At 59.1% G+C, this 115343-nt stretch carries 85 protein-coding genes and 1 tRNA gene (1 of these 86 running past the window's edge); 41 read left to right on the top strand and 45 right to left on the bottom strand.

Going from position 1 to position 115343, the window contains the following annotated elements; translation table 11 throughout:
* Both OHL21_RS10170 and OHL21_RS10165 read left to right on the top strand, forming a co-directional pair.
* Window positions 1-1359, top strand: partial view of a winged helix-turn-helix domain-containing protein gene (locus OHL21_RS10170; RefSeq protein ID WP_263417157.1) — the 3' portion only. 816 nt of this gene lie to the left of the window's left edge; the window shows 1359 of its 2175 coding nt (coding positions 817-2175); the start codon falls outside the window, past its left edge; the stop codon is at window positions 1357-1359.
* Window positions 1360-1485: 126 nt separating this feature from the next.
* Window positions 1486-3888 carry a glycoside hydrolase family 31 protein gene (locus OHL21_RS10165; RefSeq protein ID WP_263417156.1) on the top strand — a complete coding sequence of 801 codons (2403 nt, stop codon included), beginning with the start codon at window positions 1486-1488 and terminating at the stop codon, window positions 3886-3888.
* A gap of 239 nt (window positions 3889-4127) precedes the next feature.
* Here the strand turns inward: OHL21_RS10165 and manD are convergent, their stop codons facing one another.
* The 11 genes from manD to OHL21_RS10110 form a co-directional block, all read right to left on the bottom strand.
* A complete protein-coding gene (manD, locus tag OHL21_RS10160) occupies window positions 4128-5336 on the bottom strand; it encodes a D-mannonate dehydratase ManD (RefSeq protein ID WP_263417155.1) in 1209 nt (402 codons plus the stop codon).
* A gap of 29 nt (window positions 5337-5365) precedes the next feature.
* A complete protein-coding gene (locus OHL21_RS10155; RefSeq protein WP_263417154.1) occupies window positions 5366-6124 on the bottom strand; it encodes an SDR family NAD(P)-dependent oxidoreductase in 759 nt (252 codons plus the stop codon).
* Between the two features lie 39 nt (window positions 6125-6163).
* Window positions 6164-8767: an alpha-glucuronidase family glycosyl hydrolase gene (locus OHL21_RS10150; RefSeq protein ID WP_263417153.1), complete on the bottom strand. Its 2604-nt coding sequence runs from the start codon at window positions 8765-8767 to the stop codon at window positions 6164-6166.
* A 26-nt stretch (window positions 8768-8793) separates the two neighbouring features.
* Window positions 8794-11466 (bottom strand): glycoside hydrolase family 3 C-terminal domain-containing protein, encoded by a 2673-nt coding sequence (locus OHL21_RS10145; protein ID WP_263417152.1) that lies wholly within the window; start codon window positions 11464-11466, stop codon window positions 8794-8796.
* A gap of 326 nt (window positions 11467-11792) precedes the next feature.
* A complete protein-coding gene (locus tag OHL21_RS10140; protein WP_263417151.1) occupies window positions 11793-13265 on the bottom strand; it encodes an alginate export family protein in 1473 nt (490 codons plus the stop codon).
* 106 nt (window positions 13266-13371) lie between these two features.
* Window positions 13372-14631: an MFS transporter gene (locus OHL21_RS10135; protein WP_263417150.1), complete on the bottom strand. Its 1260-nt coding sequence runs from the start codon at window positions 14629-14631 to the stop codon at window positions 13372-13374.
* Between the two features lie 140 nt (window positions 14632-14771).
* Window positions 14772-17009, bottom strand: coding sequence for a molybdopterin oxidoreductase family protein (locus OHL21_RS10130; RefSeq protein WP_263417149.1), 2238 nt, complete (start codon window positions 17007-17009; stop codon window positions 14772-14774).
* Window positions 17006-18601, bottom strand: a complete 1596-nt coding sequence (locus OHL21_RS10125; RefSeq protein ID WP_263417148.1) for a DmsC/YnfH family molybdoenzyme membrane anchor subunit — start codon at window positions 18599-18601, stop codon at window positions 17006-17008. Before OHL21_RS10125 ends, OHL21_RS10130 begins: the two co-directional genes overlap by 4 nt.
* A gap of 35 nt (window positions 18602-18636) precedes the next feature.
* On the bottom strand, window positions 18637-20415 hold the full coding sequence (locus OHL21_RS10120; protein WP_263417147.1) for a diflavin oxidoreductase: 1779 nt from the start codon (window positions 20413-20415) through the stop codon (window positions 18637-18639).
* On the bottom strand, window positions 20412-22205 hold the full coding sequence (locus tag OHL21_RS10115) for a NirA family protein (protein WP_263417146.1): 1794 nt from the start codon (window positions 22203-22205) through the stop codon (window positions 20412-20414). The genes OHL21_RS10120 and OHL21_RS10115 overlap by 4 nt, the downstream gene beginning before the upstream one ends.
* Window positions 22153-22404 carry a hypothetical protein gene (locus OHL21_RS10110; protein ID WP_263417145.1) on the bottom strand — a complete coding sequence of 84 codons (252 nt, stop codon included), beginning with the start codon at window positions 22402-22404 and terminating at the stop codon, window positions 22153-22155. The genes OHL21_RS10115 and OHL21_RS10110 overlap by 53 nt, the downstream gene beginning before the upstream one ends.
* Before the next feature lie 410 nt (window positions 22405-22814).
* Here OHL21_RS10110 and OHL21_RS10105 point away from each other — a divergent pair, with 410 nt between their 5' ends.
* The 5 genes from OHL21_RS10105 to OHL21_RS10085 all read left to right on the top strand — a co-directional run bounded on the left by OHL21_RS10105 (window position 22815) and on the right by OHL21_RS10085 (window position 29569).
* A complete protein-coding gene (locus tag OHL21_RS10105) occupies window positions 22815-24440 on the top strand; it encodes a uroporphyrinogen-III synthase (protein WP_263417144.1) in 1626 nt (541 codons plus the stop codon).
* Between the two features lie 425 nt (window positions 24441-24865).
* On the top strand, window positions 24866-26029 hold the full coding sequence (locus OHL21_RS10100) for a lactonase family protein (RefSeq protein ID WP_263417143.1): 1164 nt from the start codon (window positions 24866-24868) through the stop codon (window positions 26027-26029).
* Window positions 26030-26036: 7 nt separating this feature from the next.
* The gene (locus tag OHL21_RS10095; protein ID WP_263417142.1) at window positions 26037-27593 is read left to right on the top strand and encodes an FAD-dependent oxidoreductase; all 1557 of its coding nucleotides are present in this window, start codon (window positions 26037-26039) and stop codon (window positions 27591-27593) included.
* A complete protein-coding gene (locus OHL21_RS10090) occupies window positions 27593-28189 on the top strand; it encodes a lactonase family protein (RefSeq protein WP_263417141.1) in 597 nt (198 codons plus the stop codon). The genes OHL21_RS10095 and OHL21_RS10090 overlap by 1 nt, the downstream gene beginning before the upstream one ends.
* A 3-nt stretch (window positions 28190-28192) precedes the next feature.
* Window positions 28193-29569, top strand: a complete 1377-nt coding sequence (locus OHL21_RS10085; protein ID WP_263417140.1) for an alpha-L-fucosidase — start codon at window positions 28193-28195, stop codon at window positions 29567-29569.
* Between the two features lie 191 nt (window positions 29570-29760).
* On the opposite strand, the gene OHL21_RS10080 is transcribed toward OHL21_RS10085, so the two are convergent.
* The 6 genes from OHL21_RS10080 to OHL21_RS10055 form a co-directional block, all read right to left on the bottom strand.
* Window positions 29761-31374: a PLP-dependent transferase gene (locus tag OHL21_RS10080; RefSeq protein WP_263417139.1), complete on the bottom strand. Its 1614-nt coding sequence runs from the start codon at window positions 31372-31374 to the stop codon at window positions 29761-29763.
* A 33-nt stretch (window positions 31375-31407) separates the two neighbouring features.
* A complete protein-coding gene (locus OHL21_RS10075) occupies window positions 31408-31887 on the bottom strand; it encodes a RidA family protein (protein ID WP_263417138.1) in 480 nt (159 codons plus the stop codon).
* 26 nt (window positions 31888-31913) lie between these two features.
* On the bottom strand, window positions 31914-33185 hold the full coding sequence (locus OHL21_RS10070; RefSeq protein WP_263417137.1) for an aminotransferase class V-fold PLP-dependent enzyme: 1272 nt from the start codon (window positions 33183-33185) through the stop codon (window positions 31914-31916).
* Between the two features lie 207 nt (window positions 33186-33392).
* A complete protein-coding gene (locus OHL21_RS10065; RefSeq protein ID WP_263417136.1) occupies window positions 33393-34154 on the bottom strand; it encodes an RraA family protein in 762 nt (253 codons plus the stop codon).
* 87 nt (window positions 34155-34241) lie between these two features.
* Window positions 34242-37520, bottom strand: a complete 3279-nt coding sequence (locus tag OHL21_RS10060; RefSeq protein WP_263417135.1) for a TonB-dependent receptor — start codon at window positions 37518-37520, stop codon at window positions 34242-34244.
* Window positions 37521-37729: 209 nt separating this feature from the next.
* On the bottom strand, window positions 37730-39070 hold the full coding sequence (locus tag OHL21_RS10055) for an amidohydrolase/deacetylase family metallohydrolase (RefSeq protein WP_317889968.1): 1341 nt from the start codon (window positions 39068-39070) through the stop codon (window positions 37730-37732).
* A gap of 93 nt (window positions 39071-39163) precedes the next feature.
* Here OHL21_RS10055 and OHL21_RS10050 point away from each other — a divergent pair, with 93 nt between their 5' ends.
* The 4 genes from OHL21_RS10050 (at window position 39164) to OHL21_RS10035 (ending at window position 46025) form a co-directional block, all read left to right on the top strand.
* On the top strand, window positions 39164-40522 hold the full coding sequence (locus OHL21_RS10050) for an MFS transporter (RefSeq protein WP_263417134.1): 1359 nt from the start codon (window positions 39164-39166) through the stop codon (window positions 40520-40522).
* A gap of 53 nt (window positions 40523-40575) precedes the next feature.
* Window positions 40576-43599: a sensor histidine kinase gene (locus tag OHL21_RS10045; RefSeq protein WP_263417133.1), complete on the top strand. Its 3024-nt coding sequence runs from the start codon at window positions 40576-40578 to the stop codon at window positions 43597-43599.
* Window positions 43596-44219 (top strand): response regulator, encoded by a 624-nt coding sequence (locus OHL21_RS10040; protein WP_263417132.1) that lies wholly within the window; start codon window positions 43596-43598, stop codon window positions 44217-44219. The genes OHL21_RS10045 and OHL21_RS10040 overlap by 4 nt, the downstream gene beginning before the upstream one ends.
* Before the next feature lie 291 nt (window positions 44220-44510).
* Complete coding sequence (locus tag OHL21_RS10035; protein ID WP_263417131.1) at window positions 44511-46025, top strand: protein adenylyltransferase SelO; 1515 nt, start codon at window positions 44511-44513, stop codon at window positions 46023-46025.
* Between the two features lie 325 nt (window positions 46026-46350).
* On the opposite strand, the gene OHL21_RS10030 is transcribed toward OHL21_RS10035, so the two are convergent.
* The 4 genes from OHL21_RS10030 to OHL21_RS10015 all read right to left on the bottom strand — a co-directional run bounded on the left by OHL21_RS10030 (window position 46351) and on the right by OHL21_RS10015 (window position 48455).
* A complete protein-coding gene (locus OHL21_RS10030) occupies window positions 46351-46497 on the bottom strand; it encodes a hypothetical protein (RefSeq protein WP_263417130.1) in 147 nt (48 codons plus the stop codon).
* Between the two features lie 112 nt (window positions 46498-46609).
* The gene (locus tag OHL21_RS10025) at window positions 46610-47041 is read right to left on the bottom strand and encodes a RidA family protein (protein ID WP_263417129.1); all 432 of its coding nucleotides are present in this window, start codon (window positions 47039-47041) and stop codon (window positions 46610-46612) included.
* Window positions 47042-47195: 154 nt separating this feature from the next.
* Window positions 47196-48287, bottom strand: a complete 1092-nt coding sequence (locus tag OHL21_RS10020; protein ID WP_263417128.1) for a 3-deoxy-7-phosphoheptulonate synthase — start codon at window positions 48285-48287, stop codon at window positions 47196-47198.
* A gap of 78 nt (window positions 48288-48365) precedes the next feature.
* Window positions 48366-48455 (bottom strand) — tRNA-Ser (locus OHL21_RS10015).
* 113 nt (window positions 48456-48568) lie between these two features.
* Here OHL21_RS10015 and OHL21_RS10010 point away from each other — a divergent pair.
* Window positions 48569-49861, top strand: coding sequence for an ABC transporter permease (locus OHL21_RS10010; RefSeq protein WP_263417127.1), 1293 nt, complete (start codon window positions 48569-48571; stop codon window positions 49859-49861).
* A gap of 70 nt (window positions 49862-49931) precedes the next feature.
* On the opposite strand, the gene OHL21_RS10005 is transcribed toward OHL21_RS10010, so the two are convergent.
* Window positions 49932-50180 carry a hypothetical protein gene (locus tag OHL21_RS10005; RefSeq protein ID WP_263417126.1) on the bottom strand — a complete coding sequence of 83 codons (249 nt, stop codon included), beginning with the start codon at window positions 50178-50180 and terminating at the stop codon, window positions 49932-49934.
* A gap of 170 nt (window positions 50181-50350) precedes the next feature.
* On the opposite strand from OHL21_RS10005, the gene OHL21_RS10000 reads away from it, so the two are divergent.
* The 3 genes from OHL21_RS10000 to OHL21_RS09990 are packed head-to-tail and all read left to right on the top strand — an operon-like array spanning window position 50351 to window position 53128.
* The gene (locus OHL21_RS10000; RefSeq protein WP_263417125.1) at window positions 50351-51265 is read left to right on the top strand and encodes a bifunctional 5,10-methylenetetrahydrofolate dehydrogenase/5,10-methenyltetrahydrofolate cyclohydrolase; all 915 of its coding nucleotides are present in this window, start codon (window positions 50351-50353) and stop codon (window positions 51263-51265) included.
* A gap of 2 nt (window positions 51266-51267) precedes the next feature.
* Window positions 51268-51903, top strand: a complete 636-nt coding sequence (gene coaE, locus OHL21_RS09995; RefSeq protein WP_263417124.1) for a dephospho-CoA kinase — start codon at window positions 51268-51270, stop codon at window positions 51901-51903.
* A 34-nt stretch (window positions 51904-51937) separates the two neighbouring features.
* Entirely contained in the window at window positions 51938-53128 is a 1191-nt protein-coding gene (locus OHL21_RS09990; protein WP_263417123.1) for a S1C family serine protease, read from the top strand.
* A 201-nt stretch (window positions 53129-53329) separates the two neighbouring features.
* Here the strand turns inward: OHL21_RS09990 and OHL21_RS09985 are convergent, their stop codons facing one another.
* Complete coding sequence (locus tag OHL21_RS09985; RefSeq protein WP_263417122.1) at window positions 53330-54682, bottom strand: hypothetical protein; 1353 nt, start codon at window positions 54680-54682, stop codon at window positions 53330-53332.
* 86 nt (window positions 54683-54768) lie between these two features.
* Here OHL21_RS09985 and bcp point away from each other — a divergent pair, with 86 nt between their 5' ends.
* On the top strand, window positions 54769-55236 hold the full coding sequence (bcp, locus tag OHL21_RS09980; RefSeq protein ID WP_263417121.1) for a thioredoxin-dependent thiol peroxidase: 468 nt from the start codon (window positions 54769-54771) through the stop codon (window positions 55234-55236).
* A gap of 279 nt (window positions 55237-55515) precedes the next feature.
* Here the strand turns inward: bcp and OHL21_RS09975 are convergent, their stop codons facing one another.
* Both OHL21_RS09975 and OHL21_RS09970 read right to left on the bottom strand, forming a co-directional pair.
* Window positions 55516-56052, bottom strand: coding sequence for a hypothetical protein (locus OHL21_RS09975; RefSeq protein WP_263417120.1), 537 nt, complete (start codon window positions 56050-56052; stop codon window positions 55516-55518).
* A gap of 91 nt (window positions 56053-56143) precedes the next feature.
* Complete coding sequence (locus OHL21_RS09970) at window positions 56144-56794, bottom strand: deoxynucleoside kinase (RefSeq protein WP_263417119.1); 651 nt, start codon at window positions 56792-56794, stop codon at window positions 56144-56146.
* 173 nt (window positions 56795-56967) lie between these two features.
* Between OHL21_RS09970 and OHL21_RS09965 the strand changes: the two genes are divergently transcribed.
* A complete protein-coding gene (locus tag OHL21_RS09965; protein WP_263417118.1) occupies window positions 56968-57681 on the top strand; it encodes a polysaccharide deacetylase family protein in 714 nt (237 codons plus the stop codon).
* A gap of 54 nt (window positions 57682-57735) precedes the next feature.
* A complete protein-coding gene (locus OHL21_RS09960; protein ID WP_263417117.1) occupies window positions 57736-59010 on the top strand; it encodes an MFS transporter in 1275 nt (424 codons plus the stop codon).
* A gap of 132 nt (window positions 59011-59142) precedes the next feature.
* Here the strand turns inward: OHL21_RS09960 and hemL are convergent, their stop codons facing one another.
* A complete protein-coding gene (hemL, locus tag OHL21_RS09955) occupies window positions 59143-60438 on the bottom strand; it encodes a glutamate-1-semialdehyde 2,1-aminomutase (RefSeq protein ID WP_263417116.1) in 1296 nt (431 codons plus the stop codon).
* Between the two features lie 37 nt (window positions 60439-60475).
* On the opposite strand from hemL, the gene OHL21_RS09950 reads away from it, so the two are divergent.
* From OHL21_RS09950 to purN, 3 genes are all read left to right on the top strand, one after another.
* Window positions 60476-60928, top strand: coding sequence for a thiol-disulfide oxidoreductase DCC family protein (locus tag OHL21_RS09950; RefSeq protein ID WP_263417115.1), 453 nt, complete (start codon window positions 60476-60478; stop codon window positions 60926-60928).
* Window positions 60929-61020: 92 nt separating this feature from the next.
* Complete coding sequence (gene purM, locus OHL21_RS09945) at window positions 61021-62076, top strand: phosphoribosylformylglycinamidine cyclo-ligase (protein WP_263417114.1); 1056 nt, start codon at window positions 61021-61023, stop codon at window positions 62074-62076.
* Window positions 62077-62092: 16 nt separating this feature from the next.
* Complete coding sequence (gene purN / locus OHL21_RS09940) at window positions 62093-62695, top strand: phosphoribosylglycinamide formyltransferase (RefSeq protein WP_263417113.1); 603 nt, start codon at window positions 62093-62095, stop codon at window positions 62693-62695.
* Between the two features lie 268 nt (window positions 62696-62963).
* Here purN and OHL21_RS09935 read toward each other — a convergent pair whose 3' ends face one another.
* Window positions 62964-64997 (bottom strand): fused MFS/spermidine synthase, encoded by a 2034-nt coding sequence (locus OHL21_RS09935; RefSeq protein WP_263417112.1) that lies wholly within the window; start codon window positions 64995-64997, stop codon window positions 62964-62966.
* A 48-nt stretch (window positions 64998-65045) separates the two neighbouring features.
* On the opposite strand from OHL21_RS09935, the gene serA reads away from it, so the two are divergent.
* On the top strand, window positions 65046-66653 hold the full coding sequence (gene serA, locus OHL21_RS09930; RefSeq protein WP_263417111.1) for a phosphoglycerate dehydrogenase: 1608 nt from the start codon (window positions 65046-65048) through the stop codon (window positions 66651-66653).
* Window positions 66654-66655: 2 nt separating this feature from the next.
* Window positions 66656-66949: an FmdB family zinc ribbon protein gene (locus tag OHL21_RS09925; RefSeq protein ID WP_263417110.1), complete on the top strand. Its 294-nt coding sequence runs from the start codon at window positions 66656-66658 to the stop codon at window positions 66947-66949.
* A gap of 45 nt (window positions 66950-66994) precedes the next feature.
* Here OHL21_RS09925 and OHL21_RS09920 read toward each other — a convergent pair whose 3' ends face one another.
* Genes OHL21_RS09920 through OHL21_RS09905 form a run of 4 tightly spaced genes read right to left on the bottom strand, consistent with a single transcriptional unit; the run spans window position 66995 to window position 70907 of the window.
* Window positions 66995-67309: a DUF6496 domain-containing protein gene (locus tag OHL21_RS09920; RefSeq protein ID WP_263417109.1), complete on the bottom strand. Its 315-nt coding sequence runs from the start codon at window positions 67307-67309 to the stop codon at window positions 66995-66997.
* A 55-nt stretch (window positions 67310-67364) separates the two neighbouring features.
* Window positions 67365-68852 (bottom strand): hypothetical protein, encoded by a 1488-nt coding sequence (locus tag OHL21_RS09915; protein WP_263417108.1) that lies wholly within the window; start codon window positions 68850-68852, stop codon window positions 67365-67367.
* 19 nt (window positions 68853-68871) lie between these two features.
* Window positions 68872-70350, bottom strand: a complete 1479-nt coding sequence (gene gatB / locus OHL21_RS09910; protein ID WP_263417107.1) for an Asp-tRNA(Asn)/Glu-tRNA(Gln) amidotransferase subunit GatB — start codon at window positions 70348-70350, stop codon at window positions 68872-68874.
* Between the two features lie 20 nt (window positions 70351-70370).
* Window positions 70371-70907 (bottom strand): hypothetical protein, encoded by a 537-nt coding sequence (locus OHL21_RS09905; protein WP_263417106.1) that lies wholly within the window; start codon window positions 70905-70907, stop codon window positions 70371-70373.
* 160 nt (window positions 70908-71067) lie between these two features.
* Here OHL21_RS09905 and mfd point away from each other — a divergent pair, with 160 nt between their 5' ends.
* From mfd to galU, 4 genes are all read left to right on the top strand, one after another.
* The gene (mfd, locus tag OHL21_RS09900; protein ID WP_263417105.1) at window positions 71068-74688 is read left to right on the top strand and encodes a transcription-repair coupling factor; all 3621 of its coding nucleotides are present in this window, start codon (window positions 71068-71070) and stop codon (window positions 74686-74688) included.
* Window positions 74689-74855: 167 nt separating this feature from the next.
* Window positions 74856-76610, top strand: a complete 1755-nt coding sequence (locus OHL21_RS09895) for a DUF885 domain-containing protein (RefSeq protein WP_263417104.1) — start codon at window positions 74856-74858, stop codon at window positions 76608-76610.
* A 10-nt stretch (window positions 76611-76620) separates the two neighbouring features.
* Entirely contained in the window at window positions 76621-77208 is a 588-nt protein-coding gene (locus OHL21_RS09890; RefSeq protein ID WP_263417103.1) for an AAA family ATPase, read from the top strand.
* Between the two features lie 73 nt (window positions 77209-77281).
* Window positions 77282-78160 (top strand): UTP--glucose-1-phosphate uridylyltransferase GalU, encoded by an 879-nt coding sequence (gene galU / locus OHL21_RS09885; protein WP_263417102.1) that lies wholly within the window; start codon window positions 77282-77284, stop codon window positions 78158-78160.
* A gap of 234 nt (window positions 78161-78394) precedes the next feature.
* Here the strand turns inward: galU and bla are convergent, their stop codons facing one another.
* From bla to OHL21_RS09865, 4 genes are all read right to left on the bottom strand, one after another.
* Entirely contained in the window at window positions 78395-79183 is a 789-nt protein-coding gene (gene bla, locus OHL21_RS09880; protein ID WP_263417101.1) for a subclass B3 metallo-beta-lactamase, read from the bottom strand.
* A 139-nt stretch (window positions 79184-79322) separates the two neighbouring features.
* Window positions 79323-80465 (bottom strand): glutathionylspermidine synthase family protein, encoded by a 1143-nt coding sequence (locus OHL21_RS09875; protein ID WP_263417100.1) that lies wholly within the window; start codon window positions 80463-80465, stop codon window positions 79323-79325.
* On the bottom strand, window positions 80462-80791 hold the full coding sequence (locus OHL21_RS09870; protein WP_263417099.1) for a hypothetical protein: 330 nt from the start codon (window positions 80789-80791) through the stop codon (window positions 80462-80464). Before OHL21_RS09870 ends, OHL21_RS09875 begins: the two co-directional genes overlap by 4 nt.
* Window positions 80792-80857: 66 nt before the next feature.
* A complete protein-coding gene (locus OHL21_RS09865; RefSeq protein ID WP_263417098.1) occupies window positions 80858-82039 on the bottom strand; it encodes a pyridoxal-phosphate-dependent aminotransferase family protein in 1182 nt (393 codons plus the stop codon).
* A 311-nt stretch (window positions 82040-82350) separates the two neighbouring features.
* Here OHL21_RS09865 and OHL21_RS09860 point away from each other — a divergent pair, with 311 nt between their 5' ends.
* The 3 genes from OHL21_RS09860 (at window position 82351) to OHL21_RS09850 (ending at window position 84383) form a co-directional block, all read left to right on the top strand.
* The gene (locus OHL21_RS09860; protein WP_263417097.1) at window positions 82351-82818 is read left to right on the top strand and encodes a GatB/YqeY domain-containing protein; all 468 of its coding nucleotides are present in this window, start codon (window positions 82351-82353) and stop codon (window positions 82816-82818) included.
* Complete coding sequence (locus tag OHL21_RS09855) at window positions 82819-83457, top strand: ribonuclease HI family protein (RefSeq protein ID WP_263417096.1); 639 nt, start codon at window positions 82819-82821, stop codon at window positions 83455-83457.
* 362 nt (window positions 83458-83819) lie between these two features.
* Window positions 83820-84383: a DUF1579 domain-containing protein gene (locus OHL21_RS09850; protein ID WP_263417095.1), complete on the top strand. Its 564-nt coding sequence runs from the start codon at window positions 83820-83822 to the stop codon at window positions 84381-84383.
* 211 nt (window positions 84384-84594) lie between these two features.
* On the opposite strand, the gene sthA is transcribed toward OHL21_RS09850, so the two are convergent.
* Window positions 84595-85992: a Si-specific NAD(P)(+) transhydrogenase gene (sthA, locus tag OHL21_RS09845; protein ID WP_263417094.1), complete on the bottom strand. Its 1398-nt coding sequence runs from the start codon at window positions 85990-85992 to the stop codon at window positions 84595-84597.
* 108 nt (window positions 85993-86100) lie between these two features.
* Here sthA and OHL21_RS09840 point away from each other — a divergent pair, with 108 nt between their 5' ends.
* From OHL21_RS09840 to OHL21_RS09830, 3 genes are all read left to right on the top strand, one after another.
* Entirely contained in the window at window positions 86101-86679 is a 579-nt protein-coding gene (locus OHL21_RS09840; RefSeq protein ID WP_263417093.1) for a thiamine phosphate synthase, read from the top strand.
* Between the two features lie 35 nt (window positions 86680-86714).
* Window positions 86715-88685, top strand: coding sequence for a CocE/NonD family hydrolase (locus OHL21_RS09835; protein WP_263417092.1), 1971 nt, complete (start codon window positions 86715-86717; stop codon window positions 88683-88685).
* 96 nt (window positions 88686-88781) lie between these two features.
* On the top strand, window positions 88782-89156 hold the full coding sequence (locus OHL21_RS09830; protein ID WP_263417091.1) for a four helix bundle protein: 375 nt from the start codon (window positions 88782-88784) through the stop codon (window positions 89154-89156).
* Between the two features lie 30 nt (window positions 89157-89186).
* On the opposite strand, the gene OHL21_RS09825 is transcribed toward OHL21_RS09830, so the two are convergent.
* The 3 genes from OHL21_RS09825 to OHL21_RS09815 all read right to left on the bottom strand — a co-directional run bounded on the left by OHL21_RS09825 (window position 89187) and on the right by OHL21_RS09815 (window position 97293).
* Entirely contained in the window at window positions 89187-92489 is a 3303-nt protein-coding gene (locus OHL21_RS09825) for an efflux RND transporter permease subunit (RefSeq protein WP_263417090.1), read from the bottom strand.
* Between the two features lie 89 nt (window positions 92490-92578).
* Window positions 92579-95701 carry a multidrug efflux RND transporter permease subunit gene (locus tag OHL21_RS09820; RefSeq protein ID WP_263417089.1) on the bottom strand — a complete coding sequence of 1041 codons (3123 nt, stop codon included), beginning with the start codon at window positions 95699-95701 and terminating at the stop codon, window positions 92579-92581.
* Window positions 95698-97293, bottom strand: a complete 1596-nt coding sequence (locus OHL21_RS09815) for an MdtA/MuxA family multidrug efflux RND transporter periplasmic adaptor subunit (protein WP_263417088.1) — start codon at window positions 97291-97293, stop codon at window positions 95698-95700. Before OHL21_RS09815 ends, OHL21_RS09820 begins: the two co-directional genes overlap by 4 nt.
* A gap of 232 nt (window positions 97294-97525) precedes the next feature.
* Between OHL21_RS09815 and OHL21_RS09810 the strand changes: the two genes are divergently transcribed.
* Both OHL21_RS09810 and pheS read left to right on the top strand, forming a co-directional pair.
* On the top strand, window positions 97526-98992 hold the full coding sequence (locus OHL21_RS09810; protein ID WP_263417087.1) for a UbiA family prenyltransferase: 1467 nt from the start codon (window positions 97526-97528) through the stop codon (window positions 98990-98992).
* 89 nt (window positions 98993-99081) lie between these two features.
* Window positions 99082-100161, top strand: a complete 1080-nt coding sequence (gene pheS, locus OHL21_RS09805; protein ID WP_263417086.1) for a phenylalanine--tRNA ligase subunit alpha — start codon at window positions 99082-99084, stop codon at window positions 100159-100161.
* Between the two features lie 345 nt (window positions 100162-100506).
* Here pheS and OHL21_RS09800 read toward each other — a convergent pair whose 3' ends face one another.
* Together OHL21_RS09800 and dacB are read right to left on the bottom strand one after the other, a co-directional pair.
* Window positions 100507-102168, bottom strand: a complete 1662-nt coding sequence (locus OHL21_RS09800; protein WP_263417085.1) for a M28 family peptidase — start codon at window positions 102166-102168, stop codon at window positions 100507-100509.
* Between the two features lie 306 nt (window positions 102169-102474).
* On the bottom strand, window positions 102475-104079 hold the full coding sequence (dacB, locus tag OHL21_RS09795; protein WP_263417084.1) for a D-alanyl-D-alanine carboxypeptidase/D-alanyl-D-alanine endopeptidase: 1605 nt from the start codon (window positions 104077-104079) through the stop codon (window positions 102475-102477).
* A gap of 24 nt (window positions 104080-104103) precedes the next feature.
* Between dacB and folP the strand changes: the two genes are divergently transcribed.
* The gene (folP, locus tag OHL21_RS09790; RefSeq protein WP_263417083.1) at window positions 104104-104931 is read left to right on the top strand and encodes a dihydropteroate synthase; all 828 of its coding nucleotides are present in this window, start codon (window positions 104104-104106) and stop codon (window positions 104929-104931) included.
* Between the two features lie 228 nt (window positions 104932-105159).
* Here the strand turns inward: folP and OHL21_RS09785 are convergent, their stop codons facing one another.
* Complete coding sequence (locus tag OHL21_RS09785) at window positions 105160-105723, bottom strand: DNA-3-methyladenine glycosylase I (RefSeq protein WP_263417082.1); 564 nt, start codon at window positions 105721-105723, stop codon at window positions 105160-105162.
* 138 nt (window positions 105724-105861) lie between these two features.
* Between OHL21_RS09785 and OHL21_RS09780 the strand changes: the two genes are divergently transcribed.
* The 3 genes from OHL21_RS09780 to fabF all read left to right on the top strand — a co-directional run bounded on the left by OHL21_RS09780 (window position 105862) and on the right by fabF (window position 108957).
* Window positions 105862-107298 carry a DNA recombination protein RmuC gene (locus OHL21_RS09780; RefSeq protein ID WP_263417081.1) on the top strand — a complete coding sequence of 479 codons (1437 nt, stop codon included), beginning with the start codon at window positions 105862-105864 and terminating at the stop codon, window positions 107296-107298.
* Window positions 107299-107453: 155 nt separating this feature from the next.
* Window positions 107454-107693: an acyl carrier protein gene (locus OHL21_RS09775; RefSeq protein WP_147646572.1), complete on the top strand. Its 240-nt coding sequence runs from the start codon at window positions 107454-107456 to the stop codon at window positions 107691-107693.
* 13 nt (window positions 107694-107706) lie between these two features.
* Entirely contained in the window at window positions 107707-108957 is a 1251-nt protein-coding gene (gene fabF / locus OHL21_RS09770) for a beta-ketoacyl-ACP synthase II (RefSeq protein WP_263417080.1), read from the top strand.
* A gap of 252 nt (window positions 108958-109209) precedes the next feature.
* Here the strand turns inward: fabF and OHL21_RS09765 are convergent, their stop codons facing one another.
* Window positions 109210-109956, bottom strand: coding sequence for a YIP1 family protein (locus OHL21_RS09765; RefSeq protein ID WP_263417079.1), 747 nt, complete (start codon window positions 109954-109956; stop codon window positions 109210-109212).
* Window positions 109957-110049: 93 nt separating this feature from the next.
* Between OHL21_RS09765 and ligA the strand changes: the two genes are divergently transcribed.
* Entirely contained in the window at window positions 110050-112161 is a 2112-nt protein-coding gene (gene ligA / locus OHL21_RS09760; RefSeq protein WP_263417078.1) for an NAD-dependent DNA ligase LigA, read from the top strand.
* Window positions 112162-112493: 332 nt separating this feature from the next.
* Here the strand turns inward: ligA and OHL21_RS09755 are convergent, their stop codons facing one another.
* Complete coding sequence (locus tag OHL21_RS09755) at window positions 112494-114182, bottom strand: DHA2 family efflux MFS transporter permease subunit (RefSeq protein WP_263417077.1); 1689 nt, start codon at window positions 114180-114182, stop codon at window positions 112494-112496.
* A gap of 67 nt (window positions 114183-114249) precedes the next feature.
* Here OHL21_RS09755 and OHL21_RS09750 point away from each other — a divergent pair, with 67 nt between their 5' ends.
* A complete protein-coding gene (locus OHL21_RS09750) occupies window positions 114250-114861 on the top strand; it encodes a TetR/AcrR family transcriptional regulator (protein ID WP_263417076.1) in 612 nt (203 codons plus the stop codon).
* Here OHL21_RS09750 and OHL21_RS09745 read toward each other — a convergent pair.
* Complete coding sequence (locus OHL21_RS09745; RefSeq protein WP_263417075.1) at window positions 114852-115190, bottom strand: cupin domain-containing protein; 339 nt, start codon at window positions 115188-115190, stop codon at window positions 114852-114854. The two genes, OHL21_RS09750 and OHL21_RS09745, sit on opposite strands and share 10 nt — an antisense overlap.
* Window positions 115191-115343 lie beyond the last annotated feature (153 nt).

The raw sequence follows: 115343 nt of genomic DNA, 5'->3' as shown, positions 1-115343 counted from the left end.
CCGTTATGGGTGGTTCCGACCGGCGGCGGATCGGCGCTGCGGGTAGCTAATATCAATGCCCACGATGCGACCTGGATGCCGGATGGCTCCGGCATTCTGTACGCCGCCGGATCACAACTCTTCATCACTCATCTACAGGATGGCGCCTCGACCCCGTTCGCGACGCTTCCGTTCGGGCGGGCGTTCTGGCTTCGCTGGTCTCCCGATGGCAAGGTGCTTCGGTTCACCATCCTGGACCCTATCGCCCATACTCAGTCTCTCTGGGAGATAGATTCCAAGTCACGCAAACCCAAGCCTCTGCTGGCTAACTGGTCGAAACCTGCGAACGAATGCTGCGGCACCTGGACGCCGGACGGCAAGTACTACATCTTCCAGTCTTCGCACGACGGCAATACCGACCTGTGGCAGGACAATGGAGGCTCGGCGCCGACAAAAATCACAAACGGTCCACTGGATTTCCAGGCTCCGGTCGCCGCCCGCAGCGGACACCGCATCTTCTTCCTGGGCCTTGATTCCCGGTCAGAGCTGCAACGCTTCGACGCCGCGCACAAGGAGTTTCTGCCGGAGCGAGCCTTCCTCGCTAATGCAAGCCGGGTCACTTACTCGCGAGACGCACAATGGGTTGCCTGGACCGACCCACAAGGGAGGCTATGGAGGGCACGCGTAGATGGATCCGAAAAGATCCAGCTCACGCCCGAGTCGATGCAGGTCTTCCTCGCCCAGTGGTCGCTCGATGGCCAGCAGCTCGCACTGATGGCTCGCCAGCCCGGAAAGGCGTGGCAGCTCTATGCGATTCAGGCAGACGGCGGCAGCCCTATCGCCCTGCTGCAGGAGAATCGCAACGCCGGCGATCCCTCGTGGTCGGCCGATGGCAAGACCCTGGTCTTCGGGCGGGTCACCGACCTGATGGGCATGGAGAGCACTCCCCGCAATCTGCAGTTGCTGAACCTGGAAACACATAAGACCGAGGCGATTCCGAACTCTGACGGCTACTTCAGTCCACGCTGGTCTCCCGATGGCCGCTACATCGCTGCCATCAGCCTGGATCAGCGCAGACTGGTGCTCTATGACGTAGCCGCGAAGACCTGGAAGACGCTCGCCACCACCTCCGTGGCGGACCCTGTGTGGTCGGCAGACAGCCGGGCGATCTACCTGCACGCCTTTATGGCCAATACCCAGCCGATCTACCGGGTCTCCATCCCAGACGGAAAACTGGAAGAAGTAGCCAGCCTGACCAGCTTCCGTACCGGCGACATCGCAGACTACTTCTTCTCCGGCATCACCCCAGACAATGTCCCCTTGGTACGTGCCCGCACGGCGACCGGGAACCTGTACATGCTGGATCTGGACGGGAAATAGCCGTTCATTTCGCCGCGCTTCCTACTGACTTCATTGGACTTAGCAGATGAAACAAAAATGAAGGAGAGTTGGCCCGCGAAGCATTGCGGCAAGGTGTGAGATTTCCGTCTCCTTGCCAACATGCGCATGCGTCTCCTGTCCCTGGTTGTCCTGTTTCTCTCCTGCCTGCCAGCCCTCTCCCAACCAGCGCAGAGTAAACCTCTGCCGAACGGAGGAGAGTTCACCGCCGGGGACAGTACGCTGCGCGTCACCGCACTACGCGACGATGTCCTGCGAGTGCGGATGTGGCGAAGCGGGCACGCACCCGAGGATGCCTCGTGGGCTGTGTTGCCCGAGGCGCGGACAGCACAGGTCAACGTCACTCCCACGGTAGGCGGCTTCGAAACCGCAGCTCTCGAGGTGACCGTCGGTGACAAACTGCGGCTGGCCGTGACCGATCGCGCAGGGCATCTCCTGCAGCAGGACATCGAGCCGGTGCAATGGCAGGGAGACCGCTTCCGCATCTACAAACGGAAGTGGCCCACTGAGCACTTCTTCGGCCTGGGAGACAAACCCGGCCCCCTGGACCGCGCCGGCCAGGCCTTCACCATGTGGAACACAGACAACTTCGGCTGGCAGGAGTCGACCGATCCCATCTACAAGAGCATTCCCTTCTTCATCAGCTTCCAGTCGGGCATTGCCTTAGGCGTCCTCTTCGATAACACCTGGAGAAGCTTCTTCGACTTCGGCCGCGAGATGCCGGATACATACTCCTTCGGTGCATCCAATGGGCCGATCGACTATTACCTGATCTATGGTCCCGATCCGAAGAAGGTGGTGGAGACCTATGCCTGGCTGACCGGTCCCACACCGCTGCCTCCGCTGTGGAGCCTGGGTTTCCAGCAGTCGCGCTACAGCTACGAACCGGAGTCGCGGCTGATGGAGGTCGCCGATCGCCTCCGCGCTGATCACATTCCCGCCGATGCCGTCTACCTGGATATCGATTTCCAGCAGAAGAACCGGCCCTTCACCGTAGACCAGATCAAGTTCCCAAACTTTAGCGCCATGGTCAGCGAGCTGGCGCGTAAGCAATTTCACCTGGTGGTCATCACCGACCTGCACATCGCCAAGGCGCCGAACGAAGGATATGCGCCCTATGACAGTGGGACCGCCGGCGACCACTTCGTAAAGAATCCGGATGGCTCAACGTATGTTGGCCCGGTGTGGCCCGGACCTTCGGTCTTTCCGGAGTTCACGCAAAAGGCCACACGCGAGTGGTGGGGCGGGTTGTACAAGGAGTTCACCTCTCAGAAGGTCGCCGGCTTCTGGAACGATATGAATGAGCCCGCGGTCTTCACTTATCCGACAAAGACAATGCCCGACGATGTGCAGCATCGCATCGACGAACCTGGCTTTCAAAAACGCACCGCGGCGCATCTGGAGATCCACAACATCTATGGCCTTGAGAACTCGCGAGCGACCTATGAAGGCTTACTGAAGCTGCAGCCCAACCAGAGGCCATTCGTGCTGACACGCGCGAGCTACGCCGGAGGGCAGCGCTACGCTGCGACCTGGACCGGAGACAACAGCTCCACCTGGAATCATCTGCGTCAGACTGTTCCACAACTGCTGAACCTGGGGCTCAGCGGATTCTCCATGAGTGGAGCCGATGTGGGCGGCTTTGCCGGTTCTCCCTCGCCCGATCTGCTGACTCGTTGGCTGCAACTCGCAGCCTTTCAACCAATCGACCGCGACCACGCCGCCAAAGGCACGCGCGATCACGAGCCATGGGCTGACGGACCACAGCATGAGGCGATTCGTCGCCGCTACATCGAAGAGCGATATCGCCTGCTGCCCTATCTCTACACGGCAGCAGAGGAGACCTCGCGTGATGGCATGCCCATCATGCGTCCGCTCTTCCTCGAATTCCCTCACGCGACCACAGATGGACATCCGATGGACCTGGACGCAGGCGGCGGAGAGTACATGTTCGGCGCAAATCTTCTGATCGCTCCATCACCTTCTCCGGAGGAAGTTGCTCCCTATGAACTGCATCTGCCCGCAGGCATCTGGTACGACTACTGGACCGGCGAGAAGCTCGACCGCCGCACCAAGACAGCAGCGCGCGACCTGGAGATCCGCGATGCGGCCATAGCAGTAAAACCGATCATGATCACACCGAAGCTGGAAGAGCTTCCGGTTTACGTGCGCGAAGGATCGATTCTTCCACTGGCTCCGCTCACCCAGAGCACCGAAGAGAAACCGCAGGGGGCGCTGACGCTGCGCGTCTATCCCGGCGAGCAGTGCGGCGGCGCAATCTACCAGGATGATGGCACAAGCTTCGCCTATCGCAATGGACACTTCCTGCGCATGAGCTTCACTTGTGAGCAGCAGAGCAACGGACGGGTGCGCGTCCACATCGGCGCGCACGAAGGAGACTTCCGCCCCTGGTGGCACGAGATCCGCATTGAAGTCATCGACGGCACAACGCCGGCAAAAACACGTACCGTAGAAGACACCGGCCGCAGCATGGACGTGATCGTGCAGTAGCGGGAGTCACAACACCGTGTGCCCCAGGTCCCACGGGGACCTGGGTATTCGAGCGAAGCTCGACCGGGTGGGAGCAGCGGGCTTCCAGCCCGCTGATAAAAATGTAAAAGTAGATGGGCTTTAGCCCTGGGCCTTTGCTTTTGTAATACGGCCCAGAGCTAAAGCCCAATCTATTTTCTGACTTCGTAAACCGTGAGCTGAAGCCCACGGCTCCCACCAACCATCTTCCGATCTCGCCACTACCAATCCGTCAACGTTCCATCCAACTTCCGCGCAATCGGAAGATACGCCCGCTGATACGGATACTTCGCCGCCAACGCCTCATCAATCTCCACACCGAGCCCCGGAGCATCGCCGGGATACATATAACCGGCATTGAAGCTATAAGCATGAGGAAAGACCTCATCCATAAGCTTCGTATGCGGCATGTGCTCCTGGATGCCGAAGTTATGAATCGCCAAACCGAAGTGCAGTGCCGCTGCCATGGTGACCGGGGATAGATCCGTTGCTCCATGGAAGCCAGTGCGCACCTGATACACCGCCGCGAAGTCGGCAGCCTTCTTCAGCGCCGTGATACCGCCGCCATGAACGATGGTCATGCGCAGATAGTCGATCCACTGGTTGCGAATCAGGTCATGCGCATCCCAGAAGGAGTTGAAGACCTCGCCGGTAGCGATGGGCGTCACGGTATGTTCGCGGATAAGACGGAAGGCCTCCTGATTTTCAGCCGGAGTCGGATCTTCCATCCAGAAGAGATGATACGGCTCAAGCGCTTTGCCCAGACGTGCTGCCTCGATCGGCGTGAGGCGATGATGAACATCATGCAGTAGATGCAGATCTTCTCCGCATGCCTTGCGGACAGCATCGAACAACTTCGGCACGAAGTTCAGATACTTCTCCGTCGACCACAGGCTCTCACTGGGAAGACCACGCTCCGCCGGCTCATACGGCTTGCCCGACTTCGGCACACCGTAGCTGGAGGCAACACCCGGCACGCCAGACTGCGCGCGTACCGCGAGATAGCCTTCGGCAGCATGGCGCTGCACAGAGTCAACAGCCTCAGCGATGTCGGATCCATTGGCGTGTGTATAAACCAGCACACCTTCCCTGCTCTTTCCACCCAGCAGGTTATAGACCGGAGTATTCAGAGCCTTACCCTTGATATCCCACAGCGCCATATCGACTGCAGCAATCGCACTCATCGTCACTGGACCGCGGCGCCAGTAGGCTCCGCGATAGAGATACTGCCAGATATCCTCGATCTGGAAAGGATCGCGCCCGATCAGACACGGAAGGACATGCTCGGTCAGATACGAGGCGACCGCAAGCTCGCGGCCATTCAGGGTCGCATCACCAAGACCGTAGATGCCCTCATCCGTCACAATCTTCAGCGTGACGAAGTTGCGGTCCGGGGAGCAGATGATAAGCTTTGCCGATTCAATCTTCATAAACCTTCTCCAGAGTCGTCGCCGCCGGGCTACTGATTGACACCGCTTGCCAGGAAACCGCCGTCGACCGCAATGATCTGTCCGGTGGTAAATGTCGTTTCGCGCGCTGCCAGATAGACTGCGGTCGAGACCAGCTCTTCTGCTTCGCCGAAGCGCGCCATGGGTGTGCGCATCAGCAACTCCTGTCCGCGTGGGCTGTCGATGATCTTGCGATTGAGCGCCGTGGGAAAGATGCCAGGGGCAATGGCATTGACCGTGACCCCATGGCGCGACCACTCCACCGCCAGCGATTGCGTGAGCGCCGCCACAGCAGCCTTGCTTGCTCCGTAAGGCGCAACCTCGAGGAATGCGGCGAAGCTGGCGAGAGATGCGATGTTGATGATGCGGCCAAACCGCTGCTCCAGCATGACCTTTCCAAAGACCTGGCAGGCGCGCAGCGTTCCGGTCAGGTTCACATCGAGAATCTGATTCCAGAGTTCGTCGTCAACCTCCAGCGTGGGGATGCGCTTGGTCATACCGGCAGAGTTCACCAGAATCTCCATAGAACCGAACTCTGCGAGCACAGCATCGCGAAGCGCTTCCAGAGACGCGCGGCTGGCGACATCGCTGGCAATCGCAAGATGCCTGGTTCCGAGAGCCTGCAGCTCACGCGCAATTTCGTTGACGGACTGCTGCGAGCGCGAAGTGGCGACGACATTGGCTCCGTGACGTGCAAGCCCCAGCGCAAGCGCCTTGCCGATGCCCGAGGTTCCGCCGACGACGACGGCGGTCATTCCAGAGAGAGTCATGATTGTTCTTTCGATTCCAGGACTTTGATCATAGCCAAACTACTTCACCTTGCGCACCGAGGGAGTAACTTCGATGTAATCCACCGGCGCATATTCGCGATAGTCGCGCGGAACACGGGACTGCGACTCCAGCTCTCCGGGAGCTGCTTTATGAGGCGCGCCCGGTTGGAGCTCTGAACGCAGATCGGGAGCCGCATGCAGCTCCAACTTGTCGCCTTGCTGCAGTGTGATCCCGTTCACGGTAAATCTCGTCGAGGTCTGACCGTCAGGATTCGCGTCAAACTGTGCCGGAGGCAGTGTGTCGTCTGCCTGCCATGTAGCAACGACCTCCCCATTGCGGCGCAGCTCATATCGAGAGACACCACGCCAGATATCGAAGTACTGCACCGCGATGTCATACGTGCCTGAGCTCTGCGGAAAGGTATATGCGAGCATGCAGCCCTCAGGCCTGTGGCAAACTACCGCTTTGCCACCAGATGCGGTCTCCCACGGAGTGACGTCCATGGACTCATATCCAGACGCAATGATGGCCTCGGCCTCAATACGTCCTGGCTCGTGGCCAACTCTGCCCTGTGCATCAGGAATCTGCGAGATACGCTGGAACCAGTTGTTGATGGCATCGCGCCACACAATAGCGTGCCCTGCCTGGAAGCCGAAGAGACGCAGTACCTGCTCGTAACGCTCATCATCGACCATGCCATGAAGCTCCTGCCAGCGAGTGACGTACGTTCCAGCCTGCGCCGCAGCGACGTAATGCGTATCGTAGATATCCTGCACCAGCGTCTTCCCACTACGCAGCTTGTAGTCGTAAGGAACATGATGGAAGAAGAGCAGCAGGTCTTCCGGACAACTGGCAAGCGACTCATACTTCGCCGCGAGTTGTGGCGGATATTGTTGGATATAGCCGGTGCCATTGGCAGTGCGGTCCATCCCGATACCATCCTTCTCCCCTCGGAACCACTGGCCCCATCCGTTGCGCTCCGCTGACTCAATCCCCGGGCCAAAGTGATAGCCAAGGATATTGGTGAGCGTTCCCATGCCATGAGGACCGGTATAGCCCTCATAGACCTGCCAGCTTTCAAGCTGCAGCGTGGCGATGAGCTTCACAACTTCAGGCCGGTTCCCCCAGGTCAGACGGGTCCAGCGATCAATGATCTGTGCGAGCGGCTGATCAGGATTCCATGCCAGCTTGCCGAAGCCGTACAGGTTGGCCATCGCCATGGGGTGATGCAGCCAGTTCGCCTCCATACCGACATTGGTGACGGAGACGAAGCCGCTGCGGCGCGGTTTTCCATTCTCAAGCGGGAAGCTGTGACCGGTTACGATCTGCTTGACCGGCGTACTGCGATTTTCGGCATGCAAGTCGGTATCCAGCACCCAGTGCCACATGCTCGGCAGCCAGACCATGTGCCGCTGCTGGCCCGTGTATTCCTGTGCGGTTTGAAGTTCGATGGCGACGTTGGTACGGCGTAGCGCTGCAAAGAGGGGACTGACAGGCTCGCGCGCCTGAAAGTCGATGGGGCCTTCCTTGATCTGGATGATGACGTTGTCTTCAAACGTACCGTCGTAACGCGCGAAGTTATCCACGCCGGCGCGTGCACGGTCAGCCTTGTGGTCATTCCAGTCGAGATGATTGTTGTAAACAAATCCGCGATAGAGCACCACACCGTGATGCGGCGCCAGCGCACGCGCCAGTACATTGGCTGCATCGGCAGGCGAACGTCCATACTGCGATGGCCCCTTACGCCCTTCCGAATCTGCTTTGACCGTGAAGCCGCCAAAATCAGGGATGACGCGGTAGATCTCATCGACCTTCTCTTTCCACCACGCCGCCACGGATGGATCGAGAGGATCGAAGGTCGACATACCGCCCACGGTCTGTGGCGAGGTAAGATCAACGCTCAATGCGAGTCTGACACCCCAGGGGCGGAAGGCCTCGGCCAGACGCGCGAACTCGCGGATGTGAGCTGGCGTCAGCAGATCGAGATCGGCATTCACGTTATTCACGTTGCAACCGTTGATGCCAATCGAAGCAAGCAGGCGGGCATATTCACCGGCACGGCTCAAGTCCTGACGAACATGGCCATTCTCGAAAAAGATCGATGGCCCGGCGTAACCCCGTTCGATAGTGCCGTTCAGGTTGTCCCATTCATCGGTCCAGCGGATGCCGGCTGCGGCAGTCTGTTCCTCGTGCTTCGGCAGGGGCTGTTCCGCGCCGATCAGCTCCAACAGATGAAAGACACCATAGAGCTCTGCCTGTGGCGTGTTCGCGGCAATGCGGATGCCGGTCGAAGAAGTATCGATGGTGTAGCTGTCCAGTACTTCCGGGTTCGCACTTGGTGTCAGCACCAGGCGGATTGCCGCGCCGCGCCGTGTCGATTCACTTTGCGCGGCGATCTCCGTATGAATACCAAGCATGCTGTTGAGACCACGCTGCAGCTCTTCGGCGGCTGCGCGTTCTATCGGCGAATCCGAGGAAGGAACAATCCGCGTCGGGACAGCCCGATACTGTGCCGTTGCTACCGCAGCATAGCGCAGCCAGGCAGCGGAGCCATCTTCGGCAAGCGCTCCTTGCAATGACGAGAGCGCAATCAGGCTTGCGAAGAGTGAAACAGGCTGGAGATGGTGCTTTTTCAAAATCATCGATTCTCTTTTCGTGTCTTTCGGGGCTACCGGGGAACGGGGTAGCTTCCGCTGATACGGAAACTCACCGTCTGCGATTGCGGACCCGGCTGCGATCCACCGATGGCGACAGAGTACTCACCCGGGAGAACCGCACGATTTCCTTCTGCATCGACTTGCGAAAGATCGCGCGCAGTAAGCTCGTAAGTAAGCTTGCGGCTCTCTCCTGGTTTGAGCGCAATCCGCTGGAAGCCCTCAAGTTGCAGCTTCGGTGAGAGGCCACCGTTCCCCGAAGCCGGCGGAAGTAGATAAAGCTGAGCCACCTCTTCTCCGGCTCGTTTGCCGCTGTTCGTGACCGTAACCTCGACCTTCAAAGGCTCGCCGGCGTGCAAGTCATTGGTCGCTGTCTTCGCTCCGGAGTACGTAAAGGTCGTATAGCTGAGACCGTATCCAAAGCCATAGAGCGGCGTGCCCTGGAAGTACCGGTAGGTGCGGTTCTTCATCGAATAGTCGTCGAAGGCAGGCAGATCGCTGATCGACCGATAGAAGGTCACCGGAAGACGTCCCCCAGGGTTGTAGACACCAAGCAAAGTATCGGCAATGGCCTTGCCGCCGAACTCACCGGGATACCATGCCTCAAGAATCGCATTCGCGTGCTCCTGCGCCCAGGGCGCGGCAACCGCGGAGCCATTCATCAGCACGACCACCATCGGCTTCCCCGATTGCGCCACCGCCTCCAGCATCTGCTGCTGACTTGCGGGAAGCTTGACGTCGGTGCGGTCGCCGCCATCGAAGCCTTCCACCTTGATCTTCATCTCTTCGCCTTCAAGCTCCGGCGAGAGACCAATCATCGCAATCACCAGGTCCGCATCACGCGCTGCCTCTGCTGCCTCCTGTTGCAACAAACCAACCGGTGGCACCCACTCCATCGTCAGACCTCCGCCAAAGAGCGAAGCGCGATGCACATAGGTCACCTCGATCGCATGTGGCTTCGTATCTTCGAAACGGATGTGGAAGCGCGGCGTCGTGCTCTCACGGAAATCCTTCGCAGGCGTCGAGAAGGTTGCCACCTCGCGGCCATCGACGGTCACGCGGTAACGCTCTTCATCGCCGCACGGGTAGCAGTGCGCCAGCCGCATATTGAACTCGAAGTCGCCGGCCCGCGGAGCGGCAATATATCCAGTCCAGCGAACGCCGAAGAACTCCTGCTTGACCGCATCAACAGGAGCAGCGGAGTTCCAGTCGAAATCGATTTGCGAGTCCTGCCGCACGGCAGCGGGCTTGGCTGCGAAGATATCTCCCTCAATACCGTTGAAGTACTCGGCCTTCAGGCCATTGCGGCCACCAGTCGCCGCTGTGCGGAACATGGTGGACGGAACCGGCAGCGGCGCCCCATCCGCATAGGGAGCGCCCTCGGCGTAGACGACCTGTGCGCCGCGAAGCGCCTTACGCAGGCTATCGACCGGCATCTCCGGATCCTTCGGGACGGCGTTGTAGTTACCCTCGAGCGCGGCAAGGGACGCCGCATTCGGACCGATAACTGCAACCTTCTTATACTTCGCCGGCTGCAACGGCAGAATGCCGTCGTTCTTGAGCAGCACCATGGACTCTTTCGCGGCACGCTCCGAAAGCGCCAGATGTGCTGGTGCGCGATCCTGACTATACGGAATCTGCGCATAGGGCGAGTTCGACGGAGGATCGAAGAGACCGAGCCGCATGCGCGCAGTAAACAGACGCTCCAACGTCGTATCGAGATCGCTCTCCTTCAGCAGTCCCGCCCGAACCGAGGCCGGAAGCACCTGGTAGGTCCGACCGCAGTTGGTATCCGTACCGGCAAGGATGCCTGCCGCCGAAGCGTGCTCCTTATCCGGTGAGTAGCGATGTGCTGTCTTCTGGTAGAAGTCATCGATGGCGCCACAGTCGGAGGTGACGAAGCCCTTGAACTTCCAGGCATCGCGCAGAATGTCCTTCAATAGCAGATCACTGGCGCATGCGGGCTTGCCATAGATGGCGTTGTAGGCGCACATGATCGATCCGGCCTGGCCTTCGACGATGGTGCGGCGGAACTGCGGCAGATAGGTCTCCCAAAGATCGTGTGCCGAAGGATCGATGTTGGCGCTGTGGCGCGTATTCTCCGGTCCGCTATGCACGGCGAAGTGCTTTGGCGTGGCAATGGCACGCGGATGTTGCGGATCAGGCCCCTGCAGACCACGAACGAACGACAGGCCCAGGCTTCCGGTCAGGTACGGATCTTCTCCGTAGGTCTCCTGTCCACGACCCCAGCGCGGGTCACGGAAGATATTGATATTCGGCGACCAGATGGTCAGACCGAAGTAGATGCTGTGAATGCCTTTGCGGACGGCGTCGTTGTACTTGGCGCGGGCTTCGGTGGAGACAACATCGCCGATCTGCTGCAGCAGCGGCGCATCCCAGGTCGCAGCCATGCCGATGGCCTGCGGAAACAACGTCGCATGACCAGACCGAGCGATACCGTGAAGCCCTTCGTTCCAATAGTCATAGGCGGGCACGCCCAGACGCGGAATGGCAGGCGCGGTGTTGACGCTCTGGGCCGCCTTCTCTTCCAGAGTCAGCCGCGAAACCAGATCGTGCGCTCGCTGTTCCGGTGTGAGGGGGGTGTCCTGATAAGGAAATTTCGCCTGCGCAAGGACGGCAGCAGGCAGCATACCGGCGAACAGAGTGAGAACGTGAGTCAAGCGCATGACAGAAGACCTTTCGAAAACGATTGCAGCCCGCGGATTCGAATGCACTCCACGATGTCATCAAAGATACCTGAGCAACTGTTCCCGCTGCTTACAGTCGCTGCAGCTTCTTCGGCGGCTCTGCAAATGCATGCGTCACCAAGACACGGGTAAAACACCAGACAGCATCAGGAATGCATCTAGGTCCTCGCAAAGATCAAGCTCTATACCCCAAAGAAACCGCTTAAAAGCGGCGCCCCACTCTTTGCGTTCTCAGCCGAGCCGGCGAAACTGGCCGGGAGCTACGAGTCACAAAGAATGGGGCAACGAGAGTACGCCTATATGCCCTAGTGGCTGTGGCCGCCCAGGACCTTCTGCAAACGATAGTTCAACTCCAGGTAGCCGTAGTTCGCTCCGCCCTCCGTCGGGTAAATCGCACTGACGACTGACTTTCCGAAGGCATGCGCGTAGTAAGTTCCCAGCGAAAACTGCTTGGTCAACGTAATGTCGGCGCTGATGTCATACAGCGAACTGAAGCTGTTGTGGTTGTTTGCCGGTCGTCCGGTATAACCAAAGACCTTGTTATCGAAGGCTCCGCCACCCTGGTACCAGAAATCGGAGGCCGAGGTGAGCTTGAGGAAGTGAAGATCGGAACGCAGATCGACCCGTTTGCTGGGCTTATCGATAAGCTGAACGAAGGAGTCGGTCGAGTTCATCGAGTTGTAGAACGGGAAGCGCGCATAGATACGCGGTGTCGGCAACACCTGAAAGAAGGTGTTGTGCGTCCCGTCGGTCGCATTGTTATCGCCGGTCGAGCGTAGATAGCCGCCGCGAACCCAGGGTGTGGTCTTGACCTTATCGAAGCGCAGACCGCCTTCCACCGCAATCGCTCCTGCCGAATGATCCTGCAGTCCCCAGGAGCCAACCTGCCCCGCACCCCAGAGGAGGAAGTCGACCGTCGTGCGCCCTGCCGGCACAGCAGCCAATAGATTGCCGCCGAAGGTGCCGATGCGAATGTTCTTGTGATCGAGCGCGCGCGCAGCAGCACTGCGGTTATCCGTCTTGGTCAGACCGGTACGGCCGTCGTGATAGCCGAGAGCAAAGCCGCGAACGATGACGCGCTGTTTTGCCAGCACATGCGTGTAAGCCAGGTACTGCACATCGACGTTCAATTCAGGGTTGGCGTTCATGTTGAAGACGCCCTGCGTCGCGCGGCCGCCCATCGCCGTCAGATTCCAGCTCTTGCCGCCAAGCTTGCCTTCAATGCCGTCGAAGGAACGCTGTCCATTCGAGAAACCGAAATTGCCGATAAGTCGATGGCCGACACGGTTGGTCTGTATCCAAAGCAACGTATTGTTCTTCGGAACGATCTCCTGACCGTCAAAGAATTCGAAGCGGCCTACGCGCAAGGTATCCGGCTCATTCTTGAAGTGGTAGCGCAGGAACCCCTGACGAAAAGAAGCAGCCGCGGGATTGCTATTGTTGCTGTTCGCGGCATAGTAGGTGCCGCCAAGACCTAGCTGGCCTTGCGCGGCAACCGGTGAAACCGCATCGGTCGGCAGCGCAAGCTCAGCGCTTTGACCGATCTCGAGCTGATAGTCCCACTGGCGAATGCGCTGCGTTATGCCGAGCCGGAGCAATGAGTCCTGGTGGGCATAACGTTCCGAGGTTGGCGTCGCAGCAAACCACTGCGTCACGTTGCTGCGCTCACGCAGAATAGCGGTGACATTTACAGCAGACGATGGAGGAGCGGGCGGGGCCTGCGCAAACGAAGCCGCAACAGATGCCACCGAAATAAGGGCGAAGAGAGCGGATTTCACGAAAGAATCTCCTTTTTAAGACACACCACGGGTGTAGTCGCTGTCAGAGCAGGTAGACGCGACGGGGAAAAAACAAGCGGACGACAGTGTGGGAAAACGCGAGCCGTTACACGGCGAGCGCTTCCTCCTGGCTCTCCGTATCCATGGGGTCGATCGCGGTATGAGCAAGGGCTCTGCCGCCTTCTCCGACCCAGGTACGCGTCCACTTCCGTGAAACGATGCGCAGCATCACCAGCACCAGCAGCGCGAAGACGGCGTAGGCCGCGAAGCCTGCTGCGAATGATCCCGTGTGCTGTTTGGACTGCCCAAGCACGTTCGGCAGAATGGAGCCACCCAGCGCGCCGATCTCACCCACCATGCTGCCGGCAACCGCGGTTGCAATCGGCCAGCGCAGCGGAACAAGCTGGAAGGTCGCGCCATTGCCTGCACCAAGCGCGGCGAAGCAGAGCATGAAGAGCACCGTGGTCACTACCAGGGACGGTGAAGTCACCAGGCCGAAGATGCCGGCAATGGCGACCAGGAAGACGACACTCAGCGTTGTGACGCCGCCGACACGGTCAGCAAACCATCCACCGACAACACGGGTCATGCTGCCAAGCAGCGTGGCACACATGGTGAGCGTTCCGGCCTGCGTCTTTGGAATGTGGAACTGCGCGACGAAGAGCGAGGGCAGAAAGGTCGCGAGACCGAGGAATCCGCCGAAAGTGATGATGTAGATAAGGTTGAAGTACCAGCCATCGCGCTCCACCAGGCACTTGAGGTGCTGGCGCAGCGTCTGATGTTCGGCGTCAGGCGGCTCCTTGGCGAAGACGATCATCACGATCAACGGAAGCAGCATGAACAGCGCTGCAAAGCCATAGACGTGCGACCATCCGAACGCCTTCGCCAGGCGCGGCGCGAAGAAGGCTGCGACGGCCGTACCGCTGTTCCCGGCTCCGGCGATTCCCATCGCCAGTCCCTTGTACTGTTTGGGGAACCAGCCGGCGCCGAGTGAGAGAGCTACGCCGAAGCTTGCTCCGGCGGTGCCCAGCAGAACGCCCATTGCCAGCACGTTGGAGAACGAGTGCACGAAGAAGTAGCCATAGAGAAGCGCTACGATGATGCAGCTCATCTCGACGATCGCCGCGCTCTTACGGCCGATGTACTGGCTCAGCACGCCGAGCGGAAAGCGCATGAGAGCACCTGCCATGGTGGGCAGCGAGACCATCAGGCCGACCTGCGCCGGCGAGAGGTGGAACTGCTCGGTGATGAAAGGTCCCATCGCTCCGTTCAGCACCCACACAGCAAAGGTGAAGTCGAAGTAGAGGAACGATGCGAAAAGCGTCGCTGGATGACCGGATTTTAGAAAGTGCTTTACGTTGGCCATTTTGAAAGGCTCCCTGAGATCTGAAATGTCGAAATATAACTGCGGCACGAAGTACTGCTACGGCAGGAGCGAACTTCCAGGTTCGGCTCGGTACAACACTCGCGGCGGCCATGGGCGCGAGAAAGTCTTACAGAACAGTGCTATTTCAGAGCGGAACGCTCGACACACACAGCGCACTGCTTGAAGTTAGGCTCGCGACTGATTGGGTCAAAGGCACCCAGCGTCACGAGGTTTGAGTTCTGCTCAGCAAAATGGAACGGCATGAAGACCTGTCCGGGAGCGACAATCCCGGTGATACGCAACTCAACGTCGCGAACGGAGGCACGCCTGGAGCGCACCGTGACACGATCATGCTGGCGCAGCGAGAGCCGCGAAGCATCGGCCGGATTCATCTCAAGCCATGCATTGGGAGACATGGCGTCAAGCATGGCGACAGCGCCGGTCTTGGTGCGCGTGTGCCAGTGCTCAACGGTGCGTCCGGTGTTCAAGATCAAATCGAACTCTGTGTTCGGCTGCTCCACAAACGGGAGACACGGAACACAGTGCAGCAGAGCGCGGCCATTCTCGCGAGGGAACTGGCCATCGCCGTAGAGCCGTTCCCCGCCCCACTGCCTGCCGCCTTCCTCTTCGAGCTGCTGCCAGGTAAATCCGCTGTAATCGCACATGCGGCCCGCGGAGACCTTCTGCCACTCGAGCCAGGCATCATGCGTGCTGCGCCATCCCGGAAAGAGCCTGTCCTTCACGCCCAGACGCTCGGCCAGCGCGAGGAAGATATCGAAGTCAGGACGGGCTTCCCCCGGAGGCGTGGCAAAGGCATTCACCTTGCTGACACGACGCTCGGAATTGGTATACGTCCCTTCCTTCTCACCCCAGATGGCCGCGGGAAGAACCAGATCGGCATAGTCCATCGTTGGCGTGGGATAGAAACCGTCCTGCACGACGATGAACTCCGTCGTCTCAAAGGCCTGCCTCAGCAGATTCAAATTCGGGAATGAGACCACGGGATTCGTCGCAATGATCCAGATTGCCTTGACCTGCCCCTTGACGGCAGCTTCGACGATATCCGGGTACGCAAGGCCGCGTGCCGTGGGCAGCTCTTCTTCCTCGATCTTCCAGAGCTGAGCGAGCGCCTTGCGATCTTCCGCATTATCGAACTTCCGATAGCCAGGCAAGGCCGAGGTGAAGCTGGTCTCACGCGACCCCATCGCATTGCACTGACCGGTGATGGAGAACGGAGCGCCACCCGTCCGGCCGATGTTGCCTGTAATCATTGCGAGGTTATTGATCGCCGCGACGGTATGTGCACCCTGGGTGGAGTGATTCACACCCATCGTCCAGCCGATGAACGCCGACTTCGCCTCTCCGTAGAGGCGCGCCACCTTCTCGATGGTCTCGACCGTAAGTCCTGTGGTCGCGCTGACCGCCTCCGGCGTGTAGTCGGCGACAAAGCTGACGAACTCCTCCAGCCCCTCAACGTGCTCGAGGATATATTCGCGATCAACAAGGCCATCGCGCAGCAGGATATGCGCAATGCCATTGATCAGTGCGATGTCAGAACGCGGCTTAACCGGCAGGTGAAGATCGGCCATCATCGCGGTCTTGGTGACACGCGGATCCACAACAACCAGCATCTGCCCCGGCTTCTTGCGCAGGCGATTGCACAGGATGGGATGATTGTCCGCAATATTCGCCCCAATCAACAGCACAACATCCGCCATCTCCATGTCGGCATAGGCCCCCGGGGGTCCGTCGGAGCCGAAGCTCAGCTTGTAGCCTGAAACCGCGCTGGCCATGCACAACGTGGTGTTGCCGTCATAATTGCGGCTGCGGAAACCAAGCTGCACCAGTTTGCCGAGGGTATAAAACTCTTCCGTCACCAACTGACCGGTGCTGATTACGCCCAGCGAGTCATTGCCGAAACGCTCCTGGATCGAACCGATGCGCGTCACCATCACTTCGATGGCTTCCTTCCAGGAGACCGGCTCGAGCGGAGTTCCACGGCCGCCGCGGCGCAACATCGGCGTCGTAGCGCGGCCGGCAGCCTCGATCATCAGGTGCTCGCTGAGTCCCTTGGGGCAGAGCTTGCCGAGATTGACGGGATGATCAGGGTTTCCACGCGCGGCGACAGGACGGCCGTTACGCGTGCCCACCAGCATGCCGCAGCCAACCGAGCAGTAGCCGCAGGTCGTCTTCGTCCAGGTATCCGCGATGCGCGACTCAGAGATGTAACCGAAGCGCGCATCTTTGCCATAGCGGTACTGTGTACGCGCGGTATCGAAGCCCAACCAGCGCTGCATCCGCTGGAGGAATGTGAGCGGCTGCATTCTGGAGCGGTCTTCGGCGACGGCATTGGCGTATTGTGTCACCCGCTTCTTCATACTGCCGCCCTTCCATGAGACCCATTGCTGAAGGTCAATCCCATACTGAGCGGAACAACGGAGACGAAGAAGAGATAGCGGTTGAGAAGAACAGCGGCAGAGGCCGCGGCGAGCGAAAGCCAGGGCATAGGCGCCAGAAGGAAGAGTACCGCCTGGATGGCGCAGATCCAGGAGAGAGCCACCTTCCACCAGAGTTGCTCTCCACGCAGATGGTTGTAACTGGCGTGGCGCTCAAAGATCGCTGAACCGCGAAGCCGGACGATGCGTGTGATCTGGTTCGCGATCCAAAGTACGGCAGCCAGGGCTACAGCACGGGGATGCGGCGCGACGTGAGGGAGAGCTACCGTCAGCCCAACTGCCTGCAGCCGCGTTGCCAGCCAGACCGCAGGAGCCTGCATCACCGCCATCACTGGCCCCGCCATCAGGAAAGCCGAGAGCACGAAGTCGAGCGGCGTGTGCATCATGTTCCAGGCCGGACGCGCCTTCACCAGATAGATACGGGCGCTGGCAAGCGTGCCTGCAAGCCCGATCATGACTGCGAGAATCGCCAGCGGAGTCACCGCGCGCTCCAGCGCAGGGCGCAGCAGCGATGCCCATGCAACGCCGGTGGATACGGTCAGCGTGACCAGGAAGAGTGTGAAGCAGAGAACCTCACGGCTCAGCCACGAACGCTTCCACATCTTCAGGGCACGCCAGGCATAGGCAGGCCGTCCAAGATGGAAGATGGAGATGTTGATCGCAATGACGGTAACAAGCAGCAACAGCGACAGGCTCACAGCGCTGAGATCGCGATCGAGCAACAGGCCGCAAAGCAGACCAAAGGCTGCCTGCATCGCAGAGGTCATCACAACAAGAGAAGGATGCGCATGCTCAAGCGCAATGGAACCGGTGTCGACACGGTCGAGCCAGGTGACGGAGTTCTTCGCAGGCAGAGTGATGCGCGTGGTGGAAACGGTCTGACCGGAAGGAGGCATACCCGGCGAATCGGCGAGGGAGTGGTCTGCCGTCCACTCGTTCTTGTTCACGATCTCAATCTGGATCGCGTTCTCCGGACATGCATTGACACATGCAGGCTCGCGGTTGTCGAGCAGACGATCGCGGCACATATCGCACTTGCCCACCACACCGCGCTCCGGATTGAACTGCGGAACGCTATAGGGGCAGTTCCACACACAGTACTGGCAACCGATGCAGGCTTCGGCAGAGTGCAGCACGATCCCCGTAATCGGATCTTTGCTGTAGGCATCGACGGGACATCCACGCAGGCAATCGGCGCTGAGGCAGTGATTGCATCCCATCGAGAGGTAGGTGCGCATCACGTTGGGATAGATGCCGCCTTCGAGTTCGCCAACACGACGCCATTTGATATCAGCAGGGTTGCCGTTCTGCTCATTGCAGGCAATCTCGCAGGAACGGCAGCCGATACACTTCGTCATATCGAAGTGGAAGCGATACTGCTCTCCGGCCTCGAGCGGCCGCGATGGGATCAGCGCATTGACCAGCGAGGGCGCAGCTCCACCCTCAACCAGGGTGAGGCGCACCAGCTCAGCGCTGTCGGTCTCCATCGCTCGTTCCTGAAGCGGCAATGCCACGTTCGTTTGCTCCTCGTTCCTTGCTTCGTACGGCCTTAGTAGACGTCGCGGTGATACCGGCCGTCGTCATGCATCTGCGTAACGTATTCGCGGGCAGCTTCGGTGCTCATACCGCCGTGCTTCTCGATCAGCGTATGCAGCGCCGAGTCCACATCTTTAGCCATGCGCGCAGCGTCGCCGCAGACATAGACGCGGGCATCTTCCTGCAGCCACTGCCAGAAGGTCGCGCCGTGCTCGATCATGCGATCCTGCACGTAGATTTTGTGCGCCTGATCGCGGGAGAAGGCGGTATCGAGCCGCGTAAGATGGCCACTCTCCGACATGGAGCGCAGCTCTTCCCTGTAGAGATAGTCAGTCTGTGCGCTGCGCTCGCCGAAGAAGAGCCAGTTGCGGCCCTTCTGCCCAAGCGCTTCGCGCTCATGCAGGAACCCGCGGAAAGGAGCAATCCCCGTACCCGGACCAATCATGATGATGGGAGTATTGCCATCGACGGGAAGCCGGAACTTCTTGTTCGGCTGGATATAGACCGGCACCGTCTCGCCCACGTTGACCCGCTCGGCAAGCATGGTGGATGCGACGCCGCCACGCTCACGGTTATGCGAGCGATAGCGCACCACGCCGATAGTGCAGTGAAGTTCCAGGCCGTGCTTCGCCGGGCTCGATGAGATGGAGTAGAGCCGGGGCGCCAGACGCGGCAGCATCGCAAGCAGCTCTTCCGGTGTCTCAATTGCGCCAGGATACTCATGCAGCAGATCGATCAGGCCGCGGTCATACAGGAACGTGTCCAGGTGAGCAGCCTGTTCCGCCGGCAGCAGGGCCGACAGAGTCTTGCACTTTGTCTTCTCCGCAAACGCCTGCACCATCTTGCGGCTCAAACGTGTGTGCTGATAGTGATGCAGCAGAGCCTCACGCATGCTACAGGGGCCTGCCTTGGGAACCTCCACCATCGTGTCCGCGCCAAACGGAAGCAGCGACAGCGTCTCGTCCACCAGAGCGGGATCATTCTGCGCCAGAACACCGCACGCATCGCCCGCCTGATACGGCAGATCTTCATTCAGTTGCAGACCCAGATGGATGGTCAGCTTGCTCGAAATGTTCGAGGTCAGCGCGCGGCGCTCGACCACGGCGGCATGCAGCGGATTCTCACGCGAATACAGTGATTGCTTCGCCGGCTGAGCCGCAGCAACGGGTGCCGCTACCTCAGCGTGCTTCGTCCCATTCGTACCGTTCGACTTCGTGCCGATCTGTGTAACGCATGTACCTTTCCAGGCAGCGAAGGGTTCATCCACATCAACATCGCTCTCGACGCGCGGCGTGATGCGCAACGCCCCGAGTTCCGCCAGACGATCGTCCAGTTCCACGCCGAAGCGGCAGAACTGCTCGTACGTCTTGTCTCCGAGACCGAATACGGAGTACCGCAGTGACGTCAAAGTCAGAGAATCCGCTCCCATCAGCGCATCGCGAAATGCCTTGGCATGATCCGGAGCCTCACCGTCGCCGTAGGTGCTGACGAAAAAGACGGCATTGCTCTGCTCTGCAAGATGAGATGGCGTTACATCCGTGAGTGACGTAACTGTCGCATTGTGGCCGGCGGTCTTCAACTCCTTGGCGAACTTCTTCGCCAAGCGCTCAGCCGTTCCGCTCTGCGTGGCGAAGTACACAGCCACATTCTCCGAAGCCGTCGCCGCCGCGGACGAAATCTCTGGCGCAGGAGCGCTGGAGTAGAGACCCGCAAGAAACCCATTGAGCCACGCACGCTGGTCGGCGTTGAAGGGAGCATCGTGCGGAATAAAAGGGACGGGCTGCGCGCTCACGCCATCACCTCCACAGGGGCATCGCTGGTACACATACTGCGTAACTCCTCAACACTGTGCCTGTTGGCGAAGGCGAGGAAGCTCTCACCTTCCACACACTGTGTGGTGTAGACCTTGAAGATCGCCTGCAGGGCAGGCAGAACCTCGCTGTACTTCATTGCCGGGAAGAGCTGGCGCGCCATGGCCTGGTCGTTGTCTGCTCCGCCGCCAAGATTGACCTGGTAGCCTTCTTCACCGCCAACCTTTACGCCCATCAGGCCGATATCGCCGATGTAGTGCTGCGCGCAGGAGTGCGGGCAGCCAGTCACGTGCAGGTTGACCGGCTGATGGATCACAAACATGCTGTCCAGCGAACGCGCAATCTCCAATGCGTGGCCCTTGGTATCGGCGGCGGCGAACTTACAACCGCGATTGCCGGTGCAGGCTACCGTACCGCTCTGCACACGACCGGCCGCAGTCTCGAGTCCCGCCTGATGCAGGACACGGCACGCTTCAGCAACACGGTCTTCGGGAATATTCGGAATCAGCAGGTTCTGCCAGACTGTCAGACGGAGCTCACCGCTGCCGAAGCGCTCGGCAACATCAGCAATAACGCGAGCCTGCGCGATAGGCAGCCAACCCACAGGAACACAGACGCCGATATAGGAGAAGCCGGGCTGCGACTGCGCGTGCACGCCAAGGTGTCCGGCGCGATTGATCGGACCGCGGGCTTCGCACTCGGAGGCATCGACGCGCAGGATGGGAAACGCAAGCTTCTTTTCCGTCTCTTCCAGGAACTTCTCGACGCCCCAGCGGTCGACAAGATACTTCAGGCGGGCCTTCTTGCGGTCGGTGCGATCGCCGTTCTCCGCAAAGACGCGGACCATCGCCGCGGCCACAGCAACAAGCTGGTCAGGTCTCAGCAGCAAACCACAGTCCGAAGCGAACTGCTTATGTCCTGTAATACCGCAAAGCAGAACACGGAAATAGACGCCCGCCGGCACGCTCTTCCCTTCACCAACGGAGACGGCTACAAAGCCGATATCGTTCGTGTCAGCAAGTGCGCTGATGGCGCCGCCGTTGTCGAAGGCGATATTGAACTTGCGCGGCAAGCCGAACATATCCCGCGAGTTGGTGATGTAGTTCTGCAGTGCGTCGGCGTAGGGCTGTACGTCGATCAGCTCCTGCGGATCGTAGCCGGAGATGGGCGATGCGGTGATGTTGCGAATGTTATCCGCGCCGGAACCCATCGAGCTCATCCCGAGCTTGCGAACGCTGTTCAGCACGTTGACGATATCCTTCGGCGCAAACTCGCGGAGCTGGATATTGGCGCGGGTCGTGAGATCGATGCGGCTGTTGCCGAACTTTTCAGCAATCGTAGCGACACCGCGTATCTGCGCGGAGGTCATCACGCCACCAGGAACGCGCATCCGCAGCATGAAGGAGTCCTGCGCCGGGGCCACATGAAACAGACCGTGGAACTTGAAACGATAGCGACGCTCTGCGTCAGGGGCCTCATTGGAAGCCGCAGTCTGCAGCAGTTCATCCCACAGATCCAGCGGATTGCGCTCGTACTTCCAGACCTCTTCAGCGCAAAGCTCGGAGACCGGCGTGCCGAAGAAGGTCTCTTCCTTTGCGGACGCAGCAAGGTTAGCGGTACCGGCCGAAGGCTGCGAAGTGATCTGACCGGATGCCGAGTGCCCAACAAACGGGCGCTGCTGCACACCCGCAAAGAAACCACGGAGATACTGTGCCTGCTCATCGGAGAAGCCCGACTGCGGCGAGACGAAATTGTGTGGCATCGTCGACATAAACATCCTCACGCGGCAAAACAATCGGTGGATGATGTACGACGGCCTGAATCACCTGTGCGGCAATGCGAAAAACTCCGGAACGAACGCAGCAATCCCACACGCACACATCGGCGGTGAACTCAGGCTCGTCGCGGAGCAGCTTACTAAACTTGAAATGCTCAGACTTGGCGAAGGCGGACGCATCAAGGGGCCGCACCTTCAGACAACACCTTCAGGCTGCCATAGCCGAAGGGTGCAATGCTTGGAGTATAGGGCGATACCGGGATACACGCAAGCGGTTTTTCATGGAGGATTTGCAATTTCCTCGTAATTCTCTGACAGAAAAAGAATTCTGCACATTCACATGCAGCATTTTGCCTGTAGGTGTAGAGGAGGGTTTCCTCATCTATGGGCGTTTTCCGCAATGAAAACGCCGCTGCACTCCTCTTGCGGGATACCCAGCAACAGGGAAAATGCTCTGAGAACGATCAATTGGCGTTTTCGTACGTGATGGCCGTACAGTTCTAGAATGAGATTGATTATCTTTTAATCAATTTCCCTCGGCATCAACGCAGCTCAACCCGTTTTCGGAGAGTCATGCCCCACGCCAGCTTTGAAGGATTGCGAGTGTTATCTCTAGAAACCCGCCGCGAGCGCGAGGTAGAGAAGCTCATTCGCACTTACAACGGTGATCCGCTCGTGGTTCCATCCATGCGCGAAATTCCGCTCAGCTCGAATACCGACTGTGTGGAGTTTGGCCGCCGCCTGCTCGCAGGGGAGATCGATCTCATCGTCTTCATGACCGGTGTGGGCGTGGCGAAGATGATGGAGGTACTGAGCGCCACCTTCGATCGCGAAAAGATATTGCAACAACTGCGCAAGCGGCAGATCGTGGCCAGAGGTGTAAAGCCGGTCGCCGCATTGCGTGAGTTGCAGGTCCCTGTCGCAGTCACCACCGCCGAACCCAGCACATGGCGCGAAGTAGTTGCACAGATGGATAAGAAGTACGGCGATAAGCTCGCGCGCTATGACGTCGCTGTGCAGGAGTATGGCGCCACCAACCCAGAGCTGATTGCCGAACTCGTTCATCGCTGTGCCTCTGTCACCAAGGTTCCGGTCTATCAGTGGGGACTACCGCTCGACATTGCACCGCTGCAGGAAGCGATACGCGAGATCATCGATGGCTCCATCGATGTAGTTCTGTTCATGACCGCGGTGCAGGTGATTCATCTCTTTCAGGTGGCCAGCGATATGGGCGTCGCCGAAGAGATGCGGCGTGCTCTCGAGTCCATCGCCATCATCTCAGTGGGACCGACAACCACCGAAGAGATTCTGCACTACGGCCTGAAGCCCGACTTCGAGCCGTCGCGGCCGCGCATGGGCTTCATGGTGAATGAAGCAGCGCAGTACGCTCGCAAGGTGCTTGCGGAGAAGCGTTCGTCCGATTCGTTTGCCGGCGCCAAGCCGGAGGATGAGGCAGAGCCCGTCGTCCCGAAGCCGCCCGCATGGCCGGTACAGCAGGTCGCACCCTCTACCTCAACGATGGCGGGCTTCCGTGATGGTCTGGCGCCGCTGGACATTCTGCAGCAGGTAAGCAGCAGCCTCACCTCAACCGACCCATTGCACGTTGTGCTTTCACGCATCGTCGCCTGCGTCTGCGCGATGGTGCCGTGCGACTCCTGCTTTATCTACACGCTGGAAGAGGACAAACTTGTCCTTCGCGCCTCACGCAACCCGCATGCTGCCGAAATCGATCAACTGAAGGTCTCCGTCGGACAAGGCGTCACCGGATGGGTCGCCGAACATCGCGAGCCGGTCTCCATTCCCGAACGCGCCAGCGAAGATCCGCGCTTCAGCGCCTTCCGCAGTCTCCCAGAAGACACCTTCGAAGCCATGCTCTGCATCCCGGTCCTCTGTGCCGGCCGCGTCGTGGGCGTGTTGAACCTGCAGCACAAGCAGCCCTACTTCCATACCGATCTCGAGCGCCGACTGCTAGCGACCATCGGCGTTCTGGTAGGCGCTGAAATCGAGCGGGCACGCCTGGAGACGGAAAATCTTCAGCTTGCAGACCGGCTGGAATCGCGGAAGGTGATCGACCGCGCCAAAGGCATTCTGCAACGTGATCTGAAGATCTCCGAAGACGAAGCCTACCGCATGATGCAGAAAGAGAGCCGGCAACGGCGGAAGTCGATGCGCGAGGTCGCCGATGCCATTCTGCTCTCTGAAAGCATGCGGTTAGGATCGAAGACATAGAGCCGCTGACTCTCCGTGGCTGTTGCCATCAAATGATGGGCTTTGCTGCGCTTACGGATGAGCGGCTGACAAGCCGTTGCGCGTAGCGCAACCATTTCGCACCGCAGGTGCGAATGCCTTGCTTAAGGGGACGGCTTTCAGCCGTCCCGTACGAGGGCGCGAAGAACGGCGGCTTCAGCCGCTGAGGTCAAATCATCCACTCCGAGTACAACGTCCTCTGTTTTGCCTTACCCCTAAACAAACCCATCCTTGTAACCTGACAGCGATGAAGAGCTTCCGGCATACTCAACAACAGTTGCGCTGGGACACTCAGAAGACGTCGTCAGGCTTATGTCATGACCAGGGCATAGGACTTTTGCCCGATTTCATCTTCTGTTCTCACAAATTACCCTTGGCGCATCGAAAAAACGATTGAGGACGACGTGATGCCCGTCAATACCCCCCGACTGTCCCGTAGAGAGTTTGTATGGGGCGGTCTTGCGACCGCGTTCACCATCCGTTCCGCGTCTGCCGCCGGCACGGTTACTCCCACCCGCGTGCTGCTGGGAACCACCGGCAAGGTCAGCAAAGGGATCTACACCGCCGACTGGAACGCAGCCACAGGCGAACTCGGTTCCATCACATTAGCTGCCACCCTGGTGTCACCGAGCTTCCTCGCCACCCGCCGCGTCGGCTCGCTCACACGGATCTATGCCGTCAGTGAGGACGGCAAAGACGACTCCGGCGTCAATGCGCTGGAGACCATTCCCGGCTCTCGCGAGCTTCGTCTGCTGAATAAAGTCTCTTCCGTCGGCAACGGCCCCACGCACCTCTCCCTCTCGCCGGACGGCCACTCAGTCTTTGTCGCTAACTACGGAGGAGGCAGCATCGCCTCGTACCACGTCAAGCCCGATGGCAGCTTGAGCGAAGCGGTCTCTCACTTTCAGTACGAAGGCAGCGGACCTGATCCGTCACGGCAGACGAAGTCGCATGCCCACTCCGCGCAGGTCTCACCTGACGGCCGCTTCCTTCTGGTGAACGATCTCGGCCTCGACCGAATCTGCATCTATCGCATCGATGCGGCAACCGCAGCGCTCACGCCCAACGACCCTCCGCTCTGGCAGGCAAAGCCGGCAAGCGGGCCGCGCCACATCTCGTTTCACCCCAACGGCAAGTGGCTCTATAGTGTGAACGAGCTCGACTCAACTGTCGACATTCTGGCGTGGGATGCAACACGCGGCCGCATCACGCCCATCGACCGCGTCTCAACCCTGAAGCCGGACTTCCCCCCACATACTGCCTTTGCCGGCGAGATTCTGGCCTCCGCGGACGGACGAAACGTGTACGTCGGCAACCGCATCGCCGATCAGACCATCGCGGTCTTCGATATCGACCGCGCCTCGGGCAAGCTGAAGCTCAAACAGCTTGCGCCGAACGGCGGCAAAACCACGCGTCACATCGCACTCGATCGCACCGGCAAATGGATGATCGCCAGCAATCAGGACAGCGGTGAGATAGTCGTCCTGCAACGCAATCTCGCTACGGGCGAACTTTCCGCCCCGGTACACCGGTATCCGCTCGATACACCGATGTTTGCCACCTGGATCTAGGAGGAGCATGGCTTCCGTTGTTGATCGCAATGATGTTCGTTTTGACGTTTGCAGCCGCGGCAATAATGCTCGCTTCCCTGCCGCCGACAGCCAGCGCGTAGCGCAGGTTGAGTACTGCACCAGCGCCGAAGATGTCGTCCGCACTCTGCAGCAGGCGATCGATCGCGGACAGCGGCCGACTGTACGTTCTTCAGGCCATTGTTACGAAGACTGGGTCGTCAACAATCCGGGCGGCGTTTTGCTCGACGTCAGCATGATGGACCGTGTCAGCACCGGCGAAACTCCAGGCAGCTACATCATTCAGCCCGGAGCCAAGCTGGGTGTTGTTTACGAACGTCTCTATAAGCTGGGTGGCGTCGTCATCCCCGGCGGCACCTGCTACACGGTCACTGCGGGCGGCCACGTCTCCGGCGGAGGCTATGGGACCCTGGCGCGCATGTACGGTATTACCGTGGACTGGCTGACTGGTGTTGAGATCGTTATCGTCAACCAGGCCGGCAAAGCGGAGCTCATCTACGCCGACGCGCAACATCATCCCACGCTCTTCCGCGCTCTGCGTGGTGGACAGGGCTCGAATTTCGGCGTCATCACCGCCTTCCACTTCGCCAAGCTTCCTCCGATGCCCCGGCAGGTGCTCACCGCCAATATCTCCTGGGATTGGAGGGAGATGACGCGCGAGAAGTTCGTTCGTATCGTCACGACCTACGGCGATTACTGGGCCAAGAACGACAAAAACCCTGCAACTTATCCCGTCTTCACGAATCTTGTTGTGGGCAACAGCAAATCCGGCCGAGTGAGCCTCGGTCTCCATTACGCCCAGACCGGCGATGACAACGAAGGCAGAGATTGGGTGCAGGAATATCTGAATCTCTTCCAGACATGCCGGCCTGCAGCGGACGCTCCACCCGATTACCTGCAACAACAGGAGTTTAGCCAGCAGCAACAGCAGAGACCACTGGTCGGTGACACCGTCTGCTACGGAACGCATCCCGTACGCGCCTTGAACTGGGTGGAGGCAACCGTCAGCGGACAGGGAGGCAGCGGCCTTTACGGTTCAAACCGTCGCCGGTCCAAATACAAGTCCTGCTATATGAAAAAGGGCTTTACCGTGGCGGAAGCCAATGTGCTCTATGACCAGATGACGAGCGACGCAACCCGCGGCCTCATCCTGGCCATCGACTCCTACGGCGGCATGGTCAACAATCCTGCCCGCATCGCCGATACCGCGATCCCGCAGCGCAGCTCGATCATGAAACTGCAGTACCAGAGCTATTGGCTGAACGAGGCAGACGATGACTATCGTCTGAACGGAATTCGCCAGTGCTACAAAGCCATGTACTCTACCCCTTCTGCAGATCCAAAGCATCTCGGCTATCCGTATCCCAATGAGAACTTCGAGGGCTGCTACATCAACTATGCGGATGCCGATATGCTGGAGAGCCCGGAGTGGACCACGCTCTATTACGGCACCGGCGATCTCTATCCGCTGCTGCAGCAGGTGAAGAAGGAATACGATCCACACAACCTGTTCCATCACTCGATGTCAATCCGACCGAAGGCATAATGATGCGAGAGTTCAAACCAACACGTCGCTCAGTACTGCAAGGCATTGCAGGGGCTGCTATCTGCGCTGCTCCCATGACACGGGCCTTCGCCGCGATCGGTGATGGCATCACCTTCGAGCTCGACCGCGAAGGCGGCTGGATTCACAGCGTTGTTCGCGGACAGCGCAGACACAGCGAAAAGGCAGACCTACCCTCCGCCATGGTCTACGCCAGTGACCAGCAGGTACTGCACGTGACTCACGGATACGTGAGCTATCTCGGTCTGCCCGCCGGCGCGATCTCCAGCTATCGTGTCGATCCAAGTGGCCGTCTGCAGCGGCTGACAACGCAGGGTCTCTCCCTCACCGCGATATCTCCACATCACATCGCCATCTCTCCCGACGGCCGCTCCATCGCCATCGCCGCCGCCGGGGGACGAGTGTTGAACATGCTCTCTGTCACTGAAGAGAACGCCGCCGGCGAGGTGATCGCCGTACATCGCAAGCTGCGTGCAAACATCCCACAGGAGTTTCTCTTTGATCGCGACGGAACTCTGTGCGTCGACAGCCATCGCTATGCGATGCTCGAAGGAAGACTTGCACGCATCGGAGGCTGAAGCTTGTACCGATTCTCGATTCGCCCGATGGCCATTGGCCGGATTCGCCGGATGGCCCTTGGCCTGACGCTGTTATTGCCTGCCACCACCTGGGCCCAGAACTTCACCGAGATCAAGCCAACGCCCCAGCAAACAGCGTGGCAGGATCTCGAGTTCGGTGTCATTCTTCACTTCAGCACCAACACGTTTCTCGATCGCGAATGGGGTGACGGCACCGCATCACCTTCCACCTTCAATCCGACTGCTCTCGATACGCGCCAATGGATGCGAGCCATCAAAGCCTCCGGCGCGAAGTACGTTGTGCTTGTAGCCAAGCATCACGATGGCTTCTGTCTTTGGCCAACAGGCCAGACAGACTACAGTGTCAAGGCAAGTCCGTGGAAAGGCGGCAAGGGAGATCTCGTCCGCGAAGCCGCGGAGGCCGCACGCGCCGAGGGCCTGCGTTTCGGCGTCTATCTCTCTCCGTGGGATCGCCACGAGCCGAAGTACAAAGACAACGCAGCCTATGATGCCTACTACCGCGCGGAACTGGAAGAACTGGCCTCGCACTACGGTGACCTTGTCGAGTTCTGGCTCGACGGAGCCGGGAGCGGCGGACACGTCTACGACTTCAAAAAGATCATCGAAACGCTGCGGACCTATCAACCGAACACCATCGTCTTCGCTGACACAGGCCTCTTCGAGTACGGTGATGCTCGCTGGGCCGGTGATGAAAGCGGCAAAGTCGAATACGAGAACTGGAACGTCATCGATCGCCATGGATATCTGCGTTGGCGCCCGATCGAAGTCGACACACCACTGCGGAAGCTGCACTGGTTCTGGCATCCGAATGACGAGGCTTCGCTGAAGTCTGTCGACGACCTGATGGATAGTTACGAACACTCCGTCGGCAAAGGCGGCCAGTGGATGCTGGGTGTAGCCCCGGATAATCGCGGCCTTCTACCGGATAGCGATGTCGCCCGTCTGAAAGAGGTCGGTGAAGCCATCCAGAAGCACTACGGTGTCGAGAAGAATCTGGCAGCAAACGCCGTTATGCCTGACGCCGAGACACGCAAGGCCCTCGACAACGATACAGATACCTTCTGGAGCGCACCCACCGGTTCCCACAGCGCGACCCTCGAAGTCCGATTCGCCAAACCCACACGCGTCGACCGCTCCCTAACAATGGAATGGCTGACCGACGGGCAGATGGTACAGACCTATCGCATCGAAGCCTGGGTCGACGGAGCCTGGAAGCCGGTAACAACAGGACACGCAATCGGCCATAAGAAGATCGACCGCTTCCCCGCCGTCACCGCCAGCCGCTTCCGCCTGAACCTGCTCTCCACCGCCGGCACCGCCCGCATCCGCGAATTCCAACTCTTCGCCGCAGAAAATTAGGACTACCTCGATCGGGTGGGAGCAGCGGGGCTTCAGCCCGCTGATATACAACGCAAAAAGAAAAGGGCTTTTAGCCCTGGGCTTTTCCCTGATCAGACAGAGAAGGCCCAGGGCTAAAAGCCCTTTTCGATAAATACCGGTAACCGTGAGCTGAAGCCCACGGCTCCCACCGACCAAACCTCCGATTCAATCTAAGCGCGCACAGCCTTCCACTCCGCCATACCGTACTCACCCAACGCCACTGTACCCGAAGCACTATTTCCCTGCACGGTTCCGGTGAAATCCCAGATCACCTCATGGCCGCTGACCGGCATACGAGCGTGCAGCTTCAGGTCATTGCCATGGATGCTGCCCGTCAGATCGGCCTGATAGATAGCGCCAACCTGCTTGCCCTTCAGATCGCTGCCGTTCTGCTGCAGATCGAAGGTTTGCTCCGCGGTTCCTCGGGTGTATTTCAACGAAACAGCCCACTTGCCGTCGACCTGCGCCGCTCCTGCGGGGATCACTGGATTCTCATAGTGACCGGGCTTCGTCATCGCCTCGTAGATCGCATCTGCGATGATCGGAATCTCCCATGCCTCAAGCATGTACGGCATGATGGTGAAGGAGCTCTCCATCTTGTCCGGACGAACGCCAGTACCACCGTCGAGCATGATGCGCGGCGTCCCTTCGTCGAGGCGCTTGAACAGCTCCGTACCGGTGATCTTCACCTGATTCGCATCCCAGTGAACCCGCAGGCGAGGCGAACGATTGGAAAGATCCTCGGGCTGCAGATATTCAATGCGAACAGATGGGAGCCCCTTGATCTTGTCCGCGATCTGATCGAGCCAGCTCTTCCACGCCTTCTGCTCGGCATCGTGGTCCCGCTTGTACCACTGGCGCACAGCGGCCAGCAGTCCCATGATCTCTTCCTTGCCGACTTTATAAGCGCGGCCGTAGTTGTGATGCGGCGAAGCCTGGAACCATGCTGCCTTCACCAGGTCAGTCTGGCCGATCAGCATGCCGGCCGCCTGCGGCCCGCGCAGGCACTTACCGCCGGAGTAACCGACCAGCGTTGCGCCATGCTGCAGATGGATATTGGGAACCAGCGGCTCTTCGGCGGCGGCATCGACAAAGACGGGAACGTTCTTCGTCTTCGCCATCGCGCAGATGGAAGGAATCGAGAGAGGCCCCTTCTCCGCTGCCGGGCCGGAGAGGATGTAGATCATCGCAACCTGATCGGTGAGCTTTGCCTGCAGCTCCTCTGCCGAGTCCACTTCTACGATCTCGGCGCCGGTCATACGGACGCCAAAGTCGTACGGGTTACGGGAGTGCTTAGGGATGATGACCTGGCTCTTCTTGCGCTTGTACGGGAAAGCCTGCGAGAGCTCCGGATCGGTGCCGCAGGAACAGGCGACCGTAGCCAGCGCAATCGCCGCTTCGCAGCCGGTAGTCACTACAGCATGCTCTGCACCGACCAGCTTGGCAATCTCGGCGCCAACCTTCGGCATCAGCTCATCCAGATGCACGTAGTAGTTGGAGGCCTCATACATCGCCTGCTTCACTTCGGGCAACGACCGCGAGCCGGTGATGATGGTGAAGGTGCCATGCGCGTTGATAATGGGGCGCACACCCAGTTTGGTGAAGAGATTATCCTGCAGCGTTCCGGGCTGGAAGGTGACAGCGTGAGAAGGAGCGGAGTGCGCTGCCTGGGCCTCGGCGCTTCCAGCGGCAGCCAGCGGCGATACCGCGGCAAGGGCTGAAAGAGCTCCGGTCTGCTTGAGTAGATCACGTCGCGTAGGACGCAGTTTCGGCAGCGCACACATAAATTTCGTCTCCTGATGGTTATCGTTTGATCTTTAGATATAGGCGATGAGGTCAATCTCAACCAGCGAATTGCCAGGGATACCGCCGGCCGGAGCAACTGTGGTGCGCACCGGAGGAACCTTGCCCCAGCGGCCCTTGTACACGGTGTTCATGCGCTCCCAGTCCTTAATGTCGTTCAGGTAAACGTTCACCTTCAACACCTTCTCCATGGAAGAGCCCGCGCTGGCGAGGTTCTTCTCCAGCTCGTCGAGAACATGCTTGGTGTGCTCTTCGATCGTTCCCTGGAAGTGAGCGCCGACACCGGCAAGAAAGACCAGGTTGCCGTACGAGATCACGCTGCTGAAGAGCGGAGCCTCGCCATTCTTCGGCGGCGGACCATATGACTTCTTCTGTGGAGCTTCAGGGGCTGCCGCAGCATGCGCGCTCTCAGTCAGGACAGCGGCTCCGCCAATCGCTCCGGCGGCAGCGGCTGCATTCTTCAATAGGTTTCTGCGGCTGGTCTTCGTCGACATAACTGTTTCTCTCCTTGGGGATAAACTCAGGCTTTCGCGTGTTTCAGAACCTGCTTCAGGCTGCTGGCCACAACCTCGGCCTCTCCCGGCTGCAGCATCCACACACCGACGACAATCGTATTCTCGTCCGCTCCCTCAATGCGACCACGCACACCCGTAGCCGGGCTGAGTTCGATCGATGGCTTCTGCGAACGCAACTTCGCTGCTAGTTCCAGTGGCTTGATCCCGACCGTTGCAGGATCGTACTTGATGAGCAGATGCGGCACATGATTGGCGACCGGCGGAACATTCACATTGGTGGTCACCGTAGGAATCCCTTTGAGAGCCGCCTCAATGGTGCGGATACGGCGCATGCTCTCTGCCTGGATCGCCTCGTCATTCTGCTCCAGGATCCAGTCCACGGCCGCCACCATGCCGACCATCTGTTCTTTGGCAACCTTCATGCCACGGCCGACAGCGTCGCTGTTGGGACTGTCATTCTCTAAAGCAAGATCGGTCAGGTGCTTCTTACCGAGCAGCAGTCCCGCGTTCTGCGGACCGCGCAGTCCCTTACCGCCGGAGAAGCACACCAGATCAAAGCCCATCTCCGTGTACTTCCACAGATTCGAAACCGGCGGAACATCGGCAGCAGCATCCAGGTGGCACGGTACGCCATGCTCATGCGCAACCTGCAGCCAGGTCTCGCGGTCGATAATGCCGGGCTCCGACTCCGGTCCGGCGGAGTTGAAGTAGTTGGTCATCACCGTGCGCTCGTTGAAGGCGCTCTTGTACTCTTCCAGACTTCCGACTTCACGGATATTTACACCGCAGATCAGCATCGCGTGGTCATACTCGTAGCGATGCTTCTTCTGCACGATCACCTCGTAACCACGCTCGCGAGCCTGCAGCGGAATCTCATTCGACTTCAGATTTCCCTTGGCCGCGACGCACGCAGCCGTCCCCAGCGTAAGCGCCGCTGAAGCGCCCGAACTCACCACTGCGCCTTCGCACTTCAGGCGCTTGGCGATGTACTCGCCGGAGGCTCGCTGAAGATCCTTCAGGCGTACAGGATGATGCGCGGCCAGGGCCACAGCACGCTGCACCGGAGGCGCCATCACCGCCGCCGTCAGATAGGTATAGGTGCCGGCAGCGTTGATGATCTTCGCAACGCCCAGCTTATCGTAGTAGTCCACCGCTGGTTCCGTAGAGGCGGCAGCAGCTACGGCAGAAGACGGAAGCAGTGAGGCAGCCACAGTGGCGCCGGCAGCGCCCAACAGGCGGCGGCGGCTTATCGAATGATCATCAGCACGGCGAGGCAAAGGAAGTCCCCTTTCCAGCACGAACAGGCATGTCACCTTCGGTGTGGAACTATTTGAAACGGCAAGTGGAAACGATGTCATCGGGCAGATGACCTAGGGAGTCCGGGATGATGGGAGCAGCGGGCTTCAGCCCGCTGATTACCGGGCATAAAACGTTGGGCTGTTTCTGAAAGCCCTACTTCTCACCTGGTAAGTTTGGACGTTCATTTAGATCCGCCCAAACTCCTTCACCGCGGCCACAATCGAATGCAACTTTTCGATGTAGGGATACATGGCATGTTCGGTCTGATCGAGCTTCTGCGCCCGGATCAGCACCTCAACCGCCTTGTCCTTAGGAATCACCACGACGCCATCCTGGTCAGCAGAAATAATGTCGCCTGGATTCACCTTTACACCATCACAGACGACCGGGACATTCATCCCTCCGAAGCGGTAGTGACTGACCGAAGTCGAAGGCACCACGCCGGTGGCGTAGACAGGAAAACCGATTCGCTTCAACTGCGGCAGATCGCGCACACCACCGTCGATCACGGCCCCGGAGAATCCGCGCGACCACATGGCCGTCCCCATCAGGCCCCCCATGCCGGCGATGTCCGCTCCGTCCTGCACCTGCATAACATACACATTGTCCTTGCCGCCGCTGTCGATCGCCTGCAGCATGCCCTGCAGCGCATTCGGATCGTTGTTCTCCTGCTTGAGGAGCTGCACCGTCAACGCCGTGCCAACGAACTTGGTCGGAAAGATCGCCTGCATCTTGTGTGACATGTACCGCTTCTCATGCAGCACCTGTTCGGCCGCATCAGAGACGGAAGCCGCCTCCACATGCCGGTAGCCCTCGAGAACCGCTTCAGGGTTCTTCTGCAGCTCTTCCGGAGAGGCAACCGTCTCCTGCTTCATTGCCAGCAGCGCAACCGCCGCCACGATCACAAAGGCATTTCCCGCCCACAACAACGTTTTACGCATACGCATGCCGATTTACTCCTGTTCGACAACACTAAACGAAAAATGAGGCCGCTGGGCTTGCACCAGCGGCCTCGAAAGAGGGAGTTCCAACATTTAGAAGTTGATCTTGCCCACCAGTTGCAGCACACGCGGATCGGTCTGCGTGCTGGTAATGGTTCCGAAGCTCGCGGTGCCGAGCTGCGGGTTGCCGCCGCTGTTCGGATTGCTGGGGTTTGCGTGGTTGAATACGTTGAATGCTTCCGCACGGAACTGGAACTGCAGACGCTCATAGACCTGGAAGTTCTTGAACATCGAGAAGTTCACAAGCTCACGTCCCGCTCCCTTCGCATCATTGCGGTGCAGATTGCCATAGGTGTACTGCGCCGGAGTTGCGTACGCAGTGGCATCGATACAGCTGGCGCTGGTCCCATTTTTGACAACGAAGGCTCCGTTGCAGTTGTTCGCGACGCGCTTTACAAAGTTCGGACGCTGGATACCATTGGTGCCGGTGTTCGCAACGTCAGACGACAGACCGACATTGAATGGCATACCGGTCTGCAGGGTAACGATAGCATTTGCCTGCCACCCGCCAAGGGCGGTGCGAACCGCGTAGTTGTAGCCGGCAAAGTTGGGGAACTGATATAGCACTGTACCGACGAAGCGGTGGCGGATATCCCAGTTCGAATTGCCGTAGTCAGCCTTGATGTTGTACGGATTCATCAGGTAGCCGCCGCCGTTCGCATCGTTGGAGGTATCCAGATTATGAGCCCAGGTATACGACAGGTTGGCCGTAAGACCATGGTTCAGACGCTGACGGAAGATTGACGTAAGGCCGTTGTAGGTCGCCCATCCGCCATTGGTGATCTGGCGGATAGCACCGAAACCCTGGTAAGGACGGCGCGAGTTAAGCGTGCCTGCTCCAGGAGTCGGCGTATTCGGCTGCCACGAGTAGTCGAGGTGAATCGAACGAGAGCCAAGATACTGCAGCTCGAAGGCCGCATCCTTCCAGAGCTCGACACCGGAATCGAGGTTCCACTGATACATCCGAGGCGTCGGCAAACTGGCGGCGTCGGTAAACGCGTTGCAGTAGGTTCCCGCGACATTGGGGTTACAGCCACCCGCACCGGCTGCTCCGCCGCTCGGGTTTGAGAAGGTGTTGGTCGAGAAGTACGTATTCGCGGTATAGGTCGTGCTGTTCGCCAAAGGATAATTCCCGCTGGCGAGCGTAAACGCATTCAAGTGATTTGGGTTGTAATAAATACCGCCGCCACCACGAACCACAATTTTGTCGGTGGCGCGATAGGCGAAGCCAAGGCGTGGAGCCCACAGATTGTTGTTCGCGCCGGTGAACTGGAAACCAGGCGTCGGCGTAAAGGCAGCCCCGGTGGTTGCAGTGCTGGACGGAATCAACGCGGTATAAGTGGAGTTCAAAATGCGAGCATAACCATTCAGCGAGTACGGGATGGTTGGCTGCTCGTAACGCATACCGTAAAGCAAAGTCAGCTTCGGGGTGACCTGCCAGTTGTCCTGAACAAAGTAACCGTTACGCCAGCTACCGACCGAGCCCTTCACCTGGAACGTCGGTGTGACGATACTAGCAGCGTAGCCCAACACCATGTCAGCCAGACCATTGCCCGAAACTGCGTTCGCGCACGGTTTCGTCGGGTCTGTTGTCGCTACACACTGCGTGCTGTACCGGCCGCTGAACGTGAAGTTACCGCGAGGATCGTTCTGCGCCGCGCGGCCGATCGTCATGCGGCGGATGTCGGCGCCCGCCATGATGGTGTGCTTGCCCTTGGTCCAGCTGATCTGGTCATAGGCGTGTACGGTGCGGTCGTCCTGCTTCCAGTTGGAACCGGAAGAACCGAGGCTGGCATAGCCGGTCACCGTGATGGTAGGGATACCGGGGTTATTGTTATCGACGTCGGCAGTGAAGCCGGGGATTCCAAGCGCCGAACCGGCACTCTTTTGGCCGCTCTGTGCGAACTGGTTGTTTACATCGCTGGTTAGGGTGTTGAAGCCAACGCGCAGATCGTTGATAAATGTCGGCGTAATGATGTGCGTGTAACCGATCACGCCATTGCGGTCCATCGTCGGCGAGTAGGCTGACGAGGTGGCGACGGCATTGCCATTGACATAGGTCAACTTCTGCCAGAGGAAACGACCGAAGAGACGGACGTTCTGGCCGATGTTGTGATCGACACGATCGAGCGTTTGGTTTTGCTCGATCGTGAGAGGAACATAACTATTGAAGTTGCTGGTGAGCGCCGAATTCGTCGGATTCGGATAGTACTGCATCAGTTTTGCCGCGACGGCAGACACAGGAAGCTGATTGTTCGCGTAAGGCGTCGTACGGTTCGTCGGGTTATAAAGCTGCAGGCTGGGAAGCAACTCAGAAAAATCTCCCGTGCGCATCTTCAGCGTGGGAACCGTTGTCACACTGGAGGTCTGCTGATACTGACGCAGGCCTTCGTATGACCCCGTGAAGAAGGTCTTATCGCGGCCGTTGTAGAGGAACGGAATCGTCACCGGCCCGCTGACTACGCCGCCGAACTGATTGAATCGCATGAACGGCGTACGCAATCCCTTGGCAGCAAGCCAGGGCTTGGCATTGAAGTAATCGTTCTGGATGTAGTCGTATACCGTGCCATGAAGGGAATTCGTACCCGACTTCGTATCCGAGTTGATGTGGATACCCATGTAGGCGCCGTACTGCGCGGTGTAGTTACCGCTCTGTACCTGAACCGCCGAAATAGCATCGGGATTCGGTGTCACCGGAGACGACGAGATCAGCGAGTTCATGATCGTGATACCGTCGAGCGTCAGTGAGTTCGCCACCTCGCGCGTTCCGGCGCCGATGTAGTTCGCACCCGGAGGCACACCGGTGAACGATGTCTTGGGGCCGATGATGACGTTGGAAGCTGTCGTCGCCAGATCCATCACGCGGCGGGTGTTCATCGGCAGGTTCTCTACCTTTGCCCGCTCCACCGTGTCGCCGATCAGCGCATCGTCCGTGGAGAGCGCCGGTGTATCGGCGGTAACCGAAACCACGCTCGCGACATCGCCAACTTTCAACGTGATATCAGTACGCGCGGACTGGTTCAGGATAACGACGGCGCCCTTGCTGACCGTCTTCGCAAAACCGGCCTGCTCTACAGCGATGTCATAAGTTCCGGGCGCAACAAACGGAATGGTGTAGTACCCCTCCCCGTTGGTGGTTCCCTCATACTTCACTTGAGTGTCGGTGTTGGTCGCGGTGACCTTTGCACCGGAAACCAGGCCGCCGCTTGGATCGGTGATGGTGCCAACAAGCTGAGTATTGTTAGCAACCTGTGCAGACGCAAAACTTCCCACGAACAGCAAAACAACAAGCAACAACAGTGACTTCCTCACGCAGTGCCTCCTGAAAGCTAAATTTCATATCCAAAAAAACAAATCTCGAAAAACCGGTCCTTCTTGTAATCCGCTTCCCATCCTGTTCCGACAGGTTTTACTTACTTTTAGAGATTTGTGACAACAACAATGGGCCCTTTGCTATAGCCCTGTCATCAGCCTGATGACAGGGCTATAGCTAGGACGATTGACCTACCGCCCGTCTATGCTCAGTGGGCGACGGAGGGCTTTTCCGGGCGAACGTGCATCGTGGTAAAGCGCTTCGCCTGCGCCGGTGTAACGACTTTTCCATCCCATGGATCCGCCGACAGGCCGTTCAGGTCATACACGACCTTGCCGTCATGAACGGTCAGCTCGCAGGCAAGTTTTTTCGTGCCCGGATAGACCGTGTTGTTCATATCGACGAAACCGAACTTTCCAGTCTCAAGACGCAGCACCGCAATATCAGCAGGCGAGCCTTCGGAAAGATTGCCAAGCTCAGGGTGCTGAATCTCCTTTGCCGGATTCGAAGTCATCTCCTTCACGACCTCCTGCAGTGACAATCCAAGCGCCATCATCTTGCTCGCAACATTCAACTGGTCTTTCATGCCGGCGTTCATGCTGGTGATGTGGATGTCTGTCGAAATGGAGTCCGGAATGAATCCTTCCTTCACCAGCGGCACTGCTACCGTCCAGTTGAAGCTTCCGCCACCGTGGCCCACATCGAAGTAGATGCCACGTTTGCGGCCGATCTTAAGAGCTTCGCTCGTCTTGCCGGTCGTAGCATCCTGCTCGCCGCGCAGGCCAGAGTACATGTGGGTATAGATATCGCCCGGGCGCAGTACCTTCGAGAGCAGATCGTACAGCGGCCGCTCCTTACGGTTGGCGCCGTAGTCGATCATCACGGGAATCTTGGCGATATTACCCGCAATCACCGCTTGCTCATAAGGCTTCCATTCAGGTCCTTCAAAATGGGCGCTCTTAATACCGACGATCAGTCCGGGATACTTCAGCGCCATCTTTCCGGTGGCCTCGCCGTCCATGTCATCAAGATTCTGCTCGTACTTGGGACCGCGCATGCCGCTGCCAACAATATTCAGCATGGCCAGGATGCGGGTGTGAGACCGATCGATAACGCGGTCCTTGAAGTCCTCAAAGTTCCGCCAGCCGGATCCTCCAGCATCCACAACCGTCGTAACGCCAACACGGAAGGTGAAGCCGTCGGGATAGATGCTGTTGTCTCCCGCATACGAGTTGCGCTCACCGGTCCCCGCATACACATGAGCGTGGATATCGATCAGACCGGGCGTGACGTAGAGCCCCGTTGCATCCACGGCCTTCACCGCTTCGGAAGCAGCGATGGATTTGGCTACCTTAGCAATCTTTCCATCCAGCACCGCAACATCCATTACGCCGTCGATGCCGTTCTTCGGATCGATGACATGACCGTGCTGCACAATGAGGTCGTAGTGCTGAGCGTTTGCCGCAGTAATGCATGACGCCAGCAGAAGCACCGATTGAACCAGAAACTTGTTCCGCAAAGCCTTTACCGCCAGTATTTGGAATTCCACGATTGTTCTCTCCATTTCATGTGATTGTCATGGGTGGTTTGCCCCGCATTAACGTAAGACATTGGACCTACTTCGTTCATTGCAGAGACTCGTATGCTGTTACTCCACATGGTCAGTTTCGGGAAGGTCTATAAGCTTCGCTTTTTTCTTGCAGTTCTGCTGTTCGCTCTGAGCGCGATTGCCTTCCTTGACCGCACCAATATCTCGATCGCCGGCCTTCAGATCAGCGAGGAGTTCGGACTCGGTTACCAGCGGCTAGGACTCATCTTCAGCGCATTTCTGATCGGCTATGCAGGATTTCAAATTCCCGCGGGATGGCTCGCCGCCCGCTTTGGACCGCGTCGCGTTCTGACCATCGGGACCTTATGGTGGGGTGTGGCGACCTTGATGGTAGCCGTGCTGCCCACCGGCGTGCCTGGAGCCGTCTTCTTCCTGATCGCCATCCGCCTGATCCTCGGGGCTGGAGAAGCCGTAGTCTATCCCGCAGCCAATCAGTTCGTCGCCCAGTGGATCCCGGTCAGTGAGCGCGGCATCATCAATGGCCTGATCTTCGCCGGCGTAGGCGCTGGCAGCGGCCTCACTCCCCCGCTCCTCAACTGGATCATTGCTCACGATGGGTGGCGCGCTGCCTTTTATTTCAGCGCCCTGCTCGGCACAGGCATCGGCCTGGTCTGGTGGTTCGTCTCGCGCGACACTCCGAACGAACATCCCTCGCTTTCGATGACCGAGCTGCAGGAGATTGAAGTCGGCCTCTCGGCACGCCCCGACCGCGACCTTCGCAACGGCAACGGAAACGGCAGCAACGGCCAGCCGATCTCGTTTTCCTGGAAGCAACTCTTCGGGCGCCGCGATCTCCCTGCGCTGATGATGGGCTACTTCTGCTTCGGCTACATCTCCTGGATCTACTTCAGCTGGTTCTTCCTCTATATGGCGAAGGTCCGTGGAGTCGATCTGAAGGCGAGCGCCCAGATCTCCATGCTCCCGTTCCTGTCGATGACACTGTGCTGCCTCGCCGGCGGAGCAGCGAGCGACTGGCTCTCGGGGACCAAAGGACTTCGCATCGGGCGCTGCTACTTGGCGACCGGAGCGCTGTTCCTGACCGGCGTCTTCCTTCTATTGGGTTCGCGGGCCAAGAGTCCCCTGGTCGCCGGCTTGATTCTTGCCTGCGGCGCCGGTGCTCTCTACATCTCGCAGAGCTCGTTCTGGTCGGCCTCCAATGACATCGCCGGCCGCCGTTCTGCCGTCTTTTCCTCGATCGTGAACATGGGCGGGCAGTTAGGGGGAGCCGTCACCGCCTCCCTGACCCCGTGGATCGCCCAGAACTTCGGCTGGACCGTCTCCTTCGCCGTCGCCGCCGGCTTCGCCGCACTTGGCGGCGTCTGCTGGCTGTTTGTCCATCCAGAGGTCCCCCTGCTTCTGCCGCAAGATGAAGTCCGGGTCAACGTCGCGTAAAGATTTGTTTGCGATCTGCTCGAAGATATGTTGCCGTAGTAACAGGCATCACCATGCTTCGTCGATGTACCTTTGGGCTGCTTCTGGCCCTCGCCTTCCTGTCTGCCTCCGCCTTTCCGCAGGCGACGCCCACACTTGCGCCGATCGGCCTTGCCGAGTACCAGAAACAGGAGTGGCAGGTGGAAGACGGGCTGCCTGAAAGCAACGTGCGCATGATCGCGCAACGTGCCGATGGAACCCTGCTGCTCGCGACCTTCTCCGGCGTCTCCACCTTCGACGGCCAGACCTTCCAGCGCCTCTCCATGCCAAATGCGGCAACCATGAACATCGATGCCGTCAATGCCGTCCTCCCAGGCCTGGCAGACGACCTTTGGATCGGCACCGATGGCGCCGGCGTAATCCACCAGACGGCCACGGGCGCAGTCAACATCAGCAGTGCGGCAGGACACGAGAACGAGCGCATCCGGACGATGGCCTTTGACCATGATGGAACCCTCTGGATCGCGACCCAGTATGGAATTCTGCGCTACCGTAATAACCAGCTTGAGACAGTTCCAAACGTCGGCATTATCGGCGGTGACATTACGACCGTCTTCGCCGAAGACATGCACGGGGGCATGTATTTCGTCACCTCGTCAGGACTCTTTCACTGGACCAGCCACGGAGTAACGCATCTGCCCGTTCCCGCACAGTTCGGCGAGCCCACCTCCGTGTATCGCGACCGTACCTCCCGTCTGTGGCTGGGCACCATGCATGCGGTTCTGGAAGCGAATGAACGCAGCGGACAGGAACTCACGTTCACCCAGCGCATGCAGGTTGCCACCCAGGTCACCGTCCTGATCGGCGACCGGCAACACAACCTCTGGATCGGCACCAAAAACAGCGGCCTCTTTCGCTGGAATAACGGAGGCGCATCGGGATGGTCTACGACAGATGGCCTGCCGGACGACACTGTACGCACACTCTTTGTCGATGACGAGGACAATCTTTGGATCGGCGGGCTGACCGGAGGCCTTAGCCGGTGGCGGCGGGCGCCATTTGCCATGCTGCAGGCTCCGGACTTCAAACCCTCCTACTCTGCCGTAGCTTTTGGCGACAGCAAGGGAGACCTGTGGCTCGGAACCTGGGGACAAGGCGTATTCCGTCAGCACAATGGCGTCATTACTCCCGTCCACATTCCCGGAATGCCCGTCAGGACGCCCATCCGGACGATTACGGAAGACAAACACGGCCGCATCTGGGTGGGAACCTGGTTCGATGGCATCTACTCCTTCAACGGAGAGACATGGAGCCATCACCAGTTGGGAATCGAGTCTCCCGTCAATGCTGTAAGCGTGCTGCACTCTGACCGGCAGGGAGGCTTATGGGTCGGAACCTACACCGGCCTGCACTACTTCCGCAGCGGCATTCCGGCAACAACCGGAGGCGAGACCTACCTTCCCTCAAAACTCGTCACCGATCTTCTGGAAGACACTGACGGATCCATCCTTGCGGCGACCAGTACTGGCCTGTTCCGTATCGTCAATGGCCAGGTCCAGACGATTCGCGAGATGCCGCATCCTTATGTGCTCTCGCTGTCATTGGACTCCCACGGAAATGTCTGGGCCGGGTCCCGCACCGGCGGACTCTCCCGCATCGCCGGCGACCGGGCATTCCCTTTGCCCAGCGACGCCGGGCTTCCTTCCATGCCTATCTACAACATGTTGGAGGATGCACATGGACATCTCTGGCTGGGCACCTCGCAGGGCATCGTCAGGATTCTTGCCTCTGACCTCAACGACCTGTCGACCGGAAAGCTGCAGCGCATCTCCTCGACGCTGTTCATTAAGCAGGATGGTATGCCCTCCTCCGACTGCAGTGGGCCATCGCGCCCTTCTGCAACGCGACTCCCCAATGGAGTGATGTACTTCGCCACCAGCAAGGGCTTCGCGCGAACGACTCCGTTCGCCGAGACCGCCACCATGGCGCCGCCCACCGCCCGCATCACCGGCTGGACCTTCGGCAATGACACCCGCGCTGAATCGCTGCTGACCGGCGACCGTGTCGTGATCGATCCCTCAGAGGGTGAGATCAACTTCCGTTTCGATGCCAGCAGACTCTCCAACCCATCGCAGACGGAGTTCCGTTATCGCCTGACAGGATATGACTCAGGCTGGGTGACCACGCATTCCCGGTATGCGCGCTATCGCCGCATCCCGGCAGGCACCTACACCTTCGAGGTGCAGGCGCGTGTCGGCGGCGATCCATGGATGACTCCGGTTGCCTCCATCAGTGTGCGGCAGCGGCCACACTTCTACGCCACCTACACCTTCTATCTGCTGGTCGGCATGCTCGTCTTCTTCCTCGGAGCGCACCTGTATACGCGCCGAATCCGCCGCGTGAAAGGAAACATGGGGATCGTGCTGCAGGAACGCAATCGCATCGCGCGCGAGTGCCATGACACTCTGATGGCCGGCTTTGCCGCCATCTCGTGGCAGCTCGAAACGGCTTCGCGCACCCTCGATAAAGATGCCCATGAACTTACCGACGCAAAGAACGCCTGCGACATGGCGCGCAGTATGGTCTCGCACTGTCAGGCAGAGGCACGGCGCATCATCTGGGATCTGCGAGACACCGACGAGGTTACAGGTGTTCTCTCCCAGGCTCTGTCGAAGGCCATCAGCTCGCACTACAAACAGGACGATGTGGAGACCCGCATGGCGGTGGAAGGCCGCGAGATCCTGCTGCCGCCGGCATCCGTGCATCACCTTGTTTGCATTGGGCAGGAGGCCGTCTCCAATGCGCTACGGCATGGGCAGCCCAAGTCTATCCTTGTGCATTTACGGTATGATGAATCCGCATTGAAGATGGTGATTCACGACGATGGCGTTGGTTTTTCCCAGGATCGCACTGGGACCCGGCGCGGACATTTCGGCCTGCTGGTCATGGAGGAGCGCGCTCGCAAGATCGGCGGACGCTTCAACGTAGAGAGCGCGCTCAATCGAGGCACTGAAGTCTCTGTCGTGTTGCCGTACGACTCGCCCGATCCGTCGCGGCGCTTGTCGGACACAGATGTAATCCGGTGGATCGGCCTATGAACCCCATCCGCGTCATCCTGATTGAAGATCACTTCCTGGCAAGGATGGCGTTGCACTCTGTGCTCTCAAGCCACCCTCAGATCAAGGTGGTGGGTGAAGCCAGCGACGGTCAACAGGGAATCGACCTCTACCACCAGCTCACCCCGGATGTCGTTCTGCTCGACCTGCGAATGCCACGCATGAGCGGCTTCGAGGTGTTGCAGCATATCCGTAAAGACTTTCCCACCGCCCGATGTATCGTGCTCTCCGCCTATCGCGGCAGCGAAGACATCTATCGCGCCGTACGTGGCGGAGCCATGGGCTACCTGACCAAAGACGCCTCCGGAGAAGAGGTCACCAATGCCGTGCTGACCGTAAGCCGCGGCCTCCGTTACATCCCCAAAGAGATTCTCCATCGCCTGGCCGAACGCATGCCCTCGGTCGATCTCACCCCTCGCGAAAGCGAAGTCCTGACCTGCATTACACAAGGCTTCTCCAACCGCGAGATCGCAGAAGAGCTGGGAATCGCCGAAAAGACAGTCCGCATCCACGTCAGCTCCATCCTGGAAAAGATGGGCGCCCGCGACCGCACCCAGGCCACCATCTACGCCCTGCAGCGCGGTCTGGTCGACCTGCAGTAGTCCAATTTTCGATAGACGCTCGTCCCGCCGGGTGCCCCACCCTCACGGAGTTAGGGTGGGCAAGGGATACCTCAGAATCCCTAATAATGCACAAAAAGCGCTGAAGGCGCGTTCTATACCAGCCTGGGGCAACGCCCCAGGTAGCAGGCCACAATGCTGAAAAGGGCTGAAGGCCCGCTCTATAACTCTTCAGCAAAACCCCTGTTGTACGCCAGGCCAGGCTTCTCCTGCGCAGAGTTGCGCCATATTTCGACAAAAACACGTCCGCGACAGATCGGGGAAAATAGAGCGATGAGCCTGACCGAGGATCGCGCCCTGTCGCCCCTTCGCATTCCCTTTGCGAACAGCTACGCCCGGCTGCCGGAGAACTTCTACGCACGAATTGCGCCCACGCCAGTCACCGCTCCCAAGTTAGTGAAGCTGAACCTGAAACTCGCCGATCTGCTGGGCCTGGATGCGGAGGCTCTCGCCAGTCCGGAAGGCGTCGCTATGCTCGCGGGCAACCGTGTCGCCGAAGGCTCCGAACCTTTGGCCATGGCCTATGCCGGCCACCAGTTCGGATACTTTGTACGGCAGCTCGGCGATGGCCGCGCAAACCTCCTGGGCGAAGTCATCGGACGGGACGGCATCCGCTACGACATTCAGCTCAAGGGCTCTGGCCGTACTCCCTTCTCGCGTAATGGCGATGGCCGCGCCGCACTCGGACCGGTCTTACGCGAGTACATCGTCAGCGAAGCCATGTCCACATTGGGTGTACCGACAACCCGATCGCTCGCCGCCGTGACTACCGGCCAGCCTGTCTTTCGCGAAACCGTGCTTCCCGGAGCCGTGCTGACACGTGTCGCCTCAAGTCATCTTCGTGTCGGTACCTTCCAATACTTCTTCGCACAGGGAGACGTCGCCGCGCTCCGCCGACTTGCCGACTACGCCATCGAACGGCACTATCCAGAGGCGGCTATTGTAACGCGCCGCTACCGTGCCTTCCTGGACGGAGTCGTCACCCGTCAGGCAAAACTGGTAGCCCAGTGGATGCTGCTCGGCTTCATTCACGGCGTGATGAATACGGACAACACCTCGATCTCCGGTGAGACCATCGATTACGGCCCCTGCGCCTTCATGGAGGCCTACCATCCGCGCACGGTCTTCAGCTCCATCGACCACCAGGGCCGCTACTCCTACAGTAACCAGCCGAACGCGATGCACTGGAATCTGGCGCGTCTCGCAGAGACGATCCTCCCGCTACTCGTAGAAGAAGAGGGCGGCGATGAAGCCGGCCTCGCTTCCGCATACGAATCCCTGGAGCAGTTCGGCAAACACTACGAAACCGCGCTCAACACCGGCATGCGCCGGAAACTAGGCTTAGCCACCGAGCAGGAGAGGGACACCAGCCTGACCGAAGATCTGCTCAACCGCATGATGGAACAACGTGCAGACTACACGTTGACCTTCCGTCGCCTCTGCGATGCCGCTACCGGCATAGAAGGCAATGCCGCAGTCCGCTCGATGTTCACCAACCCGGTAGCATTCGATGAGTGGGAGCCACGCTGGCGCCAACGGCTCGCAGAGGAGAATCTCTCACCAGAAGAGCGCGCCGCACAGATGCGCCGCACCAATCCCATCTACATTCCACGCAATCATCTGGTAGAAGCAGCGCTGGAAGCAGCAACCGAGAAGCAGGACTTTCAACCCTTCGAAGATCTCCTGCAGGTGCTGGCGCAACCCTTCGACGAACGACCTGGCCTCGAACGCTACGCAACACCCGCCCGTCCCGAAGAGTACGTCAGCAAAACCTTCTGCGGCACCTAATGTGTGCCTCTAAAAGAGGTCTCATTCTGAGCGTAGCGAAGGACATGCTTCGTCTTTCATTTTCCCTGCCCGGGTGCCCCATCGCTAGGGTGGGTTAGGAATACCAAACATCACTCAACGAGACGCCATCACTCTTTCCACGCAACCCGCTGCAACACTGCAAAGATAACCTGCTCCGATACCGAACAAAACATTCAACGCCAACCCATCGATCACACCAGCAACCACACTGCGCGCATCCTTCCGTTCAGGGCCGGAATAAACTCTCCCACTTCTTGCGCAGCATATTGCTCAATCACCTCGAGGGCAACTCCACCAAACGCTTCTACTTCGGATTGCGAATCGCATACGTCTTGAACTCGATATACAGCAGGATGAGTTCCCTGTCGTGCATCACCTCTGAGAGATATTTCCCAAAAGCCTGCAGCCGCTGCTTCATCGAAGTGCCGTGCTTAAGGGTGTCATGCAGCACGCCGCGATCATCCTCCAAGACTTGCTTCGAGAATAGCGTAGAAGTAATCCAAACGACTTCGGCAGCCCACATGTCCATGCGTTGGGCTGCCGTTAGTTTTACCCCCGTTACTCTACTGCTTCACAGCAATCGCCGAGATCTCAATCTTGGCATCGCCGATCAGACCGGCAACCTTTACCGTTGCCCTCGCCGGCTTTGGATTCGGCATCAGGCGCTTATAGACCTCGTTCATCTTGGGCACGTCATTGAGGTCGGTCACATAGACAGTCACGCTGACCAGATCGGTCATCTTGAAACCAGCCTTCTCGACAACGCGCTGAATGGCGGCAATCGTGCGCTCCGCCTGAAACTCAATGGTGGTGCCTGTCACCTTGCCATGATCGTCAGGGCCCTGCTGGCCTGCGACATACAGTGTGTTCCCCGCGATAAAGCCATCGGAGAACGGCATCTTCGGATTGAAGTCGACCGCCTTGTTCTGGGCGTGAGCGATGAAAGGTGCAGCCAGCAGCAGTGCCAGCGCGGCGCGCATAAGGTTCTTGGTCACGGGTTCGAATGCCTCCGGAATGAGATGAAAGTATTGTTTCACTTCCTTCAAAAGCACAAGCTAGGCAAAGAGACCTAGACGAACGTAAAGGCCCCGATCTCTATTGCAACAAGATCGGGGCCTTCAATGACTCACCTGAATCTATGTCTTCGCCCTACTCGGCAGCCGTTACCGCCTGAGCGGCGCCCTTCTTGACTCGGCGTTCACGCACAGCCTCTGCAAGCTCACGCAGCAGAACCTGAGTTTCGGCCCAGTCGATACAAGCATCCGTGATGCTCTGCCCGTACACCTGCGCCTTACCGTTCACGAGAGGCTGTGTGCCGGCGACGAGATTGCTCTCGATCATCACACCCATGATGCGGCTGTCGCCTGCGGCGATCTGTCCGGCAACATCGCGGCAGACAGCTCCCTGCTTACGATGATCTTTCCCGCTGTTCGCATGGCTGCAGTCGATCATGATGCGCGGCTTGACCCAGGCCTTTTCCATCTGCTCCGCCGTTGAAGCCACCGAGGCCGCATCGAAGTTCGTCGTCTGGCGGCCACCGCGCAGGATGATGTGACAATCCGGATTGCCCGATGTCAGCAAAATCGCCGACTGTCCCGTGTCCGAAGTTCCCAGAAACGTATGCGGATGGTTCGCCGAAAGAATCGCGTCGATCGCGATCTGCACATTACCCGAGGTGCCGTTCTTGAAGCCAACCGGGCAGGAAAGTCCGGAGGCGAGCTGGCGATGCACCTGGCTCTCCGTCGTACGTGCTCCGATGGCTCCCCAACTGACAAGATCCGCCACGTACTGCGGCGAGATCATGTCCAGGAACTCCGTGCCTGCCGGCACACTCATCTCCGCCAGATCGAGCAGCAGCCGGCGTGCGATGCGAAGGCCATCGTTGATGCGGAACGACTCATCGAGGTACGGATCGTTGATCAATCCCTTCCAGCCGACCGTGGTCCGCGGCTTCTCGAAATACAGCCGCATCACGATCATCAGCTCGTCCGAGAGCTCCGCAATCGCCTCGCGCAGCAGCCCGGCATACTCGCGGGCAGCGTCTGGGTCGTGGATCGAGCAGGGGCCGACCACTACGACAAGACGGTCGTCGATACCGTCGAGCACTTCGACGATCTGGTGACGCGCATCAAAAACGGTAGCTGAGGCCCGCTCCGTGACGGGCATCTCTTCTTCCAGAAAGACCGGAGGCAGAACGACTCGGGTCGACTTAATTCTTAGATTGTTGGTCGTGTAAAGCAAAGCGCGCGCCGAAAAGGTTGGTTTCTGAGCAGATTCCGGGAAATCCCGGGCAACTCAGGACGCACTTTAAGCCGTTTATGGCGGAGGGAGAGGGATTCGAACCCCCGTTGGACTTTCGCCCAAAGCGGTTTTCAAGACCGCCTGTTTCAACCACTCACACATCCCTCCGCTTGAGGCGGGTGCGCTGAGGGTTAGCATACCAAGCCCGCCCCTCCGGGTGCGATTTTCGCCCGTTTTTCGTGCTTCTTTTTCAGGGAGAAGTGCTCTAATGAGAAGAGGATATGGCCACTGTAGCTTCATCTACGGCGCGCCCGGCGCAACGGCCGAGGACCTTTGAGAGCACCCTGAAGTCTGCCAAGACCTCCCTGATGTTCTCGGAGACGATCAACCTTGCCATCGACAGCTTTAAGGCCAGCAAGGCCCGTTTTCTGCTCACCATGCTGGGCATGGTCATCGGGTCCGCCTCCATCATCCTCGTCGTCACTCTGGGCCTTACCGGCAAGAACTACGCCTTGAACCTGATCTCCTCGATCGGCCCCAACATGATCGAGATGCAGTTCAACGGCGGCAGCGTCGCCGGGCCCGACAATACCTCGACGCCGGATTTCATGACCAATGCCGACATGGAAGCGGTAAACTCCGCCGTACCCGGCATCATCGCCTCCTCGCCGATGCTGGAGTTCCACGACCGCATCAGCATGGGAAGCGGTATCACCAAAGACGCCATGCTCCTGGGCGTCTCGCCGCAATACAAGCGGGTACGCAATCTGAAGGTGCTGAGCGGCCGCTTCTTTGACGAGCAAGATGCAAACTCCCACGCCAAGGTGGCCGTCATCGTCAAGCCCCTGGCCCGAGCGCTCTTCGGCGGCTCGGAGGGCGCAATCGGCAACACATTGACCGTTAGCGGAATTCCCTTCCTGATCGTCGGCGTCTTTGAAGAAAGCGTCGAAACCTTTGGTCAATCAGAGATCAGCGATCAAACCATCCTGATCCCCTATCAGGTCGCCCGCTACTTCCAGGGCACAGACAGCGTAAAGCAGATCTTCTTTACCGTGGCCAACAGTTCCCAGGTTGAGCCGGCCGCCAAGCGCATTCTGGAGATCATCAAGGCGCGCCATCGTCCCACCAGCGTCTATACCGCCTTTACCCTGACACAGGTGCTGCATGTAATGGGTCAGATCGCCACAATGCTGACGATCGTACTCACATTAGCTGCCGCCATCACGCTCATCGTGAGTGGCGTGGGCATTATGAACTCCATGCTGGCCAATGTGCAGGCGCGTATCCGCGAGATCGGTATCCGCAAAGCCCTAGGCGCTACCCGTCGCGAGATCCTGATGCAGTTCCTCACCGAGAGTGTCTTTCTTTCACTCTCCGGCGGTGTCGTCGGCACCGTGATCGGTCTTGCAATTCCCTTTAGTGTCAGCTTCCTGACACCCTTCAAGGTTCCCCACTCCTGGATGTCGGCTGTGGTTTCCTTGTTCACATCAGTCATCGTCGGAGTCATCTTCGGTACGTTACCTGCGCGCCGCGCCGCTGAACTCGACCCGGTTACCACACTGAAGTACGAATAAAAATCCATTCCCAAAATGAAGAAAAGCCCGCAAATTTCGCGGGCCTTTACTTCTTAACATCAATCCTGAACTACATCACCAACGCAACACTCTCCAGTTCGCGTTGCATGGACTCCAATGAACAGGAAGCGGACTCAATGCGTGTGGCAGCATTCCGTGCCGCCTGGTTCGATACGCCATAGCCGCGACCCATTAGAAAGTTGGAAATCAACTCCCCTGCCTGCCAGCTATCCAGCCCTGATTGCAACAGGTCGTTCCGCAGGCCTGCGAGGTCCTGTTCTGTGAACTTCTCGATGCCGTTTTCTATCTCCTGTGCCATCTGTCTCTCCGCTCCTTTCGCGAGCTTCCTACCACCTGTAATTGATTAGACGCTTTTGTTGCCTTCGAGTTGCAGCATCTGAAGTAACCAGTTGTAACCCTTTTGTGACATTTTCTTACGGACAACAGGCAACCCCAGTTCCCGGTACGATTGTTGTGGAGACAAAAAACGTGGCAAAGCTGTTAGACGGAGTCGCCATTGCCGGCGAGATTAAGAACGAAGTTGCTGCCGAAGCGAAAGAACTAGCCGCACGCGGCATTACCCCTAAACTCGTTGTCGTGCTGGTGGGCCATGTTGCCGCCTCTGAGATCTATGTCCGCAGCAAGGTAAAGACCTGCGGCGAACTCGGTATCGGCAGCGAGATGATCACGCCGCCTGAGACCATCACCACCGAAGAGATGCTCGCTCTGGTTGCAGAGCTCAACGCGCGCCCGGATGTTGACGGCATCCTGATTCAGCTTCCACTGCCGAAGCAGGTGGACACCAAGCGTCTGCTTGAGGCTATTGATCCGCAGAAGGACGTTGACGGATTTCATCCAGTCAACGCGGGCCGGCTGCAGGCAGGTCAGCCTGCGCTTGCTCCCTGCACACCGGCAGGCATCATCGAGATTCTTGAGCGCAGCAAGATCGCAATCGCCGGAGCCAATGCCGTCGTCGTGGGACGCAGTGATATCGTTGGCAAGCCTGCGGCTATGATGCTGCTGAACGCGAGCGCTACGGTGAGTGTCTGCCACTCGAAGACCTCCAACCTGGTGAATTACACCCGTCACGCTGACATTCTGGTCGCCGCCATCGGCCGCCCCGGCTTCATCACGGAAGAGATGGTCAAGCCCGGTGCAACCATCATCGATGTTGGCATCAACCGCGTGAACGATCGCGCCGAGATGGAGAAGTTCTTCCCCGATGACACATCTCGCTCCGATGGCTTTGCCAAACGTGGATATACCGTCGTCGGCGATGTCGATCCTCGTGCCTTCGCCGTCAGCGGAGCCTACACTCCGGTCCCCGGAGGCGTAGGAGCATTGACCATCGCCATGCTGATGAAGAACACCGTCCGCGCAGCAAGGCAACGCCGGGGCGTGTAGCAATGCTGCGTGTAGGACTTACAGGCGGCCTCGGTAGCGGCAAATCAACCGTGGCCGCCATGCTGCTCGAGCTTGGAGCGCACGTTATCCAGGCCGATGAGATCGGCCGCAGGCTGATGCAGCCGGGCCATGACGTTTTCGACCGTATTGTCGCGCACTTCGGCACAGAGGTGCTCGCAGCCGACGGCACGCTGGATCGTGCGCGGCTGGCAAAGATCGCCTTCACCGACGGCCGCGTCGAGGAATTGAACGCCATCGTCCATCCGGCCACCATCGCAGCCCAGGCCGCATGGATGACAGAGATCGGACAACGCGAACCCAATGCCGTCTGCGTCGTCGAAACCGCACTGCTCTTCGAGACGAAATATGGCAACCTGCGCGATCGTTTCGACCGGATCGTACTGGTTTATGCTCCGGAACAGGTTCGCATCGAACGCTTCCTGGCGCGGCAGCCGGGAGCAACGGTAGACGATGCGCGCCGCCGTATGGAGGCGCAGATGTCCGACTTTGAAAAAATGCAGCGATCCCATTTCCTGATCCGGAATGACGGCACGCTCGAAGATCTGCGCCGGCAGGTCCTCCAGGTGTGGGAGGCGCTCAAAGCAGCCTCTGAGAGCCTAGAATCGTTTAAGGCCTGAACTTCACAGGCAAAGGAAACGTAAAGGAAGTTATATGAAGATGCGTCGCGTACTGCTCGTGCTCCTTCTGGTGAGCGGTTTCTACCTGCTGACAACCTACATGGTGCCGTCAGGAACCATCGGTAACTGGGTGAAGAGCGCCTTTCCGTCACTGCCGGGCAATGGAACAACCGCGGTGAACGGCCCTCTGGGCAACTTCCATATGACCGTCGCCAACGCAGCGCCGGAGTTTGATGCGGAAGAGCAGAACAACATCAACGTTTACAAGCGCACACTGCCGAGCGTGGTGAACGTTACCTCTACGACCGTCGCATTCGATTTCTTCTACGGTCCTGTTCCCCAGCAGGGTATGGGTACCGGGTTCATCATCGATAAAGAGGGCCACATCCTCACCAACAACCACGTGATTCAGGATGGCCAACGCATCGAAGTCACGCTGAGCGACAAGCACAAGTACAAGGCCAATGTGGTTCAGGTGGATAAGAGCCATGACTTGGCGCTACTGCAGATCAATGCGCCCAACCTGACTCCTGTCACCCTGGCCGACTCCAAGAACATCGTCGTTGGGCAGAAGGTCTATGCCATCGGCAATCCCTTCGGCTTGAACGGAACCATGACCCGCGGCATCATCTCCGCCCTTCGCTCCGTCCGCGGACCGACAGGAGCAGCCATCGACAACGCTATCCAGACCGACGCCGCCATCAACCCCGGCAACTCCGGTGGACCGCTATTGAACTCGCGCGGCGAGGTCATCGGCATCAACACGATGATTGCCTCCAACGGCAGCGACCAGAGCGCCGGCATCGGCTTCGCCATCCCCATCAATACTGCCCGTGCCTTCGTCGACGACCTCGCCCGCTATGGCCATGTTCGCCGTCCGGCGCTGGATGTTGTCACACTGCCCATCGGCCCGGATATCGCCGACCAGCTGGGCCTCGCAGCCGACTACGGAGTCCTGGTGGAGAGGGTCCTGCCCGGCGGTGCCGCAGAACGGGCCGGCCTGAAGGGCGGCTCACAGCGCGCTTACATGGGCAACACACCGGTGATGATCGGTGGTGACCTCATCGTCAAAATCGATGGACAGGACATCACCACCCAGCAGGATGTCTCCGACGTGATGAACTCCCATAAGGCAGGCGATACGGTCACAGTCACAATCTTCCGCGGACGCAAGAAGCTTGAGTTGCGCGTCACCCTGAGCGAAGCCAGCGAACGCCAAACGTAGAATTCGCCACCAAAAAGCGCTGAAGGCGCGCTCTATATCAGCCTGGGGCAACGCCCCAGGTAGCGCCGCAATAGAGGAGAGAAGGGCTGAAAGCCCGCTCTATAGGACCGTCGTTGACGGCGATCACCCAATACATCTTCAACCCCGAACAAAAACGCTCCGCACTTCTGCGGAGCGTTTTCACATTTCATTCCCCTAAACCTACTGCGTAACCCCGGTCTCAAAGAACTTCGTCGCCTGTCCACCGATCACGCGATACATCGCAAACGACCGCGCCTGCTGACCGCGCAGTTCCATCACCAGGCTGGCACGATTGGATGCCTCTGCATCCACAACTCCCACCAGGTGCATCCGCGGTGTTGTATCCATGTGGATCGCATCAGTCACCGTTTTCATCGCCACCTGCGGTTCGCCGAAGCTGTCATTCTGCGCAACCACCGTAACATATTTCACCGGCGCCCCGCCCTCACCGTTGGTATGGGCTTCCAGCACAAAGACCGGAGCGCTGTTGTAGCTGAGCTCAAAGGCGGAAAACTTCTCATCAGCCAGCTTCACCGCAGGCAGCTCGGCTACCGGAGCAGCTCTCAGCTTGCTGCGCGCTCCCGTTGAGCGACTTACGCCACCAGTCTTGATCGGTGCAGGAGCGGCAGCCGGAGGGGGAGCCACCAGCGACATCGCCACCTTTTCCAGCTTGGCCTGAATCTCTGTCTTCTCCGAAGGATCGCGGAAACGATAGGTGAAGTCGTGGATCTCTCGCGAAGCCGCATCACTGACGGCGATCATCTGGTGCAGGTTGGCCGGCATGCCGCTCAGTTGCGGCGCCTCAGCCAGCTTCGCCGGCTTACCGCGCATGATCTTCGGACGATCAGGATCGTCATTCAGATCTCCGAGCGTCTGCACGTTGGCCGTATCGTTCTTGATAGCGTCACGCTTTTCTTTCTCGGTACGCTTCTTCAGCGTAGGCCGGTCAGCATCATCCGATGGATCGTCTCCCACGCCAGTGACACCGCTCTGATCCTTATCCTTCCCGTTCTTGCTGTCCTTCGAATCCTTCGAGTTCGACTTGTCCTTCTTATCTTTGTCTTTGCGGCCGAGCTTCGGGCGGCTGTCATCCTTGTCGGTCGATTCCAGGACAACCTTCTGCGGAGACTTAGGCTTGTCCACCGGTAAAGGCTGCCACTTGCCATACCCCATCCATCCTTGGTCAAATACGCTGCTCACCGCATCGTCGGGCTTCAGATTGCGGGCGAAGTCCAGGTCAAGCAATCCCTTGGGCTCACCTGCATCCTGCAGCTCATAGACAACGTCCGTGCTCAACGCCAGCGGGACAGGCCGTGCCAGGTAAAGACCTGCATCCTGGTAATCTCCATCGACGAAAAGCGAGACAGGGACCAGCCGGCTGGCCAACGGTTTCTTAATATCGTCGCCGGTCCACTCATACACGCCGATCGCGCGGGTGACATTGTCTTTTTTGGTGACGCGGTGCATCTGGGCCGATGCCGTGGCCACCATCGCCGCAATGGCGGCAAGTCCGATTCCTCTGAAAACTTTCATCACACTCATAAGACGGCCAATCTCGCGGTTCAGCTACCTGAAGGCCATCTTGCAGCTCAGACCGCAAGCGCTGTACCTTTGCATCCATGCCACCACAAGCAGGCGACATCATCGAAGACTTCACCCTCAACGATCAGGACGGCAACCCGGTCACCCTGTCCAGCTTTGACCCTAAACCTGTCGTTTTGTTCTTTTACCCCAAAGCAGATACCCCTGGCTGCACCATCGAGGCCTGCGGCTTCCGGGACGCCATCGACAAGCTTAAAAAGGCAGGTGTGGTCGTCCTTGGCATCTCCCGCGACACCGTGAAGGCGCAGAAGAAGTTTGCCGAAAAATACGACCTCAATTACCCCCTCCTGGCCGACCCCGACCAGAAGATCTGCAACTACTTCGACGTCATCAAGCAGAAGACCATGTACGGTAAACCGGTAACCGGAATCGAGCGCACCACCTACCTGATCGGCCCCGGCCGCAAGCTGCTGCACGTCTTCCCCAAAGTAAAGCCGGAAGGGCACGCCGAAGAGGTCCTGGCTTACGTAAAAGCCAACAAGTAGCTTCGAAAAACTCGGCCTTTTTTCGGGTTGTCATCCTGAGCCGCAGGCGAAGGACCCGCTGTCGAGACAGCCACCAATCCGGGTGACCCATCCATTGCGTAAGCAATGGGTGGGATATTCGCGAAGGATTTGCTTTGGTCAGTAAAGCTGAGAGTGCCTATGCACCGGATCCCCTGTTCGGGGTCCCCGACGAACTTGTTCGTTGGGGTGGTGTCCCTCGGGGACATGAGCCCCGCTCCACTGTCCTAAGCTCTGGCAAACAAAGGGCAACAAGCAGCCCTACTCCGCGGACAACAGACCCTCTCCAGCCAATTCCATCCTCGTTCCCTGTCCAGCCCGAGGCTCCCGATTCGCCAGCCCCAGCGGAAAAACATGGAATGTCAGCACGGACTTTGCTTTCACCACAGCTTCAGTCCCCTTGGCCGGAGCGCTATCTTCCAGATCTTTCGCGCCTTCCTTGCCCAGGATCACAATCACGTCGCTCAGTACTTCCTCCTGCCCAACCGCTTCCACCTGAAGCGAAATCTCTCCCGCGCTGTCGATCTCGCCTGCCTTGGCAGCGGCAACCACCGTAATGGTCACCGGAGCTCCGACGGCGAAGACACGGCCCTCAAGAGTAATGGCCTCAGTAAGCTGACCGTGCAGTGTCTGGCCATTCCGGGCATCTGCAGAGCTGATACCCTCCTGCATCTGAACCTTCAGCAGCATTCCAGAACTTTCGCCCGTGCCCGGAGTACCGGTCGATGAATGCTGCGCCGCCCCCGAGCCGAGGAACAGAAGCATCCCCATCAGAAAGATCAAAACCCGATCAAACATGCCTTTATGAAATCACCCCTGATGGAGTGCTAAAAAGACCTGCTCTTTTGGAACCATCATCCCCCGATGGAAGTTGCCCCACCCAAGCCACCTATCCCACCATCAGAAAATGCTGTGTCCCTTTTACCGGAGCATCCAGCCGCTGGAAAAGAGCCTGCAGATCCCGGTTGTTGTGCACGAAATCGATCTGCGAGGTGTCGATCACCAGCAGGTCACTGGCCGTGTAGCGGGAGAAGAAGTGTTCATACGCCTCGATCACCGTCTCCAGGTACTCCTCGCTGACGGCCCGTTCGCCGGGAACGCCCTTTCGTTTCAGGCGCGTGCGCAGCACATCGGGCGTCGCTTTCAGGTAGATCACCAGGTCAGGGGTCGAAAGGTCTGAGCGCATGGGCTCATAGAAGCGGTTATAGAGCTTTAGCTCGTCGTCCCCCAGGTTCAGACAGGCAAAGAGTTTATCTTTCTCGAAGATGTAGTCGGCCACTACGCTCCGCCGCACAATATCGCCGCCCGCCTGCCGCTCTGCGGCTTGCAGTTGCGCATAGCGCGCTTCGAGAAACCACATCTGGGTGGCCAAGGCCATGCCCGGCTCCTGCCGGTAAAAGCGGTCGAGAAAAGGATTGTCCTCCGGCTCGGTGACGCGGTACGCCTCCATCTTCTCGGCCAGCATTCCTGCCAGGGTCGATTTCCCGACGCGAATCGGGCCTTCGATGGCGATATAGCTTGGGGGATCGAACAGCATCATGGAGGACCTCCGAAAGGGGCGAATAAAAAGCAAAATATCACCACGCCTGGTGATCGCCAAGTAACGGACGAAGTACATGGCGGATTCTTGCCACTTCGATATATCGGTATCTCGATCATCGACAAAGCCAGATATGTTCCAAACTCTGGATCTAAAAGGCATTATTAAGACACATGCTTTTCCCTGTAATTGCCGGAACGGCCGCAGCCGCAGGCATTGGCGTCTCCGTTTACGCGGCCTACTGGCCGGAATCGCAGATCTACGGCGCCACCATCGTCGCCAGGCCCCACCCGGGCCAGGTCGCACTGACCTATGATGACGGGCCGAATCCCGATGCGACCCCGCAGCTCCTCGACGTACTGGCGCGGTATCAGGTGCGCGCGACCTTCTTTATGGTGGGCAGTTTTGTGAAAGTGCAGGCGCAGCTGGCGCGACGGGTCGCTGCCGCCGGACACCTGATCGGCAATCACACCCTTACGCATCCGAACCTGGCCATCACTTCATCCGGGGAGACACGGCGCCAGCTTACAGAAACAAACGACATTCTGGAGCAGACCCTCGGGCAGAAGATCCGTTTTTTCCGCCCTCCCTTCGGAGTTCGCCGCCCTGCCACCCTCCGCATCGCGCGAGAACTCGGTCTGACTCCGGTCCAATGGAATGTCGCCGCCCAGGATTGGAATCCTGCAACGCCGCAGCGGCTTCTGGAGCGAATGGAGCGAGGCATCGCCAAGAACCGGCAGAAAAACCGGGCCTCAAACCTCCTGCTGCATGACGGCGGTCATCTGGGTCTGGGAGCAAAGCGCATGCCGACCGTGGAAGCCACCGCCCTGCTGCTGGAAAGAAATATCAGGAACCTTACATTTGTCACTCCCGAAATATGGGTTTAAGCTCCTACAATTTCCTCACCGCATTCACGTTTAGCGTTTAGAGGAACGACCCCTATGAGCACGCCCACGCAGACACAGGCGCCTCCGCACGTTCACCAGGAACCGATGTCGATGCGTGAGGTATTGAAAATCACCACCATGCGCCGGCTCTGGTATGCACAGGTGGTCTCAAACTTCGGCGACTTCCTGGCACTGTTCGCCGTCATCAGTGTGCTGACCTTCAACCTGCATGCCACAGCGCAACAGGTAACCGGCGTGCAGATCGCCTATCAGTTACCGATTGCAGTTCTGGGCATCGTCGCCGGCGTCTTCGTCGACCGCTGGTCACTGAAGGGAACGTTGATCGCCAGCGACCTTTCACGCGCATTGCTGTGTCTCTTGCTGATCTGGGCAGGATCGGCGATGCATTTCTATGTGATTCTTGCTGCCATCTCTATCGTCTCCAGCTTCTTCAATCCGGCGCAGGGTGTCACTCTTCGCACGGCAGTGCCGATGCACGGCCTGCGCTCCGCCAATGCGCTGATGCAGCAGGTCATGTTCGTCATGCGCATCATTGGGCCGGCAGCTGCGGGCGTATTGGTAACCGCCCTGGGAGCGAAGGCCTGCTACATCGTGGACGCGATCAGTTTCGTTGTCTCCGCCAGCTTTATCGCCAGCATCGCCATCACGCGTCCTCCGGTGGCTGCGGAACACCAGACCACCAAGACCGGCGTCGCGCGCGTGCTGCATGACATGCAACAGGGCATCCAATTCATCGTGCATCATGCGGCGTTGCTGTTCGTGATCCTTGCGCTGGCCTCCGGCATGTTCGTGCTGGGATGCTTCGGTCCGCTCATCGCCGTCTATGTGCGCGATGTGTTGCACGCCACCACACCACGCTCCTTTGGCGCGGCCTCAGCCTCCATCGGCGCCGGCATTCTGCTGGGCATGAACCTGCTGAACATCTTCGGGAAGAAGATGAAGAACACCGTGCTGGTCTACGCCGGCCTGAGTGGAATTGCTCTGGGTCTCGTGATCCTTGCCGGCATTCCCTATCTGGCCGCATGCATCTTCGGCAACCTGGTGATCGGCCTGTCGGTCGCAGGCATCATCATCCCGGCGCAAACCATGATTCAACAGGAGACGCCGCACCACCTCATGGGCCGCGTTGGATCAACATTGATGTCGATGATCTTCACCGCACAGATCCTGGGACTGATCCTCTCCGGTGTACTGGCACAACACACCGGCACCCGCCAGGTGTTCACCCTCTGTGCCGCACTCCTGCTGGTCCTGATGGCCGTAGGCAAGCTCTTCATGGAACCGAAGACACCGGCCGTGACCTCATAACAAACCCATACACGGGGTGCCCTATATCTCGGCTCCGCCGAGATGTGGGATCATCGGGTTCCCCAGCGAACTTGTTTGTTGGGGTGATTTATCGAGCGAAGCTCGATCCGTTTTCCGAAACAAACAAGACTTCTACACCGCAGCAAACGCCTTCCGCGCCGCCGCAATCGTCTTCTCTATCTCATCCTTCCCATGTGCCAGCCCAACAAACGCGGCCTCAAACTGCGACGGCGGCAGCCACACACCTTCGCCCATCATGGCGCGATGGAACCGGCCAAACGCGGCAGTATCGCTCTTCGCTGCGTCCTCAAAGTTCTCCACCGCATCCGGCGTAAAGAACCAGGTCCACATGCTTCCCACACGATTCGTCGTCAGCCGGACACCCGCATCCACGGCAACCTGCGCCACACCTTCAGCAACCTGCCGTGTCGTCTCCTCAATCCGCGGATAGATCGTTCCTGCCTCGCGTATCAGGCGGATCAAGGTAGCCGATCCCGCAGCCATCGCCAGCGGATTGCCGCTCAGTGTTCCCGCCTGGTAGACAGGGCCAAGCGGAGCGAGCATATTCATCACATCTTCACGTCCGCCGAAGACTCCAACCGGCAGACCTCCGCCGACGATCTTGCCCATGGTGGTGAGATCCGGCTTGATACCGAAGCGCTGCTGCGCTCCACCGAGTGCCAGGCGGAAGCCGGTCATCACCTCGTCGAAGATCAGCAGTGTTCCCTCTTCCTGAGTTAGCGACCGCAATGCTTCCAGATATCCGGGCTTAGGAATCAGCGTGCCCGCATTCCCGACCACTGGCTCCAGAATGATGGCCGCGATATCGCCTTTATGCTTCGCAAATGCCGCCTCAACGGCGGCGATATCGTTGTAGGGCAAAGCGAGCGTAAAGTGTGCCACCTCATCCGGAACGCCAGCGCTGCCGGGAATACCGAAGGTAGCGACACCCGAACCGGCCTTTACCAGCAGACCGTCAGCGTGACCGTGATAGCAGCCCTCGAACTTGATGACATAGCGGCGCTTGGTAAAACCGCGGGCAACGCGGATGGCGGACATGGTCGCTTCTGTCCCGGAGCTGACAAAGCGCATCCGCTCCATCGACGGAACCGCTGTGCGGATCAGTTCCCCCAGTTCCGCTTCACCGGCATGCGAGGCGCCAAAACTGGCGCTGCGGCCGGAAGCGTAACGAATAGCATCCACGACTTCGGGCACAGCATGCCCCAGAATCATCGGACCCCAGGAGCCGAAGTAGTCGATATAACGGTTACCATCGGCGTCATACAGGTAGGCGCCCTCGGCACGTTCCAGAAAAGGAGCATCGCCGCCCACGGAACGGAAGGCGCGCACCGGCGAGTTTACGCCGCCGGGAAAAAGACCTTCGGCGCGGCGCTGCAGCGAACGGGACGTTTCCAGCACTCGAGTCATCCAATTCAGTATAGAAAGGCGCAGGAGGCTCTGGACGATGACCGCACAGGAACAGCAACGGCTCGCAGGCAGGGACATCCTGCTCTACGACGGCATATGCGCTCTCTGTAACGGCGTTGTGCACTTTGCCGCCCGGCGCGATGCTGCTGGTCGCCTCCTGTTTCTCCCGCTCGGCTCCCGCCTGGGCGTCGAGCTGCTCCAGCGGTATGGAATCGCCGCCGAAGCCCTCAACTCCGTCGTCGTGTTGGAACACGCCGCTACCCAGCAAGAGCGGATCTTCCTGCGCACCAAGGCAGTTGCACAGGTCATGATGCGACTGAGGCGGCCCTGGAGGATCCTGGGACAGATTCTCATGACGATTCCATCGTGGCTGGGCGACCCTGTCTATCGTCTGGTCGCCCGGATTCGCTACCGTCTCACAGGACGATACGAAATCTGCCCGCTTCCCGAGCCGGGGCTTCGTGAGCGCTTCATCGGGCTGGAGAGTTGAAACGGAACAGTCGCGCAGACCTCCGCTCCCCCATCAATCCTGATAAACTCTAGACTTCCTGCTGTTTTATTTTTCCTCTGGAAGGCGCATCTTTGGCTCCAATTCCCGTGAAGTCCTCAGGCCCCATCTCCTACGCCGATGCCGGTGTGGATATCTCCGCAGCAGACCGCTCCAAAGACAAGATCAAGCTGTTAGCGCGCCGGACCTTCAACAAGAACGTCCTGTCTGAGATCGGTTCGTTTGGCGGCCTGTTTGGCCTGGACCTGAGCAAGTTTCCGGATCCGGTTCTAGTCTCCTCCGCCGACGGTGTAGGCACCAAGCTGAAGGTCGCCTTCGAGCTCGGCATTCATCACACTGTGGGCGGCGACCTCGTCAACCACTGCGTAAACGATATCGCTGTACAGGGCGCGACGCCGCTGTTCTTCCTGGACTACCTGGCGATGGGGAAGCTGGAAGGCAATGTCGTCGAGAAGATCGTCACCGGTCTCTCTGATGCCTGCAAAGCCAATGGATGCGCCCTCATCGGCGGCGAAACGGCGCAGATGCCGGGCTTCTATCAACCGGGCGATTACGATCTTGCCGGTTTTATCGTGGGCGCCGTCAGCAAAGATCGCATCATCACCGGTGAGAAAACCGAGGTGGGCGACGTGCTCTTTGGTCTGCCCTCGACCGGCTTGCACACCAACGGCTACTCGCTGGCCCGCAAGCTGCTGTTTGAAGTCGCGGGATACACCGCCGACCAGTACGTCGGCTCCATCAAGGAAAAGACCGGCGCTGCCCTGATGAAGACGCATCGCAGCTACCTCGGCATTATCAGAAAGCTGCATGCCGCCGACTGCGTTGCCGGCATGGCGCACATCACCGGTGGCGGCATTACCGAGAACCTTCCTCGCGTGTTGCCCAAGGGAATGGGCGCGCACATCGACCTCACCTCATGGCAGGTGCCGCCGCTGTTCACGCATCTGCAAGAGCTGGGCCAAGTGGAGCAGGATGAGATGTTCCGCACCTTTAACATGGGCATCGGTCTCATCTGCGTGGTTCCCGCCGACAAGGTAAAGAAGGCCAAGGCGATTCTGAACCGCGCCAATGAGCGCTTTCATGTGATCGGCCGCGTCGTTCGCGGTGACCGCAAAGTTAGCTACGCATAAGAGCTGTAGCTCCTCGATGACCAGACTCGGTGTTCTTCTCTCCGGACGGGGATCGAATTTTCTCGCGATCGCGGAAGCCATCAACAATGGCTCCCTGCGCGGCTGCGAGATCGTACTCGTGCTCTCGAACAAAGCAGACGCGCCCGGTATCGACGCCGCCCGGCAACTGGGCCTGGAAGCGCGCGCGATTCCGTCCAAAGGCATTCCGCGCCAGGAGCACGACCGCCAGATGATCGCGGCGTTGCAGCAGGCCAAGGTCGACCTCATCTGCCTGGCCGGCTACATGCGCATCATCTCTCCGGAGTTCCTCGCGGCCTTTCCCAATCGCATTCTGAATATCCATCCCTCGCTGCTGCCCTCCTTCCCCGGCCTGGACGCGCAGGGACAGGCGCTGGAGTATGGAGCCAAAGTCGCAGGCTGCACCGTCCACTTCGTGGACGAGCAGGTGGACCACGGCGCCATCATCGTGCAGCGCACCGTGCCGGTGCTCGATGACGATACGCACGACACACTGGCAGCACGTATCCTCGAACAGGAACACCAGGCCTACGCAGAAGGCCTGCAGCGCGTGCTCTCCGGCGAATACCGCATCGAAGGCCGCCGCTACATCCGCAAGTAACCACCAGTTTCTATGAACCGGGTGACCGACCCTCGCCGGGTGCCCCATATCTGCGAAGCAGATGTGGGATCATCGGGGTCCCAGCGAACAAGTTCGCTGGGGTGATTTATCGAGCGAAGCTCGATCCGTTTGCTCTAGCGGATCTCTCAACCGTTATCGGAAAACGGTTCGCGCATAGCGCGAATGCCCACATCTCCTTGCACCCGAACGAACATAGTTCGTTCGGGACCCCGCGGCGCAGATATGGGCACCCAGAGTATGGGCACTCTTACCGCTTCCCCCAATTCATCAACGGCAAAATACTCGAATAATCATCCGTCCACGCAGTCGCCTTGATCTCCGGAAAACTCGACCGCGCAATCACCACATCCGTCTCCTGCTGAAAATCCTTACGATTCGTCAGCAGTACCCACGTCGCGCTGTAGTATCCCTTCTTCTCATCATTCGGACTGCTGATTAACACCGCATCCAGTCCAGCGGTCTTCGCCAGCGCGGCTACCTCAGGTGCCAGATGCAAATACTGGTTCGAGACATGAAACGCGATAATGCCGCCCGGAGCCATATGCTTCCGGTAGAGCTCAAGCGCCTGCGTCGTGATCAGGTGCAGCGGAATGGCATCTCCGGAAAACGCGTCGATCACCAGGATGTCGAAATTGTTCGGAGCTTCGTGCTGCAATGAAATACGCGCATCGCCCGCAACAATGGGAATCTGGATCGGCGCATCGCGGAGATAGGTAAACAGATTGCGCGCGATCGGCTCGACCGCAGGATTGATCTCGTAGAAGCGATAACGGTCTCCCGGCTGTGCATACACCGCCAGAGAACCTGCGCCCAGGCCAATTACCCCCACGGACTTCGGCCGTCCCTTGCAGCAGTAGCGCATGGCCAGGCCAATGCCAGAATCAGGCGAGTAATAACTGACCGGAACGCGGGCATGATCGGGAGTAAAGATCTGCGTGCCGTGCTTGATGGTTCCGTTGTAGAGCGTGCGGAGCACACTGGCCGGCGGAAATGCACCCTGCGTCACGCGCAGCGGACCATAGAAGTTGCGGACCTGGGCCATGCTACCTGCCTGGAACGCCTGATACTCCCTCCCGATAAGAAAGAGCAGCAGCACCGACGCCGTCGCCCACAAAAGACGCTGCGCCCAACCCTCCTGCCATAACGCAAAGACGGCGACCGCCGCTGTGACAAAGAAAGAGATCGCCAGATCGTAGTTCGCCGCAAAGACCAGCGGACTCACAATGCCGATGAAGAACGTTCCTGCGGCTCCGCCGGCTGAGAGCATCAGGTAGAACAGCGTTGACTGGTGCGGGTCTTCCGGGCGACGCAGATAAAGCTCGGCATGACAGAAGTAGCAGGCCAGAAAGAGTTCGATCAGATAGAAGCTGATACTAAGCCAGATGGGGAAGGTAGCTCCCTCTTTCGTGAGCGTATAGGCCAGTGCCGCAAGAAAGACGACCAGGAAACGGATCACCAGGCCCCGCTGATATAAGCGCCCAAACTCAAACGCAGTGATAAAGCTGAGCAGATATGCCGAGAGCGGCAGAATCCATAGCAATGGAATCGGTGCAATGTCCTGCGAGAGGTGCGCCGTCACCGCCGCAAGTTGCATGGAGGCAGCAAACGGCAACAGAAACCAGAGCACAAGCTTTCCAGTCGCCGGGCGGATTGCCGGTTGGCAGGCATCCTCTGTCACCACGTCGCCTCCCGTTGCCGGAACCAGCATCGCGCAAAGCGCGGCATAGACGACGAACCCTACCGCCCAGGCGATACGCTGCGTGTGCAGCGACATGTGCGGCTCAATCAGCACCGGATAGGCCAGCAGCGCCAGCAGGCTGCCGATGTTCGAGAGGGCGAACAAACGGTATCGCACGCCCCCGCCTTCACTCTTCGCCAGCCATACTTGTAACAGCGGGCTGGTGGCCGAAAGCAGCAGAAACGGTAGACCGATGCTGCTACCGAGCGCAAGAAAAATGGTCGTAATGGGATGCCGGAAGGCAGTTGGCGAACCAGGCGCCGTCGAGACAAAGGCGAGCAACACCGCCGCTGCCAGCAGGACAAGATGCAGGCCACGCTGCATCCGCAGCCGCGTCAGCCAGTGAGCATACGTGTAGCCGAACAACAGGAGAAGCTGAAAGACGACCAGGCAGGTGATCCAGACGGCTGAGCTTCCGCCGAGGGCGGGAAGCAGTTGGCGGGCAGCCAGAGGTTCTACCAGGAACAGCAGAAAGGCGCCGAGAAAGATGGTCAGGGCAAAGAGCGGACGCTTGGTCATGGGACGCGCAAATGGCGTGTCCAAGGCTATCATCCGAGGTCCGAGGGGCAGGCCAAGTAAAATAGAGACGTCATGAAGATAGTCCTCGCCGAAAAAGTCTCGCCTGCTACCCTTGCTGTCTTTCAACAAGAGCCGGACTGGCAGATCGTCACGCCGGACCAGATCAAGAATGGCCTCGCCGCCGAGCTTGCCGACGCTGACGCTCTCATCGTCCGCAGCGCCGTGCAGGCAGATGCCAAGCTGCTGGAGTCCGCTCCAAAGCTCCGCATCATCGGCCGTGCCGGTGTGGGAGTCGACAATATCGACACCGATGCCGCCACCCATCGCGGGATCGTGGTGATGAACACGCCCGGCGCCAACGCCATCGCCGTGGCAGAGCTGACCATCGGCCTGATGATCACCATGGCGCGCTTCATTCCTCGTGCCAATGCCACCATGCACGCGGGCAAGTGGGACAAGAAGACCCTGCAGGGCCAGGAGCTGCGCGGCAAGACCCTGGGCATCATCGGCCTGGGCCGCATCGGCCAGGAAGTGGCGCGCCGCGCCCGCTCCTTCGGCATGGAGCTCATCGGCTATGATCCCTTCGTTGCTCCCGTCATCGCCCGCGAGAACGGCGTCGGCCTCGCTCCTCTGGATGAAGTCTTCCGTAAGGCCGACTATCTGACGCTGCACGTCGGCCTCACGCCGCAGACCGAAGGCCTGATCAACGCCACCTCGCTGGCCACCATGAAGAAAGGCGTTCGCATCGTAAACTGCGCCCGCGGCGAACTGATCAACGATGCTGCCCTGGCGGAAGCCATTCAGTCCGGCAAGATCGGCGGCGCCGCCCTCGACGTCTTCTCGCAGGAGCCATTAAAGGAATCTCCGTATCACGGCCTGGAGAACGTCATCCTCTCGCCCCACATCGGCGGATCGACCGACGAAGCCCAGGAAGCCATCGGTATCCAGCTTGCGCAGCAGGTACGCGATTACCTGAAGCTTGGCGTGGTCCAGAACGCCGTCAATTTCCCCTCGCTCACGCACGAGGAGTACCAGCAGGTCGCTCCCTATGTGGAGATGGCCGAGCGCCTGGGAGCTTTTCTCTCGCACGCCACACCCGGCAATCTGGAGAACATCCAGATCAACTATGCCGGCCGTCTGGCACAGGGCAAGACCGAGCTGGTCCGCAACGCCTCGATCAGCGGCATTCTGGCCGATAGCGACAATGTGAACCGCATCAACGCGGCCGCGGTCGCGCAAGAACGGGGCATCCGCCTGCAGGAGGAGAAGAAGGAGTTCGCCTCCGGCGGCGCCGGATCGGTACTGAAGCTGACGCTGCACTCAGCCAGCGGCATCTCCTCCGGCTCTGCAACGGTACTGCATGGCAGCTCGCCCCGCCTGCTGAGCTTTGACGGCATCGACATCGAGGCTCCGCTCACCGGTACGCTCGTCGTCATCCGTAACCACGACGTCCCCGGCGTAATCGGCCGTATCGGCACCATCCTTGGCGAACACCGCATCAACATCGCGAACTTCGCCCTTGGCCGCAACGTCCGCTCGCAGAGCGTTCCGCAGGGCCAGGCTCTGGCCGTCGTGCAAATCGATGTCCCCTCCGCCGCAGCCGCCAACGATGCACTGGCTGCGCTGCGCAAGGTGGAGGCCATCGTCAGCGTTCGTCTGGTAGAACTGGGTAAAATCTAACTATGCCGCTATACGAATACGAGTGCCAGCAATGCCATCGGTACGTGGAGAAGATTCAGAAGTTCTCTGACCCGCCTCTGACCGAATGTCCGCACTGCGGCGGCCGTCTGGAGAAAACTCTCACAGCGCCCGCGGTGCAGTTCAAAGGTGGCGGATGGTACGCGGATCTCTACTCTTCGTCCAAGAAGAGTGGTGGTGCAGCGAAGACTGAGTCCAGCAGCACGAGCAGCAGCAGCGACTCAACCTCTTCCACACCGGCGCCTGCCGCTGCAACAGCAACCGCCGATAAGAAATAAGAAAAGCCCGCCTTACCGGCGGGCTTTCTTTTTGCAAGACAGAGCTTAGGAACGTTTCTTCGGAACTTTCTTGCCTTCCTTGCGAGCCTTCGAAAGTCCGATCGCGATGGCTTGCTTCCGGCTCGTGACCTTCTTGCCGCTACGGCCGCTCTTCAGCTTGCCGGCCTTCATCTCGTGCATTTCAGTCTCGACATTCTTACCTGCCGAAGGAGAGTACTTCCGCGAAGAAGATTTCTTTGCCGACTTCTTCGTACTCTTTCTGGCCGTGCTCTTCTTGCTCGTACCTTTCTTCGCGGCTTTCTTAGTACTCTTCTTCGCTGCTTTCTTCGTGGACTTCTTGCTTGCCTTTTTGGTTGCCATAAAAAACTATCCTCCCGGGTTATAAGAGTCAGGCAACCTGAAAGAGAGTTGTCTCTTACTCCTGCATCTTCTGATACCTTCTGTATCCCCACAGCGACAGGATGATCGACGCGATGAAGGCGATGCCTTCAAGAACCCACTGCCATACACCGGGTGATCGCACAAGCTCACCGCGCTGATGCGCCGCATAACTGCGCTGCACATCTTCCCGCAAGCCTGGAACGGTGATGGTACTGAAGTCTGTGGTTGGCAATGATCCAAAGATACGTTCCGGTGCAGGCGCTACACCATCTCGATCTTTCGGAATAGCAGCCAGCAATGCATTCACCTCGGCATCCTTCGCATCGTTGAAGAACTCCGTTTGCGCTGTGTTCGGGAAGAGCGTCGTCTTGCCCGTCATCTTCAACTCAATCGCGGAGACGGCGTCCTGGCAGACGCCCAGCGTGTAATACCCACCAAAAGGAAGTTGCGGATTCGCCAGATGCAGCCGCGCATACGCCGCCGTAAAACTGCCCAGCAGACGGATCACTTCACGCGCCTGTGCACCTGCATACTCATGCGCATGCCGGCCCATCACCCATGGCTGATTCAACAGATCGTTGGTGCGAAACTCGGCGCGGCCATCGATACCGAAGTAGAAGGTCACATCCGCGTGCAGACGCGGCCCCTCCACCATCAACTCGTACTCCGCGTGCGCGACCGGCACCAGGAGATGCCGCCTCCTCTGCCACCAGTGATCAGCAGGCACCAGGAGCTGCGAATCCAGGAAGAAAGGCATCATCACATCCTGGCCCTTGTAATGGAAGTGTCCGAAGTTGGCGAAGTAACGCACATCGGAGACCGTAATCCGATGCCCGCTCGCTGCCAGCGCATCAATCAACTCTTCCGGTGTATGCACCGTGCTTCCACCGATCGTAGCTCCGAAGCTCTGCGCATCGTCGAGCCGGTTCAGCGAAAGGCGGTTCAAGACCTCTGCCAATCGTTGGCTCTCGGCATGCAAGGGAGCTAGCTCTGGATCAGGCCCATCGCCTCGCGTCACTTCGGCTCCGAGGTCCGTAATCTCTGCCTTCAACTCACCACGCTCGGAGGGCTTGTCGAGATCTTCCGTCTGGGGGGATTCCAGCGTGTACGGCCCCAGCGTGACCCACTGCGTCAGCGTTCGTGTGGCCGGCTTCAGCTTCTCGCCGAAGATCCGTGTTCCCAAATCGACCGTGCCGTTGACGCGGCCAATCGTCCATCCGGGAAAACGGTCAAGACCGCTCCAGTCTTTTCCAAGGATGAGGCTGCGCAGCAGATCGAAGAGCTTCGGCGTCAGCACGGCGCCTGCCTTCTGCCCACCGCCGATCGCAGCCAGCAGCTTCTCGGTGAAGCCCGGCTGAGCGGAGAGCTCCCGCACCATCTGCGAGAGCGGCACCGTGTTCGGCAACGTAGGAGCACCCATGGTCTGCCCCGCCATCAAGGTACACGAGACCACCGCGAATACCGCACCACGCGCGAAACCCATACCACGCGCGACCGCTACTCTGCCAAGGACACGCCGCATACCTGCTTTGGATGCGCGTTTACTCGCTGAGCTTCTTAATCACCAGCTCATTCAGCAACGCAGGATTTGCCTGTCCCTTCGACAGACGCATCACCTGACCGACGAAGAAGGCCGAGACCGTGGTCTTGCCGCCCTTGAACTGCTCCACCTGCTTCGGATTGGCAGCGATAACCTCATCAATCATCTTCTCGATCACCGACGTATCGGAGATCTGCTGCGGCTTCTCGCGCTCGTAGACGACCGGGAAGTCCTCGCCCTTCTCAAAGCTGATATCGAGCAACTGCTTCAGCATCTTGCTCGAAAGCTCACCGCTCTCCGCGAGGTCGGCAGCCATCGCCAGACCCTTCATGCTGACCGGCGACTGCTCCAGCTCCAGACCGGCGGCATTCAAACGGCCGGTGAGCTCGCTGGTAATCAGCGCAGCAACACGCTTGGGGCTCTTCGATGCCTTGGCTGCTGCCTCAAACTGATCGGCAAACGAGGCCGAAGCAGTCAGCGTCTCCGCGTCCTTCTCGGTAATGCCGTACTCGGCGATCAGACGCGTGCGCTTGGCCTCAGGCAGCTCAGGCAGACCCTTCAGAATCTTGTTCTTCCACTCCTCACTGATAAGCAGCGGCGGCAGATCCGGCTCCGGGAAGTAGCGGTAATCATGCGCCTGCTCCTTCGAACGCATGGAATACGTCACACCCTCGGCCGAGTTGTAGAGACGCGTCTCCTGCACCACCTTGCCGCCCGACTCCAGAATCTCCACCTGGCGTTCAATCTCATACTCCAGCGCCGAACGGATGAAGCGGAACGAGTTGACGTTCTTCACCTCAGCCTTGGTGCCAAACTTGTCCGCACCCTTCAACATGACCGAGACGTTGGCGTCGCAGCGCAGCGAGCCCTCTTCCATATTGCAGTCGGAGACGCCGGCATACAGCAGGATCTCCTTCAGCTTGGTGAGGTAGTCAAACGCTTCCTGCGGCGAACGGATATCCGGCTCCGAGACGATCTCAATCAACGGCGTGCCGCAACGGTTCAGATCGATGTAGCTGCGCGTCACCGAATCCGGAAAGCCATCGTGGATGCTTTTGCCCGCGTCCTCTTCCATATGCGCGCGGGTGATGCCGATGCGCTTCAGGCCACCGTTGCCGTCGGGAATATCAAGATAGCCGTGCTCACACGTCGGCTTATCGTACTGCGAGATCTGATAGCCCTTGGGCGAGTCCGGATAGAAGTAGTTCTTGCGCGCAAAGATGCTGACCGGGTTGATCTTGCAGTTCAGCGCCGCGCCCGTCAGGACAGCAAACTCCACCGCCTGCTCATTCAGCACTGGCAGTGCTCCGGGCAAGCCGAGGCATACCGGGCAGACGTGGGTATTAGGCTCGCCACCGTAGAGATTGACGCAGCCGCAGAATGCCTTCGTCTTGGTAAGAAGCTGGACGTGGACCTCAAGCCCGATCACGGGCTGGTACTTGGCGAGAACCTCGGGCGAAAGCGCGCTTGCTGTGGGCATCAGAACCAAATTTTATCAATTCACGAGCCAAAGACGCGTTCGGGGTACGCCCGAGCATACCGAACCCAGGCTTCATAAATAAGCGACCTGCCTCTTCTACGCGATGTGCCTCTTCCAGGCAAGTCCAGCGCCCACGCCCGCCTGTCAATCTCTTTCGACACGCCCCGCAGCCCCTTCCGCTCTAACAGTTGATAGAGATCTTCTTCGCTTGAAATTCGCTGATGCAGGAGAGGTGTCATGAATTCGGCCGCCTCGTGGAAGCAGGCCGCCAGTTCCGGTAGGCCTAGTTCAAGTAGGCCCTCCTCCGTCTGGGCCACCAACCCAGGTTCTCCGAAGTTGCCGAAGTGCCATGTAACGCTGTCGAGGGTGAGGCTGATATCAAGCCAATGAGTCGCTTCCATGGCTCGGAGACCTGGAGGAAGTTCGGCCAGTAACGCGGAATAACTTCCATCTCTGCTGTACGGATCTCCCGAGACCCGAGCCGATAGCACCTTCATCAGGGTCTTCAAGAGTTCTCTGTCATCCTGCTGCAGTTCCGGCCACTGTACGTCTTCCACACCCTGCTCCATCTGCCGAGTCTATGAGTTCGGCCCGCGGCAGCCTACATTTTTTCGCGTGCCTGTTCCCAGCAATTCCGCTGATTCAAGAAGGTTCCCTAATACGCTTCTTTTCAGTCATCTGCATATCCGAAGATCCACGATTACACTGGAGAAAGAGATGATTCTTCCATTTGTCCGCGAGCTGTTTGCGGAACTGGAACATACTGAGCCGTACGAACGTGTGCGCCGCCATCTGAGTGCCGGTGTGGGGCGTCGTCGTGTCTCCGGGCTCACCTTTACCGCTCGCGCCCTCTATCTTCCCTATTTCGTCCGCGCGAGCCACACCGCCTGCCTCGTCATCGTTCCCGACAACAAAGCCGCCGAAGCCCTGCACGGCGCCCTTATCGAGACCTGCGAGCTCACCGGCGCGCTCGACGCCAGGACCGTCCTCCGCCTGCCCTCGCATGACGTGCTTCCCTTCGAGAACCTCTCGCCGCACGCCGAGATCCAGGAGCAGCGCGCCGCCACTCTCTGGAAGATTGCCAGCGGCACCGCAAAACTGGTCATCGCGCCTATGGAGTCGGCCTGCATGCGGCTCTTCTCCCGCGAGCACTATGCGGGCCTGGCCCTGCATCTGCGCCGCGGCGAAGAGCACATCCCCGAGATGCTGCTCGAACACCTGCTCTCCGTCGGCTACACCCGCGTCGACGTCGTCGAAATGCCCGGGCAGGTCACCCACCGCGGCGGCATCATCGACGTCTACTCGCCCGAACAGGACCGCCCCGTCCGCATCGACTTCTTCGGCGACGAGATCGAGACCATCCGCAAGTTCGATCCGGAGACACAGCGCAGCTCCACGCCTCTCGAAGAAGCCCTGCTGTTGCCGCTCACCGAGACTCCCGTCACCGAGAAACTCCTCACCGCCATCAACAATCGCCTCACCCGCGCCGGTGAGGCCGGAGCAGCTCTCGAAGGCAATGAACAGCCCCGCGAGATCCGCACTACCTACGGCGAAGCCACCGTCTTCCCCGGATGGGAGTTCTACGCCCCGGTCGCCGGAGCCAACAGCGATCTCCTCGCCCTGCTCGGCCCAACCACACGCGTCTTCGTCGAAGAACCCGCCATGGTCAAAAACCAGGGCGAGCGCTGGTGGAACAAGCTGGAACAGGCACACGATCGCGCCGCCATCGGCTCGCTGGTCCGCGCCGAAGATATCTATCTCTCCCCGTGGGATCTGGAGGACCGCATCCGCCGCATGCCCGGCATCGAGCTCGATCAGCTCGGCGCCGTTGATGTGCTGGACACGCAGGTCGATGCCCTCAGCGGCATCGAGATTCCGACACGGCCCACAACGCGTTTCCACGGTTCTATTCCTGCGCTGGTTGAACAGCTTCGCTCCCTGATGAATCAGGACTCGCGCATCGTCCTCACCGCCCCCAACCAGGGCGAAGTGGAGCGCCTCGCCGGCCTGCTGCAGGAGTACAAAGTCCCGTACCGCATCGGTTCTCGTCTGCAGACCAGTAGCGGTTCCGCAACCGTCTACGACGAGACCACCTATCTCTCCGGCAGCGCCAATACGCCGGCCATCGTCCGCGCCGCCATCCTGAACGGCGTCCACATCCTCGACCTCGACCAGGCCACCGCCCGCCAGCTCGTCGTCTACGGCGCGCAGGACCTGCAGGATGAGGCCGACATCGCTCCCCGGCGCACCTTCAAGAAGTCCAAGACCTCCGCCTTCGTCTCCGACTTCCGCGACCTCGCCATCGGCGACTATGTCGTGCACGTCGAACACGGCATTGCCCAGTACCAGGGCCTGCGCACCATCGATCAGGAAGGCATTCCGCTCGAGCTCATGATCCTGGAGTTCGCCGAGGGAGCCAAGCTCTACGTTCCGCTCACACGGCTCGACCTGATCCAGAAGTACCGCTCTACTGATACCGGTCCGGCCCCCGAGCTGAACCGCCTGGGCAGCCAGCAGTGGGCCAAGACCAAAGCGCGCGTCAAGAAGGCCATGCAGGACATGACCGACGAGCTGCTGAAGCTCTACGCGCAGCGCAAAGCCGCGCAGGGCTTCGCCTTCTCGCCGGACAGCAACCTGATGCGCGAGTTCGAAGACGCCTTCGACTACAACGAGACCGAAGACCAGCTCTCCGCCATCGCGGACATCAAGCGCGACATGGAGACCACGCAGCCCATGGACCGCCTGCTCTGCGGCGACGTCGGCTACGGCAAAACCGAAGTCGCCATGCGAGCCGCCTTCAAAGCCGTACAGGACTCCAAACAGGTGGCCGTGCTCACGCCCACCACCGTGCTCAGCTTCCAGCACTACGAGAGCTTCAAGAAGCGCTTTGCCAAGTTCCCCGTCACCGTGGAGATGATCTCGCGCTTCCGCACCGCAAAGGAACAGAAGAAGATCGCGGAAGACGCCGCCGCCGGCAAGATCGACATCCTGATCGGCACCCATCGCCTGCTCTCCAAGGACCTGACCTTCCAGGATCTCGGTCTGCTGATCGTCGACGAGGAGCAACGCTTCGGCGTGCGCCACAAAGAACGTATGAAGCAGTTCCGCACGCACCTCGACGTGCTCTCGATGTCGGCTACGCCCATCCCGCGTACGCTGCACATGTCCCTCGTCGGCCTGCGCGATATGAGCGTCATCGAGACGCCGCCCAAAGACCGCATGGCCATCCAGACTATCGTTGCCAAGTTCGACGAGAAGATCGTCCGCACGGCCATCGAGATGGAGCTCGAACGCGGCGGCCAGGCCTACTTCGTCCACAACCGCGTCGAGACCATCTACGACATCGCCTCACGCATCCGCGAGCTTGTTCCGCAGGCACGCGTGGTTGTCGGTCACGGACAGATGGGCGAAGCTGAGCTCGAGCGCGTGATGCTGGCCTTCATGCATCACGAGTACGACGTTCTGGTAGCCACCAGCATTATCGAGAACGGTCTCGATATCCCGCTGGCAAATACCATCCTCATCAATCGCGCCGACCGTCACGGTCTCAGCGAGCTCTATCAGCTCCGCGGCCGCGTTGGCCGATCGAACCGCCGCGCCTATTCCTACCTTTTGATTCCGCCGGAAACTGAACTCACCGAAGTAGCGCGCCGCCGTCTGGCCGCGTTGAAAGAGTTCTCCGACCTCGGCGCCGGCTTTAAGATCGCAGCGCTCGACCTGGAGCTGCGTGGCGCCGGCAACATGCTGGGCGGCGAGCAGAGCGGCCACATCGAAGCCATCGGCTTCGAGATGTATACCTCCATGCTCGAAGAAGCGGTCGCCAAGATGAAAGGCGAGGAGAAGCAGGAACGCCAGCCCGTCCAGCTCAATCTTGGTATCTCACTCCGCATCGACAACGATTACATCGGTGAAGAGAACCAGCGCCTGCGTATGTACAAACGCATCGCCGGAGCCGCCAACGAGGCCGAGCTCGCCGACGTCCGCGCCGAGCTGATCGACCGCTACGGCACGCTGCCCGACTCGGTGCTCAACCTGCTCTCTGCCGCAGAGCTGCGCCTGACCGCAGAACGTCTCTGCGTCTCTCAAATCGACCGCAAACGCACCCAGATCGAGATCGCCAAAAAGAAAGAAAACGTCGAGATGCTGCACGTCCGCTTCGATCCCAAGAGCCTGATCGATCCGAACGAGCTGATGAAACTGGTAGCCCGCTACGCCAAACGCGGAGCCCAGTTCTCGCCACAAGGCGTACTGCGCTGGCCCCTTAGCTCCGCCAAAGCCGAGGATGTATTGGCCGAAACCCGCTCTCTGCTTGAACAACTGGTCCTACGGCCCTCGTAGCAACCAAGAACGGCGGAGCCAATACACTAGGTGCCCCATCCATCGCATAGAGGATCGCGCACGGCGCGATCCTCAACCAGCAACCAGGAACTAGCAACCAGCAACTGCTTTTCTAGCAGTACACTGCAAAGCAGCAAGGAACCACTCCCTCAGGACGCCTTCCACCGATGAAGAAACTCGCCATCCTCGCTCTCGGAGCCGCTATGACCGCCGCCACAGCACCCGCGCAGAAGATCTCCGCCGACGGAGCGCAGCAGACCTTCCGTTTCTACGTCGACCAGTACTTCGATGATGTCTTCAACTTCTCGCCGACCTACGGCACCCAGGCCGGCTTTCACCAGTACGACGGCCGCCTCGAAGACTACTCCGCCGCCGCCGTGCAGACGCAGATCAAGTCCATGCGCGAGTGGCAGAAGAAGTTTGAAGCAGTACCCCCCGACGGTCTCGATGCTTCTGTGGCTGATGATCGCCAGGTGCTGCTGAATAACATCGAGTCCAATCTGCTCTCACTTGAAACCATCCGCATGTGGGAGAAGAACCCGGACAACTACTCCTCCGGCATCACCAACAGCATCTTCGTTCTGATGAGCCGCGACTTCGCTCCCGTGGACACGCGTCTCCGCGCCGCCGTTGAACGCGAGAAGCTGATGCCCCAGGTCTTTCTGGAAGCTCGCAAGAACCTGAAGAACCCTCCGAAGATCTACACCGAAATCGCCATCGAGCAGATCCCCGGCATCATTTCATTCTTCGAGAACGACGTTCCCCTGGCGTTCAGCAAAGCCACCAATGCGGAGACCAAGACAGATTTCGCCAAATCCAACAAGGCTGTCATTGACGCCCTGAAGAGCTATGGCGACTGGCTGAAGAGCGATCTGCTGCCCCGCTCCAACGGTGACTTCCGCTTCGGCGAAGCCACCTTCCGTAAGAAGCTTGCTCTGGATGAAATGGTCGATCTGCCGCTGGACAAGCTGGTTGAGATCGACATGGCTAACATGCGCGCCAACCAGGCCCAATTCGCGCGTATCGCCAAAGAGCTCGACCCTACGAAGACACCCGACCAGGTTCTTGCCGAGCTGGGGACCATTCACCCGGCTCCGGACAAGCTGCTGAACGCCTTTCAGGACACATTCAATTCCCTGGTCAGCTTCGTCCGCGCCAGGAAGATCATCACCATACCCAGCGATGTTCAGCCCACCCTGGAAGAGACGCCGCCTTTCATGCGCGCCACCACCTTCGCCAGCATGGACTCGCCCGGCCCCTACGAGAAGAACTCAACGAAGGCTTACTTCAACGTCACCCTTCCGGAAAAAGACTGGACAGCCGCGCACGTCGCCGAACACATGGCCAGCTTCAACATTGGCACCATCATCTCCACCGCCGTCCATGAAGCCTATCCTGGCCACTATGTGCAGTTCCTGTGGCAGTCGCAGTTCCCGTCCAAGGTCCGCAAGCTGACGATGTCGGCAAGCAACGTCGAAGGTTGGGCCCACTACACCGAGCAGATGATGCTGGACGAAGGCTATGGACAGCCCGGCGCGGGCGCAAAAGATGACCGCGAAGCCAAGCTCATCCGCCTGGGCCAGTTGCAGGATGCCCTGCTGCGCAACGCACGCTTTATCGTCGGACTGAAGATGCACACCGGGCAGATGACCTTTGATGAAGGCGTCGACTTCTTCGTGAAGGAGGGCTACCAGTCCCGCGCCTCAGCCACTGTGGAGACCAAGCGCGGCACCGCCGATGCCCTCTACATGTACTACACCCTGGGCAAGCTGGAGATCCTGAAGTTGCGTGAGGACGTGAAGAAGAAGCAGGGCGCGGCCTTCAGCCTGGAGAAGTTCCACGACGACCTCATGCGCCAGGGGCCGGTGCCTATCAAGATCATCCGCAAGAGCATGCTGCACGACAACTCTCCGGTGCTGTAGGCATTCTCGAATGCAACGATTCGTAATCCTCTCCGGCTGCTCAGGAGGAGGGAAATCATCCCTCCTCGATCAGCTTGCTCGCAGGGGCTACCGTGTTGTTGAAGAGCCCGGACGCCGGATTGTCCGGGAAGAGACAGAACAAGGAGGGTCGGCGCTGCCATGGGCAGACGTGGCGGCATTCCTCCGCCGCGCGATCACCATCTCCCTCAGGGACCGGGACGCAGCCCCCTCACAGGACTGGGTCTTCTTCGACCGTGGACTGATCGACGCAGCCTCTGCTCTGCAGCACGTTACCGGCGAACCTGTTCTGGAGGAACTCGGCCGGAAGCATCGTTACTATCCACAGGTCTTTCTTACGCCTCCCTGGCCGGAGATCTACAGCACTGACGCAGAGCGCCGCCACAGCTTCGATGACGCCATCGCCGAATATGAAAGGTTGCTTAAGACTTACCCCAGCCTAGGTTACAAGGTCATCCTGCTGCCGAAGATCGGTATCCGTGAGCGTGCCGATTTCGTGCTTGAGACGCTCCAGCAGGGTGTAGCCGCCGAAAATCCTCGCTCCCCTGACAAACGGCAGAGCAGCCCGGATGCATCGTAGGTGGTAACGTCTCCGCCTAATTGATTTGGTACGATGACGGTACTCAAGTAACGATAAGGACCCTTTTTCGCTCATGGCATTCATGAAAGTCCGTAAAGCAGTTTTTCCCGCCGCAGGGATGGGCACCCGTTTCCTTCCTGCAACCAAGGCCACGCCAAAAGAAATGTTGCCGCTGGTCGACAAGCCACTGATTCAGTACGGCGTTGAAGAAGCCGTCGCCGCCGGTTGTGAAGAGATCATCATTGTCACCGGCCGCGGCAAAACCACCATGGAAGACCACTTCGATAAATCCGCCGAGTTGGAAGCCTCACTCGAAGCTCGCGGCAAGACTGCTCTGCTCGAAGTGGCCCGCTCCGTCTCGAAGCTGGCTAAGATCACCTACACCCGTCAGGCTGAGGCCCTGGGCCTCGGTCACGCCGTGCTGCAGGCCAAGGCACTGGTCGGCGATGAGCCCTTCGCCGTCATTCTGCCCGACGATATCGTTGACTCCAACGTCGCCTGCATGAAGCAGATGGTGGATGCCTTCAACGAGACGCAGTCCTCCATCCTGGGCTCCGAAGTCGTAGAGGGCGATGCCATCTCAGCCTACGGCTGCCTGGACTGCACCCCCGATGCAAAGAATCCGAAGCTCCTCGCTGTAAAGGACATGGTTGAAAAGCCGAAGCCCGGCACCCAACCCAGCCAGAACGCTATCATCGGCCGCTACATCCTCACGCCACGCATCTTCGAGATGCTGGAGAACATTACTCCCGGTGCGGGTGGCGAGCTGCAGCTCACAGATGGCATCAAAGCCTTGCTGCAGTATGAGAAGGTCTACGGCTTCACCTACGAAGGCAAACGCCACGACGCCGGCGACAAGCTCGGCTTCCTGAAGGCTACCGTCGAGTTCGCCCTCAAGCACGACGACCTCGGACCAAAGTTCCGCGAGTGGCTGAAGACGTTCCCGATTTAGTTGAATAGTTGATTGGTTGAATAGTTGAATGGTGCTGATGCTTCCCGCATCCGCGTAAAGCCATTCAACTATTCGCTTTAAGCCATTTACGCGCTTCGAATTAAGCGCTGAAGGCGCGTTCTATAGTTCTCCAGCGCAATCGAATCCGTTGTCGCTCGAAGGTTGAATTCAGCTTCGCCCCGGCGGCGTCAGCACCATTCAACTATTCAACTTTTCAACCATTCAACTAGAGAGCTACTTCTTCTGCTCCTTCCTCAGCTCTTCCTCAAACTCCTTCTCTTTCCCATCCACATACGCCTTATATCCCGCCGGATCGATCCACGCCTTCACACCCTCGGTCTTCGAGCGAGGGTACTTCTCTTCCAGACCGTAGTACTTGCCATGCGCGCCCAGGAAGATGTCGCAAGGCAGCGAATGCAGCACCGCATAGCTCTTACGCAGGTCGCTCACAATCTGTGGATACACCTTGTTGCCCACCAGCTCATACCCGGCATCGCCAAAGTTAGCGCCGCCCGCGCCAACGATCACCACGTTGTAGCTCTTACTACCCTCGTTGACCTGCATCGTGAACGTAGTACAACCGCGCGTATGCCCTGGAGTCTTGTGAGCAACCAGCTTCACCCTGCCTAACTGCACCACCTCACCGTCATGCAGCACCTTGTCTACATGCGCCGGTGGAAACTGGTACTTCGGCGCGTAGTAGGCAAAGTCTTTCTTCCCGCCCGACTCAACCAGATCCACATCACCATCCATCACCAGAAACTTCGCTCCGGTCTCCTTCACCACCTGCGCCGCCGCTCCGACGTGATCATAGTGCGCCTGGCTTGAGAGCAGCAGCTTCGTGTCCGTCCACTTGAAGCCCAGGGCGGCGATATTCTCTTTCACGAGCTTGATCTCGTCCGAATCGCCAACGTTGACCAAAATATTGCCCTGCGGCGTCACGATAAGAAACGCCGCCTCAAAGCTGTCGCCCACGTAATAGAGATTCCCCGCAATCTTATGCGGCGGAAAATTCGGGTACACAGCGGCACATGCGCACAGGGAGCACACAAAGAGAGCTGCTAAAAGGACGTAGCTGCGGATCATGGGTCCAAGGCTACGCCTGCTTCAAGGAAAGGTTGTATTAACCCTGCAGATGCTCCGGTGGATAACGTCTGTGGATTTAAAGGAAAAAATGTGGAACAAAGCGACTGAAATTCCCCGTAACCGGTTCAGAAGACTCGCGAATCCCCATACCGCCGCACTCCTGATCAATCATCCACAGTCCCAGCACGGGATGCTGGCCATCGAAGACTGCCGGAGGCGCCAGCGCCTGGTCAACACACAATCGATCCGTATAGTCACCCTCGGTGGCATAGGCCGTTCCATCTGCGCGCACCAGCGTAATATTCGCACCTTCACGTGAGTGCATCGGTTTACGCACCGTTCCTGGTGCAGGCGGCACGCTGAGATCCGCGAAGTACGCCGGCAGCAGATTCGGATGATCCGGGTACAGCTCCCACAGAATCGGCAGGATGCCTTTGTTCGAGAGCAGCATCTTCCAGATAGGCTCGATCCACTTCACATCCTGATACGTCTCCAGCGCGGAGGCGCCGAACTCCTCCTCCACCATCGTCTCCCACGGATACAGCTTGAAGATGGAGTCGATGCGGCGATTCTCCAGATCGACAAAGATACGCCGCCCGCTGTCCCAGCCGATCTCTTCCATCAGCAACTGACCCGTCGGAATCCCTGCCTGCTCCGCCGTATCCCGCAGATACGTCACCGTCAGCAGGTCCTCTGGAGCGTTGACACTCGCGAAGTAGACCGGCTTCGACAGGTAAGGCGCAACATCCTTCCACTTCGCAATCAACCTGTCATGGATCGAGTTGAACTGGTCCGTTCCGGGACGCACCTGCTCCATCCAGGTCCACTGAATGACCGCAGCCTCCAGCAATGCCGTAGGTGTATCGGCGTTGTACTCCAGCAGCTTCGGCGGTGTCACACCGTCATAACTGAAATCAAAACGGCCATAGATCGCAGGCGGCTCCTGCTCCCATGCCCACTCGATCATGGGCACGGCTTCGCCCGCGATCTCCAACTCGTCGTAGCGCCCGTTGTCGATAACGTGTTGTGCGGCGGCAAGACACATCTGCTGCATCTCATTGGCCGCGGCCTCCAACATGTCTACCTCGGCAGATGAGAACTCGTAGCAAGCGGACTCATCCCAGTAAGGAGAGCCATCTTCGAGCGTATGAAAGGTGAGGCCCTGCTCTTCGACGATCCGCTGCCACTCGCTGCGGGGGGAGACGCTGGAACGCTTCACTCGCCACCTCCGTGGCCAAAGGAGCTGCCGAAACCACCGCGGCCGACAGTGCCATAGCTATGGCCCGCAAGCGGAACATAGCTTCCTCCGCCGACACGTGTGCCGAGGTCATAGTTACCCCAGCCGCCGTAGTAGTAGCGATAGATGTGAGGGATGTATCCGGGTTGATTGGACAACTGCTGCGGCGGTAAACCGCACAGGCTGTTGTCTACAACCACGCCGTTTTCATCGACGCAGCGCTGCATCTCTTTCTGTTTGCAGGCAGTGAGCAGAGCAAGCGCGGTAGCAGCGAGAAGTGGTGCAGTAACGTGCGCGGAGCGTTTCATGGGTTTGGTGGAAGGGTACAGCTTCCGCCGTGAGGGCATCCCCACGGCGGAAATTCTGACAGAGAGTTACTTCACGCGCTCGGCAAAGACCTTCTGCGCGGCGATGAGTCCCTTACCGAACTCAAGGCCTGGCAGCGGCAGCTTCGCCGCAACGGCAACCTGCTCCAAAGCGCCAATGATGGCGATGGTATCCAGGTAGTCGAAGAAGCCGATGTGCGCAATGCGGAAGAGCGAACCCTTCATCTCGCCCTGACCGTCGGTGACGATGGCCGCGAACTTCGACTTCAGACCCTTCACGATCACACCCGAATCAACGCCCTCAGGAGGCAGAATCGCAGTGGCTGCAGCAGCCTCATAGCCCTTGGGGGCGAAGAGCTTCAGACCCAGTGCCTCAGCAGCGGCGCGCGTCATCGCAGCGCAGGTCTCGGCGTTGTCTACCAGCTTGGTGCGGCCGGCCTTCAGGTCGCCATCGGCCTGACCGGCGATGTAGTCCAGCGAGGCTCCCAGAGCTGCAATCAGCGAGACCGGCGGAGTGTACGCAGACTCGCCCTTGGCCGCGTTCTTGCGCTCCTTGCGCAGGTCGAAGTAGTAACGCGGATTCTTGGAGCTCTCCATACGGTCCCACGCACGCTGGCTTACCGCCAGGTAGCTCAGGCCCGGAGGCATCATCACGGCCTTCTGTGAGCCGCCGATCAGAACATCGACACCCCATGCATCCATGTCGAGATGCGTGGTGCCGAGGCCGGTGATCGCATCGACGATCAGCAGAGCCTCAGACTTCTCTGCCTTCAGCAACTCGGCGATTCCCTTCACATCGTGGCGCACGCCGGTGGAGCTCTCCGTCGCCTGCACGAAGACAGCCGTGGTCTCCGGCTTCAGCGCGGACTTCACCTCATCCAGCGAGACAGTCTGGCCATAAGGGGCGCTGACAACATCCGCATGACATCCGAAGGCCTTGGCCAGGCCTACCCAGCGCTCGCCGAACTTACCAGCGGTCACCACCAGCACGCGGTCACCGGGCGAGGTCAGATTGGAGACGGCGGCCTCCATGGCGCCCGAACCGGACGAAGAGAGCAGGATCACGTCGTTGGAGGTACCGACGAAATCCTTCAACTGCGAGAGCACCTTGGTGAACAGAGCGCGGAACTCGGGGGTGCGATGGTGAATGTCCGCCGCTGCCATGGCGAACTGTGCTGCCGGAAGCAGAGGCGTCGGACCGGGCGTAAAAAGGCGTGTTTTACGGATCATGATGCCTTGATTGTAGTCTCCGTGTCGATTAGCGAACAGGTAGAGCATTTCCCTGTAGGTGTAGTCTAGGGCCTCCGCATCTATGGGCGTTTTCTATAATGAAAACGCCGCTGCACTCCTCTTTCGGACTACCCAGCAACAGGGAAGTGCTCCAGGCCGCGTCTTACAATCAGTAAGCGATAGAGCATTTTCCCTTCGGGTGTAATGTAGGGCTTCCACAACCTATAGGCGTTTTCCGCAATGAAAATGCCGCTGCACCCTTCCGGATACCTGGCAATACGGAGAACGCTCTAAAACGGAAGGACAGGCATATGGCCATCACAGAACAGATCAGCAAAGACATCATCACCGCGATGAAGGCTAAGGAGGAGCTGCGGCTCACTACGTTGCGCATGGCAAAAACCGCGCTCAAAAACAAGGAGATCGATAAGCGCCAGCCGCTCACCGACGCCGAAGAGCAGCAGATTCTGACCACCCTGATCAAGCAGCGCAAAGACGCCGCCGAGCAGTTCGCCAAGGGCGGCCGTCCGGAGCTCGCCGAGAAGGAACAGGCGGAGATCGTCATCATCGAGGCCTACCTGCCGAAGCAGTCGAGCGACGAGGAGATTTTTGCCGTGGTACAGGGCGCTATCGCCACCCTGGCGGAGAGCGGAAACAAGCCCGGGCCTAAGGACATGGGCGCAGCCATGAAAGTCGTGCAGCAGCGCATCGCGGCCAGCGGCCTGCATGCCGACAACAAGCGTGTCTCTGAGATGCTGAAGGCGGAACTGGCGAAATAGATGCGCGAGACACATGGTTTATTTACGGAAGAAGCCGCCCAAGAAGGCGGCTGGGTCGCAGCGTTTTGCGACGGCGGAGCACGCGGCAACCCCGGCCCTGCCGGCTTCGGCGCCGTACTCTACGCTCCCGACGGCACCGTCCTCGCGGAACTGAGTGAGTTCCTCGGCTTCCGCACCAACAACTATGCGGAGTACTCCGGCCTGTTGGCGGTGCTGGCATACGCCATCGAGCACAAGATTCCTCGGCTCAAAGTCACGTCCGACTCCGAGCTGATGGTCAAGCAGATCCAGGGCAAGTACAAGGTCAGCTCGCCTGACTTGAAGCCCATGTGGGAGGAAGCCAAGCGCCGCATCCGCCAGCTCGACGGCTTTGAGATCGGCCACGCCCTGCGCCACAAGAACAAGATCGCGGACCGTCTCGCCAATGAGGCCATGGACCGCGGCATGAAACGCGAGAACAAGCCCGGCGGTCCTGCACCGGCTCCGCTGAAGGCTACACCCTATCCCACCAAATCCACGGCCCCGCCAAACCCCAACGGCAACCCCATGCTCCGCGGCTTCGTCCGCGACGGAGTGGTCCACCTTCTCGGCGGCGCAACCCTGCCTGAAGGCGCCTTCGTGAAGGTGATCAAGGAATAGCCCCACACCCGTGAGTTCGTTGCCATTTTTCGTCTTCGACAAAGAATGGGGTATCGAGCGAAACGAGACCGCCTTTCCTATTTTCCCGACCGGGTGGCCCACCTGTGGAATGCACTAAAACAAAAAAGCCTGCCTCAACGAGGCAGGCTTTTCTCCCTGCAAAGCCTAATCCAACTTACTCACACGATTCAATCCATTGAACGTCGCGACCTCGTAGCACTCGCCACAAGACCGCGAAGTCAGAGCGATTGTTCTGTTGAAGATTTAGAGACCGGATGTATCATTCCCGCACGCCCCACCGCGCCGTGAACATGACGTTCCATCCGCCTACACCCACGGCGGGGCCGCTTCAGGAGGCGATTATGAAGAAAATCAATGTACTGCTCGCGGTTTGCGCGATGCTTCTTGCTACATCACTCCAAGCACAGGTGCCTCAGGGCCCACCGAAGCCAGGGCCAGAGGTGAAGAAGCTCGACTATAACGTTGGCACGTGGAAAGTGGAGGGCGAAGCTAAACCATTCGGGTCAATGCCCGGAGGCAAGTTCACCTCCACGGAAAAATGCGAATGGTACTCGGGCGACTTCTTCGTCATGTGCCACTCGGAAGGCGCCGGGCCGATGGGGCCAGAGAAGAGCGTCTCCTTCATGGGCTACGATCCGAATGAGAAGGTTTACACCTACCATGCGTTCACTAGCACAGGCGAAGCTATCGATTCAAAAGGCACGGTGAACGGCGACACTTGGAACTGGACCGCCGAATCCAACATGGGCGACGTCAAGATAAGTGTGCGCGTCACCGTCAAGCAGGTATCCAATACCGAGTACACGTTCAAGCTCGAGATGTCGCAGAACGGTGGAGAGTTTTCGGTCGTCGAAGAAGCGACAGGTCATAAGGTAAGCGCCACGGCCCCGGCTACGAAGTCGTAGATTCCGTATTTCGGCGAGACTCGTGGTGCCCCCCGCGACAACAAACATGGGTTCTCCGGGACTCAGTGCCACACCCATGTCCTCTCGCGCTAACTACCTGAGACTTCTTGGCTCCGAGGAGGGATGGCGTACGAGCCGGGTGCTACAAGAATCTACACAAAGCAAAAATGCCTGCCTCGTAGAGGCAGGCATTTTTCTCATCTCCAAAAACCTAATCCAACTTACTCACACGATTCAACCCATTGAACGCCGCCACCTTGTAGCACTCGGCCAGCGTGGGATAGTTGAAGACCGTATCGACAAAATACTCAATCGTTCCACCCAGCGCCATCACCGCCTGGCCGATGTGTAGCAGCTCCGAAGCGCCTTCACCGATGATGTGCACGCCCAACAGCGAGTGATTCTCGCGATGGAAGATCAGCTTCAGACGTCCCGTCGTATCGCCGCGAATCTGTCCGCGCGCGATCTCACGGTAGTAGGCGACGCCCACCTCGTATGGCACATCCTCTTCCGTAAGCTGCTCCTCGGTCTTGCCGATGAAGCTGATCTCCGGAATGGTGTAGATGCCGTAGGGGTAGTAGCTCGGATTGGACAGAATCGTCTCGTCGCCAAAGGCGCGCGCCGAAGCCACACGGCCCTGCTCCATACTGACCGAGGCCAGCGAAGGAAAACCGATAACGTCGCCGGCCGCAAAGATATTCGGGCACTTGGTGCGGAAGTCCTTGTCGACCGGAATACGCCCGCGGTTATCCGCTTCAACGCCAATGGCCGCAAGGTTCAGCTCATCGACATTGCCCTGGCGTCCGACGGCATACAGGAGTGTGTCGCCCGTAACCTTCTTCTTCGACTCCAGGTTGGCGACGACTGTGCCATCGTCCATCGACTCCACCGACTCCACCTCTTCATTGAGGCGCATGGTCACACGTGAGTCGCGAAGATGATAGCTGAGCGATTCGACGATCTCTTGATCGGCAAACTCCAGCAGGCGCGGACGGCGCTCAATCAATGTGCAGCGCACACCCAGAGCGGCGAACATACAGGTGTACTCCACACCGATCACACCGCCGCCGACGATAATCATCGTCTTGGGCAGCGTCTTCAGATCGAGCACCAGGTCGGAGTTGATGATGGTCGTGCCATTGATCGGCACCTTCGGCGACGTGGCCGGCTTGGTCCCGGTCGCGATCAGCGTAGCCGCCGCCTCATACACCGTCGATCCGCGGGAGTTCGTCACACGGACGTGCGTGGGATCTTCAAAGCTGGCTGAACCGGTCAGAACCTCGATGTTATTGCGGGAGAGCTGTGCCTGGGTGACGTCAATCTCAGTCTTAATGACATGCTGCACACGGAAGGCCAGGTCGGCCATCGTGATGCGCTCTTTCACCCGATAATTCATACCGTAGATGGAGCGGTAGTTATAGCCGGAGAGATGCAGCACAGCCTCGCGCATCGTCTTCGACGGAATGGTGCCTGTATTGATACACGCGCCACCCACGACCTCCCGGTTCTCCACCAGGGCGACCCTCTTGCCAAGTTTCGCGCCATGGATTGCGGCGCGCTGACCGGCCGGGCCGGAACCGATAACGATCAGATCGTAAACACTGCTCATGCGCTCTTAAGGATGATCCCCGGTTTCTCGTTTGGTTACACGTTGAGGGGTTTAGCTTCGCTACGTCGTCAAACCCTAAGCTAACACAGGGGTTAGACTGTCACGTGGATGACCCGTTGTGCTATCACCAATCGAAAGATAGTTTCATCAGAGGAACAAGCCGCCCGGCGGGCTCTCCTCGATCTGGCGCGCTGGTGGGCCCACGCCGGTATCGACTATTTGCAATTGAGAGAAAAGGACTTAGAGGCTGCGGAGATGGTTTCGCTCGCCCGCCGGATACTCACCGAACTTGCCGGCAGCCGAACCAAACTGCTAATCAACGGCCGCCTGGACGTCGCCCTGGCCACCGGAGCGCACGGCGTTCATCTGACCTCCCGGGAGGGCGAGCTGACCCCGGCGCAAGTGCGGTCCATCTTCCCCGAAGCCATCGTCAGCGTCTCCTGCCACACCATCGATGACGTCCGCCACTCCCTCGACGCAGACTTCCTTCTCTTTGGCCCCGTCTTTGAAAAATCAGTCACCGGCGAGCGCGTCGCCGAAGGTTCCGGCCTGGAGCTACTCCACCAGGCATGCCTTGCCGCGGGCCAGGTACCCGTTCTCGCCCTTGGCGGCATCACCGCCGACAACACCAATGCCTGCCTGGAGGCGGGAGCCTCCGGAATTGCGGGCATTCGGCTCTTCCTCTGACATATGCTGATATTTCACACAGGAGAACCTTGCCGATGAAGCTTCACGGCCTGGCCGTAGCCGCCATCTTTGCCACAGGCTGCGCGTTTGCGCAGACGACTGAGATTCACAACGATATTCCTGCCTCGTTCACGCCGCCCAAACAGCAGGCTGAGATCGCGACCAAACCCGAATGGGACTACATCAAGCGCGTCGAGATGGTGCCGATGCGCGACGGCGTCAAGCTCTACACCGTCATCGTGATCCCGAAAGGCGCGAAGAACGTGCCCATGATCCTGACGCGCACGCCCTACAATGCCGCCTCGCGCGCCGCTGCTGCCCGCACCCCTATGGCCACCGGCAATGCCGCCTCGCCAGAGCGTGGCGCGGGAAAGCAGGATTCACCCCACATGATCGACGAGCTTGGCCTCGCCGACGAAGTCTTCGTCAATGCCGGTTGGATTCGTGTCTACCAGGACGTCCGCGGCAAGTACGGCTCCGAAGGTCCGTATCTGATGACCCCTCCGCAGGTCGGTCCCTACAATGCCACCGGCGCCGACGACACCATGGACGCCTATGACACCATCGACTGGCTGGTGAAGCACGTGCCCGAGTCCAATGGCCGCGTCGGCATGCTCGGCTCCTCCTACGAGGGCTACACCGTGCAGATGGCCCTATTGAATCCGCATCCGGCCCTTAAGGTCGCTCTTCCCGAAAGCCCGATGACCGATGGCTGGATGGGCGATGACTGGTTCCACTACGGCGCCTTCCGCGAGACAATGCTGGACTACATCGTCGGCCAGACCAGTCAGCGCGGCGGCGCTTACCATGCCCCGAAACACATCTCCGAGGACCAGTACACGACCTTCCTGCACTATGGCTCCTCCGGAAACTACGCCCGCGCCAACGGTATGGACCAATTGCCGTACTGGAAGACCATCGAATCCCATCCCGCCTACGACGGCTTCTGGCAGGCACAGGCGCTGGATAAGATCTCCATCGATAAGCCATTGACCGTTCCCACCATGTGGCTGCAGGGGCTGTGGGACCAGGAAGACATGTGGGGCGCTATCCACAGCTATCGCGCCACGGAACCGAAAGACAAGAACAACACCATGAATTACCTGGTGATGGGTCCGTGGTTCCACTCGCAGGTGAATCGTGAAGGCCGCGCCCTCGGACCACTCGTCTGGGACGGAGACACCACCCAATACTTCCGCCGCGAGATCATGATGCCCTTCTTCTCGCAGTACCTCGTCGATGGCGCACCCAAGGCCGCGACGCCGCCGGTCCTGATCTATAACACCAGCGCAAATCACTGGGACCGCTTCGACAAATGGCCTCTGAGCTGCGACAGCGGCTGCGAGCACAACGCCAAACCGATCTATCTCACTGCCAACGGCACGCTGAGCTGGGATGCACCCAAAGGCGGCGAACAGTACACCGCCTACACCTCTGACCCGGCAAAGCCCGTGCCCTACCTGCCCCGTCCCGTCTCAGAAGACCACTGGCGCACCTGGTTGGTCACCGATCAGCGCTTCGTCGATGGCCGTCCCGACGTTCTGACCTTCGTTACGGAGCCGCTCAAAGAGCCCCTGCGCCTCAGTGGCACGCCGGTGGTGAACCTGATGGCTTCTACCTCCGGAACCGACTCCGACTTCGCTGTGAAGCTGATCGACGTGTATCCAGAAAATGTCGCTGACGAATTGAAGGGATACGAGCTGCCGGTCTCACTCGACATCTTCCGCGCCCGCTACCGCAAGAGTTTCGAGAAACCCGAAGCCTTCAAACCGAACGAGCCCGAATTGGTGAAGTTCGACCTGCCACAGGTCAATCACACCTTCGAGTCCGGTCACCGCATCATGGTGCAGGTCCAGTCAACACTCTTCCCGCTCTACGACCGTAACCCCCAGACCTTCGTCCCCAACATCTTCGACGCCAAATCCGAAGACTACAAGAAAGCCGAACAACGCATCTGGCACGAACCTGGCAAGGCCAGCTTTATTGAATTGCCGGTAGTGAAATAGTTGCTGGTTGCTAGTTCCTGGTTGCTAGTTGAATAAGAAAGGCCGGTCATCGAGACCGGCCTTTCTTGCTTAGCAACGGCTGGATACAATCGCGCAATGCCGACATCCTATCGAGACTTCAAGGTCTGGCAACGCAGTATCGACTTGGCGGAGCTTATCTACAAACTCACCAAAACCTTCCCACGAGAGGAAGTCTTCGGGCTTTCGGCTCAAATGCGAAGGGCAAGTGTCTCGATCGCGTCCAACATTGCTGAGGGATCGGGACGGACGACCAGACGGGATTTCCGTCAGTTCGTCGTTGTTGCCCGAGGTTCGAACGATGAGCTGAACACACAGCTCATTCTTGCCGACCGCCTTGATTTCGGAAATTCGATTCTACGAAAAGAAAGTGTCATGCTCTCAAGCGAGATTGGGAAAATGCTGACGGCCTTGGAATCCTACTTATTGAAAGCACCGCGTCCGGGCAACTAGCAACCAGGAACTAGCAACTAGCAACTGTCTTTAGTCTCCTGTCGCCGGATGCGGCACATGCGCCGGAGCAGCGGCCTTCTTCGGGAAGAACTTCGCAAGACGCTTCCGCAGCTTATCGAAAAAGAGATACACCGCCGGCGTCGTGAACAGCGTCAGGCACTGCGACACCAGCAGACCGCCCACGATGGTGACACCCAGCGGCTTGCGCAACTCGGAACCGGTGCCTGTCCCCAGAGCCAGCGGCAGACCGCCGAGCAACGCGGCAAACGTCGTCATCATGATCGGCCGGAAGCGCAGCAGGCACGCCTCGTAGATGGCGCCTTCGGAGTCCTTACCGTGTTCGCGTTCGGCCGCAATCGCAAAATCAATCATCATGATGGCGTTCTTCTTCACGATGCCGATCAGCAGCACCATACCGATCATGGCAATGACCGAGAGCTCCATGTTCGTGATCAGCAGCGCCAGCAGCGCGCCGACGCCCGCGGAGGGCAGCGTGGAAAGAATCGTCAGCGGATGGATAAAGCTCTCATACAACATGCCCAGCACGATGTAGACCGTCGTCATGGCAAGCAGAATGAGGATCGGCTCTGATGAGAGCGAGGACTGGAAGGCCTGTGCCGAGCCCTGGAAGCCGCCTACGACCGTCGATGGCAGACCGATCTGATTCTTGACTCGTTCAATGGCATTCGTGGCGTCGGAGAGCGAGACGCCAGGTCCCAGATTGAAGGAGATGGTCGACGCCGGACGTTGCGATTGGTGATTAACCTGCAGCGGGACACGGTTCATCTCAAAGTGCGAGAAAGCTGAGAGCGGAACCTGGGTTCCGTTTGTACTCTTCACGAAGATATGGCGCAGCGAGTCGAGATCCGTCTGGAACTCCGGCGCAACCTCCATCACCACGTGGTACTGGTTCAGGGTGCGATAGGTCGTGGAGACCTGGCGCTGGCCGAAGGCATCGGACAGAGTCGAGTCGATCATCAACGGCGTAATCCCCAGCCTCGATGCCGTATCGCGATCGATTACCAGTTGGTACCGCAGACCGTTGTCCTGCTGATCGGTATTGATGTCACGGAGCTCCGGAAGACGCGCCATCGCATTCTGCAGTTTGGGGCCCCACTCCTTCAGCTCGGCTACCGTGTCGGCCGTAACCGTGTACTGGAACTGCGCAGCCGACTGCCGTCCACCGATGTTCAACTCCTGCTGCGACTGCATGAAGAGCTGCGCTCCGGGCGTTCCCTGCAGGCGCGGGCGCAGGCGATTGATGACAACATCAGCGGTGTCCCCATTCTTGATGCGCTCGTCATAAGGCTTCAACGCCAGAAAGAGATTGGCCGTATTGAAGGCGCCACCGCCGGGACCACCACCGCCGACGAAGGACATCACATGCTCCACCGCGGGATCCCGCTGCACAATGGCAGCAAGCGTAATCATCTTCTGACGCATCGCTTCAAAGGACGTGTCCTGCTGTGCGCGGATCTGGCCGCCGACACGGCCTGTGTCCTGCTGCGGGAAGAAGCCCTTGGGCACCAGAATGAACAGGTAGATGTTCAGGATGAAGGTGCCGACCGTGATCAGGAAGGTAAGCACCCAGTGCCGGATCACCCAGCGCAGGCCCCGGTCGTACTCCTTCAGCATCCAGTTGAAGAACTTCTCGCCCCACAGATAGAAGCGGCCATGTTTCTGCTGGTCATGCGCCTTTAGGAACTTCGCCGAGAGCATCGGCGTTGTCGTCAACGAGACCACCAGCGACATCAGAATCGCTACCGAGAGCGTCACCGCAAACTCGCGGAACAGGCGTCCGACGATGCCGCCCATCAGCAGGATCGGGATAAACACCGCAATCAGCGAGATGCTCATCGAGAGCACCGTAAAGCCGATCTCTTCCGACCCCAGCATCGCCGCCTCGAATGGCTGCATGCCGGCCTCCAGGTGACGCGAGATGTTCTCGATCACCACAATGGCATCATCCACCACAAATCCGGTCGAGATCGTCAGCGCCATCAGCGAGAGGTTGTCGAGCGAATACCCCAGCAGATACATCACGCCAAAGGTGCCCATCAGTGACAGCGGTACCGACACCGATGGAATCAGCGTCGAGCGCACCTCGCGCAGGAAGAAGAAGACAACCAGCACCACCAGGCAGATCGTCAACACCAGGGTGCGGGTAATATCGTTGACCGAAGCGCGGATCGTTGTGGTGCGGTCCATCGCCACCTGCAGCGTGACCGCCGGAGGAATAGTTGCGCGCAGCGTCGGCAACAGTGCCAGAACACGATCCACCGTGTCGATGACGTTGGCCCCCGGCGATTTGAAGACCTGCATCAGAATGGCCGGCTTACCATCGACGAAGCCGCCAGTCTGGATGTTCTCAACCCCGTCATAGACCGTCGCTACATCCCGAATACGCACAATGCCATGCGCGTTCGCCGCGGCACTGGTGGACTGATTCGATGCCGCCACCGGAGTGCGGTTGGCATTATTCGCCGGACCATTCGCTGTGTTCGTCGTCGTGCTGGTCGTCGTACTAACCGCCGCGACCGACGAAGGCAGCCCCGTCGATGCCGCCGCGCTCGATACATTGCCACGATCAGTCGCGATGATCAGCGGAGCATACGCCGCTGCGCCAAAGAGCTGGTCCGAGGTCGAAACCTCCCAGCGGTGTTCGTCATCCTGCAGATAGCCAGTTGGCTGCAAAACATTGATCTGACCGATCGCGGTCCGCAACGCCTCCAGACCGATACCGTAGGCGGAGAGCTGACGGGGATTCGCCTCAATGCGAACAGCGGGCTTGGCAGAACCACCGGCAAATACCTGACCGACACCCGGTACCTGGGCAATCTTCTGCGACAGGATGGAATCGGCAACGTCATAGAGCTGTGCCGACGTCATTGACTCGGATGTCAGCGCCAGCATCAGAATCGGCGCATCCGCCGGATTGATCTTGCGGTAGCTGGGGTTCTGCGGGAGATTCGCCGGAAGCTGGGCACGCGCCGCATTGATGGCTGCCTGGACGTCACGGGCGGCGCCGTTGATATCACGGGAGAGATCGAACTGCAGGATGATGCTCGCTGTCCCCGTACCGGAGACGGAGGTCATCTGCGTAATACCGGCAATGCGCGAAAACTGACGCTCAAGGGGTGTCGTAATCGCTGACGCAGTGGTCTCCGGATCAGATCCGGGAATGCCGGCATTGACCGAGATCGTCGGAAACTCGACCTGCGGCAGAGCAGCTACCGGTAGGAACTTGTACGCCACCGCCCCCGCCATAAGAATAGCGATCGAGAGCAGGAAGGTGGCTACCGGCCGTTTGATGAATGGTGCTGAGATATGCATAGGCGAAGTACTTACCTGCTGCCTGTTTCCAAATCTTTTTTCAGAGGCGCCTGCCTGTCGGGGCAGACGCCTCCACGGTCAAACTTCCGTCAGTCCGCCGATACCACGTGTTCGTGCTCACGCAGCCTGCGATCGGCGTCCTCCGTCTTGAAGTACCTGCGTCCAATACGGTCAAAGAACAGATAGACCACCGGCGTTGTGTAAAGCGTGAGCACCTGCGAGACGATCAGGCCGCCGATGATCGTGATACCCAGGGGACGCCGCAGCTCAGAACCCGTACCCGTACCCATGGCCAGAGGAACGCCGCCGAGCAATGCCGCCATCGTCGTCATCATGATGGGACGGAAGCGCAGCAGGCACGCCTGGTAGATCGACTCCTCCGGCGTTTTGCCGTGCTCACGTTCGGCTTCCAGCGCAAAGTCGATCATCATGATGGCGTTCTTCTTCACGATGCCGATCAGCAGGATGATGCCGATCAACGCAATCACGTTCAGCGAATCGCGGACGATGATCAACGCCAGAATGGCGCCCACACCCGCCGAAGGCAGCGTCGAGAGAATCGTGATGGGGTGGATATAGCTTTCGTACAACACACCCAGAACGATGTACACCACAATGAGCGCGGCCAGGATCAGGATTGGCTCGTTCGACAGCGATGCCTGGAAACTGCGCGCCGTTCCCTGGAACTCTGTATTCACGCTGAGGGGAATATTCATCTCCTTCAGCGCCTTCGTGATCGAATCCACCGCATCGCCAATGCTCTTATCAGGCCGGATGTTGAAGGAGATCGTCGCCGATGGAAACTGGCTCTGATGATTGATGGAGAGCGGAGCCTTCCTCTCTTCGAAGTGCGTGAACGTCGACAACGGCACCTGTGTTCCGTTCGAGCTCTTCACATAGATATGGTCAAGCGAGTCCGGAGTCCGTTGAAACCTGGGTCCCGCCTCCAACACCACATGGTACTGATTGATCTGCGTATAGATCGTTGAGATCTGCCGCTGGCCGAAGGCATCGTCCAGCGTGTCATCGATGTTCTGCGGCGTAATGCCGAGGCGCGACGCCGTATCACGATCGATCACCAGGTGCGCGCCCAGGCCGTTGGGATGCTGATCGCTGGTCACTGCCGTCACCTCAGGCAGGGAGCGCATCTTCTCGATGATCTGATCCACCCAGTTCTGCAGCTCGACCGGGTCCGCGTCTTCCACGGACAACTGATACTGCAATGCGCTGACGCGATCCTCCACCGTCAGATCCTGCGAGGGCTGCAGGTAGATCTTGATCCCTTCCACCTTAGCCAGCTCAGGCTCCAGATCGCGGATAATCTCGCTCGCGGTCTTACTACGCTCTTCGCGATCCTTCAGCGTGATCTGCACGCGTCCTGAGTTGATGGTCATATTCGTGCCATCGATTCCGATGAATGAAGAGACATTCTCAATATTCGGATTCCTCAGGATCACTGACGCCAGTGCCTTCTGCTTTGCAGCCATGGCAGTGAAGCTGGTGTCTTCCGGCCCCTGCGTAATTCCCAGGATCACGCCGGTGTCCTGCACCGGAAAGAAGCCCTTGGGCACGTAGATATACAGCAGTACGGTGGTAACAAACGTAGCAAGCGTCACCAACAGGGTTAACGTCTGGTTGCGAAGCACCCAGCGCACGCCCACGGCGTACTTCTCAATCACGTAGTTGAAGAACTCTTCGCTCTTACGGTAGAACCAGCCCTTCTCCGATTCTGGAAGATGCTTCAGCAACTTGGCCGCCATCATCGGCGTCAGCGTCAGTGAGATCACCGCGGAGACCAGGATCGTCACAGCCAGCGTCACCGCGAACTCGCGGAATAGACGGCCGACGATGTCTCCCATGAAGAGCAGCGGGATCAGCACGGCGATCAGCGAGATGGTCAACGACACAATGGTGAAGCCAATCTGTTCTGAGCCCTTCAACGCCGCATCCAGCGGCGAGTCGCCCATCTCCAGATAGCGATCGATGTTCTCCACCATGACGATGGCATCATCAACCACGAACCCCGTAGAGATGGTCAGCGCCATCAGCGAAAGGTTGTTGAGTGAATAGCCCAACAGATACATCACGCCGAAAGTGCCCACGATCGAGAGCGGCACAGCTACCGAGGGAATGATGGTGGCGCGCCACGATCGCAGGAAGAGGAAGATGACCAGAACGACCAGCGCAATGGTCAGCATCAGCTCAAACTGCACGTCCTTGACCGATGCCCGGATCGTATTCGTCCGGTCGGTGAGCACATCGATACGGACCGTGTTCGGCAGCGTTTCGCGCAGGCGCGGCAACAGCGCCTTTACGGAGTCGACGACTGAGATGATGTTCGCGCCCGGCTGCCGCTGGATATTGACGATGACCGCCGGGTCCTCGTTCCACCATGCCGCCTGGTACAGGTTCTCCGCCGAGTCCACCGCGTTGGCGACATCCGACAGCCGAACCGGGGATCCATTCCGGTAAGCAACGATCACCTTACTGTAGTCAGCCGCGGCGGTAAGCTGATCGTTCGCACCGATCGTAAAGGCCTGCCGGGCTCCCGAGATGCTTCCCTTGGGTTGATCGACGTTTGCCGACGCCAGCGCTGTGCGGACATCTTCCAGCGACATGCCGTAGCTGGCCAGCGCCGTTGGATTTGCCTGGATACGCACAGCCGGCTTCTGACCGCCGTTGATGCTGACAAGACCCACGCCCGACAGCTGCGAGATCTTCTGCGCCATGATCGTGTCAGCCAGATCTTCCACCTTCGCGAGCGGCAGGGAACTGGAGCTGAGCGCCAGCGTCAGAATGGGCGCATCCGCGGGATTGACCTTCGAATAGATCGGAGGGTTTGGGAGGTCTTTCGGCAGATAAGAACCGGCTGCGTTGATGGCTGCCTGAACGTCCTGTTGAGCGATATCGATCGACTCATTCAGGTTGAACTGCAGCGTAATGACCGATCCGCCGCCCGAGGAGATGGAGGTCATCTGCGTCAGGCCGGGAATCTGGCCGAACTGGCGCTCCAGGGGACCGGTGACCGACTGGGTCATCACCTCCGGGCTGGCTCCCGGATAGAACGTAAGCGTCTGGATGGTCGGGTAGTCCACCTGGGGCAGCGCCGAGACCGGCAACTGCAGGTAGGCAACCGCTCCGGCAAGAAGAATGGCCACCATCAACAGCGAGGTGGCCACTGGCCGGAGAATAAACGGCCTTGACGGACTCATGGTTGTTCACCTCCCTGGGGACGCTGTCCACGAGGACGGCTGCTGCTGCCACGGCCTTGCCCGGAGTTATCGCTTGCCGGTGCGGTCGAGCCCGGAGCTCCAGGCCCTTTGGCTCCTCCCTGGCCGCGACGGCCGCCGCCACCACCCTGGCCATCGCCCAGAATGGCGCTGCCTGTCATCGGATTCGCGGGACGCATCGTGACGCGCGCGTTGGTGCGCAGCCGCTCGGCGCCGTCAGTCACGACCATCTCACCCGGCTGCAAGCCACTGGAGATGATATCCAGCGTTCCCTCCGTTGCTTCGATCTTGATGGGCCTCATCTCGACATAGTGTGGCGGTCCCTGCTGCGCGCCCTGAGTTTGTCCTCCCTGGCCCGACGCGCCCTGCCCCTGCGCGCTACCCTGTCCACGACGCCCGCCGCCGGCTCCCTGACGTCCCTGGCCTCCACCTTGGCCTGGTCCCTCGCCATCAGCACTGGCCGGAGGATTGCCATCCTTGACGACATACACAAAGCTGCCCTGCGTTCCGCTCTGTACCGCCGCCGTGGGAATCACGATCGCATTCGGGCGGTTCTCGAGCACCAGGCGGGTATTCACAAACTGGTTCGGGAACAGGGTGTTGTCGTTGTTATCGAAGACAGCCTTCAGCTTGGCCGTGCCGGTAGTGGTGTCGATCTGGTTGTCGGTGGTCAGCAGCGTGCCCTTGGACAGCAGAGTCGTATTGGAACGGTCATAGGCTTCTACCGGCAGCTTCTGCCCGGAACGCGTGCGCTTGAGCACCTCGGGCAACTGATCTTCGGGCAGCGTGAAGATCACGCTGATGGGGTGCATCTGGGTAATGACAATAAGACCGGTCGTAGAACCTGCCGAGACAATGTTGCCGGGATCCACCTGGCGCAGACCCACAACACCATTGATCGGCGAGTTGATCCGCGTATAGCTCAGATTCACCTTCGCGGTCTGAATCTGTGCCTGGTCGGCCTTGACGGCTCCATCAGCCTGTCCGGCAGCAGCCTCCTGCGCCTGCGCCTGCTCACGGCTGACAACACCGGAGGCATACAACTGGTCATACCGCGTCGCCTGCTGGCGCGCATTCGTAGCCGTTGCCTGGTCACGGGCCAGATTTCCCTCAGCCACAGCCAATGCGGCCTCATACGGAGCAGGATCGATCAGCATCAACGGCTGGCCCTGCTTCACCTGCTGGCCTTCCGTCACATACACCCGCAGCAACTGTCCGTCGACACGCGAACGGATGGTCACCGTGTTATAGGCCGTGACTGTTCCCAGCGCCGTGTAATAGATCGGCATGGTGCGCTGCTGTACCGGAGCAGCAGCCACCGCAACAGGTCCGCCAAAGCCTCCACGCCCGCCGCCCGGTCCACCGGGGCCGGCGCCCTGCGTCGCCGCATTCTTGCGGTTATCCACGATCTTCCAGACACAGAAGCCGACAAAGACGGCAATCACCAGAATGATGATGATCTTGCGGAGAACGCTGCCCTTTTTATGCTCCTCGTGCGCAGGCAGTGCCTCATGGTGTCCGGGCGCGGGCCGCGCCGGCGTCGATTCGTGCTCGGGCTTCTGTACAGTCGTCATGACCTTTTGAAATCTATTCCGGATGATGTGAATGTCGTTGAAACGTTAGGGTGGTAATCTCCCCGGACAGAGATACGAAATTTGTCCTGAGGGCTAGTGCAAGCGTACTTGAAAATACGAACAACCCGCGCAGAAGGTTTCTCAAATCCGACGCGAATTTATAATCGAGCCATAGCCTAGGGCGGTGATCTTGCCAGTAGAACTTCAAACGATAGACGCTCCAACCCAGCGAGTGGACGTACCACTTTGTGTCGATCTGGATGGAACGCTCGTAAAAAGCGATACACTGCACGACGCTCTGATGGTCATGCTGCGGCAGTCGCCCGCGAGCATTCTGAAAACCTTCGGCTGGCTGCGCCAGGGCAAAGCCGCCTTCAAGCGGAATGTCACCTCAGTCGTGATGCTTGATGCTGCGCACCTTCCCTACAATCACGCACTGCTGCAGTACCTGCGCGAAGAGAAAGCCAACGGACGAAAGATCTACCTCGCTACCGCCGCCGAGAAGGCTCTCGCCGACCGTGTGGCCGGCCACTTGGGTATCTTTGATGGTGTTTTGGCCAGCGATGGCAAGATTAATCTGGCCGGGAAAAATAAGCTCGCAGCCTTTCAGCAGATGTTCCCTGAAGGCTTCTGTTACATCGGCAACGCACTGCCCGACGCCAAGCTCCTGGCCGCGTGCCAGACGCCAATGGTCGCCAATCCACACGGCCGCCTGAAAGTCGCGATGAAGCGCTCCGGTACCGTCCCGGTGCGGGTCTTCGACGACAAGAAACCGCCGCTGAAGGCCTTTCTCAAGGCCATCCGTATCCACCAGTGGGCCAAGAACGTCCTGATCTACCTGCCCCTGTTGTTGGCGCACCAGATCCGCTGGAACACAGTCGTCGGCGCTACGGTCGCCTTCCTGAGCTTCAGTTTTTGCGCCTCGGCAACCTACATCATCAACGATCTATTGGACTTAGAGGTCGACCGCAGGCATCCGCGCAAACGTCTACGGCCTTTTGCGGCAGCCGATCTGAGCGTAGGCGCCGGCTTCGGAATTGTCGCCAGTTTCCTGGCGATCTCCGTGCTGCTGGGAGTGGCGCTCCCGTATCTCTTCCACGCCGTTCCGGGCCACGCCTGGTTGGCGCAGCCCCATAAGTTCCTTCTGTGGCTCGCCATCTACGCCGCCATGACACTCAGCTACAGTTTCCGGCTGAAGCGCATGATGCTGGTGGATGTCATCATCCTGTCCATGCTTTACACCCTGCGCATCGTCGTCGGCTCGGTATCGACCGGGATTCCCGTCACCACCTGGCTAGGCGCCTTCAGCATCTTTTTCTTCCTTTCCCTGGCCTTCGCCAAGCGGTTTGCGGAGCTGGAGAACCTGCGGGCCCGCGAAAAAGACAATGCCGCCGGACGTGGCTACCGGGTTAGCGATCTGGAACAGTTGCGCACCTTCGGCTCGGCCAGCGGATATGCGGCCGTGGTGGTGCTGGCGCTCTATCTCAACTCACTCACCGCGCAGAACCTGTATCCGCACCTCACCCGCCTGTGGCTACTGATTCCGATCATCATCCTGTGGATCAGCAGACTCTGGATGGTGGCCTCCCGCGGTGACCTGGACGAAGATCCGGTAGTCTACGCCCTGGAAGACAGGCGCAGCCTGATCTTGGGCGGCCTCATGCTGATCGTCGTCCTCTCCGCAGTCATTCCGCTCTAACAGGCGGGTTCCCACAAACCTTATTCAATCATTCAATTCTTCAATCATTCATTCGCCCAGGCCCGCCCATTTATCCTGATATACGGCGTATGAGTGATTTGATTCCGCAACTGAACGACTACAGCGAAACTGCGCTGGACCAGGCCTTCACCGGCCTGCTGGACGAGGTGCGCCGCGGGGCGGCCACCCTTGCCTCTCCCGAAGCCGTGGAGAACTTCCGCCTCGAGTGGCTGGGCCGCAAACAGGGCCGGCTGAAGCTGGTAAGCGATGCATGGCTGAAGACCGCTCCCGTCGAGGCAAAGAAGGCGCTGGGAATGCGCTTCAATCAGCTGAAACAGGAGATCGAGGCAGCTCTTGAAGGCGGCTCAACCGTCGGCAGTGACAAAAAAACAGCTTCCCTCGATATCTCTTTGCCAGGCATCTCCCCTCGCGTCGGTGTAGAACATCCGTTGGTCAAGACAATGCAGCAGATCGTCGGCGTCTTCAAGGCAATGGGCTACTCCGTCGGCACCGGTCCGGAGGTCGAAACCGACTTCTACAACTTCGAAAGCCTGAACTTCCCTCCAAATCACCCGGCTCGAGATACCCAGGACACCCTCGTAATCGCCGATCAGGAAGGCAAGCCGCTGCGCGAGCGGCTGCTCATGCGCACCCATACATCCCCGGTGCAGATTCGTACCATGGAGAAGCAGCAGCCGCCCCTCCGCATCGTGATCCCCGGCAAGGTGCACCGCAACGATGCCGCCGACGCCACCCATTCGCCCGTTTTCCATCAGGTAGAGGGTCTCTGCGTCGACACCAACATCACCTTCAGCGATCTGAAGGGAACACTGGACCACGCCATGAAGGCGCTCTTCGGCTCAGAGGTGAAGACGCGTTTCTTCCCCTCGTTCTTCCCGTTTACCGAACCCAGCGCTGACGTGCAGATCAGTTGCCCATTCTGCGGCCAGAAGGGCTGCCGCAAGTGCAAGTACTCCGGCTGGATCGAGCTGCTTGGCTGCGGGATGGTCGACCCCGCCGTCTTCGGCTTCGTCAACTACGACCCGAAGAAGTTATCAGGCTTCGCCTTCGGCATGGGCGTGGAACGTATCGCGATGATGCTCTACGGGGTAGGCGACATCGGCCAGTTCTACTCCGGCGACATGCGTTTTCTGGAGCAGTTCGCGTAGCGAACTGGTTGAATGGTTGATTTGTTGAATAGTTGAATCGTGGAAAGGCCCGGGAATCCGGGCCTTTCTTCTTCCATCAATCGCTTTTGCTTGTCATCCTGAGCATAGCGAAGGACCTGCTTTTCGACCCTCCACCACACAGGGTGCCCCATCCATCGCATCGCGATGGGTGGGACATTCGAGCGCTTAGCTCGAACCGCCTTTGTTTGTCATTTCGCAGCGACCGGGGTCCCTGGCCAGCTTCGCTGGCTGAGGTGAAGGGAAGCGGAGAAATCCGCTTCTCTACCACCTTCTCCGAAGCCAGTAACCAGCAAACCTCATTCAATCATTCATTTCTTCAATCATTCATTTCCCCACGCTCTGCTTCCGCGCCGCCTCAAACTCATCTCCCGGATTCCACGTAATCGGCGGCTGCGTCAGCGATACATACCCCAGCTCAATCCCAAGCCGGCACAAGTTCGCCAACCCGCTGAAGTCCCACTCAGGACGGAAGTTATCACTCACATTGTGATAGTCGTTCTGATTGAAGAGCTCGCTCTGCTTCCGTCCCCAGTCCTTGTCATGTCCCTTATACGTTCCACCCTGACCAAGCGAAAAGGCCGGAACACCTGCATGCGCGAAAGAGAAGTGATCGGAACGGTAGTATCCTCCGCTCACATCCGGACGAGGAGCCGGGATGCTGTAGCCGAACTTCTTTCCAACCGCCTCCATCGTGGGATAGAAGCTGGTGCGCTGCACACCGCCGGCATGCAGTTCCGAACCAGTGCCCAAGGGCAGAATCTCATCGAAATTCAGATTCAGGTTGATCTGCCCAAGCGGGATCGGTGGATGCTGGGCCAGATACAGCGATCCCAGAAGACCCTGCTCCTCGGCCGTAACCGCAGCGAAGACCACCGAGTGCGGTGGCAACACCTTGGATGACGTGACAGCACGCGCAATCTCCAGCAGCATAGCCGTCCCCGTGCCGTTATCCGCGGCGCCGTTGAAGATTGCGTCCTCACCGGGTTTCGCGTCGGCCTTTACACCCAGATGGTCGTAATGCGCCGAGTAGACGACCGCCTGGTCCTGGGCCGTGCGCAACACTCCGGGATAGATGCCGATTACATTCGGTGACTGGAAGTGGCGGACAGAGCTCACCACCGTCGCCTTCAACGAGACCGGCAGCTCACGCGCCTGGAAGCCCGGCTTGGCCGCGGCAGCGAACTCAGCGTCCAGCGTTGTGCCGGCTGACGCAAAAAGCTTCTTCGCGATATCGAGCTGAATCCACGACGCCGCCGCAAGCTTCGGATCTTTGTCCTGCGTCAGAAAAGTCTTCTCAGAGGTATTGGAGTTGCGGACGACGTCCCATCCGTAGCTTGCCAGGTCGGTGCGATGAATGATCAGCGCTCCAATGGCGCCCATCTCCGCAGCGTGTTCGAACTTGTAGGTCCAGCGGCCATAGTAAGTCATCCCCTTGCCGCCGAAGAACTTCGGATCATCCGAAGGCGGATCGTTGACGATGCAGAGAATGACCTTGCCCTTTACGTCTACGCCCTTATAGTCGTCCCACTTGTACTCAGGCGCGGTGATACCGTAGCCCACCCAGACGATAGGTGCATCGATGGCTGCCTCCGGCTCCAGCTTCGAGTTGAAGACAACAAAGTCCTCTGCAAAGCGCAGCGGCATCGGAGCACCGGATTTTGGGACAAGCGTAAAGGTCGTCTTCGCCGGATCGGACTTAACACTGGTGAAATCAACCTGCTGAAAGTAGGTGCCATTGTCGCCGCCGGGACGAAGACCATAGCTGGCAAACTGTGTCGCAATAAACTTCGCAGCCAGCTCGCCGCCGCGCTGCCCGGGATAACGGCCCTCTAGCAAGTCATCCGACAGGAACTGATCGAAGGCACGAATCGAGTCAGCCGAGACAGCATTTTCCGCAGCTTCGACCGCGGGCGGCAATGGCTTGGTGGTTGCAGTTTGGGCAGCCAGCGTTCCGGCAAGGAGTGAGAGGGCGAGCGCTTGCTTCATGGGCAGACGTTTCTCCGTAAGAATTCGAGTTTATACAATGCCCAGAGCCTCGTGCCCATCGGCGACGCGATCCTGGAAGGATGAAGTATGCGGATTGGCTGAAGACCGCATAACTCCAATCGGAAACCTGTGGGAGCCGTGGGCTTTCAGCCCCACGGTCTATGCGATCCAGAAGAACTCGGCTTTTAGCCCTGGAAAGTTTGCTTGAGGATCAAAACGACCCAGGCTAAAAAGCCCATGTTCTACATGTCTTTATCAGCGGGCTGAAGCCCGCTGCTCCCACCCATTTCTCGACAAGTTCGACTCCTAATTTGCGGCAGCAATCGCCGTGACGATCTTATCCATCGCGTCCCGGTCGGCATTGGTGCGCGGGTAGTGCGTGCTGACCATCACCGAAAAGACCAGCGTCTTGCCGCTGGCGGTATCGAGGTATCCCGATAGTGCTCGCGCTTCCGAGAGGGTTCCTGTCTTGGCGTAGAGATGATCCTTCATCGGCGCATTCGGAAAACGCGCAGCCAGAGTGCCATCCTCACCACCGATCGGCAGCGTCTTCTTCCAATCGGCGAACCACAGCTGTGTAGCCGCGTAGCTCAGTAATTTGCCGAGCGCCCGTGGCGTAATCAGGTCGTGCCCGGAGAGGCCGCTGCCGTCGAAGAGCACGAAGTCATCCGGATCGACACCCGCGCGCGTGGTCACGAAGCTCCGGATCACACGCGCCCCCTCAACCGTGGAGCCTTCCTCGCCGTACGCCGCCCCGAGATGATGCAGGAAGAGTTCGGCATGCAGATTCTGCGAGATCTTGTTGGTCCACAGCAGTGCATCGATCAAAGGGACTGAGGTATGGCTTGCCAGTATCTTGCCCGAGGGCATGGCATCGGGTTTTGGCGCACCCAGCATCAGCGGCTCATGCGAAGCGGTGAGAAAGTTCTTCGGCGCAGGAGATACCGGCAAGCGATGACGCGCAACAGCCTTGCCCGTTACTTCGACACCGCGAGCTTCGAGAAGATGCTTCAGAGCGAGCGCGGCGAACTCCGCCGGATCGTGAATCGCCAGTGACTCGATATAGGGTTTTGCGTCAGACGCAATGGTTCCACTCAGCCGCACTGTCCTGGAACCGAGGTCTCGCTCGGAGGCGATCCGTGTCGCTGACCCCGGAGCTCCGGTGGTGATGTGCAGTTCCAGCGAGTAATACGGCACCGCAGGCAGAAAGCTTGCCGCCGCAGGCTTACCTGGATCAGTCGCCGGCGTGATGGTGACATCGATGCGGTTATCGTTGATGGTCAACGCGCTGACCGGTGACCCGTCATCACCGACCGTGTCATCGATCGCCCAGTCCTCCGGATACGGGTCCCACGGAAAGAGCGTGTCATCACCGACAATATCGCCATTGATCACCTTCAATCCGCTTGCCGCGACCTGATCGGCCATCTGCGTCAGGTACTGCAGGGGATTAGCCGCGGGCGGCGCCGGCTTCGGACGCTGTGAAGGAGAGAGATACGGGAAGCTGCGACCGGAGAGGTTCGGATCACCACCACCGACCAGCACCAGATTACCGGCCAGCGCTGCGGGCGTTGCATAGATTCCTTCCGCGGTAATGCGTGTCGTGAAACTCTTCTGCGGGCCAAGTAATGCAATCGCCGTGGCAGTGGTGAAGACCTTGTTATTCGAGGCGGGGACGAAGTACTGTCCGTCATTCAGTCCATAGACCGGCTGGCCATCGAGGGTGGAGACATAGACTCCCCAATGCGCGCGGCTGACAGCAGGATCGGCAAGGATGGCCGTGACCTGCTGCGCCAGCGATGGTTTGCGCGATGCTTTTTTGCCGGCAGCAAATCCAGGCAGGCTGACAGCAATCAGAGTCACAGCAACACAAAGCTGCCGGATGTGGAGGACCGGACGGTTCAATGGCATGGGCGGAGTGTAGCATCGGCATCGATGGGCTTTGCACGAAGAGATCGTTTTCCCTGGCAACTGCGCTCGCGCCGGCTATCACTCGGTGAGCGCACGCTGGTCATGGGCATCGTCAACGCCACACCTGACTCCTTCAGCGATGGAGGTCACTATGATCCGGTAGCGCATGGCCAGCGGCTGCTGGACGAGGGCGCGGACATCCTTGACGTGGGCGGCGAATCAACACGGCCCGGAGGCGCGGGTGAGGTCAGCGGTCAAGAAGAACAGAGCCGTGTTCTTTCCGTAATCGAGGCGCTGACGAAGGCCGGAGCAATTGTAAGCGTGGATACCTATCGCGCTTCCACCGCACGATTGGCCATCGAAGCCGGAGCGGAGATTGTGAATGATGTCTCCGGCCTGCTGTGGGATCCGGAGATGTCATCGACCTGCCGTGCGCTGGGCTGCGGCGTCGTCCTCATGCACACCCGCGGCAAACCGTCAGAATGGGCAACGCTGCCGCCGATGACCGAGATAGTGCCAACCGTCGTCCGCGAGCTACGGCAGCGTATCTACGAGAGCGGTATTAGGCGCGAGCACTTGATCGTCGATCCCGGCTTCGGTTTCGGAAAACGTGGAGAAGAGAACTTTACATTGATGGCAGGACTGGACCAACTAAAAGAGCTTGGGCTGCCGATTATGGTCGGCGCGTCACGAAAAGGATTTCTTGGTGGCGAAGTACGAGACCGGGAGTTCGCGACAGTGGCAATGCATACGGCTGCACTTCTTACCGGCGCGCATGTGATTCGTGCCCACGATGTCAAAGCAGCCCTACAGGGAGCACGCGTGGTAGACCGAATCCTGAATGGAACCTAAGAAGATCATGGAGGCCATGCTCTAGGTGCCCACGTCCCTCGGGGACATGGGCCCGGCCTTTACTTTCCAAACCTCAAATCTCAAGATCGCCGGTACACACACTGACAAGCGAAAAACTATTCGAGCTTCGCTTGAATGCCGCCCAGGTCCCCGAGGGACACCACCCCAGCGAGCTCGTTCGCTGGGGACCCCGGACCTGGGCCACCCCGTCTTGCCTGATTCAAAGGGCTAAGCCCGGAAACACTGGGCAGCGTGGTCGTCGACCATACCAATCGCCTGCATCCATGCGTACACAATCACAGGCCCGACGAACTTGAATCCCCGCTTGCGAAGATCCTTTGAGATCAGCTCCGAAGTGGGTGTCTGCGCCGGAACATGACCGGTGCGGTTAACCGTCGGCTTTCCTCCGGCGAGATTCCAGTAGTACTTCCCGAAGTCTTCTCCGTTCTTTTCCATCGCCAGAAAGATCTTCGCGCCTTCAATCGTGGCGACGATCTTGGCGCGGGCACGGATAATCCCCTCGTCCTGCATCAGGCGCTGAATGTCCTTCTCTGTGAACTTCGCCACCTTTACCGGATCGAAATTCTTGAAGGCACGCCGGAAACCCTCACGTCGGCGAAGAATGGTCTGCCAGGAGAGGCCCGCCTGAAAGCCCTCCAGCATCAGGCACTCCCACATGGCGCGGCTATCGCGCTCCGGTCGGCCCCACTCCTTATCGTGATACTCCTGCATCAGCGGGTCGGAACCGGCCCACGAACAACGTACCTTATTCAAGCGTCCTTTCTCAGACATGTCCCTCCCTTATCTCCCACACCCCGGAAATGGGGGTATCTTCCGGGTTTCTGCCCCGATTTCCTCATCCGGATTCAGCTTTCCTCATAAGGATTTACCGCCGAAATAATGGTAGCCTGAAGGCGAAGGAAAAACGAAATGCTGATTGCTCTGGCGGCGCTGGAAGGCTTGACGTTGTTACTGGTACTGGCGCTACTGCTCCGCAAACAGGGTCCCGCCGTCGACCCCGAGCAGATGCTCCGCCTGGAGACGAAGACCGACACTCTGGAGGCAGGCCTGCGCAATGGCTTCAGCGATGCCCGGCGAGAAGCCCAGGAGGCCACCCTACGCATCCTGGAGGCCAATGCCAAAGCCGCCAGCGAGCTGCGTACCGAGGTGACAGACAGCATCTCCAAGCTCAGCACTGTCCTCACTGGCGGCCTGGACAGCTTCCGCGCCGATAACAAGAGCTCCGCAGTGGACCTGCAGAAGGCAATGAACCTGCAGATGGACTTCCTGCAGAACCGGCTTGGCCAGTTCGCCGAAGCGCAGCACCAGCAGGCCACCACCCTGCGCGAGAGCCTGAATTCCAAGCTGAACGATCTGAGCGCGAGCAACACCCAGCATCTGGAAAAGCTGAACCGCGACAACGCTGCCAAATTGGAAGAGATGCGGCAGACCGTCGACGAGAAGCTGCATGCCACCCTGCAGACACGCCTGACCGAGAGCTTTGGGCAGGTAACGGACCAGTTGACCAAGGTGCACGCCGGGCTGGGCGAGATGTCCAAGCTCTCCGAAGGCGTCGACGACCTGAGCCGTATCTTTACCAACGTGAAGTCGCGCGGCGGCTTCGCCGAGGTCCAGCTCGGCATGCTTCTGGAGCAGATGCTGGCTCCCAGCCAGTACCTGCAGAATGCCCGCGTCAAGGCGAACAGCCTGGAAGTGGTGGAGTACGCCGTCCGTTTCCCCAGCCCTCAGGGCGAAACGCTGCTGCCGATCGACGCCAAGTTCCCCCGCGAGGACTGGGAACGCCTGGAAGCAGCCTACGAACGCGGCAATCCGGAAGAGGTTCACACCGCCGGCCGCGCCTTTGAGGCTGCCATCCGGACCGAAGGCAAACGAATCTGCGACAAATACATCCAGCCGCCAGTAACCACGCCGCACGCCATCATGTTCCTGCCGACAGAGGGCCTCTACGCCGAGGTAATGCGCCGCGACGGCCTGCAGGCGGAGATCCAGTCCAGGTGCAACGTCACCATCGCCGGTCCGAGCACATTATCAGCCATTCTCACCAGCTTCCAGATGGGCTTCCGCATGCTCGCCATCCAGGAAAAAGGCGACGACGTCTGGAAGGTGCTCTCGAAGACGCGCAGCGAATTCAGCAAGTTCGGCGACCTGATGTCAAAGATGGAAAAGCAGGTCAGCACGGTGCAGAACACCATCGAAAGCCTGAATGTCCGTACCCGGGCCATCAACCGGACCTTACGGGATGTCGAGATGGATGCAGGGAACCTGGGCGACGGAGACGCGATTCCATTCCCGGAATTGGGGAACATTACTCCCCTGCTGGCCGCATCGGAAGAGGAACCGTTTTAACCCGTTCGTTTTCCTTTGCACCCGGTTGTTTTACACTCAACAGGGCGTTTCGTATCCTAAGATTTCGCGGAAACTGGCCGCGTACGGTCGCAGACGCATCAGTTTTTTTGCTGTACCGAGATTCATAGAGGGAAAAGAGACAGGAGACTCAACTCATGGCAGATGTTTCAGAAAAGGTGAAATCAATCATTGTGGAGCAGCTTCAGGTAGACGAGGCCGAGGTGACCCCCGGTGCGAGCTTCCAGGAAGACCTGGGCGCCGACTCCCTGGACGTCGTCGAGCTGGTCATGCAGTTTGAGGAAGCCTTCGACATCCAGATTCCGGATGAGGACGCCGAGAAGATCAAGACCGTAAAGGACGCGATCGAGTACATCGAGTCCCACTCGAAGAAGTAACCAAAGGAATCACGTGGAAAAGCGTCGCGTCGTTGTAACAGGCCTGGGCCTGATCTGCGGTGTCGGTAACACCGCCGCAGAGGTTTGGGACGGACTGATGGCCGGCAAGAGCGGTATGGCGGAGATTACGGCATTTCCTCTGGAAGGCCACCCCGTCCGCTTTGCCGCCGAGGTCAAGGATTTCGATCCATACAAGTTCATCGATAAGAAAGAGGCCCGTAAGATGGGCCGCTTTATCCACTTTGCCATCGCCGCCGCAGAGGAGGCGATGCAACAGAGTGGGTTGAAAGTCACCCCGGAGAACGCCGAGATGGTCGGCGTGCATATCGGCTCGGGCATCGGCGGTTTCGATGTCATTGAACGTGAACACACCAACCTGATGCAGGGCGGTCCACGCAAGATCTCGCCCTTCTTCATCCCGGCTTCCATCGTGAACCTGGCCGCGGGACATGTCTCCATCCGTTTTGGAGCCAAAGGCCCGAATGAAGCCACTGCCACGGCCTGCACCACCAGCGCGCATTCCATCGGCGACGCATACCGCATCATCGAGCGCGGCGATGCCGACGCGATGATCGCCGGCGGCGCCGAGGCAGCCATTACGCCTATGGGCGTAGGCGGCTTTGCAGCGATGAAGGCTCTCTCCACCCGCAACGACGACCCGACACATGCCTGCCGGCCCTGGGATAAGGACCGCGACGGCTTTGTGGTGGGTGAAGGCGCGGGCATCCTGATCCTGGAAGAGCTGGAGTTCGCCAAGAAGCGCGGAGCGACGATCCTTGCAGAGATCGTCGGCTACGGCATGAGTTCGGACGCCTACCACATGACCGGTATGGCTCCCGAGGGCGAAGGTTGCTACCGCGCCATGGCGAATGCGCTGAAGTGGGCAGGCATCAAACCCGAGCAGGTTGCCTACCTGAACGCACACGCCACCAGCACGCCGCTGGGTGATGCCCTCGAGTCCAAGGGTATCGAGAACCTCTTCGGCGAGTATGCGCTGAGCCACAAGCTGCTGGTCAGCTCCACCAAGTCGATGACGGGCCACCTTCTGGGCGGCGCCGGCGGCCTGGAGGCAGGCATCACCATCATGGCGATGCAGAAGAGCATGGCTCCGCCGACGATGAACCTGGAAAATGTCGATCCGGAGTGCAAGCTGAACTACGTTCCCGGAAAGCCGCAGCCCGTGGAGATCGACTATGCCCTGTCGAACTCCTTCGGATTCGGCGGAACCAATGGTTCGCTGGTCTTCAAGAAGTGGTCTGAGTAGCTTTCATAGAGTGAAAGCCAAAGCCGCGAGAGTGATCTCGCGGCTTTGGCTTTTGTAGAGTTCCATCACTCGAAGGTGACTGGTGCTTTGCAAATCCCCATACATTGGGTGCCCTATTCACGCGTAGCGTGAGTGGGACATTCGAGCGAAGCTCGAACTGCTTTGCTTGTCATCCGATGTGGGGTCAAATATCCCACCCATTGCTACGCAAATGGATGGGGCACGATTCTGTGACGACTCTGTCTCCAAGCCTCAACTGAATGCGGCGGCGAAGCCGATCTTCAGAATCGTAAACAGCGTCCACCAGATGAAGACCGCAATCATGCCTTTGCGGATCGTCAGCTTCGCAACAATGGCACAGCCGATTCCAAGAACGATGAACTCCCAGATCTCGAAGATATCGATCGATGTCAGTAATGCATAGAGTGGGCCGCTGTGGCGATCGAGGTAATAGCCGAGGTTGGTGCCGACAGGATCCTGGAAAGTAAAGATCTCCGGTGGATCGGTGACCCACAACATCAATGCGGCCAAGAGAAATTTCCCGAGACCGACAAGAAAGCTATACAGCACCACAGCGAAGAGCCCTCCGTAGGTGGCCTCCCCTCCGAAGCCGAAGTTCAACGTTCCCCAGAAGAGCAGCGCATACAGCGCACCGAAGATGACAAACACCACCGGAAAGGAATAGACGGTGATCTTCATGCCGATCGCTTGCTGCTTCTGGAGCGTCGCCACCTGTTCGGCTGTCATGCCCTGGACCCTTTCTTCCATCTTCGGATTGGCCTTGATGGCGCTTTCAGCCAGGCCCTCATAGCCGACGCGCTTAGCAGCACTGAAGGTAAAGATGTAGGAGCCCACGATGATGAGCAGAATGGGCAACAACACGTTGCGGCTGTGATGAAGAATGTCGGTAAAGGTCTTGGACGGAGCGGTAAAGGTGTAGATCACCCTCTGAACCTGCGTGAGTGCCGGCTCCGTGGAGGTTACTTCAGCTTTGGTCATCAACGTCTCCCCCTGTGCGAAGCGATTGTAGGATGAAACGTTGGTCAAGCGGACAAGAATTTCGATGAGCGGCCGTTCTATCATGCGAATGGCATGAGTGTTGAATCCCAGATCGAAGCCAAGATTGAATCACTACGCGAGACCCTCCGTCACCACGAGTACCTGTACTACGTCGAGGACTCCCCTGAGATCTCGGACGCTGAGTACGACACGCTGATGAACCAGTTGAAGGCCTTGGAGGCGGAGCATCCGGAGCTGATTACGCCCGACTCTCCAACCCAGCGGGTCGGCGGCCGCCCGAAAGAGGGCTTTGCCAAAGTGGCGCACTCGCGCTCCATGCTCTCACTCGACAACGCCTACAACGAGGCGGAGCTGCGCGCATGGGCCGACCGTGTGCATGCCGCGCTGCCTGCAGGAGAGACAGTTGAGTTCGTCTGCGAGCTGAAACTGGATGGCCTTTCTCTCGCGCTGCACTATGGCGCAGGTGCAAACGGCGCCTCTGTACTGCAGCGCGGGCTTACACGCGGAGACGGCACCACCGGTGAAGATGTCACCACCAATGTCCGCACCATCCGCAGCGTGCCCCTTGCCGTCTCTGCGGCGAAGCTGAAGAAAGCCGGCATGCCGCAGGAGTTCGAAGTCCGTGGTGAAGTGGTGATGCCGCAGGCTGCCTTCCAGAAGATGAACGAAGAAGCCGCTGCCGCGGGTCTGCCAGTCAAAGCGAACCCGCGCAACGCGGCCGCCGGAACCATACGCACACTGGAACCGAACATCGTCGCGCAACGCCGGCTCGACTTCTACGCTTACTTCCTGTTGCGTGATGGCGAAACACTTCTAGCCGGTCAGCAGGAGACACTCGATGCTCTGAAGACAGCGGGCTTCCGCGTGAACATGCATGGCTCCTCCGCGAAGACCATCGATGCGGTCCTGAAGTTCATTCAAAAGGCCGAGGCTCAGCGCGACGATCTCGGATACGAGATCGATGGTGTCGTCGTAAAGGTCAACTCCACCGCACAGCAGGCACGGTTGGGATTTACCGGCAAGGCTCCACGGTGGGCCATTGCGTATAAGTTCGCGGCCCGCGCAGGTGTGACACAGCTGAAGGGCGTCGGCTTCCAGGTAGGACGTACCGGCAAGCTGACTCCGGTCGCACGTCTGACGCCTGTCTTCATCGGCGGCACCACAGTAAGCAATGCAACGCTACACAATGCCGACGAGATCCAGCGGCTGGGTGTACGCATCGGAGACTGGGTGCAGGTCGAACGCGGCGGCGATGTGATTCCGAAGATCGTGAAGGTTGATGATAGCCGTATGCGCGGAACCGAGGAGATTGAATTCCCTACGAACTGCCCGGTCTGCGGCGAGCCTGTTGTCCGCGAAGAAGGCGAGGTGGACTGGCGCTGCGTCAATGCCAGTTGCCCGGCGCGCCTGCGCGAAGAGCTGCTGCACTTCGCATCGCGCGGCGTAATGAATATCGAAGGACTGGGAGATGCGCTCGTCGCACAACTTCTTGGGCAGGCAGAGATTGCTCCGTCGGAGGGCGAAGAAGAAGCCGCGGAACCTGTCGCGCGTAAGGCACTCATCCATTCCGTCGCCGATCTGTACACGTTGACGATGGACCAGTTACTCACGCTCGAACGTATTGGCAAGAAGTCGGCGCAGACGCTTCTGGATGAGATCGAGCGGTCAAAGAAGAATCCGCTGTGGCGTGTCCTTCTGGGTCTTGGAATTCGTCATGTCGGCGAGCGCACGGCACAACTGCTGGCGGAAGAGTTCGCCTCACGCGGACAGGACTACCAAGCCATGCAGGCGCTGATGGATGCCACGGAAGAAGAGCTGCAGCGGGTACCGGAGATCGGCCCAAAGGTCGCCGCAGCCATTCATGAGTTCTTTGAGGGCCCAAAGAACCGGCAGCTCGTAAAGCGTCTGCATGAACTCGGCTTCAGCTTTACGGCGGTGAAGCGGCAGAAAACCTCGCAGCTCGAAGGCATGACCTTCGTACTCACCGGAACACTGCCCACGCTCAAGCGCGAGGATGCGAAGTCGATGATTGAAGCAGCCGGAGGAAAAGTCTCAGGCTCGGTCAGCAAGAAAACAACCTATGTCGTCGCGGGAGATGAGGCGGGGTCGAAACTGGACAAGGCCAACGAGCTCGGCGTGAAGGTGATCGACGAAGCCGCCCTTCTCGCCATGTTTGGTCAATGAGCGTCCGGCTCGACCCGTCTTGTTTTAGGTTGCGGATAATTTGTTTTTCGTTCGCGCAACGCGCGAATGCCTTGCTTAAGGGGACGGCTTCAGCCGTCCCGTAATGACATCAACAGAGAACGCGGCTTTAGCCGCTGAGGTCAATCATTCAGGTCGCGTACCTCAGCGGCTAAAGCCGCAAAAATCTTTCGGCTAGTTCGGCACGGCTGAAGCCGTGCCCTTAAGCAAGGCAATCGCGCGTAGCGCGATACTCCGATTCTTCGCGGCCTCCCGCGAATCGATAGCCAAACAGATTTCTTCTCTACCGAATACCCCCGTACGATCCACACATCTTAGTGCGCATCCAACTCCACCTTACCGATATGCTTCGGCGGACGCTTCAACAACAGCACCAGAGGCAACACGCCAAGCAGCACATAGGCAAACAGCTTGTATTGATCCATATACGCCAGCAGCTCTGCCTGCCGCTGCAGTTGGTGATAAACCAGAGCCAGGCCGGCGTAACTGGTATCAGGCGTAGCGCCACCTACCGCTCCGCCCAACGCATGCGCGGCCTGCATCGCAGCCACGTTACTGGCGCTGATATTCGCACCCAGATAGGCTTGATGCGTCTGCGCCATGCGCTGCAGGAACGTACTCGAGATCGCAATGCCGATGCTTCCGCCTTCATTACGCACCAGGGCATAGATCCCCGCGGCATTGCTGGTCTGGTCACCAGGCAGGAATCGGAACATGATAGTGCTGAGCGGCACCGTCGTGAGGCCCACGCCCATTACCTGCACAATACGCGGCCATATCAGGTCACTCATAGCCACATCCAGATTGCCGTGCGAGAGCCACCAGGTTCCCAGCGTGATCATGGCAATGCCCATCGCGATCATGCGCCTCGCATCTGTTCCCCGGCTCAACAGAAAGCCGACCAGCGGGACCTCCGCCATGGTTACCAGCCCAGCAGGTGAGACGGCAATACCGGCTGTCGTCGCGTCGTAGCCCAACAGTTGCTGCATGAACTGCGGCAGAAGAAAGGTCGTTGCATACAGCGCGGTATAGAGCGCCAAGACGATAGTGCAGCAGATAGCGAAGTTGCGTTCGCGCAGCAGACGCAGATTCACCACCGGCTTATCGACATGCAGCTCCCATAGGATGGCGCCGAGCAGACATCCAACGGCAATGATGCTGCTCCAGGTGATGAAGGTAGAACCGAACCAGTCGAGCTCTTGCCCCTTGTCGAGAACGATCTCCAGCGCGCCCAGACCGATAGAGATCAGCGCCAGGCCGCCGAAGTCCACCTGAAGCGGCTTGCCCTTCTGCGCCTTGCGCGCAGCCGTCAGATGCGGCGGATCGTGCAGCACGATACGGGTAAAGAACGCACAGGCAATGCCGACAGGTATGTTGATGTAGAAGATCCAGCGCCACGAGTAGTTGTCGGTGATCCATCCGCCGAGCGTTGGGCCAAGCACCGGAGCGCAGAGGATGGCGACGGTATAAACAGCCATCGCCATACCGCGCTTGTTGCCCGGAAAGGTATCGGCCAGGATGGCCTGCACGGAGGGCTGCAGGCCACCACCGGCGAGTCCCTGCAGAACGCGGAAGATCACCAGCATCCCCAGCGTAGGCGCCAATCCGCAGGCTGCAGAGAACGCAGTAAACAGAATCACAGAGCCGAGATAGAAGTTCCTCCGGCCCAGCACAGACGAGATCCAGCCGCTGATGGGAAGGATGATGGCATTGGCCACGAGATACGTCGTCAGTACCCAGGTGCTCTCGTCCTGCGAGGCGGAGAGCGAGCCGGCGATGTGCGGCAGGGCAACGTTGGCGATGGAGGTATCGAGCACCTCCATGAAGGTGCCCATGGTCACGACCAGCGCAATGATCCAGGGATTAAAAGACGGGGGATTGAACTGCGGAACGCTGACAGACGGCTTCTCCGCTTCGGTCTCCAGCGGAATGCCAGGCTCGAACTCCGGCGCCGACCGGCTGAGCTCTTCTTCGGCGTCGAGCATGGAAGACTGACTGGTCATAAAAATGACTAACTAGTCATTAGAGAGATAAAAGCCTGCCGGGATTCATTATGTTAGCTTGGCTTGAGTGTCCGTCAGACAAAAATCCCGCCGCCAGGTTTTAACGGACTTCCGTCGCTCCGAGATCCTGGATGCCGCCCTGAAGCTCTTTGGCAAGAAAGGGTTCGCGGAGACCCGCATGGACGACGTCGCCGAAAAGGCCAGGGTCGCCAAAGGGACGCTTTACCTTTACTTCTCCTCCAAGGAGGAGATCTACGAGACGGCAGTTCTGCAGGCCATCGAGGAACAGCGTGAGCGCATCCGGGAGGCATTGGAAGGGGTAACCGGAACTGCGAACCGCCTGCGTGTCCTGTTGCAGATCCGTATGAGCTTCTGGGAGACCCAGCCAAATGTCTACCGCATGCTGGTGACACTCGGCCGCGAACGCACCCATCGGAAACAGACCCACACTCTGCTGCAGGCAACAGTCCGAGAGCTCGCGGGCATCTTCGAAGACGGCGTCAAAGCCGGTGAGATTCCCGCACGAGACTTCGAGCCGATCGGCTGGGCCGTCATGGACATGCTGCGCGGCATGAATGAACGCCGCCTCTACGGCGAGGCTGACAGCACTCCGGAACAGGACACAGCAATCCTGCTTGCGCTGGTGCTGCCTGCTATCGGCCTGCGCAATCAGGCATAGTCTTCGCGGTACGGCGTGAAGACGTCCAGCACCTCGCTGGCCTCAAACGCCCGGGCCTGATGCACGGCATCCCCCGGCACGATGATGCTGTCACCCGCGCGCAGCGTGTGATCGCCGTCGGGTGTAGTGAGCACGATGTGCCCAGTGACGACGAAGACCAGTTGCTGATGCGGATGCGAGTGCGCCGCCCCAACCCATCCAGGCTCCATGGTGTGCCGGACCAACATCATCTCCGGCGTATAGCTCATCACCTGGCGCTTCAGGCCAGGCTCAGGGTTGGTCATCTGGTCGTTGTTGCGGTGCACCACATCGCTCATGGCTTTCAGCATACGTGATCTTTGTATGTTCGCTGCTTATAGCCGGGTGCCCCTCGATAAGGAAGAAGACTGTGTCAAGGGGTAAAACGAGCGTACACCACTATTCGATGCGCGAGCACCGTATGAGTGTCCAGGGAGCGAGGGTTTCGAGGACCAGAGCTTCTG

The organism is Terriglobus albidus (assembly GCF_025685425.1).
Taxonomy (GTDB): domain Bacteria; phylum Acidobacteriota; class Terriglobia; order Terriglobales; family Acidobacteriaceae; genus Terriglobus; species Terriglobus albidus.
Note: the sequence above shows the minus strand (reverse complement) of the source record. Positions and strands in the feature narration are given on the sequence as shown.

Bases quoted from the DNA above. Each gene is read 5' to 3' on its own strand.
- mfd (WP_263417105.1), top strand. From the start codon at position 71,068: ATGATTCTTCCATTTGTCCGCGAGCTGTTTGCGGAACTGGAACATACT.
- OHL21_RS09815 (WP_263417088.1), bottom strand. From the start codon at position 97,293: ATGACGACTGTACAGAAGCCCGAGCACGAATCGACGCCGGCGCGGCCC.
- OHL21_RS09755 (WP_263417077.1), bottom strand. From the start codon at position 114,182: ATGACCAGTCAGTCTTCCATGCTCGACGCCGAAGAAGAGCTCAGCCGG.
- sthA (WP_263417094.1), bottom strand. From the start codon at position 85,992: ATGAGCAGTGTTTACGATCTGATCGTTATCGGTTCCGGCCCGGCCGGT.
- OHL21_RS09850 (WP_263417095.1), top strand. From the start codon at position 83,820: ATGAAGAAAATCAATGTACTGCTCGCGGTTTGCGCGATGCTTCTTGCT.
- serA (WP_263417111.1), top strand. From the start codon at position 65,046: ATGAAGATAGTCCTCGCCGAAAAAGTCTCGCCTGCTACCCTTGCTGTC.
- OHL21_RS09920 (WP_263417109.1), bottom strand. From the start codon at position 67,309: ATGGCAACCAAAAAGGCAAGCAAGAAGTCCACGAAGAAAGCAGCGAAG.
- OHL21_RS09820 (WP_263417089.1), bottom strand. From the start codon at position 95,701: ATGAGTCCGTCAAGGCCGTTTATTCTCCGGCCAGTGGCCACCTCGCTG.
- OHL21_RS10045 (WP_263417133.1), top strand. From the start codon at position 40,576: ATGCTTCGTCGATGTACCTTTGGGCTGCTTCTGGCCCTCGCCTTCCTG.
- OHL21_RS09970 (WP_263417119.1), bottom strand. From the start codon at position 56,794: ATGATGCTGTTCGATCCCCCAAGCTATATCGCCATCGAAGGCCCGATT.
- OHL21_RS10095 (WP_263417142.1), top strand. From the start codon at position 26,037: ATGGCTTCCGTTGTTGATCGCAATGATGTTCGTTTTGACGTTTGCAGC.
- OHL21_RS10100 (WP_263417143.1), top strand. From the start codon at position 24,866: ATGCCCGTCAATACCCCCCGACTGTCCCGTAGAGAGTTTGTATGGGGC.
- OHL21_RS10130 (WP_263417149.1), bottom strand. From the start codon at position 17,009: ATGAAGAAGCGGGTGACACAATACGCCAATGCCGTCGCCGAAGACCGC.
- OHL21_RS09915 (WP_263417108.1), bottom strand. From the start codon at position 68,852: ATGCGGCGTGTCCTTGGCAGAGTAGCGGTCGCGCGTGGTATGGGTTTC.
- gatB (WP_263417107.1), bottom strand. From the start codon at position 70,350: ATGCCCACAGCAAGCGCGCTTTCGCCCGAGGTTCTCGCCAAGTACCAG.
- OHL21_RS09960 (WP_263417117.1), top strand. From the start codon at position 57,736: ATGAGCACGCCCACGCAGACACAGGCGCCTCCGCACGTTCACCAGGAA.
- OHL21_RS09855 (WP_263417096.1), top strand. From the start codon at position 82,819: ATGCGCGAGACACATGGTTTATTTACGGAAGAAGCCGCCCAAGAAGGC.
- pheS (WP_263417086.1), top strand. From the start codon at position 99,082: ATGAGTGATTTGATTCCGCAACTGAACGACTACAGCGAAACTGCGCTG.
- dacB (WP_263417084.1), bottom strand. From the start codon at position 104,079: ATGCCATTGAACCGTCCGGTCCTCCACATCCGGCAGCTTTGTGTTGCT.
- OHL21_RS09840 (WP_263417093.1), top strand. From the start codon at position 86,101: ATGACCCGTTGTGCTATCACCAATCGAAAGATAGTTTCATCAGAGGAA.
- OHL21_RS09925 (WP_263417110.1), top strand. From the start codon at position 66,656: ATGCCGCTATACGAATACGAGTGCCAGCAATGCCATCGGTACGTGGAG.
- ligA (WP_263417078.1), top strand. From the start codon at position 110,050: ATGAGTGTTGAATCCCAGATCGAAGCCAAGATTGAATCACTACGCGAG.
- OHL21_RS10080 (WP_263417139.1), bottom strand. From the start codon at position 31,374: ATGTGTGCGCTGCCGAAACTGCGTCCTACGCGACGTGATCTACTCAAG.
- OHL21_RS09985 (WP_263417122.1), bottom strand. From the start codon at position 54,682: ATGAAAGTTTTCAGAGGAATCGGACTTGCCGCCATTGCGGCGATGGTG.
- OHL21_RS10090 (WP_263417141.1), top strand. From the start codon at position 27,593: ATGATGCGAGAGTTCAAACCAACACGTCGCTCAGTACTGCAAGGCATT.
- OHL21_RS09780 (WP_263417081.1), top strand. From the start codon at position 105,862: ATGCTGATTGCTCTGGCGGCGCTGGAAGGCTTGACGTTGTTACTGGTA.
- OHL21_RS10135 (WP_263417150.1), bottom strand. From the start codon at position 14,631: ATGGCCAACGTAAAGCACTTTCTAAAATCCGGTCATCCAGCGACGCTT.
- OHL21_RS10035 (WP_263417131.1), top strand. From the start codon at position 44,511: ATGAGCCTGACCGAGGATCGCGCCCTGTCGCCCCTTCGCATTCCCTTT.
- OHL21_RS09890 (WP_263417103.1), top strand. From the start codon at position 76,621: ATGCAACGATTCGTAATCCTCTCCGGCTGCTCAGGAGGAGGGAAATCA.
- OHL21_RS10150 (WP_263417153.1), bottom strand. From the start codon at position 8,767: ATGATTTTGAAAAAGCACCATCTCCAGCCTGTTTCACTCTTCGCAAGC.
- OHL21_RS09800 (WP_263417085.1), bottom strand. From the start codon at position 102,168: ATGAAGCAAGCGCTCGCCCTCTCACTCCTTGCCGGAACGCTGGCTGCC.
- purN (WP_263417113.1), top strand. From the start codon at position 62,093: ATGACCAGACTCGGTGTTCTTCTCTCCGGACGGGGATCGAATTTTCTC.
- OHL21_RS10005 (WP_263417126.1), bottom strand. From the start codon at position 50,180: ATGGCACAGGAGATAGAAAACGGCATCGAGAAGTTCACAGAACAGGAC.
- hemL (WP_263417116.1), bottom strand. From the start codon at position 60,438: ATGACTCGAGTGCTGGAAACGTCCCGTTCGCTGCAGCGCCGCGCCGAA.
- OHL21_RS10155 (WP_263417154.1), bottom strand. From the start codon at position 6,124: ATGACTCTCTCTGGAATGACCGCCGTCGTCGTCGGCGGAACCTCGGGC.
- OHL21_RS09950 (WP_263417115.1), top strand. From the start codon at position 60,476: ATGACCGCACAGGAACAGCAACGGCTCGCAGGCAGGGACATCCTGCTC.
- OHL21_RS09865 (WP_263417098.1), bottom strand. From the start codon at position 82,039: ATGATCCGTAAAACACGCCTTTTTACGCCCGGTCCGACGCCTCTGCTT.
- OHL21_RS09990 (WP_263417123.1), top strand. From the start codon at position 51,938: ATGAAGATGCGTCGCGTACTGCTCGTGCTCCTTCTGGTGAGCGGTTTC.
- OHL21_RS10165 (WP_263417156.1), top strand. From the start codon at position 1,486: ATGCGTCTCCTGTCCCTGGTTGTCCTGTTTCTCTCCTGCCTGCCAGCC.
- OHL21_RS09785 (WP_263417082.1), bottom strand. From the start codon at position 105,723: ATGTCTGAGAAAGGACGCTTGAATAAGGTACGTTGTTCGTGGGCCGGT.
- OHL21_RS09870 (WP_263417099.1), bottom strand. From the start codon at position 80,791: ATGAAACGCTCCGCGCACGTTACTGCACCACTTCTCGCTGCTACCGCG.
- folP (WP_263417083.1), top strand. From the start codon at position 104,104: ATGGGCTTTGCACGAAGAGATCGTTTTCCCTGGCAACTGCGCTCGCGC.
- OHL21_RS09895 (WP_263417104.1), top strand. From the start codon at position 74,856: ATGAAGAAACTCGCCATCCTCGCTCTCGGAGCCGCTATGACCGCCGCC.
- OHL21_RS10010 (WP_263417127.1), top strand. From the start codon at position 48,569: ATGGCCACTGTAGCTTCATCTACGGCGCGCCCGGCGCAACGGCCGAGG.
- OHL21_RS09965 (WP_263417118.1), top strand. From the start codon at position 56,968: ATGCTTTTCCCTGTAATTGCCGGAACGGCCGCAGCCGCAGGCATTGGC.
- OHL21_RS10050 (WP_263417134.1), top strand. From the start codon at position 39,164: ATGCTGTTACTCCACATGGTCAGTTTCGGGAAGGTCTATAAGCTTCGC.
- OHL21_RS09835 (WP_263417092.1), top strand. From the start codon at position 86,715: ATGAAGCTTCACGGCCTGGCCGTAGCCGCCATCTTTGCCACAGGCTGC.
- OHL21_RS09745 (WP_263417075.1), bottom strand. From the start codon at position 115,190: ATGCTGAAAGCCATGAGCGATGTGGTGCACCGCAACAACGACCAGATG.
- OHL21_RS09860 (WP_263417097.1), top strand. From the start codon at position 82,351: ATGGCCATCACAGAACAGATCAGCAAAGACATCATCACCGCGATGAAG.
- coaE (WP_263417124.1), top strand. From the start codon at position 51,268: ATGCTGCGTGTAGGACTTACAGGCGGCCTCGGTAGCGGCAAATCAACC.
- OHL21_RS10145 (WP_263417152.1), bottom strand. From the start codon at position 11,466: ATGCGCTTGACTCACGTTCTCACTCTGTTCGCCGGTATGCTGCCTGCT.
- OHL21_RS09975 (WP_263417120.1), bottom strand. From the start codon at position 56,052: ATGTTTGATCGGGTTTTGATCTTTCTGATGGGGATGCTTCTGTTCCTC.
- OHL21_RS10040 (WP_263417132.1), top strand. From the start codon at position 43,596: ATGAACCCCATCCGCGTCATCCTGATTGAAGATCACTTCCTGGCAAGG.
- OHL21_RS09775 (WP_147646572.1), top strand. From the start codon at position 107,454: ATGGCAGATGTTTCAGAAAAGGTGAAATCAATCATTGTGGAGCAGCTT.
- OHL21_RS10075 (WP_263417138.1), bottom strand. From the start codon at position 31,887: ATGTCGACGAAGACCAGCCGCAGAAACCTATTGAAGAATGCAGCCGCT.
- OHL21_RS09825 (WP_263417090.1), bottom strand. From the start codon at position 92,489: ATGCATATCTCAGCACCATTCATCAAACGGCCGGTAGCCACCTTCCTG.
- OHL21_RS09765 (WP_263417079.1), bottom strand. From the start codon at position 109,956: ATGACCAAAGCTGAAGTAACCTCCACGGAGCCGGCACTCACGCAGGTT.
- OHL21_RS09830 (WP_263417091.1), top strand. From the start codon at position 88,782: ATGCCGACATCCTATCGAGACTTCAAGGTCTGGCAACGCAGTATCGAC.
- manD (WP_263417155.1), bottom strand. From the start codon at position 5,336: ATGAAGATTGAATCGGCAAAGCTTATCATCTGCTCCCCGGACCGCAAC.
- galU (WP_263417102.1), top strand. From the start codon at position 77,282: ATGGCATTCATGAAAGTCCGTAAAGCAGTTTTTCCCGCCGCAGGGATG.
- OHL21_RS10115 (WP_263417146.1), bottom strand. From the start codon at position 22,205: ATGTCGACGATGCCACACAATTTCGTCTCGCCGCAGTCGGGCTTCTCC.
- bcp (WP_263417121.1), top strand. From the start codon at position 54,769: ATGCCACCACAAGCAGGCGACATCATCGAAGACTTCACCCTCAACGAT.
- OHL21_RS10065 (WP_263417136.1), bottom strand. From the start codon at position 34,154: ATGCGTATGCGTAAAACGTTGTTGTGGGCGGGAAATGCCTTTGTGATC.